Origin of the sequence: Chitinophaga sedimenti (genome assembly GCF_023156195.1) — a bacterium.
Taxonomy (GTDB): domain Bacteria; phylum Bacteroidota; class Bacteroidia; order Chitinophagales; family Chitinophagaceae; genus Chitinophaga; species Chitinophaga sedimenti.
Genome location: NZ_JAKUKA010000001.1, coordinates 4639368 through 4752273 on the forward strand (window position 1 = coordinate 4639368; position 112906 = coordinate 4752273).

General features: G+C 50.6%; 130 protein-coding genes, 8 tRNA genes and 6 pseudogenes (1 of these 144 running past the window's edge). 80 read left to right on the plus strand and 64 right to left on the minus strand.

Going from position 1 to position 112906, the window contains the following annotated elements:
• From MKQ70_RS26440 to MKQ70_RS26475, 8 genes are all read right to left on the minus strand, one after another.
• On the minus strand, window positions 1-634 hold the 5' portion of the coding sequence (locus MKQ70_RS26440; RefSeq protein WP_248075573.1) for a DUF58 domain-containing protein. Its footprint begins 365 nt before the window's first position; the window shows 634 of its 999 coding nt (coding positions 1-634); the start codon lies at window positions 632-634; its stop codon lies beyond the left edge, outside the window.
• Window positions 635-644: 10 nt separating this feature from the next.
• The gene (locus tag MKQ70_RS26445) at window positions 645-1634 is read right to left on the minus strand and encodes an AAA family ATPase (protein ID WP_248075575.1); all 990 of its coding nucleotides are present in this window, start codon (window positions 1632-1634) and stop codon (window positions 645-647) included.
• Between the two features lie 4 nt (window positions 1635-1638).
• On the minus strand, window positions 1639-2055 hold the full coding sequence (locus tag MKQ70_RS26450; RefSeq protein WP_248075578.1) for a DUF4350 family protein: 417 nt from the start codon (window positions 2053-2055) through the stop codon (window positions 1639-1641).
• Complete coding sequence (locus MKQ70_RS26455) at window positions 2055-2867, minus strand: DUF4350 domain-containing protein (RefSeq protein WP_248075579.1); 813 nt, start codon at window positions 2865-2867, stop codon at window positions 2055-2057. The genes MKQ70_RS26450 and MKQ70_RS26455 overlap by 1 nt, the downstream gene beginning before the upstream one ends.
• 4 nt (window positions 2868-2871) lie before the next feature.
• The gene (locus MKQ70_RS26460) at window positions 2872-3240 is read right to left on the minus strand and encodes a hypothetical protein (RefSeq protein ID WP_248075581.1); all 369 of its coding nucleotides are present in this window, start codon (window positions 3238-3240) and stop codon (window positions 2872-2874) included.
• Window positions 3241-3429: 189 nt separating this feature from the next.
• Window positions 3430-3741 carry a hypothetical protein gene (locus tag MKQ70_RS26465; protein ID WP_248075583.1) on the minus strand — a complete coding sequence of 104 codons (312 nt, stop codon included), beginning with the start codon at window positions 3739-3741 and terminating at the stop codon, window positions 3430-3432.
• Window positions 3742-3747: 6 nt separating this feature from the next.
• Complete coding sequence (locus MKQ70_RS26470) at window positions 3748-4242, minus strand: stage II sporulation protein M (protein ID WP_248075585.1); 495 nt, start codon at window positions 4240-4242, stop codon at window positions 3748-3750.
• Window positions 4221-4649 (minus strand): hypothetical protein, encoded by a 429-nt coding sequence (locus MKQ70_RS26475; RefSeq protein WP_248075587.1) that lies wholly within the window; start codon window positions 4647-4649, stop codon window positions 4221-4223. Before MKQ70_RS26475 ends, MKQ70_RS26470 begins: the two co-directional genes overlap by 22 nt.
• A 139-nt stretch (window positions 4650-4788) precedes the next feature.
• On the opposite strand from MKQ70_RS26475, the gene MKQ70_RS26480 reads away from it, so the two are divergent.
• The 5 genes from MKQ70_RS26480 to MKQ70_RS26500 all read left to right on the plus strand — a co-directional run bounded on the left by MKQ70_RS26480 (window position 4789) and on the right by MKQ70_RS26500 (window position 8020).
• Window positions 4789-5595: an RDD family protein gene (locus tag MKQ70_RS26480; protein WP_248075590.1), complete on the plus strand. Its 807-nt coding sequence runs from the start codon at window positions 4789-4791 to the stop codon at window positions 5593-5595.
• Between the two features lie 312 nt (window positions 5596-5907).
• A complete protein-coding gene (locus MKQ70_RS26485) occupies window positions 5908-6135 on the plus strand; it encodes a hypothetical protein (RefSeq protein WP_248075593.1) in 228 nt (75 codons plus the stop codon).
• Window positions 6132-6941 carry a carbohydrate-binding family 9-like protein gene (locus tag MKQ70_RS26490; protein WP_248075596.1) on the plus strand — a complete coding sequence of 270 codons (810 nt, stop codon included), beginning with the start codon at window positions 6132-6134 and terminating at the stop codon, window positions 6939-6941. The genes MKQ70_RS26485 and MKQ70_RS26490 overlap by 4 nt, the downstream gene beginning before the upstream one ends.
• 9 nt (window positions 6942-6950) lie before the next feature.
• Window positions 6951-7460 (plus strand): glycoside hydrolase family protein, encoded by a 510-nt coding sequence (locus MKQ70_RS26495; protein WP_248075597.1) that lies wholly within the window; start codon window positions 6951-6953, stop codon window positions 7458-7460.
• Window positions 7457-8020 (plus strand): family 10 glycosylhydrolase, encoded by a 564-nt coding sequence (locus MKQ70_RS26500; RefSeq protein ID WP_248075604.1) that lies wholly within the window; start codon window positions 7457-7459, stop codon window positions 8018-8020. The genes MKQ70_RS26495 and MKQ70_RS26500 overlap by 4 nt, the downstream gene beginning before the upstream one ends.
• 98 nt (window positions 8021-8118) lie before the next feature.
• On the opposite strand, the gene MKQ70_RS41530 is transcribed toward MKQ70_RS26500, so the two are convergent.
• The 5 genes from MKQ70_RS41530 to MKQ70_RS26525 form a co-directional block, all read right to left on the minus strand.
• On the minus strand, window positions 8119-9900 hold the full coding sequence (locus tag MKQ70_RS41530) for a T9SS type A sorting domain-containing protein (RefSeq protein ID WP_248075606.1): 1782 nt from the start codon (window positions 9898-9900) through the stop codon (window positions 8119-8121).
• Window positions 9879-10211, minus strand: a complete 333-nt coding sequence (locus tag MKQ70_RS26510; protein ID WP_248075608.1) for an Ig-like domain-containing protein — start codon at window positions 10209-10211, stop codon at window positions 9879-9881. Before MKQ70_RS26510 ends, MKQ70_RS41530 begins: the two co-directional genes overlap by 22 nt.
• On the minus strand, window positions 10187-12139 hold the full coding sequence (locus MKQ70_RS26515) for a beta strand repeat-containing protein (RefSeq protein WP_248081676.1): 1953 nt from the start codon (window positions 12137-12139) through the stop codon (window positions 10187-10189). Before MKQ70_RS26515 ends, MKQ70_RS26510 begins: the two co-directional genes overlap by 25 nt.
• Window positions 12027-13787: a CARDB domain-containing protein gene (locus tag MKQ70_RS41535; protein ID WP_248075610.1), complete on the minus strand. Its 1761-nt coding sequence runs from the start codon at window positions 13785-13787 to the stop codon at window positions 12027-12029. The genes MKQ70_RS26515 and MKQ70_RS41535 overlap by 113 nt, the downstream gene beginning before the upstream one ends.
• A gap of 285 nt (window positions 13788-14072) precedes the next feature.
• Window positions 14073-14210, minus strand: a complete 138-nt coding sequence (locus tag MKQ70_RS26525) for a hypothetical protein (protein WP_248075612.1) — start codon at window positions 14208-14210, stop codon at window positions 14073-14075.
• A gap of 19 nt (window positions 14211-14229) precedes the next feature.
• Here MKQ70_RS26525 and MKQ70_RS26530 point away from each other — a divergent pair, with 19 nt between their 5' ends.
• Genes MKQ70_RS26530 through MKQ70_RS39645 form a run of 6 tightly spaced genes read left to right on the plus strand, consistent with a single transcriptional unit; the run spans window position 14230 to window position 21745 of the window.
• The gene (locus tag MKQ70_RS26530; protein WP_248075613.1) at window positions 14230-14925 is read left to right on the plus strand and encodes a response regulator transcription factor; all 696 of its coding nucleotides are present in this window, start codon (window positions 14230-14232) and stop codon (window positions 14923-14925) included.
• The gene (locus tag MKQ70_RS26535) at window positions 14912-16270 is read left to right on the plus strand and encodes a sensor histidine kinase (RefSeq protein ID WP_248075614.1); all 1359 of its coding nucleotides are present in this window, start codon (window positions 14912-14914) and stop codon (window positions 16268-16270) included. Before MKQ70_RS26530 ends, MKQ70_RS26535 begins: the two co-directional genes overlap by 14 nt.
• 56 nt (window positions 16271-16326) lie before the next feature.
• Window positions 16327-17571, plus strand: coding sequence for a TolC family protein (locus tag MKQ70_RS26540; protein ID WP_248075616.1), 1245 nt, complete (start codon window positions 16327-16329; stop codon window positions 17569-17571).
• A 7-nt stretch (window positions 17572-17578) separates the two neighbouring features.
• Window positions 17579-18658 (plus strand): efflux RND transporter periplasmic adaptor subunit, encoded by a 1080-nt coding sequence (locus MKQ70_RS26545; RefSeq protein WP_248075617.1) that lies wholly within the window; start codon window positions 17579-17581, stop codon window positions 18656-18658.
• Between the two features lies 1 nt (window position 18659).
• The gene (locus tag MKQ70_RS39640; protein WP_282456739.1) at window positions 18660-20219 is read left to right on the plus strand and encodes an efflux RND transporter permease subunit; all 1560 of its coding nucleotides are present in this window, start codon (window positions 18660-18662) and stop codon (window positions 20217-20219) included.
• Window positions 20220-20272: 53 nt separating this feature from the next.
• Window positions 20273-21745 (plus strand): efflux RND transporter permease subunit, encoded by a 1473-nt coding sequence (locus MKQ70_RS39645; RefSeq protein ID WP_308199541.1) that lies wholly within the window; start codon window positions 20273-20275, stop codon window positions 21743-21745.
• 247 nt (window positions 21746-21992) lie between these two features.
• Here the strand turns inward: MKQ70_RS39645 and MKQ70_RS26560 are convergent.
• The 17 genes and pseudogenes from MKQ70_RS26560 to MKQ70_RS26645 form a co-directional block, all read right to left on the minus strand.
• Window positions 21993-24547 (minus strand): annotated as a pseudogene (locus tag MKQ70_RS26560) (polynucleotide kinase-phosphatase).
• Window positions 24537-25586: a DNA polymerase beta superfamily protein gene (locus MKQ70_RS26565; protein ID WP_248075627.1), complete on the minus strand. Its 1050-nt coding sequence runs from the start codon at window positions 25584-25586 to the stop codon at window positions 24537-24539. The pseudogene MKQ70_RS26560 and the gene MKQ70_RS26565 overlap by 11 nt, the downstream one beginning before the upstream one ends.
• Window positions 25583-26334: pseudogene (locus MKQ70_RS26570) on the minus strand (nucleotidyltransferase domain-containing protein). Before MKQ70_RS26570 ends, MKQ70_RS26565 begins: the two are co-directional and overlap by 4 nt.
• Before the next feature lie 8 nt (window positions 26335-26342).
• On the minus strand, window positions 26343-27722 hold the full coding sequence (locus tag MKQ70_RS26580) for a 3' terminal RNA ribose 2'-O-methyltransferase Hen1 (protein ID WP_248075631.1): 1380 nt from the start codon (window positions 27720-27722) through the stop codon (window positions 26343-26345).
• A 474-nt stretch (window positions 27723-28196) separates the two neighbouring features.
• Window positions 28197-28877, minus strand: a complete 681-nt coding sequence (locus MKQ70_RS26585) for a GDSL-type esterase/lipase family protein (protein ID WP_248075632.1) — start codon at window positions 28875-28877, stop codon at window positions 28197-28199.
• An 82-nt stretch (window positions 28878-28959) separates the two neighbouring features.
• Window positions 28960-29964 (minus strand): phosphodiester glycosidase family protein, encoded by a 1005-nt coding sequence (locus MKQ70_RS26590; RefSeq protein ID WP_248075634.1) that lies wholly within the window; start codon window positions 29962-29964, stop codon window positions 28960-28962.
• 66 nt (window positions 29965-30030) lie between these two features.
• Window positions 30031-30456 carry an alpha amylase family protein gene (locus tag MKQ70_RS26595; protein WP_248081677.1) on the minus strand — a complete coding sequence of 142 codons (426 nt, stop codon included), beginning with the start codon at window positions 30454-30456 and terminating at the stop codon, window positions 30031-30033.
• The gene (locus MKQ70_RS26600; protein ID WP_248075635.1) at window positions 30351-31433 is read right to left on the minus strand and encodes a family 10 glycosylhydrolase; all 1083 of its coding nucleotides are present in this window, start codon (window positions 31431-31433) and stop codon (window positions 30351-30353) included. The genes MKQ70_RS26595 and MKQ70_RS26600 overlap by 106 nt, the downstream gene beginning before the upstream one ends.
• 8 nt (window positions 31434-31441) lie before the next feature.
• The gene (locus tag MKQ70_RS26605) at window positions 31442-32464 is read right to left on the minus strand and encodes a DUF5018 family protein (RefSeq protein ID WP_248075636.1); all 1023 of its coding nucleotides are present in this window, start codon (window positions 32462-32464) and stop codon (window positions 31442-31444) included.
• Window positions 32461-32637 (minus strand): hypothetical protein, encoded by a 177-nt coding sequence (locus tag MKQ70_RS26610; protein WP_248075637.1) that lies wholly within the window; start codon window positions 32635-32637, stop codon window positions 32461-32463. Before MKQ70_RS26610 ends, MKQ70_RS26605 begins: the two co-directional genes overlap by 4 nt.
• A complete protein-coding gene (locus tag MKQ70_RS26615) occupies window positions 32622-33128 on the minus strand; it encodes a DUF5018 domain-containing protein (RefSeq protein ID WP_248075638.1) in 507 nt (168 codons plus the stop codon). The genes MKQ70_RS26610 and MKQ70_RS26615 overlap by 16 nt, the downstream gene beginning before the upstream one ends.
• Window positions 33129-33138: 10 nt before the next feature.
• Window positions 33139-34791, minus strand: a complete 1653-nt coding sequence (locus MKQ70_RS26620) for a RagB/SusD family nutrient uptake outer membrane protein (RefSeq protein ID WP_248075639.1) — start codon at window positions 34789-34791, stop codon at window positions 33139-33141.
• Between the two features lie 64 nt (window positions 34792-34855).
• Window positions 34856-35734, minus strand: a complete 879-nt coding sequence (locus MKQ70_RS26625) for a SusC/RagA family TonB-linked outer membrane protein (RefSeq protein WP_248075641.1) — start codon at window positions 35732-35734, stop codon at window positions 34856-34858.
• Entirely contained in the window at window positions 35721-36560 is an 840-nt protein-coding gene (locus MKQ70_RS26630) for a SusC/RagA family TonB-linked outer membrane protein (RefSeq protein ID WP_248075643.1), read from the minus strand. The genes MKQ70_RS26625 and MKQ70_RS26630 overlap by 14 nt, the downstream gene beginning before the upstream one ends.
• The gene (locus tag MKQ70_RS26635) at window positions 36533-37318 is read right to left on the minus strand and encodes a SusC/RagA family TonB-linked outer membrane protein (protein WP_248075645.1); all 786 of its coding nucleotides are present in this window, start codon (window positions 37316-37318) and stop codon (window positions 36533-36535) included. The genes MKQ70_RS26630 and MKQ70_RS26635 overlap by 28 nt, the downstream gene beginning before the upstream one ends.
• Complete coding sequence (locus tag MKQ70_RS26640) at window positions 37312-37890, minus strand: TonB-dependent receptor plug domain-containing protein (protein WP_248075647.1); 579 nt, start codon at window positions 37888-37890, stop codon at window positions 37312-37314. The genes MKQ70_RS26635 and MKQ70_RS26640 overlap by 7 nt, the downstream gene beginning before the upstream one ends.
• A complete protein-coding gene (locus MKQ70_RS26645) occupies window positions 37887-38045 on the minus strand; it encodes a hypothetical protein (protein WP_248075649.1) in 159 nt (52 codons plus the stop codon). Before MKQ70_RS26645 ends, MKQ70_RS26640 begins: the two co-directional genes overlap by 4 nt.
• 583 nt (window positions 38046-38628) lie before the next feature.
• On the opposite strand from MKQ70_RS26645, the gene MKQ70_RS39650 reads away from it, so the two are divergent.
• From MKQ70_RS39650 to MKQ70_RS26705, 12 genes are all read left to right on the plus strand, one after another.
• Window positions 38629-39159, plus strand: a complete 531-nt coding sequence (locus MKQ70_RS39650; protein ID WP_282456742.1) for a glycoside hydrolase family 10-like protein — start codon at window positions 38629-38631, stop codon at window positions 39157-39159.
• On the plus strand, window positions 39156-41252 hold the full coding sequence (locus tag MKQ70_RS39655) for a family 10 glycosylhydrolase (RefSeq protein WP_308199196.1): 2097 nt from the start codon (window positions 39156-39158) through the stop codon (window positions 41250-41252). Before MKQ70_RS39650 ends, MKQ70_RS39655 begins: the two co-directional genes overlap by 4 nt.
• 708 nt (window positions 41253-41960) lie before the next feature.
• The gene (locus tag MKQ70_RS26660; protein ID WP_248075651.1) at window positions 41961-42116 is read left to right on the plus strand and encodes a hypothetical protein; all 156 of its coding nucleotides are present in this window, start codon (window positions 41961-41963) and stop codon (window positions 42114-42116) included.
• A gap of 76 nt (window positions 42117-42192) precedes the next feature.
• A tRNA-Ile gene (locus tag MKQ70_RS26665) sits at window positions 42193-42265 on the plus strand.
• Window positions 42266-42294: 29 nt separating this feature from the next.
• Window positions 42295-42367, plus strand: a tRNA-Lys gene (locus tag MKQ70_RS26670).
• Between the two features lie 72 nt (window positions 42368-42439).
• A tRNA-Lys gene (locus MKQ70_RS26675) sits at window positions 42440-42511 on the plus strand.
• Between the two features lie 13 nt (window positions 42512-42524).
• Window positions 42525-42597: transfer RNA gene (locus MKQ70_RS26680), tRNA-Ile, on the plus strand.
• Between the two features lie 190 nt (window positions 42598-42787).
• Window positions 42788-42861, plus strand: a tRNA-His gene (locus MKQ70_RS26685).
• 15 nt (window positions 42862-42876) lie between these two features.
• Window positions 42877-42952 (plus strand) — tRNA-Gln (locus MKQ70_RS26690).
• A gap of 27 nt (window positions 42953-42979) precedes the next feature.
• Window positions 42980-43465 (plus strand): ribonuclease H-like YkuK family protein, encoded by a 486-nt coding sequence (locus tag MKQ70_RS26695; RefSeq protein ID WP_248075653.1) that lies wholly within the window; start codon window positions 42980-42982, stop codon window positions 43463-43465.
• A gap of 541 nt (window positions 43466-44006) precedes the next feature.
• The gene (locus MKQ70_RS26700; protein ID WP_248075655.1) at window positions 44007-44906 is read left to right on the plus strand and encodes a slipin family protein; all 900 of its coding nucleotides are present in this window, start codon (window positions 44007-44009) and stop codon (window positions 44904-44906) included.
• The gene (locus MKQ70_RS26705) at window positions 44903-45100 is read left to right on the plus strand and encodes an SPFH domain-containing protein (RefSeq protein WP_248075657.1); all 198 of its coding nucleotides are present in this window, start codon (window positions 44903-44905) and stop codon (window positions 45098-45100) included. The genes MKQ70_RS26700 and MKQ70_RS26705 overlap by 4 nt, the downstream gene beginning before the upstream one ends.
• Before the next feature lie 80 nt (window positions 45101-45180).
• Here the strand turns inward: MKQ70_RS26705 and MKQ70_RS26710 are convergent, their stop codons facing one another.
• On the minus strand, window positions 45181-45450 hold the full coding sequence (locus tag MKQ70_RS26710; protein WP_248075658.1) for a hypothetical protein: 270 nt from the start codon (window positions 45448-45450) through the stop codon (window positions 45181-45183).
• A gap of 89 nt (window positions 45451-45539) precedes the next feature.
• On the opposite strand from MKQ70_RS26710, the gene MKQ70_RS26715 reads away from it, so the two are divergent.
• From MKQ70_RS26715 to MKQ70_RS26770, 12 genes and pseudogenes are all read left to right on the plus strand, one after another.
• Entirely contained in the window at window positions 45540-46127 is a 588-nt protein-coding gene (locus MKQ70_RS26715) for an RNA polymerase sigma factor (RefSeq protein ID WP_248075659.1), read from the plus strand.
• 83 nt (window positions 46128-46210) lie between these two features.
• Entirely contained in the window at window positions 46211-46597 is a 387-nt protein-coding gene (locus MKQ70_RS26720; protein ID WP_248075660.1) for a hypothetical protein, read from the plus strand.
• Entirely contained in the window at window positions 46542-46823 is a 282-nt protein-coding gene (locus tag MKQ70_RS26725; RefSeq protein WP_248075661.1) for a hypothetical protein, read from the plus strand. The genes MKQ70_RS26720 and MKQ70_RS26725 overlap by 56 nt, the downstream gene beginning before the upstream one ends.
• A complete protein-coding gene (locus tag MKQ70_RS26730) occupies window positions 46796-47374 on the plus strand; it encodes a FecR family protein (RefSeq protein WP_248075662.1) in 579 nt (192 codons plus the stop codon). Before MKQ70_RS26725 ends, MKQ70_RS26730 begins: the two co-directional genes overlap by 28 nt.
• 255 nt (window positions 47375-47629) lie before the next feature.
• Window positions 47630-47878 (plus strand): hypothetical protein, encoded by a 249-nt coding sequence (locus tag MKQ70_RS26735; RefSeq protein ID WP_248075663.1) that lies wholly within the window; start codon window positions 47630-47632, stop codon window positions 47876-47878.
• 76 nt (window positions 47879-47954) lie between these two features.
• Window positions 47955-48188 (plus strand): carboxypeptidase-like regulatory domain-containing protein, encoded by a 234-nt coding sequence (locus MKQ70_RS26740; RefSeq protein WP_308199542.1) that lies wholly within the window; start codon window positions 47955-47957, stop codon window positions 48186-48188.
• A gap of 57 nt (window positions 48189-48245) precedes the next feature.
• Window positions 48246-49124: pseudogene (locus tag MKQ70_RS26745) on the plus strand (TonB-dependent receptor plug domain-containing protein); the annotation flags it as partial.
• Complete coding sequence (locus MKQ70_RS26750) at window positions 49058-50677, plus strand: TonB-dependent receptor domain-containing protein (RefSeq protein WP_248075668.1); 1620 nt, start codon at window positions 49058-49060, stop codon at window positions 50675-50677. The pseudogene MKQ70_RS26745 and the gene MKQ70_RS26750, both read left to right, overlap by 67 nt.
• Window positions 50674-50895, plus strand: coding sequence for a hypothetical protein (locus tag MKQ70_RS26755; RefSeq protein WP_248075670.1), 222 nt, complete (start codon window positions 50674-50676; stop codon window positions 50893-50895). Before MKQ70_RS26750 ends, MKQ70_RS26755 begins: the two co-directional genes overlap by 4 nt.
• A gap of 20 nt (window positions 50896-50915) precedes the next feature.
• Window positions 50916-52358, plus strand: coding sequence for a RagB/SusD family nutrient uptake outer membrane protein (locus tag MKQ70_RS26760; protein ID WP_248075672.1), 1443 nt, complete (start codon window positions 50916-50918; stop codon window positions 52356-52358).
• A gap of 117 nt (window positions 52359-52475) precedes the next feature.
• Window positions 52476-55619 carry a carbohydrate-binding protein gene (locus tag MKQ70_RS26765; protein ID WP_248075680.1) on the plus strand — a complete coding sequence of 1048 codons (3144 nt, stop codon included), beginning with the start codon at window positions 52476-52478 and terminating at the stop codon, window positions 55617-55619.
• Entirely contained in the window at window positions 55577-55897 is a 321-nt protein-coding gene (locus tag MKQ70_RS26770; protein ID WP_248075682.1) for a T9SS type A sorting domain-containing protein, read from the plus strand. The genes MKQ70_RS26765 and MKQ70_RS26770 overlap by 43 nt, the downstream gene beginning before the upstream one ends.
• A gap of 52 nt (window positions 55898-55949) precedes the next feature.
• On the opposite strand, the gene MKQ70_RS41540 is transcribed toward MKQ70_RS26770, so the two are convergent.
• Window positions 55950-57095, minus strand: a complete 1146-nt coding sequence (locus tag MKQ70_RS41540; protein ID WP_248075684.1) for a DUF4272 domain-containing protein — start codon at window positions 57093-57095, stop codon at window positions 55950-55952.
• A 75-nt stretch (window positions 57096-57170) separates the two neighbouring features.
• Complete coding sequence (locus MKQ70_RS26780) at window positions 57171-57515, minus strand: hypothetical protein (RefSeq protein ID WP_248075685.1); 345 nt, start codon at window positions 57513-57515, stop codon at window positions 57171-57173.
• A gap of 320 nt (window positions 57516-57835) precedes the next feature.
• Here MKQ70_RS26780 and MKQ70_RS26785 point away from each other — a divergent pair, with 320 nt between their 5' ends.
• The 8 genes from MKQ70_RS26785 to MKQ70_RS26820 are packed head-to-tail and all read left to right on the plus strand — an operon-like array spanning window position 57836 to window position 62491.
• Window positions 57836-58330: an RsbRD N-terminal domain-containing protein gene (locus tag MKQ70_RS26785; protein ID WP_248075686.1), complete on the plus strand. Its 495-nt coding sequence runs from the start codon at window positions 57836-57838 to the stop codon at window positions 58328-58330.
• Window positions 58330-58623, plus strand: a complete 294-nt coding sequence (locus MKQ70_RS26790; RefSeq protein ID WP_248075687.1) for an STAS domain-containing protein — start codon at window positions 58330-58332, stop codon at window positions 58621-58623. Before MKQ70_RS26785 ends, MKQ70_RS26790 begins: the two co-directional genes overlap by 1 nt.
• A 44-nt stretch (window positions 58624-58667) precedes the next feature.
• The gene (locus tag MKQ70_RS26795) at window positions 58668-59048 is read left to right on the plus strand and encodes an STAS domain-containing protein (RefSeq protein WP_248075688.1); all 381 of its coding nucleotides are present in this window, start codon (window positions 58668-58670) and stop codon (window positions 59046-59048) included.
• Window positions 59032-59442: an anti-sigma regulatory factor gene (locus tag MKQ70_RS26800; RefSeq protein ID WP_248075689.1), complete on the plus strand. Its 411-nt coding sequence runs from the start codon at window positions 59032-59034 to the stop codon at window positions 59440-59442. Before MKQ70_RS26795 ends, MKQ70_RS26800 begins: the two co-directional genes overlap by 17 nt.
• A complete protein-coding gene (locus MKQ70_RS26805) occupies window positions 59435-60451 on the plus strand; it encodes an ATP-binding SpoIIE family protein phosphatase (protein ID WP_248075690.1) in 1017 nt (338 codons plus the stop codon). Before MKQ70_RS26800 ends, MKQ70_RS26805 begins: the two co-directional genes overlap by 8 nt.
• Window positions 60452-60457: 6 nt before the next feature.
• On the plus strand, window positions 60458-61627 hold the full coding sequence (locus tag MKQ70_RS26810; RefSeq protein ID WP_248075692.1) for a PAS domain S-box protein: 1170 nt from the start codon (window positions 60458-60460) through the stop codon (window positions 61625-61627).
• 10 nt (window positions 61628-61637) lie between these two features.
• The gene (locus MKQ70_RS26815) at window positions 61638-62078 is read left to right on the plus strand and encodes a sensor histidine kinase (protein WP_248075694.1); all 441 of its coding nucleotides are present in this window, start codon (window positions 61638-61640) and stop codon (window positions 62076-62078) included.
• On the plus strand, window positions 62075-62491 hold the full coding sequence (locus tag MKQ70_RS26820; RefSeq protein WP_248075696.1) for a response regulator: 417 nt from the start codon (window positions 62075-62077) through the stop codon (window positions 62489-62491). The genes MKQ70_RS26815 and MKQ70_RS26820 overlap by 4 nt, the downstream gene beginning before the upstream one ends.
• On the opposite strand, the gene MKQ70_RS26825 is transcribed toward MKQ70_RS26820, so the two are convergent.
• The 3 genes from MKQ70_RS26825 to MKQ70_RS26835 are packed head-to-tail and all read right to left on the minus strand — an operon-like array spanning window position 62488 to window position 64542.
• Entirely contained in the window at window positions 62488-63441 is a 954-nt protein-coding gene (locus MKQ70_RS26825; RefSeq protein ID WP_248075698.1) for a sensor histidine kinase, read from the minus strand. The genes MKQ70_RS26820 and MKQ70_RS26825 overlap by 4 nt on opposite strands.
• A complete protein-coding gene (locus MKQ70_RS26830; RefSeq protein ID WP_248075700.1) occupies window positions 63438-63848 on the minus strand; it encodes a hypothetical protein in 411 nt (136 codons plus the stop codon). Before MKQ70_RS26830 ends, MKQ70_RS26825 begins: the two co-directional genes overlap by 4 nt.
• A gap of 43 nt (window positions 63849-63891) precedes the next feature.
• The gene (locus tag MKQ70_RS26835) at window positions 63892-64542 is read right to left on the minus strand and encodes a response regulator transcription factor (protein ID WP_248075702.1); all 651 of its coding nucleotides are present in this window, start codon (window positions 64540-64542) and stop codon (window positions 63892-63894) included.
• A gap of 150 nt (window positions 64543-64692) precedes the next feature.
• Between MKQ70_RS26835 and MKQ70_RS26840 the strand changes: the two genes are divergently transcribed.
• From MKQ70_RS26840 to MKQ70_RS26850, 4 genes are all read left to right on the plus strand, one after another.
• A complete protein-coding gene (locus MKQ70_RS26840) occupies window positions 64693-65178 on the plus strand; it encodes a hypothetical protein (protein WP_248075704.1) in 486 nt (161 codons plus the stop codon).
• A gap of 79 nt (window positions 65179-65257) precedes the next feature.
• On the plus strand, window positions 65258-65656 hold the full coding sequence (locus MKQ70_RS39665) for a bestrophin family protein (protein ID WP_282456749.1): 399 nt from the start codon (window positions 65258-65260) through the stop codon (window positions 65654-65656).
• Entirely contained in the window at window positions 65644-66066 is a 423-nt protein-coding gene (locus MKQ70_RS39670) for a bestrophin family protein (protein ID WP_282456751.1), read from the plus strand. The genes MKQ70_RS39665 and MKQ70_RS39670 overlap by 13 nt, the downstream gene beginning before the upstream one ends.
• 469 nt (window positions 66067-66535) lie before the next feature.
• Window positions 66536-67183, plus strand: coding sequence for a DUF1003 domain-containing protein (locus MKQ70_RS26850; RefSeq protein WP_248075705.1), 648 nt, complete (start codon window positions 66536-66538; stop codon window positions 67181-67183).
• Here MKQ70_RS26850 and MKQ70_RS39675 read toward each other — a convergent pair.
• From MKQ70_RS39675 to MKQ70_RS26870, 5 genes and pseudogenes are all read right to left on the minus strand, one after another.
• Window positions 67158-67283: a hypothetical protein gene (locus tag MKQ70_RS39675; protein ID WP_282456752.1), complete on the minus strand. Its 126-nt coding sequence runs from the start codon at window positions 67281-67283 to the stop codon at window positions 67158-67160. The genes MKQ70_RS26850 and MKQ70_RS39675 overlap by 26 nt on opposite strands.
• Complete coding sequence (locus MKQ70_RS26855) at window positions 67264-67824, minus strand: AcvB/VirJ family lysyl-phosphatidylglycerol hydrolase (protein ID WP_248075706.1); 561 nt, start codon at window positions 67822-67824, stop codon at window positions 67264-67266. Before MKQ70_RS26855 ends, MKQ70_RS39675 begins: the two co-directional genes overlap by 20 nt.
• Window positions 67825-67828: 4 nt before the next feature.
• Window positions 67829-68373: pseudogene (locus MKQ70_RS42745) on the minus strand (phosphatidylglycerol lysyltransferase domain-containing protein).
• 29 nt (window positions 68374-68402) lie between these two features.
• Window positions 68403-70409 (minus strand): lysylphosphatidylglycerol synthase domain-containing protein, encoded by a 2007-nt coding sequence (locus MKQ70_RS26865; protein ID WP_282456755.1) that lies wholly within the window; start codon window positions 70407-70409, stop codon window positions 68403-68405.
• A gap of 260 nt (window positions 70410-70669) precedes the next feature.
• Complete coding sequence (locus tag MKQ70_RS26870) at window positions 70670-71059, minus strand: DUF1801 domain-containing protein (protein ID WP_248075708.1); 390 nt, start codon at window positions 71057-71059, stop codon at window positions 70670-70672.
• Window positions 71060-71337: 278 nt separating this feature from the next.
• Here MKQ70_RS26870 and MKQ70_RS26875 point away from each other — a divergent pair, with 278 nt between their 5' ends.
• A complete protein-coding gene (locus MKQ70_RS26875) occupies window positions 71338-71640 on the plus strand; it encodes a DUF1330 domain-containing protein (RefSeq protein WP_248075709.1) in 303 nt (100 codons plus the stop codon).
• 345 nt (window positions 71641-71985) lie between these two features.
• On the opposite strand, the gene MKQ70_RS26880 is transcribed toward MKQ70_RS26875, so the two are convergent.
• The 9 genes from MKQ70_RS26880 to mbhE form a co-directional block, all read right to left on the minus strand.
• Entirely contained in the window at window positions 71986-73197 is a 1212-nt protein-coding gene (locus tag MKQ70_RS26880) for a delta-60 repeat domain-containing protein (RefSeq protein ID WP_248075711.1), read from the minus strand.
• Window positions 73198-73320: 123 nt separating this feature from the next.
• Window positions 73321-73935 carry a monovalent cation/H(+) antiporter subunit G gene (gene mnhG / locus MKQ70_RS26885; protein WP_248081680.1) on the minus strand — a complete coding sequence of 205 codons (615 nt, stop codon included), beginning with the start codon at window positions 73933-73935 and terminating at the stop codon, window positions 73321-73323.
• A 23-nt stretch (window positions 73936-73958) separates the two neighbouring features.
• Window positions 73959-74435: a Na+/H+ antiporter subunit E gene (locus MKQ70_RS26890; RefSeq protein ID WP_248075713.1), complete on the minus strand. Its 477-nt coding sequence runs from the start codon at window positions 74433-74435 to the stop codon at window positions 73959-73961.
• A 2-nt stretch (window positions 74436-74437) separates the two neighbouring features.
• Window positions 74438-75313 (minus strand): proton-conducting transporter transmembrane domain-containing protein, encoded by an 876-nt coding sequence (locus tag MKQ70_RS26895; RefSeq protein ID WP_308199543.1) that lies wholly within the window; start codon window positions 75311-75313, stop codon window positions 74438-74440.
• The gene (locus tag MKQ70_RS41545) at window positions 75196-75966 is read right to left on the minus strand and encodes a proton-conducting transporter transmembrane domain-containing protein (protein WP_308199197.1); all 771 of its coding nucleotides are present in this window, start codon (window positions 75964-75966) and stop codon (window positions 75196-75198) included. Before MKQ70_RS41545 ends, MKQ70_RS26895 begins: the two co-directional genes overlap by 118 nt.
• A complete protein-coding gene (locus MKQ70_RS42750) occupies window positions 75963-76172 on the minus strand; it encodes an NADH-quinone oxidoreductase subunit K (protein ID WP_372490147.1) in 210 nt (69 codons plus the stop codon). Before MKQ70_RS42750 ends, MKQ70_RS41545 begins: the two co-directional genes overlap by 4 nt.
• A complete protein-coding gene (locus MKQ70_RS26900) occupies window positions 76124-76315 on the minus strand; it encodes an NADH-quinone oxidoreductase subunit K (protein WP_248075721.1) in 192 nt (63 codons plus the stop codon). Before MKQ70_RS26900 ends, MKQ70_RS42750 begins: the two co-directional genes overlap by 49 nt.
• A gap of 3 nt (window positions 76316-76318) precedes the next feature.
• Window positions 76319-76732: a Na+/H+ antiporter subunit B gene (locus MKQ70_RS26905; RefSeq protein WP_248075722.1), complete on the minus strand. Its 414-nt coding sequence runs from the start codon at window positions 76730-76732 to the stop codon at window positions 76319-76321.
• A gap of 3 nt (window positions 76733-76735) precedes the next feature.
• Window positions 76736-79018, minus strand: a complete 2283-nt coding sequence (mbhE, locus tag MKQ70_RS26910; protein WP_248075723.1) for a hydrogen gas-evolving membrane-bound hydrogenase subunit E — start codon at window positions 79016-79018, stop codon at window positions 76736-76738.
• Between the two features lie 601 nt (window positions 79019-79619).
• Between mbhE and MKQ70_RS26915 the strand changes: the two genes are divergently transcribed.
• From MKQ70_RS26915 to MKQ70_RS26985, 16 genes are all read left to right on the plus strand, one after another.
• On the plus strand, window positions 79620-80096 hold the full coding sequence (locus MKQ70_RS26915; RefSeq protein ID WP_248075725.1) for a sigma-70 family RNA polymerase sigma factor: 477 nt from the start codon (window positions 79620-79622) through the stop codon (window positions 80094-80096).
• A 68-nt stretch (window positions 80097-80164) separates the two neighbouring features.
• On the plus strand, window positions 80165-80638 hold the full coding sequence (locus MKQ70_RS26920) for a hypothetical protein (protein WP_248075727.1): 474 nt from the start codon (window positions 80165-80167) through the stop codon (window positions 80636-80638).
• Entirely contained in the window at window positions 80608-81366 is a 759-nt protein-coding gene (locus MKQ70_RS26925; protein ID WP_248075729.1) for a FecR family protein, read from the plus strand. The genes MKQ70_RS26920 and MKQ70_RS26925 overlap by 31 nt, the downstream gene beginning before the upstream one ends.
• A 349-nt stretch (window positions 81367-81715) precedes the next feature.
• Window positions 81716-82156, plus strand: coding sequence for an STN domain-containing protein (locus tag MKQ70_RS26930; protein WP_248075731.1), 441 nt, complete (start codon window positions 81716-81718; stop codon window positions 82154-82156).
• Window positions 82146-82811, plus strand: a complete 666-nt coding sequence (locus MKQ70_RS26935; RefSeq protein ID WP_248075733.1) for a TonB-dependent receptor plug domain-containing protein — start codon at window positions 82146-82148, stop codon at window positions 82809-82811. Before MKQ70_RS26930 ends, MKQ70_RS26935 begins: the two co-directional genes overlap by 11 nt.
• An 11-nt stretch (window positions 82812-82822) precedes the next feature.
• Window positions 82823-83371 (plus strand): hypothetical protein, encoded by a 549-nt coding sequence (locus tag MKQ70_RS26940; RefSeq protein ID WP_248075735.1) that lies wholly within the window; start codon window positions 82823-82825, stop codon window positions 83369-83371.
• Window positions 83308-84387, plus strand: coding sequence for a SusC/RagA family TonB-linked outer membrane protein (locus tag MKQ70_RS26945; RefSeq protein ID WP_248075737.1), 1080 nt, complete (start codon window positions 83308-83310; stop codon window positions 84385-84387). The genes MKQ70_RS26940 and MKQ70_RS26945 overlap by 64 nt, the downstream gene beginning before the upstream one ends.
• A complete protein-coding gene (locus MKQ70_RS26950; RefSeq protein ID WP_248075739.1) occupies window positions 84333-84914 on the plus strand; it encodes a hypothetical protein in 582 nt (193 codons plus the stop codon). Before MKQ70_RS26945 ends, MKQ70_RS26950 begins: the two co-directional genes overlap by 55 nt.
• 170 nt (window positions 84915-85084) lie before the next feature.
• Entirely contained in the window at window positions 85085-86404 is a 1320-nt protein-coding gene (locus tag MKQ70_RS26955; RefSeq protein WP_504909273.1) for a RagB/SusD family nutrient uptake outer membrane protein, read from the plus strand.
• Between the two features lie 25 nt (window positions 86405-86429).
• Window positions 86430-86927: a DUF4843 domain-containing protein gene (locus MKQ70_RS26960; RefSeq protein WP_248075741.1), complete on the plus strand. Its 498-nt coding sequence runs from the start codon at window positions 86430-86432 to the stop codon at window positions 86925-86927.
• A 148-nt stretch (window positions 86928-87075) separates the two neighbouring features.
• Window positions 87076-87207 (plus strand): hypothetical protein, encoded by a 132-nt coding sequence (locus MKQ70_RS39690; protein ID WP_282456759.1) that lies wholly within the window; start codon window positions 87076-87078, stop codon window positions 87205-87207.
• 98 nt (window positions 87208-87305) lie between these two features.
• Window positions 87306-87911: a PKD-like family lipoprotein gene (locus tag MKQ70_RS26965; protein ID WP_248075743.1), complete on the plus strand. Its 606-nt coding sequence runs from the start codon at window positions 87306-87308 to the stop codon at window positions 87909-87911.
• 40 nt (window positions 87912-87951) lie between these two features.
• Window positions 87952-88410 (plus strand): hypothetical protein, encoded by a 459-nt coding sequence (locus tag MKQ70_RS26970; protein ID WP_248075745.1) that lies wholly within the window; start codon window positions 87952-87954, stop codon window positions 88408-88410.
• The gene (locus MKQ70_RS26975; RefSeq protein WP_248075748.1) at window positions 88344-88850 is read left to right on the plus strand and encodes a hypothetical protein; all 507 of its coding nucleotides are present in this window, start codon (window positions 88344-88346) and stop codon (window positions 88848-88850) included. The genes MKQ70_RS26970 and MKQ70_RS26975 overlap by 67 nt, the downstream gene beginning before the upstream one ends.
• Before the next feature lie 13 nt (window positions 88851-88863).
• Window positions 88864-89199 (plus strand): DUF4369 domain-containing protein, encoded by a 336-nt coding sequence (locus tag MKQ70_RS26980; RefSeq protein WP_248075750.1) that lies wholly within the window; start codon window positions 88864-88866, stop codon window positions 89197-89199.
• A gap of 147 nt (window positions 89200-89346) precedes the next feature.
• Window positions 89347-90006 (plus strand): peroxiredoxin family protein, encoded by a 660-nt coding sequence (locus MKQ70_RS26985; RefSeq protein WP_248075752.1) that lies wholly within the window; start codon window positions 89347-89349, stop codon window positions 90004-90006.
• Between the two features lie 11 nt (window positions 90007-90017).
• On the opposite strand, the gene MKQ70_RS26990 is transcribed toward MKQ70_RS26985, so the two are convergent.
• Complete coding sequence (locus MKQ70_RS26990) at window positions 90018-90704, minus strand: immunity protein Imm33 domain-containing protein (protein ID WP_248075754.1); 687 nt, start codon at window positions 90702-90704, stop codon at window positions 90018-90020.
• 149 nt (window positions 90705-90853) lie between these two features.
• Here MKQ70_RS26990 and nudK point away from each other — a divergent pair, with 149 nt between their 5' ends.
• Both nudK and MKQ70_RS27000 read left to right on the plus strand, forming a co-directional pair.
• Window positions 90854-91441, plus strand: coding sequence for a GDP-mannose pyrophosphatase NudK (gene nudK / locus MKQ70_RS26995; RefSeq protein WP_248075756.1), 588 nt, complete (start codon window positions 90854-90856; stop codon window positions 91439-91441).
• Between the two features lie 31 nt (window positions 91442-91472).
• Window positions 91473-91539, plus strand: a tRNA-Asn gene (locus tag MKQ70_RS27000).
• A gap of 112 nt (window positions 91540-91651) precedes the next feature.
• On the opposite strand, the gene MKQ70_RS27005 is transcribed toward MKQ70_RS27000, so the two are convergent.
• From MKQ70_RS27005 to MKQ70_RS27015, 5 genes are all read right to left on the minus strand, one after another.
• Window positions 91652-91897 (minus strand): hypothetical protein, encoded by a 246-nt coding sequence (locus tag MKQ70_RS27005; protein WP_248075758.1) that lies wholly within the window; start codon window positions 91895-91897, stop codon window positions 91652-91654.
• A gap of 369 nt (window positions 91898-92266) precedes the next feature.
• Window positions 92267-92503, minus strand: a complete 237-nt coding sequence (locus MKQ70_RS42755) for a hypothetical protein (protein ID WP_372490149.1) — start codon at window positions 92501-92503, stop codon at window positions 92267-92269.
• On the minus strand, window positions 92500-93462 hold the full coding sequence (locus MKQ70_RS27010; RefSeq protein WP_308199545.1) for a serine hydrolase domain-containing protein: 963 nt from the start codon (window positions 93460-93462) through the stop codon (window positions 92500-92502). Before MKQ70_RS27010 ends, MKQ70_RS42755 begins: the two co-directional genes overlap by 4 nt.
• Window positions 93463-93496: 34 nt before the next feature.
• Entirely contained in the window at window positions 93497-93808 is a 312-nt protein-coding gene (locus MKQ70_RS42760) for a serine hydrolase (RefSeq protein WP_372490039.1), read from the minus strand.
• On the minus strand, window positions 93754-93990 hold the full coding sequence (locus tag MKQ70_RS27015; RefSeq protein WP_248075762.1) for a beta-lactamase family protein: 237 nt from the start codon (window positions 93988-93990) through the stop codon (window positions 93754-93756). Before MKQ70_RS27015 ends, MKQ70_RS42760 begins: the two co-directional genes overlap by 55 nt.
• 196 nt (window positions 93991-94186) lie before the next feature.
• Between MKQ70_RS27015 and MKQ70_RS27020 the strand changes: the two genes are divergently transcribed.
• Together MKQ70_RS27020 and MKQ70_RS27025 are read left to right on the plus strand one after the other, a co-directional pair.
• A complete protein-coding gene (locus MKQ70_RS27020; RefSeq protein ID WP_248075764.1) occupies window positions 94187-94999 on the plus strand; it encodes a winged helix-turn-helix domain-containing protein in 813 nt (270 codons plus the stop codon).
• Between the two features lie 21 nt (window positions 95000-95020).
• A complete protein-coding gene (locus MKQ70_RS27025; RefSeq protein ID WP_248075766.1) occupies window positions 95021-95527 on the plus strand; it encodes a PH domain-containing protein in 507 nt (168 codons plus the stop codon).
• A 26-nt stretch (window positions 95528-95553) separates the two neighbouring features.
• On the opposite strand, the gene MKQ70_RS27030 is transcribed toward MKQ70_RS27025, so the two are convergent.
• Complete coding sequence (locus tag MKQ70_RS27030; RefSeq protein WP_282456763.1) at window positions 95554-96444, minus strand: alpha/beta fold hydrolase; 891 nt, start codon at window positions 96442-96444, stop codon at window positions 95554-95556.
• Window positions 96445-96522: 78 nt separating this feature from the next.
• On the opposite strand from MKQ70_RS27030, the gene MKQ70_RS27035 reads away from it, so the two are divergent.
• The 3 genes from MKQ70_RS27035 to MKQ70_RS42765 all read left to right on the plus strand — a co-directional run bounded on the left by MKQ70_RS27035 (window position 96523) and on the right by MKQ70_RS42765 (window position 98356).
• Window positions 96523-96906, plus strand: coding sequence for a hypothetical protein (locus MKQ70_RS27035; RefSeq protein WP_248075769.1), 384 nt, complete (start codon window positions 96523-96525; stop codon window positions 96904-96906).
• On the plus strand, window positions 96906-97757 hold the full coding sequence (locus tag MKQ70_RS27040) for a DUF2756 domain-containing protein (protein ID WP_248075770.1): 852 nt from the start codon (window positions 96906-96908) through the stop codon (window positions 97755-97757). The genes MKQ70_RS27035 and MKQ70_RS27040 overlap by 1 nt, the downstream gene beginning before the upstream one ends.
• Window positions 97758-98080: 323 nt before the next feature.
• A complete protein-coding gene (locus MKQ70_RS42765; protein ID WP_372490150.1) occupies window positions 98081-98356 on the plus strand; it encodes a type I restriction endonuclease subunit R, EcoR124 family in 276 nt (91 codons plus the stop codon).
• 84 nt (window positions 98357-98440) lie between these two features.
• Here MKQ70_RS42765 and MKQ70_RS27045 read toward each other — a convergent pair whose 3' ends face one another.
• From MKQ70_RS27045 to MKQ70_RS27050, 4 genes are all read right to left on the minus strand, one after another.
• Window positions 98441-98845, minus strand: a complete 405-nt coding sequence (locus MKQ70_RS27045; RefSeq protein WP_308199198.1) for a nucleotidyl transferase AbiEii/AbiGii toxin family protein — start codon at window positions 98843-98845, stop codon at window positions 98441-98443.
• An 11-nt stretch (window positions 98846-98856) separates the two neighbouring features.
• The gene (locus MKQ70_RS42770) at window positions 98857-99063 is read right to left on the minus strand and encodes a nucleotidyl transferase AbiEii/AbiGii toxin family protein (protein WP_372490040.1); all 207 of its coding nucleotides are present in this window, start codon (window positions 99061-99063) and stop codon (window positions 98857-98859) included.
• A complete protein-coding gene (locus MKQ70_RS42775; RefSeq protein WP_372490041.1) occupies window positions 99018-99329 on the minus strand; it encodes a DUF6922 domain-containing protein in 312 nt (103 codons plus the stop codon). The genes MKQ70_RS42770 and MKQ70_RS42775 overlap by 46 nt, the downstream gene beginning before the upstream one ends.
• A 59-nt stretch (window positions 99330-99388) precedes the next feature.
• Window positions 99389-99462 (minus strand) — tRNA-Asn (locus tag MKQ70_RS27050).
• 238 nt (window positions 99463-99700) lie between these two features.
• Here MKQ70_RS27050 and susR point away from each other — a divergent pair.
• The 8 genes and pseudogenes from susR (at window position 99701) to MKQ70_RS42785 (ending at window position 108570) form a co-directional block, all read left to right on the plus strand.
• Window positions 99701-101202: pseudogene (gene susR, locus MKQ70_RS27055) on the plus strand (SusR family glycan utilization regulator).
• A 348-nt stretch (window positions 101203-101550) separates the two neighbouring features.
• Window positions 101551-102657 (plus strand): TonB-dependent receptor plug domain-containing protein, encoded by a 1107-nt coding sequence (locus MKQ70_RS27060; protein WP_248075772.1) that lies wholly within the window; start codon window positions 101551-101553, stop codon window positions 102655-102657.
• Window positions 102608-103954: a TonB-dependent receptor domain-containing protein gene (locus tag MKQ70_RS27065; protein WP_248075773.1), complete on the plus strand. Its 1347-nt coding sequence runs from the start codon at window positions 102608-102610 to the stop codon at window positions 103952-103954. Before MKQ70_RS27060 ends, MKQ70_RS27065 begins: the two co-directional genes overlap by 50 nt.
• Entirely contained in the window at window positions 103951-104130 is a 180-nt protein-coding gene (locus MKQ70_RS27070; RefSeq protein WP_248075774.1) for a hypothetical protein, read from the plus strand. The genes MKQ70_RS27065 and MKQ70_RS27070 overlap by 4 nt, the downstream gene beginning before the upstream one ends.
• A complete protein-coding gene (locus MKQ70_RS27075; protein WP_248075775.1) occupies window positions 104114-104497 on the plus strand; it encodes a hypothetical protein in 384 nt (127 codons plus the stop codon). Before MKQ70_RS27070 ends, MKQ70_RS27075 begins: the two co-directional genes overlap by 17 nt.
• Window positions 104498-104515: 18 nt before the next feature.
• Window positions 104516-106066, plus strand: a complete 1551-nt coding sequence (locus tag MKQ70_RS27080) for a RagB/SusD family nutrient uptake outer membrane protein (RefSeq protein WP_248075777.1) — start codon at window positions 104516-104518, stop codon at window positions 106064-106066.
• A gap of 90 nt (window positions 106067-106156) precedes the next feature.
• A pseudogene (locus MKQ70_RS42780) lies at window positions 106157-108111 on the plus strand (glycoside hydrolase family 31 protein); the annotation flags it as partial.
• Between the two features lie 63 nt (window positions 108112-108174).
• The gene (locus MKQ70_RS42785) at window positions 108175-108570 is read left to right on the plus strand and encodes a DUF5110 domain-containing protein (protein WP_282457642.1); all 396 of its coding nucleotides are present in this window, start codon (window positions 108175-108177) and stop codon (window positions 108568-108570) included.
• Here the strand turns inward: MKQ70_RS42785 and MKQ70_RS27095 are convergent, their stop codons facing one another.
• The 3 genes from MKQ70_RS27095 to MKQ70_RS39700 form a co-directional block, all read right to left on the minus strand.
• On the minus strand, window positions 108571-108915 hold the full coding sequence (locus tag MKQ70_RS27095; protein WP_248075781.1) for a Rieske (2Fe-2S) protein: 345 nt from the start codon (window positions 108913-108915) through the stop codon (window positions 108571-108573).
• Window positions 108916-108923: 8 nt separating this feature from the next.
• On the minus strand, window positions 108924-110114 hold the full coding sequence (gene hflX, locus MKQ70_RS27100; RefSeq protein WP_248075783.1) for a GTPase HflX: 1191 nt from the start codon (window positions 110112-110114) through the stop codon (window positions 108924-108926).
• 301 nt (window positions 110115-110415) lie between these two features.
• A complete protein-coding gene (locus MKQ70_RS39700) occupies window positions 110416-110550 on the minus strand; it encodes a hypothetical protein (protein ID WP_282456769.1) in 135 nt (44 codons plus the stop codon).
• Between the two features lie 193 nt (window positions 110551-110743).
• Here MKQ70_RS39700 and MKQ70_RS27105 point away from each other — a divergent pair, with 193 nt between their 5' ends.
• Window positions 110744-112774: a S9 family peptidase gene (locus MKQ70_RS27105; protein WP_248075785.1), complete on the plus strand. Its 2031-nt coding sequence runs from the start codon at window positions 110744-110746 to the stop codon at window positions 112772-112774.
• Window positions 112775-112906 lie beyond the last annotated feature (132 nt).

Below are 112906 nucleotides of genomic sequence, written 5' to 3' on the forward strand. Positions count from 1 at the left end.
CATATTCTTTGATATGATCAAACTCCATGCTGTGGCCCACTACGCGACGGTTGTGCAAACCATATTCCTGCAGTTTACTATCAAACGAAAACAATTCGTAGTGCCGCATCTGCAAAAAAGAGGGATATACTTTTACCGTTTGTTGCTGATTAAATATCATGTGCCGTTTGGCCAGTCCGATAAAACTGGTCACATAGGCATTGATGGCGCCGAACTCGTACACTCCGCGCTCTACCGGCCGCAATTTGTATTCCACTGCTTTACCGGGCTGCGAGGGCGACAGTTTCGCCGTTAATTCAAAATCGCGGCGCTGGAACTGGAAGGGCAGCTCATCGATGAGCGTTATCATGGCGGGAAAACGGTATTTGCTCGTGACGCGGAGCGTTAACCGGTTATCGTCGCCGTTGCTCAGCCGGTCGGCCACTTCGCGTTCGGCACTAATGGGCTGGCGGCTTCCGAAGAGCAGTAACAGGTCGATCACGAGCGCCACCATCAATCCCCAGAAACCAATTAAGGCGACCACGAAAAGTACCGGCACGAAAAATGCAACGATGAATAAAAGTATCACCGCTCCCAGTGCCATATAAAAGCGACCGCCGAAAAACACGGCCGCGTATAACTTTTTAAACCACATGTCTGGTTGTTTAACGTGGCACTTCCACGGATTTCAATATCTCTGCAATTACTTCGTCCGGCGTAATGCCCTCCATTTCGCGCTCTGGCGTTAACATGATGCGATGGCGCAGCACGTGCGGCAGCATGGCCACAATATCGTCGGGCGTTACGAAGTCGCGGTTATTGATGGCTGCATGCGATTTGGCGCAGTTCATCACCGCGATAGATGCGCGCGGCGAAGCGCCCATGTACAGCGATGCACTCAAACGCGTTTCCTGCACCAGCGTGGCGATGTAAGTAATCAGCTTTTCTTCGATGTGCACCTTACGCACCTGCGCCTGCAACTCGCTTATCTGCAAAGCGGTGAGCACATGCTTTACCAGTGCGGTCTGCGCCTGCTGCATCGGGGTTTCGTGCGCCGCTTTCAGCATGGTGATCTCATCAGCCAGCTGTGGATATTTCACTTCAATTTTGAAAAGGAAGCGATCGAGCTGTGCTTCCGGTAAACGATACGTACCTTCCTGCTCAATCGGGTTTTGGGTGGCGATGACCATAAACGGTGTATCCAGGCGATGCGTGTTGCCATCGTTCGTGATCTGCCTTTCTTCCATTACTTCAAACAGGGCCGATTGTGTTTTGGCCGGGGCGCGGTTAATCTCATCGATCAATACAATATTACCGAAAATGGGACCTCGTTTGTATTCGAACTCACGGCTTTGCGGGTTGAACACGGAAGTACCCAGTACATCGGCGGGCATCATATCGGGCGTAAACTGTATGCGGGAAAATTTGGCGTCAACCGTCTGGGCCAGCAGCTTTGAGGCCAGGGTTTTAGCCACTCCGGGCACCCCTTCGATCAGCACATGGCCGTTGGTGAGCAGGCCGGTAATAAGCAGGTCCACCATGTCGTGCTGCCCCACCACCACCTTGCCAATTTCTTCCCTGATGGCCGCTACGGCATTATGTAAGGCGGAAAAATCGGCCCGCGGCTGGAAAGTGTCAATTACTTCTGCTTCCATCTAGTTAGTTTTTATAAAAATGGTAAACGCTTTTATAGAATGATTTAAGTTCCTCGTCTGAAAGGCTGTTCGCCAGCCGGATATGATCGATCGTGCGGATCAGTTTTTCTACTTCTTCCTGCGGATGATTCGATTTACGCGCCAGCCGGTGGATAAAAGCTTCATCCAGCACGCTGGTATTCAGGTTTAAATTAGTGCGCACATGTTCCAGTAGCTGCGCGCTCATTTTCTGCGCCAGGTTCAGGTTGTTGTGATGCGAGTAATACAAAGCGCCCAGTGTTTTTACGAACTCCAGCGAAGTGTTGGCCAGCGGCTGTTTCGGCGGAATGATACGTTGACGGCGTTTGCTCTCGAAAGCGGCATAGAGCAGCAACAGCAGCAGTGCCAGGAAAAGCGCCCAGCGCATCGCGGGATAACGCATCAGCACCGGAAGTTGGAAAAGTCGTCGGACGGCGGGCGCGTTGTCAGGTGTTTGTAGTATTCGTCCCAATACAGTGCGTCTACTTCCGGCCGCAGGTACGTCATCATATGTTCGAGCGACTGCCGGTTGTTGCCAGTGGCCAGGTAATAATTAGTAAACGTGTAAGGGTTCAGGCTGATGAACAGTTGACCATTGCCGCGGGTGATCCGTATCAGGTTCGCGTGACCGGCAACGTTTGTACCCAGGATAGTTGTTACTGCCGTATCCAACTCCGTAAAAGCGGTGTTAGTCACAATACCTTTGTAGCGGAAACTTTGCGGCTGCAACTCCGGGTTTACGAACTGCTGCGCTATTTTCAGACTGTTATCCTGGTCATAATCCACCTCTTCTGCCTTGAATCTGAACGCTTCCAGGAAAGCAGAATCGAAGCCCAGCGCTGCCACGAACAACTGGTTGCCTGCTTCCACGTAATTCAACATTTCCTGCACATCTTTATTGGAAGTATACAACTCTTTGGCCAGCAATACGTACGCCGTACGGGAGCCATTCTGCATGCGGTCATCCTTCAGGTAGGTGCGGGCAAATGGTTTGGTGACTACGTTGGCGGGCGTGTTATCGAACATTTCGGGCAACAGCTTGTAGGCAATGTAGCCGCCGTACACCGATTTCTGGCGATTAGATAACGACAGCGGGTAGTCGTTCAGCGAGCGTGACATGCGCGGAGCAGTGCTGTACATGGCCGCCATCATAATCACGACGGCGATCAGCACCACGAGCCCGATAGGTATAAATATCAACAAGTACTTTTTCACGCGCTTACTTTAATTCGTTTTTAAATGCTACAAACCGGCCATTTAATTCGTCGAACTGCTCTTTGCCAAGGTTCATATGCCCGAACCAAACATACTCGTAGGCGAGCGTGAGCAGCGAGAACGTTTTGTAGTATGGGTTGCCCCGCAGTTCGCGCAGGTAATCGGCATTGGTCTTATCGGCCATCATAACCACCATGCCTTTGCGATGCAGCAGGTCGAGACTGTACAGGTACAGGTAACGCACCGCCTGGCGAAAATTCCCTTCCTGTGCGGCAGCGGGCGGCAGCTTCAAAATCTGCAGGCAGTACTTCTTCCTGTTCCGCTTTTGGAACGTCCCATTGTACATTGCGGCGGCCACGGAAATAAAAGTCACCGTTGGCTACATATTGATAAAGCCCTCCGAGCAGCACAATGCCCAGTAGCCCAAGAATCACATAAAACAGGTTCATCGAGTTCCTGTTTACCCACATCATGAAATCGTGCCAGGTGCCGGAACGTTCTTTAAAAGGTTTGTTCTTCGGCTCTTCATAGGTCAGCGCTTTCTCTGCCTTGAGTTTGTTAATTACTTCGTCCGGAATGTTGCGGGGGCAAAGTGATCCGGGCGGTTCACTTCCGCATAGGGTGAACTGGTATCTTTCAGTCCCAGCGGATAGTCGCGCAGGTAAAGCTCCCAGGTCTGGTAACGTTCTTCTTCGCTGTCGGTGGACGCAGACGCTTCTTCCGTATAAGTAACGTTCTCCTGGCTGACCGAATCGGTGACCTGTTCCATATGTTCGGCCGTGTTCAACACTGCCGTATCCAGGTTTTGCCGGGCATACAGCGTAGCGGGCAGCAGGCTTGTCAGTAATAATAATCTGTTCAACAACTTTTTCATGCGCGGCTATACTTTTGCACGTTGCGGTTTACCGTTCGCATCGAGGTAATACCCGGCGCGCTTCAGTTTTATTGGGTAGATGATGAAGTACCAGACGATGGCCGCCAGCGATAGCCCCAGGATGGAGGCGCTGAGCCATATGGGCATGCCCTTCGCCGTACGGGTAATGAAACTTTCCAGGAAAGCCGCGGCAATAAAAATCGGTATCAGTGAAATAATAATCTTCATCCCGTCGCGCGCGCCGCGTTTCAGTGAATCTACGCGTTTATGGGTACCCGGGAACAACAGGCTGTTACCTAAGACCAGCCCCGCCGTGCCGGCGATCACGATCGCTGAAATTTCCAGTGTGCCGTGTATCCATATTGTCAGTACCGACTGCAAACCCAATCCTTTCGCGAAGAAGTAATATTGGAAAGAACCCAGCATAATACCATTCGTGGTCAGCAGCCAGAGCGTGCCCACAGAGAAAAAGATGCCGCCTACAAACGCATAGATAGCCACCGGATGTTGTTGAATGCGATGCGCACCCACATTTCCCATTCGTTGGACGAGCCATACACCCCAAACGGGTCGCCGCTCGCGATGTTGCGTTCCGTCATGTTTACATATTCGTCGCCCATTACACCACGAACGAAGGTTTCGTCGTGCGCGGCGGAAAAGGCGGCAATGATGCAGAACAGCGTGAAATAGCAAAAGGTGAACAGGAATACCCGGTGATATTTGGCGAACAGCAACGGCATTTCATACGCGAAAAACCGGCGGATACGCCCGGGTTCGGCACGACTGCTGTAAATACGGCGGTAAATCACCGCGGCCATGCTATTGATGTACCGGGCAGAACTGTTCCCGCTGTAAAATGTTTTGGCGTAGGCCAGGTCGTCCAGCAGGGTGGTAAAACGTTCGGCCATCTCATCGGGGTCGTCCGTGGGTTCCTCCCGGTACTTTTTCCAGCGCTCCAGGTTTTTTTAATAAAAAGGGATTCTCTCATGGCAACACAAAAATTTCAGGCTACAAGACTCCGAAATATAATATATTTAATTTTCAATTATGACATCGATCAAAATACCTACGGTTTTTAATATCGACCTCGAGTTTGAGGCGGCCGACATGGGCAGGCGTTTGCTGGCCTATATTATCGACCTGTTTATCCGCGTGGCTTACATCCTGCTGCTGAACTTTGCGATCGAAAAAACGTTCGGGTTCAACAACGATCTGATGAAAACCATGCTCGAATGGATATTGGTCATTATTCCGGTGATGCTATATTTTCCTGTAACAGAAATACTGCTGAAGGGGCAGAGCGTCGGTAAAAAGATCATGCAGATCCGCGTGGTGAGCATGTATGGTAACGAACCTTCGCTCAGCCAGCACTTCATCCGCTGGGTATTCCGCCTCATCGAATCGCCACTGGTCATTTTCTTCGCGGGCTTTGGTATATTGAGCGGCGCATCGGATATTATTTCCGTAACGGCGGTCATTTCAATGTTGTTGTTCTTTACGCCGCTGGTTGTTATCAGCCGTTCAAGCCTGAGGCAACGTATAGGCGATATTGCCGCCGGCACCATCATCATCTCTATTAAAGAAAAAGCGTCTATTTCGGATACTATTTTCAGGGATATTGCCTCCACCGACTACACCGTAACTTTTACACAAATCCTGCGATTGTCTGATAAAGACCTTAATAAAGTAAAAGAGCTACTGGACCGCTCCCTGAAAAATAACGACCACGTACTGGCGGCCCGCGTGGCGCAACGCATCAAGGAAGTATTACACATCGAAACGGAAATGGAGCCCATGACATTTCTCGAAACATTGCTCAACGACTATAACTACCTGGCTACCCGCAGCGCTTAATGCCTACCCGTACCGCCCCGAGGTGCAATACGCGGGCCAACGAAAATCACGATGAATGGGATCGATCAGCCAATTAAAAAACCGTTTTTTGCGGGAAACGATTTCGTTCACAACAAGAGGTCATCGTCGATACTCGAAGGCGATAGGGATGTTCCATGAAATTAATTTCCAGTCCCAATAATATATAGAAAATCATGAATACTCAAATGTATTTCATGTTAGGCCCGTTTTTTTCGCCCGGCGATGGTACTTTTCCACCATTCATCCGATATGTAGTAACACCGTTTGCTCCGTAATGACTATTTTTAAGCCATGTGCAAAAGTATATTTGCCGGCTTGCTGCTCACCGCAGCGGCGTTAACAGTGAACGGACAATCGGTATTTCCCGAACAAAAGAATTACGTAAGCCTTTTTACGACAGACAGTATTACGATAGACGGAAAAGGAAATGAGCGCGCCTGGCAACATGCCCCGTGGAGCGATGCCTTCATCGATATTGAAGGTAATACGAAGCCGCGCCCTTACCGGATACGCGGATGAAAATGATATGGAACAATACTTATCTTTTCATTTTTGCAGAACTCCGCGAGCCACATCTGCAGGCCGGTTTACACCAGCGTGATACCATTATTTATGCGGACAACGACTTCGAGGTATTCATTGACCCCAACGGCGATACGCATCAATATTTTGAAATTGAGGTAAACGCCTTTAACACGGTAATGGACCTTTTTATGAGTAAGCCTTACCGTAACGGCGGTAACGCCATGCTCAACTGGGACGTAAAAGGTCTGCGCACTGCTGTACAACATTACGGCACGATTAACCGGCCCGGCGATAAAGACAGCGCGTGGACGGTGGAAATGGCCATTCCCTTTTCAGCACTGGGCCTGTTCCGGGAAAATATGCGGCCGAAGGACAACACCCACTGGCGCATCAATTTTTCGCGGGTGCAGTGGGAGTGGGATGTGGTGAACAACCGTTACCAGAAGAAGAAAGGCCCGGAACATAACTGGGTATGGTCGCCGCAGGGTATTGTAGATATGCATGCGCCAGAACGCTGGGGTAACTTATGGTTCCACACGCAACCCGGCAATGGAACGGCGGCCCCTTCCCCGGAAGATGAAAATGCGCGAAGGTGGCTGTGGGACCTGTACTACCGGCAGCAGCAGTATCGCCGGAAGCATGGCAAATATGCTACTACTTTGCAGGCGCTGGAACTAGCGGCGCCTAAAGGGAACTTGAAACCGGAGCTGGAAGCCATTTCACAACAGTTCAATGCGCGGATAACAAACGGCGCCTCCACCTGGAGCATTGACCAGGAAGGGCGTATTTACGAACGATAATTCACGGTTATGAATAAACGCAACTTTCTGAAATCATTGGGGCTGGGCAGTCTGGCTATTTCCGCTGCACCGCTGGGGAGCGTGGCCAGACAGTCGGCCCGCAGCGCGCCCCGTTCCATTTCGCACCGGGTGTGGATTAACCCGGATCATAAAGACACGGAGGCCGAGCTGCGCGAGCGATATGCCGCTTACAAACAGGCCGGCATCCGCGACTTATTCTTTGAGGCAGACAGCGCCCCTCACTTTCGCATTGCGCGCGAGCAGGGTTTAAAAGCCCACCGGTGGATGTGGACCATGAACCAGGGCGACCAGGCGCAAATGGCCGCTCACCCGGAGTGGTACGCGATCAGCCGAAAGGGCGAATCGTGCGTAGACCATCCGCCTTATGTCGGTTACTACCGCTGGTTATGCCCGAGCAAACCGGAAGTGCTGGAGCATCTGAAGCAACAGGTGGCCGGCATCGTTTCCCGGAAAGAAGTAGATGGATTTCACTGGACTATATCCGTTACTGCGATGTGATCCTGCCAGTGAACCTATGGTCGAAATACGGAATTGATCAATCGAAAGAATTGCCGGAGTACGATTTCTGCTATTGCGAAACCTGCCGGAATTTATACCGGCAGCAAACGGGCAAAGATCCGCTGGATCTCGAGCACCCGGACCAAAGTCCTTCTTGGAGACGGTTCCGTTATGAGCGTATCAATAATGTGGTAAACACGCTGGCCGGCGTAGCCCATCAACATAAAAAACCAATATCGGCCGCCGTATTTCCTACGCCCGAAATCGCGAAGCGCATTGTGCGCCAGGACTGGACCAACTGGAACCTCGATGCCGTGATGCCTATGATCTACCACGGCTTCTACCGCGAAAACGTAGATTGGATCGGTAATGCGGTGGACGAAGGCGTAAAAGGCCTTCACGGGAAATTCCCGTTGTTTGCGGGTTTGTTCCTGCCGGATTTCAACGGCAATTATGCAGACCTGAACCTGGCCGTGAACCTGGCCGTAAAGAATGGCGCCGCGGGCGTTTCCATTTTTGGGGATGTAACGCAGGAGGTGCTAAAGGCACTTAAATTATAAAATGCGGGCCTTGAGAATCGCATAAACGATAATAGGTGTACCATCAGGTACCCGAATAAATTAGGGCTGACCATTACTTTTTGGTCAGCCCTTTCGTTTTATCTTGCTTTAATAAATGTTCGTGTTTCGAACCTATCACCATGCTGCACGGTCAGGAAGTAAATGCCCTGCGGCAGATTACTGATATCTATTACTTTTTCGTTTGCACCGATCACCAGGTCCGTCCTATAGGTAACCCGTTTAATGCCGGATACATTGGTAATCTGCACCGTCCACAAACCAGCACCGGTTTCCACATTTATTTTCAGTTTGATGAAATTCGTGGCCGGGTTTGGCATCAGGTCCAGCGAAGCCAGTACGCCCGGACGCACATCTATTCCACGACAATCTACGCGGCGGATGGCTTTGGTGGCCGTGGCCGTACAACCATTACTGTTAGTATAGGTGTAGGTAATTAAGCTTGATCCTGCACCCAGGCTGCCGAAGCTCCATTCGTTCCCGCTCACCCCTTCGCCGCTCCAGGTACCACCACTGAGGTTCGCCGTAAGCGTTACCTTACCGTCCGCCAGGCAAACACTGTCGATGTTCGTGATCTCCACGGAAGGCAATGCGTTCACCGTTACATTATGACTCGTGGTAGTTGCACAACCGCCGCTGCCCGTCATCGTATACATTACCTGTACAGTACCGGCTGCCACGCCAGTTACCAGGCCACCAGTACTTACGGTTGCCAGTGCACTATTCGAGCTGCTCCAGGTACCACCCGCGGTCGCGTGCCCCAGTTGAATATTGCTCCCGGCACATACATTATCAGGACCGGTAATCGCACCTGCTGCGACCGTGTTATTTACCACCACGGCAAATTCGGCGGTGTTGCTGCAGCCATTGCTGCTCACCGTATAGCGGATCGTTGCGTTACCTGCAGCGACCCCGCTCACCATTCCGGATGTATTTATATAAGCTACATTGATATTATTACTGCTCCAGGCACCGCCCGCCACAGATGCTGTCAATTGTGCTTCGCCACCCATGCACACGTTAGCCGTTCCGGTAATAGTACCGGCCGAAGGCAATGGATGCACCACCACCGTTTGTGTGCCGGAAGTAATACAACCGCCGCTGGTCGTTGCAGAATAACTAATTATTACCGTGCCGGCAGTTATGCCTGTCACGGTTCCATTCACCACGTTGGCCACGGCCGCATTAGAAGTAGACCAGGTACCACCTGCTACAGAAGGCGTAAGCGTTAGCGATGCGCCTACGCACACCTTATCACCACCGGTGAAAGTTACGGCGGCAGGGGCTGCGCTTACGGTCAGCGGATGTGTGGTGCTCGCAGCACAATTGTCTGCGTTCGTCAACGTGTAAGTAATGATAGCATTACCTGCGGTTACGCCGGTAACGAGACCGGCAGTATTCACGGAGGCAACCGCCGGTTGGTCGGATGACCCGGTACCGCCTGCCGTATTATTCGTTAAGGTAGCACTGCTGCCCGCACAAATCGTGCTGGCGCCGGCAATTGCATTTAGCACAGGGACTGCGCGTACGCTCACCGTTACTTCGGAAATACCACTGCAACCACTGCTATTTACGGTGTAAGTAATTTTCGCGGTGCCCACAGATAAGCCGGTTACTATGCCATTGTTCACCGAAGCCACAGCGCTATTGTCGCTGGACCATGTGCCGCCCGCGACACTGCTGTTCAGGGTGAGGGTACCGTTTTGGCAAACGCTGTTACCTCCGCTGATCGTACCAGCGGAAGGTGCTGCATTTACCGTTACGGCGACCTGCTGGCTGCTGGCGCAATTACCGCTCGTTACCGTATAAGTGATGCTGGTTGAACCGGCAGTCACACCTGTTACCACGCCGGTATTAGACACGCTAACGATTGACGTATTACCACTGCTCCGGTACCGCCAGCCGGGGTAGCTGTCATTGTTACATTCGACCCGGTACACACCGCGTTGACGCCACTGGTGATACTTACCGCCGGTAACGCGTTCACATTAATTGTTACCTGCTGTGCCGCACTACAGCCGGAACCATTGGTTACAGTGTAGGTAATGGTCGCTGCGCCAGCTGCGATGCCCGTTACAACGCCGGTACCGGATACTGTCGCAATAGCCGTGTTGCTGCTGCTCCATACGCCACCTGCCAAAGTATTGGTCAGGTTGATGGTTGCCCCTCGCATACGGCAGTAGCGCCGCCGATGGCTGGAACAACGGGCGTCTGGTTTACAGTCACCACATTGCCGGCTGTATTGGAGCACCCTCCGCCAGTGACCGTGTAAGTAATATTGGCAGTACCGTTCGCCAGGCCGCTTACCACGCCGGAAGTGCTCACGGTCGCGACACTGTTATTATCGGATGTCCATACACCACCACTTGCGGCATTGCCGAGGTACAACACTTCGCCCTCACAAACGACCGAACCGCCGGTGATGGCGCCGATACCTGGCTTGGCTTTTACTGTAATACTATAACTGGCGTTGTTGGTACAGCCGTTTGCATTTGTAACCGTTAATATAATAGATGTGCTACCTGCGCTTACGCCGGTTACCACACCTGCCGCACTTACCGTAGCAATCGCATTACTACCGCTGCTCCCGGTGCCGGCTACATCGCCGTTCAGGGTGATGGTGCCACCCACGCATACTTCGTTAGTGCCGGCAATTACCGGTGTAGCCGGTAATGCGTTAACTGTGATGGCGGCGGTATAGCTGCCGGAACAACCAGTGGCCACGGTGAGGGTATACGTAATATTCGTGGTGCCGCCGCTGATGCCGGTTACCTGGCCGGTTGCCGCATTCACAGTAGCTGCCGCAGTGTTGTCGGATGTCCACACACCGCCGGTTACCGTATTATCCAGGTCCAGTACACCGCCCACGCATACGCTGTTGCCGCCGGTAAAGGCAGGAACGGTAACCGCTGTATTTACCTCCATATCAAAAGTGCGGGTAGTGGCGCAACCGTTCGCGTTGGTATAAGTATAATTAATAGTCGCCGTTCCTGCGCTGATGCCGGTTACTTCGCCTGTGGTGGCATCCACGGTGGCAACAGGCGCATCATCGCTGCTCCAAACACCGCCGCTCACCATATTTGCTAGGGTGGTACTGGTGCCGATGCAGATGCTATTGGTACCGGTGATCGCCGGAACTACAGGCAGTGCGCGAACATTCACTACAAAAGTAGCGGTAGCTGCACAACCGCTGGCATTGGTCACCATGTAGCTGACAGTTGCCGCACCTTCCGCCACGCCGGTTACTTCACCGGTAGTCGCGTTCACCAGTGCAATGGTTGCATCACCGCTACTCCAGGTGCCACCGCCGGTGGTATTAGCCAGTACAATACTGCTGTTCACACATACGCTGTTCGCGCCGGTAATGGCAGCTACGGTAGCAGCCGGATTAACGGTAATATTATAAGTACCTGCATTTGAACAGGCATATTGGTCGGTAATCGTATAAGTAATCAACGCGCTGCCCGGCGTTACACCGGTCACAGTGCCATTAGCCGCACCAACAGTGGCGATGGCGGTATTATCAACAGACCATATACCACCGGTGGTGACGCTGCTCAAAGTGATCTGCTCACTTTCGCACACCCCGGTACTGCCGGCAATCACCGGAGCGGCAGGCAGGGCATGCACGGTTACAACTGCATCCGCCGCACCCGAACAGCCATTAACATCGGTTACGGTATAGGAAATAGTGGCGGTTCCCGCCGCGACGGTGGTGATCACACCATTACTAACTGTTGCCACGTTTACGTCGCTGCTGCTCCATACGCCATCGGGCGTGGCGTTCGCCAGGGTAATCGTACCACCGATGCAAACATCCGTTGTTCCTGTAGTTGGACTGATAACGCCCGGTGTGTTTACATTCAGGTTGTGAGTAGCTGCGCCTGTACAGCCATTGGCCGTTACGCTGTAGCTGATCACTACGGCTCCTCCCGGACCACCGGCAACGCCGGTTACCAGGCCGCTTTGATCAACGGTGGCAATTGCTTCATCGCTGCTGCTCCATACACCTCCGGTGGCAGTGGTAGCCAGTTGCGTACTTGCATTGCCGCAAAGGGTAGCTGCGCCGGTAATGGCGGCCACTGTCGGCGAAGGCTTCACGGTAATGGATGCCGGGGCTGATACAACGGGACAACCATTGTATATACCGGATACTACCACGGGCATCTGCCGTAGGCGAATAATTATAAGTAGTGGCTGCCGTGCTTTGTAACACGGTCGTGCCGGATTTGAATTCAAAAGTCGGGTAAGCAAAACCCGATACTGCATTTAACGTTACCGGCAAGCCCGAACATATTTCGCTGGCCGAAGTGGTAAGGGTAACAGGTAATCCATCCACCAAAGCCTCGATACCCACTACCCCTTTATTGGAAATCGGGGTAATGAGCGAGCCGTTTTCCATAATCAGGTAGATGGGCTGAAACGCTACGTTAACGGCGTTGTAAGTATAAAACGGCGTGTAGGCGGGGCCGCTGGTCTTTTGCCCGATACCCAGGTAAAAGAGCTCGCCAGCCGGCACCTGTGTGGGAGACAAGAATTCAAAATGTTTATTGGTGCCGATATCCGCGGTAGCAATTGTGTAATCATCTGTACGATCTAACACGATACCGTCCTTGTCCATCAATACGCCATAAATCTCATTACCCGGGGCACTTACATCGGCCGACAGGCGGATGTTTACACCTTTCACCAATACCGGTGTAGTCGCCGGCGCACCGAATCTCGCGGCTACGATGCCAGGCCCAGCACCGTATCCCACTGCATCGGGACTCGAAATCGGTTCGTAATACTGCATGCTGGAACAGTCGACCGTTTGCGTGGCCGATTTGCTATTGTTCGCGGGATTATCATCGGAAGGCAATGTAGCCGTTACTGTTTGCGTGCCGCTCACGTTCGTGGGCAGGTTGTTGAAGGTAACTACGGTAGTTTCGCCTGCAGGCAGCGAAGGAACTGTTTGCGTGGTACTGAAAGGATTGGCGCCGGATACTGTTACCGTCACCGGCAGATTAGTACGGTCCTGCGTGCCCCTGTTCTCTACCGCTACCCGCACCGTATTACCGGGGAAGAAGAATTTATTTTCGATCGAACGGCCCAACAGCATGCTGTTCATCTTCACTTCGTTCGTGTAAGGATTCTCAAAACCGAATAACAACTGTGGCCGTGCACTGGCCGTACCACTCAGTGAAGCCGGTGGTGTGGCATCTGTGGGATTCGTACCCGTGCGGATGCTGCTGGCGAAAGTGGTATTCACACTGTAATTCGCGGGGGTGGTGGCAAAGGTGTTGCCGATGTATTCATACGCCACATACACACTTCCGCCGTTATAAGAAAACGCGTTCGACAGCAGGAAGGGCGCCTCTGCCGCGCCGGCGCCGTCGGGTATGTTGTAAGCGCCATCGTATACCAGCGTCATGCCGGCCACGTCGGCGCTCCAGGTACCGGTTTTCGTCATCGCCGCATCTGTACTGTTCTGCAGGTAAAACCGCAACGTACCGTCGGCTGGCGTATTGGTGCCGCTCTGGTATACAAAACTGATCTGCGATATTTGTTTGCTCGTTGGAATATTCGTTAGTTCCGACGCCTTCAGCAACATAATGCCACGAATGGCCCGGTGCGAAGTAGTGCCGTTGGGTGCGCGGTTCGTGTTTACATCCTGAACGGACTCGGGAACACGTTCCACTATTTCGGATTGAGCAAATGCCTGTGAACAGGTGATTACAGTTAATAACAGGAGTAGAAATTGCTTCATCGGCTTCCGTTTAAATGAGGTATATGGATTGAAAAAACATCCCGGGATATCCGGAAAGTGCACCGCCCGGTGATGGCGGATAGTTTGAAAAGTTGCATAGGTCTATGTGTCATTCAACAAGTTGAAAAATACCCGCGCGCTGTCATGCACGACCTGGCGGTCTTGGCACAGTTATGGTCAAAATAATTAGTTTGGGGGAGTTGGATGTATGTGTAAACTTGTTCAGAATCAAGCCTTTTCGCAAACAATAATTCACAAAATTAACACTATTTTGATGTATTGTGACTAAATTTCGCCGGCAATTTGCAAGGTGCTGAGCACCATGTCTTTAAAAATATACGGTGGCGACTGGTATTTCGACCGAACCAGGTTAGCAGCGTCGCCGGATTTGCCATTTTTCCCGCCGAAACCCATTTCCCTCATAAATCGTAATTTCACGGCCATGCATCAACTGCTCCTACTCGAAGACGACGCCAATCTCGCGGCCGACATCAGGGCCCAACTGGAACGGGAGGGCTTCCAGGTGGAAGTGCGGTATGACGGCCTGATGGCGGAAAAAACCGCACTTCGTCAGTCATTCGACTGCATTATCCTCGATATTAATGTACCCGGTAAAAACGGCTACGAAGTTTGCCGCAGCATCCGCAATGCCGGTATACCCACCCCCGTGATCATGCTCACCGCATTTGGTGAGGTAGACGACAAACTCGACGGGTTCGATAGTGGGGCCGATGATTATCTCACCAAACCCTTCTATTTCCGCGAACTGCTTGCCCGCATCAAAGCCCTGCTGAAACGCGGCGGCGCGGCGGGCGCTACGCCCAAAGTCATTACTATCGATACCTTAGAAATTGATACCGATAAAAAACAGGTGAGCCGCGCGGGACAAACACTTCACCTCACCGGCCGCGAATTCAATATCCTGTCTATGTTGGCGGCTGCGCCCGGTCAACCTGTCTCCAAAAAAGAACTGATCAGCGCCATCTGGGGCACTTCTGTAGAGGTAAATACCAATACTATCGAGGTTTTCATCAATTCCCTCAGGAATAAGATCGATAAAAACCAGCCGGTAAAACTCATTCATACCCGCTTCGGATTCGGGTACTACATCAGCACCACGTCTCATGAAGCTTCGTAAAAAGATACTGCGGTCATTTTCCTTCTTCTTTATTTTGATACTCGGTCTTACGCTGAGCAGCGTGTACTATGTATCTTCGCTCAACCGGCAGCAGGAGTTCTATCAACGTATCAAAGACCTGAATATGACGGTGCTCAAACTGTTAACCACAGCAGAACGCATCGACAAAAGCCTGATCGATAATTTCGACGAAACCACGATCTATTCTCTTCATGATGAAAAAATATTACTGTTCGACAGTACCGGCAAAAACATTTACACCAGTATAGACGATGCCAAAATCCCCTATGCACGCGGCCTGCTGCGGGAATTGCGGGACAAGGGAAGAAAGGAAGTGACAGAAAGCGAAGATGAATTCGATGTGGTAGCCCACACGATCTATTATAACGGCAAGAAATACTTTGCGATTGGCAAAGCGTACGACCGCGCCGGCCGCGAAAGCCTCCGGTTCCTGGGCTGGCTGCTGCTGATCATCTTTATTATTTCACTGGCCCTGTCGTTTGTCGCCACCCTCTTTTTATCAAAGCAAATTACAGCACCGATTACCCAGCTCACCCGGCAGGTACGCCGTATTTCCGCGCCCAACCTGGCAAAGGTCGTCGTTGATGACAATACAGAAGAAATCAACTCACTTACCGATGGTTTCAATGATATGCTTAGTCGCGTGGACGAGGCATTTGCCTACCAGAAGAACTTTATCCAGCACGTATCGCACGAGTTAAAACCGATCGCCGTGCTGATGGCCAATATCGAACGCGGCCTGCACGACGAGGCGCCCGAAGTGCAACGGCAGCGCCTCGAATTCCAAAAAGAGGGACTGATGCAGCTGGCGGCCATGATCAATACTCTTATTGAAATATCGCGTTATGAGAACGCCACGCCGCAAACCTTCCCTGGCGTCGCACATATCGACGAGCTGCTGTTCGAATGCACGGACGAGTTACAGGTATTATACCCGCACAGCCGCTTTGAAATAGACATGGGCGCCAACATCGAAAGCACCGACGACCTGGAAGTACCCGGCAATCCGCGTATGCTGAAGCTCGCCTTCTACAATCTGCTCAAAAATGCCGTGGACTATGCCGCCGACGGGGCTGCACAAATCCGCCTGAGCCGGCAGGACGGTCAGCTGATCGTCCGTATCCGCAATAATGGCGATACCTTAACACCGGCCGAGCAACCCTTCCTGTTCGGTTACTTCTTCCGCGGAAACAACAGCCGTAACCGCAGCGGGCTTGGACTGGGCCTTGTGATGGTGTCGCGCATCCTGCATTTGCACGCGGCCGATATCCGCTATTCTGTGGACGACGGGATGAACTGTTTTACCCTCCGCCTCCCGCATTAAGGAGATCTTTATCCATATTAAGCAAATCTTAAGTCCGTTCTCGCCAATATTGCGGGATGAAATATTTGCCGTATATCATGCTGCTGGCGGCGCCTTTCACCACTATGGGCCAGGCGCCACTTTCGGTAACGCCGGAACAGGCCGACAGCATCTTTCTGAAAGAAAACCTGTTACTGCTGGCCGAGCAGTACAACATCAGCGCGCAGGAAGCGCTGATCATTCAGGCCAAAGCCTATCCCAACCCGCAAATCAGTGCAGAACTCCATACCTGGGATACCGACAACCGCAAACCGTTCCTGTTGGGCCAAAACGGTGAAAAGGTTTTTTCCTTTGATCAATTACTGCTGCTCGGCGGCAAACGAAAAACATCTATCGCCATCGCCAGGCAAAACAAGGAGCTGGCTGCGGCCGAGCTGGGCGAATTATTACGCGGACTGCGCCAACAACTGCATAACAACCTGCTGTCGCTCTACCAGCAACAACACGTGATCGCGAACTACGACCGCCAGTTATCGGCGCTCGACACCCTCATTAAACGGTTTGGTGAACAGGCGGATAAGGGTAATCTTCCTCTGCAGGAAGTAGTGCGCCTCAAATCTGTTTACCTGAAAATTAATAACGACCGCTCCGAAATGGCGGCACAGGAAGTGGACGCTTTACAAAACCTGCAACTGTTATTACAAAGACCGTCCCTTATTCACCCCGTGATAGCGCCGGAAGCTTTTGATAAGTTGTTGCAGCTGGCCGATACGGAGCAGCTGTTCCGGCTGGCGATGGAACATCGTCCGGATGTACAGCTCACCAAAGGGCAGCAATCACTGGCGCAATTGCAACTGAGCCTGGAGAAACGGCAACGCGTGCCCGACCTGAACCTTGGGTTCAGTTACGACCAGCAGGGTAACGCCTGGCGCAACCAATACATGACCACATTCGGCATCCCACTGCCGCTGTGGGACCGGAACAAAGGCAACATCCGCGCGGCCGAGGCGGGACTGAAAGCCACGGCTGTTTACAGCAAACAAAAAGAATCGGAAGTGCGCGCGGAAGTATTTGCAGCCTGGCAGCATATGTCGCGCAGCATGAAGGAATACATCAAAGTAAAAGATCTGTACACCAACGATTTTGATGAGGTGTTAAAAGGTATCAATGCCAACTTTCTCCGCCGCAACATTACCATTCTCGAGTTCGTGGACTTCCCGGAATCGTATAACGAATCGCTCACGGAGTTTGAACGGGTGAAGAACCAGCTGGCCGCTGCCGCTGCACAAATTAATTATGTAACCGCTACCAATGTTTACTAGTCAGAATATGAGATACCTTTTATGCACCGCACTGCTGGCCGCACTGGCCACCAGCTGCAAACAGAGCGTGAAGCACGAAGAGGCCAACTGGAGCTTTTCACTGAGCGACAGTATGATGGCCCGCTGCGAATTTGCTATTGCGCAGCTGTCGGACGTACGCAACGAACTGAAGTTATTTGGCAAAGTAGCCGCCGACAATAACCGGCTGGCCCAGGTATATCCGCTCGTGGGCGGCAACGTGATGAAAATTAACGTGGAGCTGGGAGATTATGTAAAACAGGGCCAGGTACTGGCCGTGGTACGAAGCGGTGAAGTAGCCGACTTTCAGCGCCAGCAACTGGATGCTAATGCCGATGTGGCACTCGCCGAAAAGAATTACCAGGTAGCCCAGGAACTGTTCGAAGGCAAACTGAATTCAGAAAAAGATGTTACGGCGGCCGCCCGGGAACTGGATAAAGCGAAAGCCGAACAGACCCGCATTAATGAAATATACCACATCTATAGCCTGAAAAATGGCTCTGTCCTCGACATCACGGCGCCGATCAGCGGATTTATTGTATCGAAAAACATCAACCAGAACGAAGCATTACGCAGTGACAAAACCGATGCGTTATTCTCCATCGCTCAAATTGACGAGGTGTGGGTACTGGCGAATGTGAACGAAACCGACATTTCGCGTGTGGCCGTGGGTTATGAGGCGGATGTCAATACTATGAGCTACGAGGGCAAAACCTTTCATGGCAAGGTAGACCGGATATTCAATGCGATTGATCCGGATACCAAAGCCATGAAGGTATTGGTACGTATCCCTAACAAAGATCTGCTGCTGAAGCCGGAAATGAGCGCCTCTGTAACCCTCCGCTTTTCTGAAAAACAAAAGCTGGTAGCCGTTCCTTCTTCCTCCATCATCTTTGATAAAAGCAAAAACTGGACGATGGTATTTAAGGACCGCAACAACATCGAAACGCGGCAGGTAAAGGTTTACAGCCAGGTAGGCGACGTTACTTATATCGCCGAAGGACTGCAGGAGAACGAAAAAGTGATTTCCCGGAACGGAATGATGGTGTATGACGCATTAAACGACTAACATGAACAAATTCATCAAGAATATCATCGGCTTTTCGCTCCGCAATAAACTGTTCGTTTTCTTCGCCACCGCACTGCTGGCTATCGCCGGCTGGATCAGCTACCTGAACATTCCGCTGGAAGCTTTCCCTGATGTAACCAATACGCAGATCACCGTGGTAACCGAATGGAACGGGCGCAGTGCGGAGGAGGTGGAACGGTTTGTGACCACGCCTATCGAAATAGCGATGAACGCCGTGCAAAAGAAGACCAGTGTACGCAGTGTCACCATGTTCGGCTTATCTGTAATCAAAATTATTTTTGAAGATGATGTGGAAGATTTTTTCGCACGACAGCAGGTAAACAACCTGTTGCACAACGTGCAGCTTCCGGAAGAGGTAGAGCCCGATGTTCAGCCGCCCTACGGTCCTACCGGCGAAATTTACCGCTACATCTTAAAGAGTGAAAAACGGGACACCCGTGAATTGTTAACGCTGCAGAACTGGGTGATCGACCGTCAGCTGCGCGCAGTACCCGGAGTGGCCGATATCGTCGCCTTTGGCGGACAGGAAAAGATTTACGAGATATCTGTAGACCCGGTAAAGATCCAGAAGTATTCACTCACCCCGCTGCAGGTATATGAAGCGGTGACCAAAGCCAACCTGAACGTGGGCGGCGACGTGATCGAGAAAGCCGGTCAGGCTTATGTAGTGCGTGGCTTAGGCTTGCTCAACACCACCCGCGATATCGAAAATACCATCGTAGCGACTTATAATGACAACCCGGTGCTGGTGAAAAATATCGCTACCGTCATGGAGTCGAGCGCTACGCGTGTAGGACAGGTGGGCCTGAACGACCAGGACGACGTGGTGGAAGGCATCATCGTGATGCGCAAGGATGAAAACCCGGCAGAAGTACTGGCCCGTGTAAAAAGCAAAATCACAGAAATCAATGCCAAGGTACTGCCGCACGATGTGAAAATGGAAATGTTCTACGACCGCGACAACCTCATGTACTGCACCCATACGGTGATGCATAACCTCGTGGAAGGCATCATCTTCGTAACAGTGATCGTATTCATCTTCATGGCCGACTGGCGTACCACGCTCACCGTGTCTATTATTATTCCGCTTGCACTGCTCTTCGCTTTCATGTGTCTGAAAATAAAAGGCATGAGCGCCAACTTATTATCGTTGGGGGCGGTAGACTTCGGGATCATCATTGATGGCGCCGTGGTGATGGTGGAAGGCCTGTTTGTGGCGCTGGACCACCGTGCGCACAAGTATGGCATGGAGCGCTTCAACAAACTGTCTAAACTGGGGCTGATCAAACGCACCGGCGCGGGTTTGGGTAAAGCAGTATTCTTCTCTAAGTTGATTATTATTTCCGCCCTGCTGCCCATCTTCGCTTTCCAGAAGGTAGAAGGCAAAATGTTTTCGCCGCTGGCGTGGACGCTGGGCTTTGCACTGCTGGGCGCCTTATTATTCACACTGACATTAGTACCTGTATTGGTATCTATCCTGCTGCGGAAGAATGTGCGCGAAAAGAACAATCCTTTCGTGAACTTTTTAACCGCATTGTAGGAGGTGGTTTCGCTGTCACCTTTAAACATAAACGCGCCAGTGTACTCATTTCTATCGGCGTACTCGCCCTTTCGCTGTTCTCTACACGCTGGCTCGGTACAGAGTTTCTGCCACAGCTGAACGAAGGCGCGTTGTGGGTGACCGCCGAACTGCCTATGAGTTTATCGCTGCCGGAAAGCGTAAACATGGCCAAAACACTACGCCGCGATTTGCAGTCGTTCCCGGAAGTGAGTAATGTGTTGTCACAAACAGGTCGCTCCAATGACGGTACCGATCCAAATGGTTTTTACTTCCTGCAATTCCAGGTGGATCTGAAGCCGAAAGAGGAGTGGACGCGCAAAATCACGGTAGATGAACTGATTGGCGAGATGGATAAAAAACTGGGGCAGTACCAGGGTATCCTGTACAACTACTCTCAACCGGTGAGCGATAATGTGGCCGAAGCCGTAGCCGGCTTTAAGGCGAGCAACGGTATCAAAATATATGGCGATGACCTGGCTAAGCTGGACGAGCTCGCGAACAAGGTAATGGCCGAAGTAAAGGATATCGAAGGTATTAAGGACCTGGGCATCCTCCGTAACATTGGTCAGCCCGAGATCAGCGTATCACTTGACGAGGAAAAGATGGCTATTTACGGCGTACAGAAGGCAGATGCGCAGAGCATCATCGAAATGGCGATCGGCGGTAAAACAGCAACGGAGAAGTACGAAGGGGAGCGCAAGTTCCCGGTGCGCATCCGTTACGAAAAGGAATACCGTAAAAACGAAGACGACATCATGCAGCTCCGCGTACCCACGGTACGTGGCGAAAACATCCCGCTGAAAGAAATCTCCGACCTGTCGAAAGTAACCGGCCCTGCGTTCATTTACCGGGACAACACCAAACGTTTCATCGGTATCAAGTTCTCCATCCGCGACCGTGACCTGGGCAGCACCATTGCCGAAGCACAGGCGCGCGTACAAAAGAACATCGACCTGCCATCGGGCTACAGCATTGGCTGGACGGGCGAATTCGAAAACCAGGTACGTGCCACTTCCCGCCTCGGACAAGTAGTACCCATCAGCCTAATCATGATTTTCGTATTGCTGTTCATCATGTTCGGCAATATCGGCGACGCCTCGCTGGTATTGGCCAATGTGCCCTTCGCGCTCATCGGCGGCATACTGGCCTTACACCTGGCCGGCATGAACTTCGGGATCTCTGCGGGTGTAGGCTTCATTGCGTTGTTCGGCATCTGCGTACAAAACGGTGTGATCCTCATTTCGGAATTCCACAATAACCTGAAACAACGCATGGATTTGGTGAAAGCCATTTTCGAAGGCGTAAAGACCAGGACCAGACCAGTAATCATGACCGCGCTGATGGCCGCTTTAGGTCTTACACCAGCCGCTATGAGCACCGGCATCGGCTCGGAATCGCAGAAACCGCTGGCGATCGTGATCATTGGCGGCCTGGTATCCGCCACGCTCTTTACATTACTCGTATTCCCCATTTTCTATTACTGGGCGGTACGTAAAAACATATGAATCTTTAGATGCTGTTAGTGCAGATTGGTTTTAGTAGTGTGGTTGTTTTAGCGCCGGACCGGGGGATTTTCCCTGGTCTTCTTAACACCACCGCTGTAAAGTAGCGTAACACTTTACAGCCCTCGTAGTGTAATTTTTATTTTTGATGAGCCGGGAGAGTCTTCTCCTGGCTTTTTTTGGCGTGCCGTAAAGAAAAACGCTCCGGTTTGTTTTACAACCGAAGCGCTTTCTTTTTATGTTGATGTAATTACAATCTCGGATCCACCGGCTCGCTCTCCAGCGCCAGCACCCCAAACGCACAGGCATGCACTTTCCGCAACGGTTCTTTTTGCACGAAGTTTTCTAATCCTTCCAGACCAAGCGCGAATTCGCGTAATGCCATGGAACGCTTGCCGGAAAGGCCGCGCTTCTTCAGGCGGATGAGGTTTTCGGGGAGGTATACTCCGGTCCGTAGATGATGCGCAGGTATTCGCGGCCGCGGATTTTTATCGCGGGTTGTGCGATGCCCCGGGGGTGGCGGTGTACATAGTCGTATGGTTTTACCACCATACCTTCGCCACCTGCTGCGGTAAGCTGTAACCACCATTCAATAGCTTCCTGCACATCGCCTTCATCGTTCAGTTTCACCACGCGGTATTGGGTGGCGAGCAATACTGCTTCATCGGCACGACAAATATTGGCAATGGTTTCCATATGCCACTCGTGGTTACGGTCATGATAGGTGTGCCCTTCAGTGGCCAGTACATGGAAGGGCGCGAGTTTGTAATCCTGCAAACCGTTTACCGGCCAGCAATACTGTCGGTATGCATCGGTGAACTGCTCTGCCTCCTGGCGGCTGCGGCCGTATTTTTCCAACAGCGGTAAGGCTCCCGCATCGCGGGCGGATGTCTTTTCCAGTGCGGCCACCACCGCATCCAGCGCATGACGGGAAGCCGTGCCGACCGCGCCGTATTGCGTCTGCAATAAACTCATCGCTTTTGCGCTCCGGGGCATTAGTTCTGTATCCAGGCAAACCCAGTCGGTCTGGAACTGTTCATAAAAACCGGATGCTTCCAGGGCTGCATTCAGGCGTTGCAGCAACGCCTGTTCCATAGCTTTATCACTAAAGTAGGCCCGTCCGGTACGGGTATAGATCATACCAATACCTTCGCCGGTAACGCCGAATGCCTGCTCTACTGCTTTCTCGTTCTTCGCTACGATCACCACGGCACGGGATCCCATGTGTTTTTGCTCGCAAACCACCTTCGTCACCCCAACACCTTTGTAGTAGGCGAACGCTTCGGACGGATATTCCAGGTAATCTTCCAGGCTGCTCGTCTCCGCAGGACTCATGGTCGGCGGTAAATAAATCAACCATTTCGGGTTGATGGCAAACCGGCTCATCACCTCCAGGGCGGCGATGCTGTTCTCTTCGCGGATCGTTACGCGCTGATCGAAGCGGGTCTCTATAATTTGTTTGCCGGTAAAATCGGCTATATCGAGCACATCATCGTTTACCTGCTGTAGCGAAAGCATCGTTTCACCGGCAGGCAGCAGCGGGCGCGTAGGTTCTACATAAATCTTTTCAGCAGGAACAGATACGAGCTCTTTTTCCGGGTAACGCAGGGCGGTTAAAGCACCACCGAATACGCAACCCGTATCGATGTCAATCGTGCGGTTAAGCCACTGGGGCAGCGGCACGGGTGTATGGCCGTATACCACCACGGCTTTGCCTTTATATTCACTTGCCCAGTTGTAACGCACAGGCAACCCAAATTCATCGATTTCGCCAGTGGTTTCACCGTATAGCGCAAACTCACGTACAGCGCCGGAGCTGCGGCCATGCATCTCTTCACGCAGGCCGGCATGCGCCACTACGAGGTTGCCGCCATCGAATACATAGTGGCTGATCAGACCATCTACGAAGTCGCGCACTTCGGCCTTAAACTCGCCAGTTACGTGTGAGAACTGTTCGGCAGTTTGCTCGAGGCCGTGGCGCACCTGTACGTTGCGGCCGTTTAACCAGCGGAGCAGCTTTACATCGTGGTTACCGGGTACACAATAAGCGTTACCGCTTTTCACCAGGTCCATAACGAGGCGCAGTACACCCGGCGAATCTGGACCACGATCTACCAGGTCGCCGAGGAATATGGGTTTGCGGCCTTCGGGGTGCAGCCATAAGCTGTCCTGTTTCCTATACCCCAACTTTGTTAACAGCTGTACCAGTTCGGTGTAACAACCGTGTATATCACCGATAATATCGAACGGGCCCGTCACTGCTTTCATATTGGTGAACAGGCGGGTACGTTCGATGTGCGTAATCGCATCTATTTCTTCGGGGCCGCGCAGTTCGTACACGTGGCGGAAGCCTTCGGCCTTTAAGCCCCGGAGACTGCGTTTGAGTTGTACCCACTGGCGATGCAGGGCATGGCCGGGCATGCGGCGATCGCTGCGTGCGGCGGAGCGCTCGTCCAGCACCTGCTCGGGTACGTTCAGGGCAATGATCACCGGCAACACATGGTACTCACGGGCCAGCGCCACCCATTTGGCGCGGTCTTCTTCTGACACGTTCGTGGCGTCGATGACGGTAAGCATGTTATTCTTTAGCCGTTTCGCGGCAATAAAGCGGCACAGCTCAAAGGCATCCGTCGTGATGGCTAAGTTGTTTTCGTCATCGCACAACATAGCGCGGCAGGCATCGGAAGAAACAATTTCCGTTGCCTTAAAATGCTTCCTGGCAAAGGTGGACTTACCCGAGCTGGAAGCCCCGGCGAGCAGCACCAGTGCTACTTCAGGAATATATAAAGTGTTTTTATCTAACATAAAAAGAGGTCCTTATTTGAACCAATATTTCTTCGGCTTTATGTGCATCCGGCTCATCGGGCAGGTCGGACGCGGCATACAGCCTTTCAATTTTATTCATTTTATCTTCTACTATTTTTAACAGCTCCTCATATTTGTACGCACCCTGCCGGATACGCAACAGGAATTCCCGGTCCTGGCGATGTACATTTACCCTGCGTTGCACAGCAATTTCTTCGGCCATGCTCAGCAAACGGATCGTGTGCATCATATTTTTAGCATCGTATCCCTGCCCATGGTCCATCGTACCCTGGTAACGCACTTCATTTCTTTCCGCCACCCAGGTTTGGTAAGATGCGTACTCCTTGCAGTATACAGAATAGCCATCCTTATTAAACGTCATCACTGCCGCCGGTTCCGCGTCTTTTGGAACGGAGCTCAGTTGCACATCGTTCGCATCGTCACCGGACACAATGCCATTATACGCGCCGTGGTACAACAAGTATGTATCCCGGAAGTGATCGACCTTTACCAGGCCGCAATCCTCCTGGCGCCAGTTCTTTTGCGACAGGAACTGCTGTAAGGGCAGGCTGCCGTTGCCGGCGATCACGTAACAGAAATCGGTTACGCCTTTACGTGGACCGTCCATCGGCCGGTTAATCATCTTATTTAATCCGCTGGCCTTTTTGATCTGCGTTTTCGCATACCCGGCGAAGGTTTGCAGGCAGCGGCGCGACAAAAAATCTTCGGGTCTGATCAATCGCATCAGCGGATGTTTATATAACACCGCTTTTTCCGGGGAGTTTAACAGTTCCAGGATGTTGGGGTTATTCTTGCACAACAGGTCCATGAAGCGGCCGACTTCGAAATATACCTCGTCGTTGCCTGCATCGCTCAACTGCTCTGTGTAACCCAGCCCGAACAGCTCCTTCTCCGGCAATACAAATATGCCTTTGATATCCGTATCCGACGTGGGCAGGTGCAGGTTGTACGCCCGGCTGCCGCTGATACTTTTCAGCAGCAGGTGGCCAGGTTCCTGTATCAATTGTTCAAACGTCATGCTGCTATGTAGTTTCTGAATAAGGCGTTCAATTCTTCCGGGGTGTTATGCAACTCCGGCAGCTGCGACGATTTTTCTTTACAATATGCCAGCGTTTTCTGCAACCAATCCTGCAATAACGGTACCGGTTTTATCATGCTCTTCTCATCTGCCCCGGCTTTGATCTGCAACAGGTCATCCACGGCACGGTGCCAGTCCGCATCACTGACCATATCGCGCAGTTTGCCAAACTCCATGGGCGGCAGCTCCTGTTTTTCGACGGCCCATAGTGCCGCGAGCGCAGGCCGCAGTGCATAGAAATATTTTTTCAAACGGACCGACGCCGACTGCAATTCGCTTTCGAATGCATGATAACCCATCGACACATAATGATGGCTGCCCGCGCGGCAGGAAAAGTATTTCGGCATCAATGCGCGCAGCTCCTCCACGAAGGTGCGGTCGCCCATGTAATATACGGGCGATTGCAGCCACTCGTACAGCGGGGCATTCGATTTTAAAAATAACTGCAAAGCTTTGCGGAAGTCCCATCCCGCAATATCCAGCACCTCGTTCACCGGCGATATCGTATCTTTTTGTCGGTGATAGACAAATAATCAGAGATGCGGCGTGTATATATAAAGCGTACGTCGAAGTCGCTGTCGGGCGAAGCAAAGCCCCAGGCGCGGCTGCCCGATTCGCAGGCGTACAGTATTTTCACTTTTTCCTGTTGTGCTGTTTCAAACAATTTCTGCTGTATAAGCTCTTCCATTTTTTCCTTTATGTTGATCTTTTAAATATGGCCATTTGTGTAAGGGCGCCTATGTTTTCCTTTTCTTCGCCTATTGATTTATATGATACCGTATACCCGTAAGTTGCCGCCAGCGCATTGCCCCAGGCCTGGAACTGGGCACGCGTCCACTCGAAGCGATGGTCGCTGTGGCGCATGGTGCCTTCTGACAAGGTTTCGAATAACACGTTGTATTCCGCATTGGGTGTGGTTACAATGACGTGACCCGGGCGGGCATACGCGAACACCACTTTTTCCAATGCACTCAAACGGGGTTCGTCGAGGTGTTCGATTACTTCTACCAAGGCCACGGCATCCAGGCCAGCCAGCCGACTATCGCGGTAGGTAAGCGCGCCCTGCACCAGCTGTACGCGGTCGGGGTGATGCTGCCGGTCCGGTTTCAATTTACGCTGCGCAATTTCGAGCGACCGGTAACTCACGTCCATCCCCAGTATAAATACAAACTGCGTTTCGGCCATCAGCAGCTTTAACAGCTTGCCTTCGCCACAGCCCAGGTCACCAATGCGTTTGGCGCCGGTGGCGAGCAGTTCGTTCTTTACCTGTAACAGACGCTCATCGTGCGCCCGCAGTTTTGGCGTTGCAGCTTCGGCGATGGCTTCTACCTCCGCCGTTTCATCCTGCAGTAATAATTGTAAAGCATCGCTGATCAGTCCTTTCTGGTTTTTCAGGTAACGGCTGGCAATCACTTCGCGGGCAGGATGTTTGTCCAGCCACGCACCACCTTTTTCCATCAACTTATCTACCTCGTGTTTGCCTATCCAATAATGCTTATCATTATCGCACACCGGTATCAAAATATAAAGATGCGAAAGTAGCGTTTGCAGCGTAAGCGTATGACGCAGCGTTACATCGAAATAGCGGCTTTCGCCCCAATCGGGAAACTGCTCATCCAGCTGCAGGCGTTGTGCTTTGATGCTGTAGCCTAATGGGGCAAACAGTTGTTCAAGCAGCGGCAGGCCGCCACGGACGGGCAGTACAGGCAGGCGTACTTCAAAGGGCATTTGTACGGACAACAACTCCGGCCGTGTTTTGCAACTGCCGTTCAGGGCAGAAGAAAATGCTTTTGCAATGGCCGCGCTCATAAACGAACTGGCCACGTAAGGGCGGTCGTTTACATATTGCTGAAGGGCAAAATCATTCCCCGAAGAGCCACCATCACGGCGCACGAGGCCAACGGGATCGATGTCCAGCAACAGCGCAGCCGTACATCGCGCGTCCGATACTTCCGGGTAAAAAATATGTGCAACCCCGCCTGAGGTTTCTACCTGCTGTGTCCTGCCGGGGTGTTTATGCAACAGGAAACTCAGGTCCGACGCCGGGTTATGCGTAGTCGTAATTGTTAATAACATTGTTTTAAAATAACTCGTTAAAGCATCTGTTATGCTCTTCTTCTTTCGTGCGGGACTCGTGTGGAGGAATGCAAAGGTACATTTTTATGCTTCCGTTACCACTTCCCGTTTCTCGGCTTTACGATTCCGTTCGGGAAGCGATGGTGTACAAGGTTTTGTTGGACATAATGCCGGGTTAAGGCGTCAAAGTAATGAATTTCCCGAAAACCGCACATGACGTTGCCGGCAAAATGCATCATTTAACATTTTACAAAGATCGTATTTGCATCAGGCGAAAAATTGATCCAAATGGAGAAAAAATTGTCCAGATGAGAGAAAATTTTAACCACTGATAGCATTTTAACAAAAAGGTCCAAAGCATCTTCAAAGCATGGTGAAGACATGGTGAAAGCATGGTGAAGAGGTGGAGAAGCGGGGTAATATTATATCAAAAAGGCCGGCCATACGGCCAGCCCTCCTAACGGGTATCAAAGGTTATATGTATTTCTTGCTTTTCAGGTAATCCACCCACAACACGTACGCTTTCGGCGCCAGATGAATACCATCTACCGTTAGTGGTTGCTTCAGGTCACCGTTGGTATCGGCAAATACATCGTTGTGCAGGTCTACGTACGTTGCGCCGTATTGCACCGCCAGTTTTTTAATGTGCACGTTCAGCTCTACGATAATCGCCTTCTTATTTTTCAGGTATTCGGCTTTCAGTACGGCATCGTTCATGGGCAGCACGCTTTGCGCGAATACTTTTGTTTTGGGCGACAGCTCCTTCACGCGACGCAGGATGCGTTCGTAATTATTGGCAATTACCGTAACAGGCAAACCGCGCCCGATATCATTAATACCGATATCCGGGAAGATTTTTGAGGGCTTGGACAACAGGATAGTATCGAGCCGTGCCAGTACGCCGAAACTGTTATCGCCGCCAATACCGCGGTTCACAATGGCTTTGCCGGGCAGCAGTTCGTTCCATTGCGCCCGTTCCGTAATACTGTTGCCCAGGAACACGATGGTACCTTTTTGCATGGGCAGGGTGCGGAATATTTCCATGCGGCCCTGGTAGTATGTATTAGCGTAACTGCTATCGATCTTCTTTTCTGCCTGCTGGGCCATTGCCGCAGAACCAGCCAGCAGGGCCAATGCGGTGAAAGTATATTTCATGTGTATCATTATTTAAAAATTAGAAAAGGCAATTACGGCGAACGAAACTGCCGGTTCAATATAATTATCGCTTTTTACTCTTTTATTTCTTTTTGATGATGATGGCCGACATGACGGCTCTTTCGCCCGCGGCGTCCGATGGTTTCACGGTTTGCTGGCCATTGACCATCATATAGGTAGACCCGCCTCCATCTAGATTGATAGCGCCGGTGCAGCCCATACTTTTCATGAGGTCGGCCACTTCCGCCAGGTTTAAACCAATGCCGCCGGCCGTATTACCACCTTCCACCGCCAGCACGATTACTTTACCGGTAGCAGTATAACCAATCGCGGAGCGGGCGCGGGACGAAGTATTATCAATATCGATCAGTTCCTCTTTATCGGTAATACGGATACTATTATTGTAAATCAATACAGGAGAACCTCCAATTGCCGACGTCACGTTCCATGCTGCCCCACCCGAGGGAAAGGTAGCAGAAGGAACTGCTTCGGGCGCTTTGTTCAGTTCATTCGGACTTGGCGAAGGATAACTATACACGGTGGTACCCACATGATACACCCAGCTCACCTGGGGCGCGCCCGAGGCCGTTAACCCGAACGCCGCACGCGTAGGATAGTAGGGCGTACTGGCGCCATTGTATGGGCGGTTCAGCGAACGGATATTCACCGCGCTGATCGCACCGTTATACTTCACCAGGCTGTAAGATACGTTGGTACCGAAAAAGCCTGCATTAATACAGGCGTATTTGGTGCCGGTTTCCTCCGCGTAATAAGCGCTGGATTTCTTATTCTTATCTGCCACCACCGGCTTAAACTCCGCCACGGCAGGATCGAACACCACGCAATACGCGTTCATCGCTTTACCATTAAATGCTGTTGTACGCCGATACACTTCCACACCTTCCGGAAAGCCGCTCATCAGTGTTGTTGCCTTCGTCCATTCCGAGGGTAGTTTAATGAGGGTATCTTTCTGCGGAGGCGTTACCACGGGTGGTTGCGGGCGGGGAACACCGGTGTAATAGTCTGGCTCGCCGGAACAGGCGGCCAGCATCAACATGACAAAGACAGGCGCAATATGTTTTTTCATCTGTAACGGGTTATAAACAAAAGGGTGATGGTTTTCGCCATCACCCACGGGAAAAAGATTATTGTTCTATTGCTGGGTGCCTGCTTTCACAGCGTCCCACAGCGGTGTTTTCAATTTGTTGTACTGCGGCGCGTAGATATGTACCACATCGAACAGCATGACGCCGCCGGAAGTTTGCGACAAAATGTATTTGATCGCTTTGGATATCTCACCGGTATTGGCCCAGGATACGTTACCCATATCGATACTGCCGTACAGCGGCATCTTGTTTTTGGTAATGTATTTTGTACCGGCAATCGACCCCTCGATACTCCACCAATGGTATTTCAGGCTGGCCGTAGCGGGATTGTCCGCCAGGCGGATCTGCGTAAAGTAATTACCCGTCATCAGGTGGTCCAGCAGCTCGCCGTAGCCGGTTTTACCGTAGTTTGGATAAGCCCAGTCAAAACGAATAGACTGGTCATTAAATGGATCGTACTCTGGCTGGCCCAGTTTACACCTACATAATAATAGGTGGTGTACCATGCGCCCACGTATACACCGAAGGTTACATTCGGTTTCACCGACTTAACGGCTGCACGGGCCTTTTCGAAAAACGACTTGATCACGGAACAACGGTAAATCAGCCATTTGCTGTAGTATTTACCGGTTACATTTGGCAGCACCTGGTCGCCGCTCATTTTCCATGACGCCACGATGTCGGCCGGAAACTTCATCTTTTCGGCTTCTGTATCATTATAGGTTGTTTTCAGCCAGTTAATGAAATCAGTTTTGGAATAATCGGAGAAGTCGGCGTGAATGTCCGTATAACGGGCATAGTCGAGGATAAATCCATCTATATCATATTTACCAACGATTTCTTTAACGATGTTCAGTACCCGCTCCTGCACCACAGGTTGCGCAGGGTTCACGAACCCGTTTTTACCCATGGAAGTCACCGGCACGCGGTTGCCGTTTACATCACACACGATGGATTCGTACTTCGCGCGAAAATCCGGATCGTCGAACAACTTACCCATTTTACGGGCGCCGTCCGCTTCCACGAACGTCACGATAGACGCAAACACCTTAAAGTTGCGCTTCTTCGCTTCCTGCACCATGTAACCTACGTAATCAACGCCGGGTGTAATGGTTTTGCCGTCCATCGTGGTAATCTGCGTGGCGTAGGCGCTGGGGTACATCGTATGACCCGAACTGCCTTTCACATCGATTACCAGTCCGGTTACGCCCACCTGCTTCAGCGTATCGAGCACACGGTTGATGCCGGCGGTATCGTTCAGGCGGCCGTAGGTGCCAAACACGTTGGAGCGGGCATCTACCCAGGCTACCACATTACGCGCCCTTACCGTATCCGGCTTTTCCGTTTCGCCGCCACCGGGGCCCGGTGTTGGTGCTTCTTTCGTTTTACTGCATGCCGCCAGCGCGAGAAGCGCGGCGGAACATGCAACAAGGAAATATTTTTTCATCATTCAATATTTTACTTAGCGTAATTGGTAAACTCATGCGCCATGATGCCCGCATTCGTGAGCAGCGTGTATATCTGCATCCTTTCACCATTTTCGGTGAAACCGATGGCCACATCGCCCGTACCGTTGGTATTGGTATCACCTTTCAGTTCATCCGGAGAAACATACACATTAAAGGAAGGATATACAGGGCTGGTATACACCGTGCTGATGAGCGAAGTATTGGTCACATCAAACAGACTTAACCTGGCCGCGCTGTTGCCGGAAGCACTGGTGTACTTCAGGATCGCGAGGTAATTGGCGTTGTTGAAGGTGGTATAGTTCGTCGGCATGTGATAAGTACCGTAAATCTGGTTATCGGCCGCAAAGCCCATCAACCTGGTTTGAGTAGCGCCGTTTACATACCCCACTTCAAACTGGTAGTTGATGAAGTAATTCGCATTCGCCGCCGTAGATACCGGCTGCGCTTCTGCATAAAAACCTAAGTGCGCCGCACCGGTAATCGATTGGTAGGTGAGGATTTCCGGGTTGGGGTTCGTGAGTACGCCGCCGGCAATTCTCCAGCGGAGAATGGTGGTGCTTTGTCCCACGGTAGCCATGATCACCGCATCACCATTGAGATCGCCGTACACGTTCACCCTGCGGCCAACGCCACCGTCCAATGTAGTATTAGCCGGGTTGTTGTTAGTCCACTCCAGCAATTTCACCGGCGTAGCGTCCATCGGGCTATTGTATTTATACATGATGAACTTCGCGTTTTTCGGCGCCCACGAGGTGGCCAGGATTTTCCCTTTACTATCTTCCGCAATCTGGAACGATATCTGTGCCCCGAACGGATAATACATATCCCGGAGATAAGCGCCGGTGAAGCGGTTGTATACCCTGTAGTTGGAGCCGCTCGACAGCCTGCGGCACAATACCAGGTAGTCGCCGCTCACAGCCAGCGCCACATCGTTATTGGTTACAAAGCCCAGGTCAGCTGCTGTTTTAGAGAACAGCTTGCGGGTAATACCCACGCCGTACGGCTGTTTCACAGGCTCCTGTGCTTTGAAGTTGTAGTTTTTGCCACGCCGTCTACACCGGTAATGGTGAAGGTTTTAGCGCCGGTCGTCAGGTTGAATGCGGCATTCTGCGCTACCGAACCACTGGAGTGCGGATTAATTTCGTAGCTGAGCGTGGCGTTGCTCACGTCTACACCCGGTACCACGTAAAAATTACGTCATTGTTCGGCTGGATCACTCCTTCGAGCTGTTGCGCAGCGCCATCCACCGTGAAGGTGAGTACCGCTTTGCGCAGGGTGTTGTCGCCTACTTTCTTACCTACTACCACGTACTTTTTCTGGATGCCTGTACCCGATGTGATCACCATATCAAAAGGCGTCGTCAGGTCCATTACCGTGCCCAGTGAGGGCTTCAGGTGGGCATCGGTGGGAACGGTTCCGCGCAGGATGATCTGTTTCAGATCGGTTTCCTGGTCGGAATCCACCGGATAGAAATAAGGGATATCAAAATAAATCGTGTCTTTCGCCGCGCTGTAGCGGGCTTCGAACAGGCGTTCGCGCCCCTGCGATACTTTGGTACCGTAGATGTCCGACAACTCGTTGGCGTTCTTCGGCGTTACTGCGTCGGGCTTGGCACAGCCGCTGAACATAGCGCCTGCACAAGTAGTGAGTATGATGGTAGATAGAATGTTCCTCATGATTGATGTTTTACCAGGGTTTGATTTGTGATAAACCAATATTGGCCTGCAGTTCGGAGGTAATGATGGGCATGTAGTACAGCGCTTTGGTAAACTGCCTGTTCGTATCGTCCGCATCCACCACTTCATATTTAAAGGTGCCACCGTTCGGCGTTACCTTATGTCCGTGGAATTTCACCCCGTTCAGCACTATATGCGCTTTGCGCCAGCGGCGGAGGTCCCAGTAACGGTGCCCTTCGAACGCCAGTTCCACGATACGCTCATGTTCAATAGCTAACATCATTTGTTCTACCGTTACCGCATTGGTCACCGGCAGGTTTACACGATCACGCACGGCCTTCAGCGAAGTGCGCGCGCCTTCCAGGTTGTTGGTTTTTGCTTTTGCTTCCGCGTTAATGAGCAGTACTTCCGCATAACGCATCTCGCTCCAGCTCTGTGTACTTTTCAACTGGGGGAAATTGGTTGCCGTCGGGTTCAGCATTTTACGGGCGTAGTAACCGGTAACGGTGGTTTTAGGATCCGTGGTAGAACCATATTGCACCCAGCCTTCTACAGAACCCGGTGTAGTGTTGATGGTGCGGCTTTTCCAGGCAGCACCGTTGTACAGGATCGACGCGTAGAAGCGCGGCTCGCGTCCAACATAAGGTGTGGCAGCCTGCGTGGCGTTACCCCAGCTGAACTCATCGCCATTCGCCATTTCAAATTCATCTACCAGTTCCGCGGTAGGCACACCGTAAACCAGGCAGGCATCGGGATAATCACCCTTTGGCGCGAAACCCAGATCGTACGCATGCGTCATGGTTGGCGCTACATAATCCAGCTTGAACAATGCTTCCTTCGTGGTCTTATTAGTAAACGCGTCGGCGAAGTTGTTCTCAAGTTTATAGTAACCCTCATTCGCCAGTTGAATCACCGAGTCCGATGCCTCCGCCGCATTCTTATAATAAAGCTGTGCATTAGCGTTATTGATGCCGGTTAACGGATCGTCGTTGAATTGTTTCTTATCATAGTCTGCGATGGACGCTGCGTACAGCCAGGTGCGCGCCAGCATGCCGAACGCGGCTCCTTTTGTAGCACGGCCGGTACCGGTGCTGGGCCATTCTTTAGGCAGGTTGGCCGCCGCAAAAGCAAAGTCATTTGCAATAAACTTGTAGCAATCTTCTTCCGATGCACGCTCGTGTTTATACTCGCTGTACTGGTTAATATTATCCAGCAGGATTACACTGCCATGCAGTTTTACCAGCCAGAAGTACACATAACCGCGGATAAAGCGGGCTTCAGCCTCATACCGTTTTTTAGACAGCTCGTCCACTTTCGCGTAGTTGGCCAGGCCGTTCAAAAATTCATTGATCCTGCGGATGCGCGTGTAACCGGTGCCCCAATAGTTTAGGTGGGGACTAGCGGCGTTTACGCGGGTGGCATCGAGCGCCAATAGGTTGATGGTACCGTTACCGGCCACCATCGACGTGTATTTCAACAAATCGGTTAAACCATCGGTGTTACCGCTATAACCAATCGGGAATTCGCCGAAGGCAAAGGTCTTGAACTCGCTGTACATACCCACGATGTACAGTTCCATGTTTGCGGGATTCGCAAAGACGGTGGCTTCGGTGTAACGGTCGGGCGGCGTAATATCTATACTACAGCTGCTCAGGCCCGTCATAGCACCTGCGAGGAGGCAGGCATTTTTATGTTGATGAGTTTATTGATCTTCATGAAGCTCTTTTTTAGAAGGTTACGTTAACACCAACGGAATACATGCGCTGCTGCGGATAGAAACCATTGTTTACGTTCGGCATCTCGGGATCGAGGTATTTCAGTTTGTCCCAGGTTACCAGGTTAAAGCCGGATACATAAGCGCGGATCGATTCGATCTTCGCTGCTTTCAGCAGGTTTTTCGGCACGGTGTAACCCAGCTGGGCGGATTTGATACGCAGGTAAGACCCGTCGCGGATCCAGCCGGAGTTAATATGTGCGTTGTGCGCAGACTGAGAAGATTTGTAAGCGGTTAAGCGTGGCAGGGTAGCATTTGGATTGTCCGGAGTCCAGGCATTTTCTACCAGGAAGTAAGGCGCATTACCATAACCATAAAAAGCTTTGGTGAACGGCGTATTATCATCCACACCGGAAGTTCCGCTGGAACCTTCATAAGTACCCGCCAGTGATACATCGCACAGCGCGGCGCCCTGGAACAGCGTATTAAAATCAAACTGACCGTAGCCCAGGCTGATGTTTAAACCGTACATCAGTTCAGGCATGTTGCTGCGACCGATCACGGTGAAATCATCTGTACGGGTAATGCGTCCGTCGCCGTTCAGGTCGCGGTAACGCCAGAAGCCCGGCGCTACGATGCCGCTTGGAGATGGTGCATCATAGGCTTCTTCCCAGCTCTGGTACATCCCATCGGCAATGAAACCGTATTTAGTACCAATCGGGCGGCCGATCAAACTAAGACCAGCAGCAGCGCCCGCATTCTGTGCACGACGCAGTACTTTGTTGCGCGCCCAGTTGAAGTTACCGGTTACGCTGTAGTTGAATTTGCCGATGTTATTATTATGGCGAATCTGCAGGTCAATACCACGGTTATCCATTTTACCATAGTTCACGCTGGAAGGCGCATAACCACCAGGGAGGCAGGTACCTGCGAACCGGGATTGTCCAGATATCCGTTGTTAACTTATAGAAGTATTCAAAATCAAAACCCAGTTTGCCTTTGTAGAAGATCGTTTCGAAACCGGCGCTGTAAGAAGTAGCTGTTTCCCAATGCACATCAACGTTCGGGGGATTGTTGGTATACAAAGCCTGAACCGGCTTGCCACCAATCACCATAACGGGATCGGAAGTCAGCTGGTAAGTCTGCATGTATGCAAACGCACCGTTGCCACGATCATTACCGAGGCGACCCACAGAACCTTTCAGCTTAACAAAATCTATCTCAGGAATATTACTGAGGAAGTCTTCTTTGCTCAAAACCCAGCCCAAACCCACTGCCGGGAAAGCCGCCCAGCGGTTTTGTTTCGCGAAGTTGACGGACGCGTCCCAACGGTTCGCTACTTCCAATAAATACTTCTCTTTGTAGTTGTAGTTCAAACGAGCCACAAGGCCCGCGCGGGAGTTACTGATGCTGCTGCTGCCGGTGGGAGAAATAAAATCTTCGGTGGCAGAGCTGCCGTAGTCAATCTCTTTAATATCCGTAAGACGGAAATTGGCGGCGCCCGTCGAAAACACGCTGGTACCCGCCTGTGACCATTCATATAGCACGAGGCCCGTTACACTATGATCACCAAAACTATTGCTGTAGTTGATACTTGGCTGGAATGTTTTACGGTAGTTCTGCGCATAAGACTGGCGCAGGGTATTACGCGTAACACCCGGTTGCGTGGTAATCACTTCCCAGTTGCCAGTCACCTGGTCGCGGTTGCGGCCGCGCATTTCATAGGGGTGAGCCAGCCTTTGTTTTCGGTGGATGTTTTATCATATGCAGTTACCAATTTCACTTCCAGTCCTTTTACATAAGGTATTTTTAACCCGATGTTCATCTGGCCGTTAAACACGTTAGACTCCGAATTCTGGAAACCAGATCTTTCTACAGAAGCGATGGGGTTAATCCAGCCGGCATTTGAATAATAAGAAACAGGATAACCGTCAGGCGAGTACATAGGCATGTTAGGCAACATGCGTACGGCCTGGTAGAACGGGTTCATGTAAGCGGTATTGTCCGGCGAAATACCCGGTGTACGGCCCTGTTGCTGACGGGCAGCGATGTTCATGCCCACGGTGAGTAATTCGCTCAGTTCCGCCTGCACGTTGGCGCGCACGTTGTAACGTTTGAAGCCGGTGTTTTTCACAACGCCGTCCTGGCTCAGCATACCGGCCGTAGTGAAGTATTTCACCTTGTCGGTACCGCCACGCACTTCCACGTTGTGTTGTTGCGAATAAGCTTTATTGTCGAGCAGGAGACCCAGCCAATCGGTATTACCGAGCATCGGGTTGGTGTTGGTGCCGTTACGTACCGCATCGATCTGTTCCTGTGTATAAGTATAAGGAGTAGGACCTGCGCCGGTGTGCTCGCGGTAGTCGTTATCCATGTCGGTGCCTTTATTATACCATTGCATATAATCGGGACCATCGAGGAATTTCGGGAAACGCGTGTTTTCATTGCGGGTTACCGCTCCATTATAACTTACCACGGCGCGTTGGTTCTTTCCTTTTTAGTAGTGATGAGGATGATACCATTTGCCGCCTGCAAACCATATACTGCTGTCGACACCGCATCTTTCAGAATGGTGATCGATTCAATTTCATTCGGATCGAGGTTGCTGAAGGAGGGGCGTTGCACATCATCAATAATGATCATGGGCGCAGCGCCGCCGCTGTAAGTGCCTGTACCGCGAATGCGCAGGGTAGCATCGTCGGCCCCGGGGCGTCCGCTTTGCTGCAGCGTGGTGAGGCCGGGCAGGCGGCCTGCCAGCATGTTGGTTACGTTCATGGCGGGCATTTGTTTCAGCTGTTCGCCATTGATCTGCGATACAGAGCCCACCACCGTAGAGCGGCGTTGCTGGCCGTAACCCATAATTACTACCTCGCCGAGGCCGGTGCTGCTTTCGGCCAGCACCACTTTAATTTCTTTGTTAGTAGGGACAGTTAAAGTAGACGTGGTGTAACCGGTCATACTAACAGTAATGGTTACGTTGGCGCCGCTGGCCTTCACCTGGAAGGCGCCCGTAACATCGGCAGCGAGTACCGCTTTGGGGTCCTTCACCGGATAGTAGCGCCGGGCAAAGCTTCGCCTTTGGCGTCTTTCACGGTGCCTTTCACCGTGATCGTCTGCGCCGATAGTACCCCAAGCTGCAGTATCCCCAGTAATAGGAGCAATAACCTGCGCAGGGTTTTTAAAGAACGTGTTGACTGATTCATAATAGAACTTGATGTTTATAAAATTTCGGTTGATCTTATCTGTGTTTTCATAACGGAACAGCAATAGCCATATTACCGGCAGGCTGCTTACCGGAATTTTCTGCTGCTTTGTGACTAAATGACCTCACGGCCCGTGTTGATTTTAAAATGTGTGCAGCACTGTGGTTGATGCAGTATTGCGACCCTCTAACTGGAATAATTTCATAACGGTTTCTGGTATTCATACAGGCTTTACTTACACACTTGCGGTTATAGGTATAATTAATATATAGTTACCCGCGCCAATCAGCCTACTTATTTATTTATTTTAAAAACTTAGGCTAATATCATAAAATTATTTTGTTATCCCAACGCTTTTTAAAAAAATTATTTAACAAGATAGCAGGAATGACACTTTATTCGAGAAAAGGATGATATGGGGTAAATTAATACTACAGCGCTTTGATGCGCCTTTATGCCGATATGATGCAGACTCGACGGCCAAATCAGCCGATAAATGCAAGAACGTGCGGTAATTTCATGCAAAAACTTGCAAATACCGGAAAGTTCATCTAAATTAGGAAGGTCAACCAAACCTCACGTCATGATACGAACTTTACCCCTTCTGCTGCTTTGCAGCGTCCTTTCTCATTTTAGTATCGCCCAAACGGCCCCTAAACGCGAACTACGCGGCGCATGGATTGCCACGTACGCCAACATCGACTGGCCCAATAGAACGCAAACGCCTGCCCAGCAACGCGCTGCGTTTCTCAGCATCGTTGATCACCACAAGGCAACGGGCATTACGTCTTTATTTATACAGGTACGCAGCCAATGTGACGCACTTTACCCCAGCGCGATTGATCCCTGGAGCGCGGACCTCACGGGCACACAGGGTGTTGGGCCATCTACCCCCTGGGACCCCATGCAGTTCATGATCGAAGAATGTCACAAACGGGGCATTGAGTTTCATGCATGGATCAATCCGTACCGCGCGGTGGCCAACAGCAATAACCTCGCTTCATTTGCGGCCAGCCATGTAGCAAAGCAGCACCCTGACTGGCTGCTGAGCCAGGGCACTTTACGGGTACTGACCCTGGTATACCACAGGTGCGTGATTATATTACAAGCGTGATTACCGATATCGTGAACCGTTATGACGTGGATGGTATTCACTTCGACGATTACTTTTATCCGCCGGCAGCTGCAGCGGGCGTTACTCCTTACAACGACGACAGCACCTACAACGCCGATCCACGTGGCATCACTGTACGCGGCGACTGGCGCAGGGATAATGTGAACCTGCTCATCAGCCGGTTGTACGACACGATCAAAGTATTAAAACCCTGGGTGAAGTTTGGCGTGTCGCCTTCCGGTATTTACCGCAACAGCACTAACCCCGACATCGGTACTGCCACCAGCGGCCTCGAACATTACACCACCTTGTATGCCGACACCAAACGCTGGTTACAGGAAGGCTGGGTGGATTATATTATGCCGCAGGTGTACTGGTACATGGGACAACCCGGCGCCAATTACAGCGTGATCGTCCCCTGGTGGAACAATAATGCCAACAACCGCCACATTTATATTGGTCTGGCCGGTTACAAAGTGAATGACCCTGCACAGGGCGTTAACTGGGCTAACCCTTCGCAGATACCGAACGAGGTGCGTTATAACCGGAGTTTTGCGAACGTGTATGGACAGGCGGTATACAATACTTCCAGCATGCGCGTAACAACCAAACTAGGTTTCCGCGATTCGCTCCGGCTTGATTTTTACAGCCGTCCTGCATTGCAACCTTCCATGCCCTGGCGCGACAGCATAGCGCCCGATGCGCCGGCGAATTTTTATGCAGCTGTGTCCAGCGCCGATTCGATCACCCTTACCTGGGAAAAGCCCGTATTCAATGGCAATGAAAGCGACAGGGCACGCCAGTTCGCGATTTACCGCAGCACTTCACCGTTTATTAATATTGACAGTGTAAGCAACCTGTTGGCGATAACAAATACCGATACCACGCTTTTTATTGATAAAAATATTCTACCCAACACGGCTTACTATTATCTCGTTACCTCGCTCGATCGATACCATAACGAAAGCGTGATATCGAATACCAGTACAAACGTGGTACCGGAGATTATTTGTCCGGGTAACCAGGAATTACCAATGAACGCGAACTGCTCGGCTACCATGCCGGACTATACCGGCCTTGCGCTGGTGAACGACACGACAGGCATCAGCATTTCGCAGACGCCTGCCGCGGGTGCGCCGGTGGCGGGCAGTGCGCTCGTTACGCTCGTGGCAACCAATGCGGGCGGCAAGTCGGACACCTGTTACTTTAGCGTAACTACTGTGGATACGACTGCTCCTTTACTTACCGGCGCCATCGCGAATGGCGGCAGCGCTACGGAGAGTGGTTGCTCGTTTACCGCAGGCACACAATACGACCTAACGGTGATCGACTGTTCGCCGGTGACTTACAGTTACACGCTCACGTATAATGGCGCCACCAGTGCTGTCGTGAATGCCAGCAGTCTGCAGGGTGTTACCTTTGCACAGGGCACTACTACCGTGAACTGGACCGTAACGGATGCCGGCGGCAATGTATCGCAGTACACCAACAGCATCGTGGTAGCTGACCAAACGGCACCGGTCATCAGCCAGGTAATTGCAACACCGCCGGTACTCGTACTCCCGAATAACCAGCTGCGCAACGTTACGCTGTACTACACCGCCAGCGATAACTGCGGACCGGTAAACACCAGCATAAGCGTTACCTGCAACGATCCGAACGCAGGCAACGATTGGGAAATTACAGACAGCCACCACCTGAAACTAAGAGCGGTACGCAGCAAAACCGGTCAGTATCGCGTGTACACGATCACTGTTACGGCCACGGATGCAGCAGGCAATGTGAGTACACAACAGGTACAGGTTTGCGTGGTACAGTTCCTTTATGGCTTCGGCGAAGTTGCGCCGAACCAGCTGGATGTAAGTGTTAAACCCAATCCAAGCCCGAACCAGTTTATCCTTACGCTGAAGAGCAAAGTGGCCGCGCCGCTGAATCTCCGCGTGATCGATATCAACGGCAGAATTATTGAAAACCGCAATAACGTAGCTGCTAACAGCACGATCACGATCGGCTCTAACTATGCGCCAGGCATTTACTTCGCAGAAGTAACGCAGGGCACGTCCAGGCAGGTGCTGACGCTGATAAAACTGTAAGCAGGTAAATTTTGATTTTTTTCTTCTTGCTTAATTATGCACGGGCTGGTCCATTCGGACCGGCCCTTTTTATAGGTAAACACTCAAGAAAACAACGAGCAGTCTCCAAGTGCAGGACAAGCGTTAGATAAAGTCAAGATAATACCAGTATAAAGGCACTTAATACGGACTTAACGTGGACATGAGGTGGACTTAATGCGATATTATCTTGATAGACAATGCGTTACTTTTGTAGCACATAATCATTCTAACTGATTACCAGAGTGTTACAGGCCATTTGTAGGACATAATCACCATTTTAACTGATGCTATTTAAACTGTAGTTACAGTGAGTAACACAACGGCGGCTTAGGAAGAATTTGCAGCTGGTAACAAATTTTTTTTCAGTGTTGATAATTGATTTCATCTGTTTGAAAAAGATGCAGTTAGCATGACTTACTAACGGGAACAAATACACGCTTTACAAACTATTTTATAAAAAATATTTTGCGGATTAAAAAATCCGCTACACCTTTGCAATGTTAAAATTATCATAAAATGATGTCACCAATTTATAATCAAATAGCAAAACATAGCAGCGAGGGCCTGAGAGGCTTCGTTGACCGCAGGGCGGGTTATGTCATGGAATAAGTTGGAAGACTGATTCAATATAACTGAAGCCCTGCAAGAGATTGCGGGGCTTTTCTTTTTGCATAAAACTTTAAAAACATGATGCGCAGACAACTCAGCATGTACATATGGTTTAACATCGACGGCGGCAAACGACAGTTTGGCAAGGGCAACCTGTGCGCGCATTCGATTACCCCTATAGGCATTTTGTTAGCTGAAGCAACACATATACGACCTTTTTATAACCGCACGTAAGTGATTACTGTGCAGGATAAGAAACCGGTCGTACGAAATGCGACCGGGTTTTTTATTTGTTCCATTGTATACCCAGTGGCCCATGGCTTAACGGTTAAAGCGGCTGCCTGATACGCAGCAGATTGTAGGTTCGAATCCTACTGGGCCAACATCTAGCCCCAAAAGAACGCCAGATTTTCGGTTTGTAGCTCAACTGGCAAAGCTCCTGTCTCTTAAACAGGAAGTTGCAGGTTCAAATCCTGCCAGACCGACCGATGCACACGCATGGTCCGATGCGCGCTCATCCGCGCAGCGCCGATTCATCCCCGGCAGGACCATCGCTTCAACCTGTAGCTCAATGGTGGAGCTCCTGTCTTTTAAACAGAGGGCTGTTGGTTCGAGTCCAGCCAGGTTGACGTTTGACTCCGATGGTCCGTAGCTCAATGGTGGGAGCGGCTGCCTTATACGCAGATGGATGCCGGTTCAAGTCCGGCCGGACCAACGAAAGATTGACCCGTTGCGGAATAAATAGCGCAGCTGACTTCTGGCCGGTTGCTGGTTCGATTCCTGCCGGTTAACGAAACGGGCCATGGCCCGCTCATACGCGTCGGTAGTTTAAAGTGGCGAGCACATTCATTGACACCTTGGGAGGTCGGGGGTTCGAATCCCTTACGGCGCGCAAAAAATAAAATGGTGCTGGTAGTTCAGCGGTTAGAATACCCGGCTGTGAACCGGGAGAGCAGGGTTCGAATCCCGCCAGTCACCCAACAAAAATTAAACAACAGCTGGTGGTTTAACCGAGTAAAAATTTCATGCTTTGACCATGAAGATGCAGGTTCGAATCCTGCCTGGCTGTCTTAAATAAAAATTCAATAAATGAAGCCATGGAACAGCGTAACAGCTGGCGGCGGCTGAATGGAATGATCGTTGAAACGCCCATCAGGGAAGAAGTGCGGCAGGTATTGCTGGACGAAAAAGAAAAAGGGCATGCAATGAAAGTTTGCATTGGGACCGATAGCCAGGTAAAAGGCAGGTGCACGGAGTTTGCCACCGTGATCGTATTTCTACGGAAAGGAAAGGGCGGATTTATGTATATCCGCAAAGAGGAATTACACCGCAAGATGAGCATCAAGGAAAGGATGCTGGATGAAGTAGCGAAAACACTGGACATCGCTTACCAACTCACCGACCTCTTTACCGCATTTAATGTGGACATGGAGGTGCATGCGGACATCAACACCAACCCGGCATTTAAAAGTAACGACGCACTAAAAGAAGCAATGGGTTACATCATGGGGATGGGATTTTCCTTTAAGATGAAACCACATGCGTTTGCCAGCTCCAGCTGTGCGAATAAAATGGTGCAGTAAAAATATTGCGGCGGCAAAAGGCCAATGCGAAAGACAGGCAGCTTGTCCATAGACCCGGAACAGTGATCGTGGTTTTTACAAGGCCACGGACTGCAGCGGTAGTAACCGGCTGTATCGGCCACTGGAGGCGAGGATAGGTGTCTTTAATCTGTGTGTTGGAAGTTCGATCCTTCCCCTTCTGACAGAAGGTAACTCAGTTGGTAGAGTAACAGAAAACAACTCAGCCTGAACAGCTGAATATGGACTCAAAACCCATCAATGACAGAGGACGTTGCCCTCACTAAAAACAACGGAAAAAGACCGGTAGTCCTATTATCCCAGTTCGTTCGGCAAAAGGCCGGTAAAACGAGACAACAACCGGCGCCTCACCAGCGGGAATGCTGGCGCATGCAGGGGTGGCGCGTATTGTACGGACATCCGGGCGAAAGCCGGGACCCTGCTTTACGCAGCCCTTCATGCTGAGGCTTTCCTCCGTGCAGGCGCAGGGGGAGCGGATGCGGTCTTTTTCTATTTTTTGATTTTAAAAACTGTTTAACCCATCATGAAACGATTGATTGTAAACAAATGGCAGATAGCGGTCGTATTCCGCAACAAAACTTACCACCGCATACTTACGGCCGGTACACACTGGCTGCGCTGGGACGATATTGCACTGGTATACCAGATGAATGAACCATACAACTCGGGTAAAGACCTCGACGTAATGTTGCAGGACGAAATGTTCCGCAACGCTGTACACCTGGTGGAGGTGAAAGACAATGAACTGGTGCTGGTTTACGAAAACGGCATCCTGAAACAAGTATTAACCACCGGCCGGTACACGTATTGGAAAGGCCTGGTAGAATACCGTTTCGAACGAATGGACATCAGCAAAGCGGACATCACCGAAGAAGTGGACCGCAGCACGCTGGGCAACAAATTACTATCCGCACACGTGCGCAGCGCCACGGTGAGCAACCATGAAAAAGGTTTGCTGTTCATCGACGGGAAGTACGTGCAGTTGCTGGAGCCTGGTGTATACCACTGGTGGAACGGAAAAATGAGCATACAGGTTGCGATGGCAGATACCCGCCAGTTGCAGGCAGAGATCAGCGGACAGGAAATACTGACCAAAGACAAAGCCACACTGCGTATAAACGCACGGGCACAATACCGCCTGAGCGATATTCAGAAAGCGATGCTTGACGTGAAAGATTACGACAAGCAATTGCACGTAAGACTGCAGTTAGCGCTTCGTGAAACGGTGGGCGAGTTAACGCTGGATGAGTTAATGGAACGCAAAAACGCGCTGGACGCTACCTTGCTGAGCCGTGTAAATACGGGCGACTTAGGCATAAGCGTAAGTGCCATCGGCATCCGCGACATCATACTGCCGGGCGATATGCGCGAAATCATGAACCAGGTACTGATGGCCGAAAAAAGGCCCAGGCCAACATCGTGATGCGCCGCGAAGAAACCGCGAGCACGCGCAGCCTTTTGAACACGGCAAAGCTGATGGAAGACAACCCGATGCTGTTCAAATTGAAGGAAATGGAATACGTAGAAAAGATCGCGGAAAAAATCGGCAGCCTGAGCGTAAACGGCGACGGCGGCATCGTGGACGGACTGCGTAAAATCCTGACCGGAACAAAATAAATATTATCTCTTCTAATTTCGTGTGGAAGCGGGTCGGCTCTTTGCGCCGGCCCTTCTTTTTCTTGTATGTTGATAAGAGATTACGCGAAAAAGCTAAGTCCCTGTATATGGAACGACCAGCTCAGGATACCCATTGGCATACAAATAAGGGCGAGCACAACGGCGACTACGTCTTCCCAGGTCTTTTTGTCCTTTACGAACAAAACCGACGGGAACGCAACCAGGAAAACAATAGTGCAAACGATCGCCGCGGTAAGCGGAGTTTGCAGATGGCGGGTGGCCAGCATGTAGCCTAAAGCGCCAAGACCACACGCAGCGGTAACCAGCAAGAGTTTGGTAATATTTTTCATAATTCGGTGTGCGAATATAATACATGGATTTTTTGCAGTCAACCCTCCTTTAATTTGGATAATTGCCCGAAGCACCTATCTTTAAGAGCGTGCAGTCCGCCGTCCACGATAAAGAACTGTTCCGCCTGGTGGCGGAAGGAGATGAAGCCGCGTTTCGCCGGCTGTTTCACGCCTATGTACCCAAGCTGCTGCCCGCCGTGCAACACCTCACGAAAAATGCAGCAGTGACGGAAGATATTTTACAGGAAGCCTTTTTAAAAGTGTGGCTCAGCCGCGACAAACTCCCGGAAGTGGAACACCCGCGGGCCTGGCTCACCAAAATCGTGTACCACCAATGCTTTTCTTATTTACGGCGGCAGGCGGTGCATGATAAAGCCCTGCACGTTATTGGCGAGCAGCCCGAAGCGACGAGCATGGAAGACGATCTTGCGTTTAACCGGCTGCTGCGTACCGTAGCCGAAGCGGTGCAAGCGCTGCCACCCCAGGCGAAAAAAATTTACCTGCTGAGCCGGGAAGGGAATTTAAAGATCCCGGAAATCGCCGCCCAACTGGGACTATCACCCAACACGGTAAAAAATTCGCTGGTACGGTCGCTACAAGCAATCCGTGAGCAACTGGCCGAAGCGGGACATGTGTTACCCCTCGCTGTACTATGGCTGTTTTTGTTCGGAGAATAATTTTTTTAACCCGATAGGTCCTAATCGTTCACCTGCGCGTCTTAATTAATACGGGCCTGCCCCGATCCTTAAAAAACAATCTCTTGGAACCACGCGAACGTATTGCATTCCTCAGCTCCCGGGCAATTAATGAATCGGCCACCGCGGCCGAACTGGACGAGTTATGCGTACTGCTGCAGCAGTACCCTGACTCCGAACTGCCAGCCCCGCTGGAGGATCTGCTGCAAACTGCCCCTCCCGTTTCGTACGACAACGCTCACTGGGACACCATCGCTTCGCGCGTCGGCGGCGGCCGACCATCTTACTACTCAAATTGTTCCAATGCGCCACCATCGCTGGATGTGGGCGGCGGCGGGCATCGCTTTGGCCATTGCCGCAGGAAGCTACCTGCTTACCCGGCCAACAGCACCCGCTTTGCCTGCCGTAGCGAAACAAACCGAGCAACCGGCAATTACGCCGGGCGGCAATAAAGCAACGCTCATTCTCGGCGACGGTACTGCGATTACACTGGACAGCGCCGCCAATGGCGCGCTTGGACGACAGGGCAACATGCAGGTCGTAAAAACCGGGAATGGGCAACTGGCGTATCAATCGGCCGGCCAGTCTGTGCGTGCTGAAATATTATTTAATACCATCGTTACACCGCGCGGCGGCAAATACAGGTATTATTGCCCGACGGAAGCAAAGTTTGGCTGAACGCCGCTTCCACCCTGCGTTACCCCACCACCTTCAATGGCACCCGCAGCGTAGAGCTTTCGGGCGAAGCTTATTTCGAAATTGCACCCAATGCAGGCCAGCCTTTCGAAGTCCGCAATGGCAATAATACCATTGAAGTGCTGGGCACGGCCTTTAATATTATGGCGTATGAAGATGAAGCAACGACATCCACCACGTTACTCAGCGGCGCGGTAAAAGTGAACGGGCAAAAGATTTTACCGGGACAGTGCGCCAGCATCAGTCGCCAGAACGGGCAGCTGGCCATATTAGACCATGTGAACACCGAAGCGGCGGTAGCGTGGAAAAACGGTTATATCCAGTTCGAGGGGCAGGACATTCGCGCGGCCATGCGGCTGATCAGCCGCTGGTACGATGTGGCGGTGGAATACCGGGGCGATGTGCCCTCGCATTTCCGGGGCACGATCCCGAGCAATGTACCGGTAACAGAAGTATTAAAAATGATGCAAATGACAGAAGAAGTAACCTTTGATATCAGCGGTCGAACGATTATCGTATCGCCCGGCAAATAATTTTATCAGCTAAAATTCCACGTAATATGAGTCCCTGATATGTACTGCACCAACCGGCGGACATAAAAAGCCGGAAGTGTTCGCACCACTTCCGGCGGCATTAAGGTCTGCAAAGAACATCGATTTCGGCAATATTCATTTCTTACCCTAACCATACAAATGTATGCAAACAACGCTTTTTCCCAAAGCAGGCGCCATCGTCATGCCAGTGGTGAAAAACATTTTCCACGCTTATTCGTAAAAACGTTACTGATCATGAAATTTACGGTGCTTTTGATGACCATCGCCATGCTGCAGGTTCATGCGGCCGGCTATGGGCAAACGGTGAGCCTGGCTCACCGCAAAGTCCCGCTGCAGAAGGTGTTTACCGACATCCGGAAACAAACCGGCTTTACATTTCTGTATACGGACGAGCAGCTGTCCAATGCCAGGGATATATCCGTACAGGCGCGAAACATCCCCTTAAAAGAAGCCCGGATATGTGTTTCCGCGATCAGCCCTTAACCTACAGCATTACTGGTCAAACCATCATCATTAAAGAAAAACGGCCGTTGCTGAGACCCCGCTACCTGCGGAGGAAATTACGGTAAAAGGGCGGGTGACGGATGATAAAGGCCAGCCCATTCCAGGCGCGGCAATACAGTTGAAAGGCACCTCGCGCGGGGTGACCACCAACGAAAACGGGGAGTATAGCATTACTGTTCCTTCGGAAGATGCGATACTGCTCGTATCCTCGCTCGGTTTTGACCGGCAGGAGATCGCTCTTGGCGGCCGCAGCACCATTAACCTCACCCCTGGCCACGGCGGTTTCTAAAATTAATGAGCTGGTGATCGTGGGGTATGGCGAGCAGAAAAAGGAACACTTACGAATTCCATTACTACCATATCTACCAAAGAATTCCAGGAAGCGCCGGTGAACCGCCTGGACCAGGTATTACAGGGCCGCTCACCGGGTGTTACCGTGACCAATGCTACGGGCGCGCCCGGTGGCAGCGTGCGCATCCGAATCCGGGGCTCCAATTCTATTAACGGCGACAACTCTCCACTGTACGTTGTGGACGGTTTTGTAGGCGCAGAGTTTTCCTCTGTGAATCCAGACGATATTGAAACCCTGCAAATCCTGAAAGATGCTTCTGCCACCGCAATCTTCGGTAGCCGCGGTGCGAACGGTGTAATCATCGTAACCACGCGCAAAGGCACAAAGGGTGGCCTTAAAGTAAATGCCACCACACGCCAGGGCATGTCGCAGGTAATTAAGAAAATGGATTTGCTGAATGCCGGCGACTTCGCTGAAACCGCCAATGCGCGGGCCGCGGCGGTGGGCACGGCCAGGCCGTTCACCGAAGCACAGGTAGCGGAGTTTAAAGAAAAAGGCGGCACCGACTGGCAGGATGAAATATTCCGCAGCGCGTTCAGCCAGGAGTATTTATTGAATATATCCGGCGGCACCGACAAAGGCGGCTACTTCCTTTCCGGCGGCTATCTGAACCAGGATGGCATCATTAAAAATTCTTCTTTTAAAAGATACATCCTGCGCTCGAACATCAACGCAAAAATGACCGATAAAATATCGGCTACACTGAACATCGTGGGCATTTACACCTCCGCGCAAAACATCGACATCGTGGCCGATGGCCCCCACAGCCCGATTGCGCAGGCCATGACTGGTCCCCCACGCTGCCGGTGCGCAACGCGATGGGCGGTTACACGGCGACGGACCCCATCAGCTCCGTGTTCTTTAATCCAGTAGCGCTTACCACCGACCAGTTGAATGTAACGGACCGTGTGCTGGCTAACATGATCGGCGGTTTTAAATATGAGGACATTGTACCCGGCCTTTCTTTCAACCTGCAATACGGTGTTAACTACCTTGGTTACGACAACAAAACGTTCGCCGGCAAGGTGGTGAATTCCGGTTCTTCATCCGCGAGCCTGCGCTCTAATAAAGAATTCCGGCTGCAGAACAGCAACACGCTTAATTATCACCGCAGCTTCGGTCACCACACGATCGATTTAACCGGGGTAATGGAGTATCAGCAATCGACCTACAACTATGTAGCGGCGGGCGCGAGCAACCTCACTTATGAGAGCTTCATGTGGAACAACCTGGCGCAAGGCACTGCGGGTAATCCAAGCTCCGGTTATTCAAAAAACTCGATCTTTTCGCTGGTAGGCCGCGCGATGTACGGTTATAAGGACAAGTATTTATTATCAGCCGCGCTGCGTCGTGACGGTTCTTCCAAGTTTGTTGGTGACAACAAGTACGCGTATTTCCCTTCCGTTTCTGCGGGATGGGTGTTATCTGAAGAAGATTTCCTGAAAGATGCGGGCATGTTCAGTCTGGTGAAAATCCGCGGCAGCTGGGGCTGGACGGGCAACGAGGGCATCGGCGCTTATAGCACATACTCTGCGTACGGCAACCGGGTGGCGTCATTTACCAACGGCACTTCTGTGACCGGCCTCGTACTGAACAACATCGGCAACCCGGAACTGAAGTGGGAAACGACCGAACAGAAAAACCTCGGCATAGAGCTGGGCATCATGAACAACCGGTTTACGCTCACCGCCGATGTGTTCCAGAAAGATACCCGCGACCTGTTGCTGACGGAGCTGCTGCCATTCTACCTGGGCGGGAACCCGATTACGCGCAACGTAGGCGCTGTACAAAACAAAGGGCTGGAAATAGCGCTGGAAGGTATGGTGATCGATAAAGGAGCATTTACCTGGAACAGCTGGTTAAATTTTTCCTTCATTAAGAACCGGGTGCAATCCATCGGCAACAGCGATATCATTTTCGACAACAACCGCAAACTGGGTGGTGGCATGTCGCCCCAGCCGGAATTTATCGTACGGCCGGGCGATCCACTGGGCGCTATCTGGGGACTTACCTACCTCGGCACCTGGAAACCGGGCGACGAAACCAAGGCGAATGAATTTGGCGCCAAACCCGGTGATGCGCGTTACCTCGACAAAAACACTGATGGTGTGATTGATGCCGAAGATTACGACGTGATCGGCAATGGGATCCCTACCTTCTCTCTTGGCTTTAACAATACTTTCAATTATAAAAACTTCTCGCTGAACTTTTTGCTGCATGCGCTTACCGGGTTCGACAGGCTGAACTACAACAATGCAGCCACCATGTACCTTGGCGGCGACGCACGCGAGGCCACGAACGTACAGATCAAAGACCGCTACATTCCTGGTGTGAATGAGACTTCGAACATCCCGGCGTTCAGCACCACGAACCGCAACTTTACCCAGAGTACGCGCTTTTTGGAAAAAGCAGATTTTTACGGTTGAAGAACGTGAGCCTTGCCTACACAATACCGAAAGCGAAAATCGCCGGCAAAATGGGCGTACGCGTATTTGTGAGCGCCACGAACCTGTTTACTATTACCGGCTATAGTGGTATTGATCCCGAGGCCAGCAGCTCGGCTGGCGATATCCGCCAGGGCATTGATTACGGCGCTTACCCGAACGTTAAAACTTACACCGCAGGTCTTACACTCAGTTTTTAAATTGATAAAAGAAATTTTTCATGAAGAAGTTATATATCCTCGCAGCATTTTTTATCGCCACCAGCTGCACCAAAGCACTGGAAGAAGATCCGCAGGGACTGGTGATCGGTTCGGAAGGCCTCAGCAGCGAAGCCGGCCTGGAAGCCGCGCTCACCGGCGCTTATGGTGCACTCATGGTACCCTGGGAAAGTGGCTTTACCACGGTGGGCCAAATCGCCATGTGTATGGGCGCTGATGATCTCACGACGCATCCCGGTTCCAATAAAGAAGACTTCCGCGAGTTCGACCGGTTCAACGTTTCATCGCTGAATAGCCGTATGACGCCCATCTGGCGCGGTTGTTACAAAACGATTCAGTCTACCACCAACATCATCAACAACTATCAGCAAATAAAAGATGGCAATGAAGCCACGATCAAGGTAATCGTGGGCGAAGCATATTTCCTTCGCGGGCTTTGCTACTATTGGCTTACACGCAGCTGGGGCGAAGTGCCGATCATCCCTTCTGAAAAGTACAGTTCGGAATATTTGAGCCTGAAGAAAAGCACACCGCAGGAAGTGTACAAAGTAGTAGAAGCCGATCTTACGAAAGCAGAAGAGCTGGTGCCGAATACGCGCCGCGCGCCCGGCAGACCCAATAAGGGATCGGTGAAAGCGTTGCTGGCGGATGTGTACCTGACGCAAGGCGGCTGGCCTATTAAAGACCAGGGCAAGTATGCGCTGGCGGCGAGTAAGGCCAAAGAGGTGATCGACAATAAAACCACGTATGGCTTTGACCTTTATATGGATGGTTTCCTGAAAATCTTTGCAGGTAATACGAAGGAAGATGTGTTTGCATTTTATACACGCGGCCAGTGGATCACGTATAACTCGTTCTATGGCTTATCCACCATGCCCGAAGACGAAGGTGGCTGGAGCGACTTTTTTCCTGAGCTGAAATTCTTTAACGAGTTTCCGGCGGGTTCGCGTAAAGACGCAACGTTCTCCACTTCCTTTGTGGTAGGCGCCAATACCATTCCCTGGGAGAATACCACGACAAAGCATCCTTACTATAAAAAATTCACGATCCAGAGCGGCACGAAAAACACCTATATGAGCAATAGCCCGGTGATCATGATCCGCTACGCCCACGTTTTGCTGATATATGCCGAGGCCCAGGCACGCTCGGGAGCTGCACCGGACGCGCAGGCATACGACGCACTGAACGCAGTACGCCAGCGGGCGGGTCTGCTGCCGGTTTCCGGCTTAACGCCTGCCGACTTCATTAACGCTGTAGTCGACGAGCGTAAATGGGAATTTGCCGGCGAATGGAGCCGCTGGTTCGACCTGGTACGGCTGGAAAAAGTGGAAGAAGCCAACGCGGTAAAAGCGCCCGGCGACCTTACACCTTCCGGCCCCATCACAAAAGCACAATACCTGTTGCCCATTCCAGGTGCGGATGCGCAGGTGAACCCGAATCTTTAAAAACACTCCCGCCCCGTAAGGCGGTAACCCTCTTTATACCGACGTCAGCACGAAACAAGCGCACAAACAGACAGGCACAGTTCCACGATTTAAAGTACATCCTCAAAAAACCTCGTTATGAAAAAAAAGATTACCAGCTTTTTGATGGTGCTCTGTTTGCTGTTATGCGGCAAACTGCAGGCACAATTCATCCTCCTGGACGACATGGAGGGCAATGGCCCATGCTCGGGTCATTGGAATTTCTTTATCGGCAACCCCGGTACCACGGGCAGCGTGAATATGCACGTGCCCAATCCCAGTATTTCAGGACTAAACACCAGTTCGCATGTAGCAAGATTTACTAAAGACACCACCTGCTCCGAATGGATGCTTGCCGGCTGTACGCTGGCCGACAGTTTTGACATCAGCCGCAATGCGGTTTTCAAATTGCTGGTGTATAGCAGCCTCAAAGAAGAAGTGCTGTTCAAATTACAGCCCGGCACAGATTACACGAAGGCGAAGTACTTCAGCTACAAAATTAAAAATGCCAACACCTGGGAAGAAGCCGTTTACGACTTTTCCAGCGTGAAGAACCGTACGGATTTTAACCGCATTGAAGTACACTTCATGGACGGCAAAAAGGCGAATGGTATTCTTTATTTTGATTTGGTGCAGGGGCCAAATCCGATCACCCTGAAAATGGATACCGCTCACATTGTAATGGGGCAGGAAAATGGAACGACGCTGACGGCAAGGCTGTACGGCGCTACGTTTGATTCCACGCTGAGCGCCACCAATTGGCAGGCGAACCTGCCGGCGGGTGTTACGATCGGCAGTATCAGCCGCCTGAACGATACGACGGCGCAATTGACGCTGAGCGGCAACTCATCGGTGGTATACTCGAAAAGCAATGTGAATATCACCGTAGCGGGCGCGGAAATCGCCGGTGCTTCGCAGGCAAGTTATGGCACCAGCGGATTGATCGTACTTGATGGCAATCCCAACTGGACCATGATTTTCAACGAGGAATTCAACACCACCGGCATGCCTGACTTCTCCAAATGGACGGTGGACCCACGCCCCAAAGGCTGGATTAACGGCGAGCAGCAGGTGTATACCGACACCAGCTTCGACAACACGCGGCAGCGGAATGGCAACCTCGTGATCACCGGTAAAAAGGACTTTCCCAATATCGTAACAACAGATCCCTGGTCCTCCGGCCGCATCATCACACAAAATAAATTTGATTTTAAATATGGTAAGGTAGAAGTGCGGGCGAAGCTACCAAAGGCTCGCGGCTCCTGGCCGGCTATCTGGCTGATGCCTACCACCAGCGCGTACGGTGCCTGGCCCAACAGCGGCGAAATCGATATTATGGAACACGTAGGTAACTCGCTGGGCAAAGTGTTATCTACGGTGCATACTAATAAAAGTAACTGGACGAATGGTGGTCACTCTTCCGGCAACCGTACTATTTCGGACGCACACCTGAACTTCCATAACTATATTATGGAGTGGAATGAAGATTCGATCCGTTTTACTTACGACACCATTCATTGCTACACGTATAAAAATCCCCGTACCGACTGGAAAGAATGGCCTTTCGATCAAAAATTCCACATCATCCTGAACCTGGCCATCGGCGGCGGTATGGGCGGTGCTGTTACGGAGGCCGACTTCCCGGACAGCCTGCTGATCGACTATGTTCGCGTATACCAGAAAGGGCTCGGCACGCCGGTGCTGGACAGCATTGTGGTGGGCCCGGCGAACCGCGCGGTTGTAGCCGGCAAAACGTTACCCTTCACCGCACGCACGTTTGACCAGAACGACATGGCGATCGGTGTAACACCGACGTGGAGCATTACCGGGGCGGGCAACAGCATTAGCAGCAGCGGGCTGGCTACAATTAACAGCAACGGCACCGTAACAGCCACGGCAACACTAAACGGTGTGACGATCAGTGCTTCGACGAATGCCACGGTGCGTACGCCGAATTACAAACCGGTGCCTGCACGCATAGAAGCAGAAGCAAACGATTATACCAACGTTTGTTGTACGGAAACCGCGGCAGATACAAGCGGCTTGCTGAATGTAAGTTACATTGGCAATACCAGCTTCCTTGAATACGACATCAGCACACCGGCTGCCGGCGATTATCGCTTCCAGTTCCGTGTGGCGGTGAACACGGTGAGCACTATACAGATCGTGCAGGACAACAACGTGCTTGCCACCGTAACGCTGCCCGCCAGCGGCGGATGGCAAAACTGGAGCACCGTTACGACTGCGCCCATTAGCTTGCCCGCTGGCAACCAGACCATCAGGATACAGGCACTTACTTCCGGCTGGAACTTCAACTGGCTGCGCATTGTGAACGCCGCTGACCTGAATGTAAGTCGCATAGCGATTACCCCAGACAGCAGCAGCGTGGCGGGAGGCGGCCGCAAACAGTATACGGGTGTGGCTTACGGTGCAGACAACAGCAAGTTCGACCTACCAATTACATGGACCGCGCAGTCGGGCAGCTTCGATGCGTACAAAGGCATCTACACTGCTAACACAACTCCGGGCATGTACAACATTTACGCAACGGCAGGCGGCTTTACCGGCACAGCGAAAATCAATGTGCTTGCGCCGCCAAGGCTGGCACGCATAGAAATTGTACCGGACACGGTGGTAATCCCGTATGGCGCATCACAACTGTTCACCGCTAAAGGTTATGATCAGTACAATGCCGCGTATACGTTTACCAGTCCCGTTTGGAGCGTGACCGGCAGCGGCAACACCATTACACAGGGCGGCGCACTTACGGCGGGCAGTAATCCTGGTATTGTAACGGCCACCAAAGATTCGATCAGCGGCTCAGGCGTGTTCACGCTGGATTACATCTGTACGTTCAACAAACGGTATGAGGCTGAAAGTGCCTCTTCGCGATCTACCGTACCCACGCTGGAAACAACGAACGATACAAGTGGGGTGCAAAACTTCACGGGGATCGCGTACGGACATTGGTTCGCTTACAACAAACTGGCGGTGCCGGTGAGAGGGAAATACAATATCAGATTCCGCGTATCATCGAACACCACCGGGCAGATCCGCATGGAAGAAAGCGGCACCAACTTTGGGTACATCGCCATTCCGAATACGGGCGGCCAATGGGTCACCGTGTCGGACACGATCACCCTGCCAGCCATCACGTACATTAACGTACGGGTAAACGGCGGCAGCTTTAAGTTCAACTGGTGGAGCCGGACAACTGTGCCGTGGACCCTGGCAGCAGCATGATGGCCAGCAGCGAAAAACGCATCGTGTACGAACCACTGTCGGGCACCTTAAAACCGTATCCTAACCCGACCACGGGCAACATCACGATGGAACTGGGTATGCACAATTACCAATGGATCAACCTGGTGGACCTGAACGGGCGTGTTATCCGCCGCTGGGCTACCAATAAAGGGGAAACCAGATTTACGAAAAATGTAAGTTTCCTCGAGAGCGGAACTTATATACTACGATTAGAAGGTGGAGGAGAAGTGAAAGCGGTGCAGTTTATCAAGATGTAAATAAAGAGGGCAGCCTGTACGGGCTGCCCTCTTCATATTTTGTGTATTTGCATCAAGTATCAGTAGTCACCTCATCCCACTCCGCATCCGCATAACAGGTGAGCCAGTTCAGCGAATAATGCCTTTCATACACCACGCTGGGATTCAATTCTCCACTGGGCGCCTGGTTGTGCAGCCGGGCATCCACACATGCCCAGTTCATACGGTAAATTTTATCCAGCTCATTCAATATTTCAGTTTTAGAACGCAGGACAGCTTTACTTTCCAGCGCATCGCGCGATTGACCGATGACAATATCCAGCACCGCAGGCACATCTATCACTTCCGAGGGATATTTCAATTCGGGGATCAATCCCAGCGCCCATACCATCACGTTCAGACTTTCGTAGCGCCACATCGAATTGATCATATCCTGCTCCGCCGGCTTACGTTCGTCATAAATCCTTTGCTCCTCCGGCGAAAGCCCCGTTACGCGGTGTTCCACGACAAACCCTTCGAGGCGTTCGGGTTCTACTGCCTCCGCTTTGGCCGTAATCACAGTTAGTGCATACAAACGGTCGATCACTTCTTCGCGGGTACGCAGCTGTGTTTCGGCTTCGCTTTCTGTGTAGGGCAGATGGGCATTTATCTTAATGCCTTTGCTTCTTAACAAAGCCTCCGTATTATCTTTGCGGGTTTGTATTTCCGGCGTTACGGCAATGTTTTTATCAAAGTACTGCGTATCGATCGATACCTTCAGATTCACATCGCCGCATTTCCCTTCGGTATCCATAATGAAGTTCAGGTCTTTGTCCGGGAACTTCTGTTCCTGTGTGCGACCTTTGGGCACGGTAGCGAATAAAAACGCATCATAATCATCCGTAAGACGCAACAACAGTTTGGAAAAATCGCCTGTTAATTTGGGCTCCACGTTAAATGAAAATTCTGCGTTGATCGTTTTGATCTTCTGCAGCAACATCGACTGTACGCGTTCGTTGCTTGCGGGCAACGACGCCACATAATTGAACATACCGGTCATTTGCCGGCTCACGGGACAATCCACCGTATCGAGATTAAACGACGGCGTGGCTCTTTCGCGGTAGCTGATCTTCAGTTTCTTTGCAGGGGAAAGAAAACCGCCTTTGACATCCAGTTCCAGGATGCGGCTGTCATCTTCTTTCCCGGTAAATACGGTGTGTTGCGGGAAAGCGGCTTTCACCTTTTCCACAATATCATCAAAACCCGTTTTGTGCGAGTAAAGGTGTAGTTTTCCATAAAGGTTTCGTAATTAAAATCAATCGCCAGGGCCCTCATATCTGAAGTGCGCTTCCCTGGCTACTGCGCGAAATGAGAAGCCGAGGCCTTCCGAATCGGTGTAAAGAAATACCTCTTTAAACCGCTCAACTTCCGGCCGGCCAAGCCTTGCCGCCAAATCAAAGACATATTGACTTCCCAGGTCTTTTACGCTGATGTGGTTAATATCCGTATCAACCGTAGTACTGTCCGTATACCCTGCGACATCGATGAGTTCCAGCACTCTTCGTTCATCCATGTCATACTTTCCTTCGAAAAATAATTTAAGATCTGTACCTACTGCAAACTTTCTGACCAGCAGGTATTTTTCAAGACTAACGTTCATAATGCAACCAAATTATCGCGGTTTTATCCGCCCCTTTAAAATAGAAAAAATCAGTTACTTTTTATGGCCTAACTGTGCTTCCTCATATGGCGCGATTCCTGCTAACAAGCACTTTTTACCAGAATCGTGTATATAATTCCACACACACATATAACATTAATATCATTTGGAAAATAATTACTACAATATCGATTTTAAAGCTGTACTATTGACTTCTTACTAATATTAGTTAACTATTACTCTCCTTAACAACGAAAAAGCATGAGCGTCAACATTTCGAAACTGCTGCAAAAAGAGCGAAAAAAATCCTTGAATTATGGATGAAAAATCAGCTCGCCGACGAAAGTCTGCGCGAAGATCTGATGAGCAACGATGATTTGCGTGAGCAGTCAGAAGAATTGTTAAATGCGCTGACCAAATCTATCAATGATAAAAACATCAACAACCCGCAGTCGGCTGACTTTGACTCGGTTATTGAAATCCTTTCCGGCATTTCAATTTCGAGAGCGCGCCAGGGTTATTCACCGCGGGAAACTGGTTTATATATTTTCAGCCTGAAAGATGCGATGCTGGAAGTGTTACAGGCTGAAGTAAAAGACATCAATGTGCTGTTTCCGCTCTCCATGTCTATAAACAAACTGATAGACAACTTTGGGGTAATTACTTTCGAAACTTTCATCAAAGGAAGAGAAGAAGTGATCCTGCGCCAGACCGACGAGATCACTGAAATATCTACACCCGTTATACAGCTCTGGGACGGCATCCCGGGCCTGCCGATCATCGGTACCCGGATAGCAGCCGTACGCAGGTGGTGATGGAAAACCTGTTACAGAAAATTGTGGAAACAGGCAGCAGCATTGCCATCCTGGACATTTCCGGCGTACCGGCCGTGGATTCACTGGTGGCACAACACCTGATTAAAACGATTAATGCCACCCGTCTCATGGGCGCAGAGTGTATTATCAGCGGCATTCGTCCTGAGATTGCACAAACGGTGGTGCACCTCGGTATCGACCTTTCCAACATTGTTACCAAGGCTTCATTGGCCAGTGCCTTACGCTATGCCTTTGCTATGACCAGACTTGAAGTTAAAAAGATCGTAAAATAAAAAATTCGCTCTAGGCTGATATGGATAGAATACCAATTCTACAGATGGGCAAATTCCTGCTGGTGACCATCCAGGTGGATTTATATGACCGCCTTGCCCTTAACCTTGAAACCGATCTCGCGCAAATGGTGAATAAGACCGGCGCCCGCGGCGTGCTGATCGATATCTCCGCCTTGTCAATCGTAGATTCTTTTATGGGAAGAATTCTTGGAAACATTGGTACCATGAGTAAAATTATGGATGCCGAAACTGTTGTAGTGGGCATGCAGCCGGCGGTAGCCATTACACTGGTAGAGTTGGGGCTGGAGCTGCGAGGAGTGAGCACCGCATTAAACGTGGAAAAAGGTATGCAATTGCTGCACACAAAAGTCGGCTCTTTCGAAGACAACGAACAGGAGGAAGAAGTCGATGATAGTACTGAATAAAGACGGCATGCTGATTCAGAAGGAACAGGACGTAGTGCCGTTCCGCAACCGCGTGAAGGAATACGCGGTAAAAATCGGCATGAGTCTAGTGAATCAGACCAAATTAATTACGGCAGCCTCCGAATTGGTACGTAATATGTTGAAGTATGGCGGCGGGGGCAATACGCTTATTGAAGTAGTGAGTAAGGGCCGCGAAAATGGTATCCGGCTCACTTTTTCGGATAAAGGTCCCGGCATAACAGACATCCAGCTCGCCATGAAAGACGGTTATTCCACCGGTAAAAGTTTAGGACTGGGTTTGCCCGGCGCCAAACGACTCGTAAGCGAGTTCGATATTAAAAGCATACCTGGTAGCGGCACCACCGTTACTGTTATAAAGTGGAAAAATGGTTAGTGCAGTATCTCATCGGTTTAACGCATCGGACCGCAGCTATTTTGCTATCATCAAAAAAGAGATTCATGCACTGGCTTCTTCGGCAGGTTTTTCCGCTAAACGACTGGCAGAAATTGATCTTATCGTTGCGGAAATAGTGTCTAACCTCGCCAAACATGCGGTGGGCGGCGAGCTTTTCGTCAAATTGAAAGAAGAGGAAAAGATCCGGGGCATAGAAATAACCGCGATAGACAGAGGCCCCGGCATCGCCGACATTAACCGGATGATGACAGACGGCGTGTCTACTAAAAATACGCTGGGACACGGCCTTGGCTCCATCAAACGCCTGGCCGACGTGTTCCAGGTGCATTCAGGTAAGGGTTTGGGTACCATTATGTATATCGTGGTGTACAACAAGCCGCTCCCGTTGCACCTTAAAAAGAAGAAGATAGAAATTCGTTCCCTCGTTGTGCCCAAGCCTGGCGAAACGTTTTGTGGCGACGCTTTCTATTATAAAGAAACGGAAGACTACATCAAACTTTTCCTGGCAGATGGCCTGGGACATGGCAAAGACGCACAGGTGGCCGTAGATGCAGCGATCGAAGCATTTAAGATTTGCCCGTACGATAGTCCGCTCGACAACCTCCGCTTTATCCATACTTCCATTAAACGGACGCGAGGGCTGGTTGGGACTATTGTCCACTTCAACAAAAAAGATCCAAAATGGCTGATCTGCGGGATCGGCAATATACAGACGAAGCTGCATGGCATCAGTGGTACCCGCAACTACGTGGGCTATAACGGCATCGTAGGCATGAGCATTCCCAATACGATCAAAGACCAGGAAATGGTATACGAAAAAGGACAAATGGTGATGATGTGCAGTGATGGTTTTAAGTCGCGCTGGGACCTCCAAAAGTATCCCGGCATCCAGCGAAATGACCTGTCGTTAGCCGCCGCCGCCCTGTTCCGCGATTTTTCCCGCAACACCGACGATATGTCGGTCGCCATCTGTAAAGTCACAATCTGATACAATATGATACATGAACTGGTAAGGGTTACGCTCAACAACGAAATGGACTTAGTGCTGGTCCACCGCCGCTCCATGAAGCTGGCGGAGTTGTGCGGATTATCCCTTTCTGCCCAGACCACGTTCGCTACCGCCGTGTCGGAAGTATCGCGCAATACCATCGAACATGGTAAAAATGGTTGCCTGGTATTGTGTATCGCACAGATAAAAAACGAGAAACAGCTGGTGGCGCGTATCATTGACGATACAGAGGAACCGAGCGCGAATCCGGGCCTGGAGTATGCCAAGCGCCTGGTGAACAAACTGAATGTAAGTACGGCCGGCAATAAAACAGCGATAGAGCTTTACTATTCCATTCCCCTCGCGGAAAAACTCGACGCCAAAAAAATTGATGACCTGCGCCGCAGTTTTAACAGCGACGAATCCATCACTCCCTACGAAGAAATCAAGCGAAAAAATGATCAGCTGCAATTGCTCGCCGAAAAGCTGAAGGAAAGTGAAAGTCAGTATAAAACCCTGACCAATTCGCTGCCCATCATCATTTTTTCTTTAAATACAGCTGGCGAACTGATTTACGCCAATAACTGGCTTACGCAATACACCGGTCAAACGCAGGAGCAGCTAAATGCCAGCAAATGGAAAAACGCCGTGCATGCGGAAGATTACGATGCGTTTCACCTGCTAATGAACCCGAATATTACTTCAGGTGCGGCGGCCATTAAAGTGCAATGCCGGCTGCAGCACTGCCGGGACGGTGAATACTACTGGCACCTGGCCTCTTTATCTCCCTTAAAAGATGAAAAAGGGGAATTGCTGTACTGGATTGGCTTTCTCGTAGATATACACGCGCAGAAAGTAGTAGAAGATACCTTACAGGTAAACAAAGAACTGCAGTTGATGCGAGATCAGCTGGAAGATAACATCTCCAAACTGAACCGCAGTAATATGGAACTGCAGCAGTTTGCGTACATCGCATCGCATGACCTGCAGGAGCCGATCCGGAAAATCAGTTATTATAGCGATTTCTTCCTCAATAAGTACATAGACAACTTCGACGAAAAAGGCCGCGAATATTTAAACGGTATGCTGAGCGCCTCGCACCGCATGCGCAATCTCATTCACGATTTGCTGGCTTTTTCCCAGGTTGATAAAAACCGACGGCGTTCCGGCCGGTAGACCTGTACAAGTGGTGGTACAGGAAACGTTGCAGGACATGGAAGTACGCATCCGCGAACAATCGGCCGACATACAAGTTGAGCCGCTGCCCGTGATAGAAGCGGATGAAGGAATGATCCGGCAGCTGTTCGGGAACGTGATCAGCAACTCGCTGAAATACGCCCGGGAAGACCTGAAGCCGGTCATCCGCATCAGCTGTGCACAGCAGAATGGCACCATTGCCATTTATATAACAGACAACGGCATCGGTTTCGATGAAAAGTACCTGCCGAAAATGTTTACGTTGTTTCAGCGTTTGCACTCCAACGACCAATATAAAGGAACAGGGCTGGGACTGGCCATCTGCCAAAAGATAGTGGACCTCCACAACGGCAGCATTACCGCCAGCAGTAAAGAAAACGAAGGTGCAACCTTTACCATTTCCTTACCTGTTAAACAAACGAGTTTATGAGTGAAAGTCCCAGCATATTACTGGTAGATGATGATGCCGAAGACCGGCTTATAATTAAAGATACTTTTGAAGAACTGGGGTATGGCACGGCTATTTCCTTTGCCGTGAATGGCGAAGAGGCTATTTCGTTCCTGGAGCAATGCCTCGGCCGGCGGCAGGAACTGCCCGCCCTGGTGATACTTGACCTGAACATGCCGAAAATGAACGGCACACAAACGCTGCGTTATCTCAAAGCGCAACCATCGCTGGCGGCTATTCCGGTTATTATATTCTCTACTTCCCTCAACCCGATAGAACACGATGAGTGCCTGTCCCTCGGCGCGCATTCGTACGTAATCAAACCCACATCGTACATGCAGGCGGTCGATGTAGTGAAGCATTTTTACCGGTTGTGTGAGCAGATCAGCAACTAACGCGGCAGCTCCACCCTTATTTCGGTGCCCTGCTGCACGATGCTGTTTACGATGATTTCTCCCTTATGCATGCGTACAATGTTCATGGCCAGCGGCAACCCAATGCCGTAACCCTTGAAGTCGGATGTATTGCTGGCGCGGAAAAATGGTGAAAAGATGTAAGGCAGATCTTCCTGCGGAATACCGATACCGCGATCCTTTACAATAATAATAATGCGGGTATGTGTCGCCGCAAGTGCCAGGCTCACCGGCTGGTTGTTAGAATACTTGATAGCGTTGGTTACAATGTTGCTCAGCGCCAGCTCCAGCAGCTGGAAGTTGCCATTTACCGTTAACTTCTCATCTTCCTCCGGAAACAGACTATAATCGATTTCTACCTGGTTGCCTGGGTACAAACGGTCCACAATACTTTTTACGGTGAACAGCAACTCGTCGGTCCGCACCAAACACCACTCCTGTTTTTTACCATCGAAGCCGGTTTGCGCCAGTTGCAGCATACTTCGGGTAATATGTTCCAGCCTTTCCGCCTGCTCCAGGATCGTTTTGATAGCACGTTTGTAGTCCTCGGTGGTGCGTTCGCGGCTGAGCGACAGTTCCGCTTCGCCGATAATGGCGGTAAGCGGTGTACTGAATTCGTGGGAGGCGTTGCTTACAAAGTTATTCTGTGTCTCAAACGCGGTTTCGAGCCGGTCGAGCATATTATTAAAGGTAGATGCGAGTTCGTTGAGCTCATCGCGGCTGCCGGCTTCCTCTACCCGAAGGTGCAGGTTACGCGAGCTGATGTTCTTTACCTGCAGCATCATTTGCCGGATGGGCCGCAGGATGTATTGCGAAAAGAACTGCCCGGTCATGATGATCGCGAACGAGGCAATAAGCAGGCTGATAATAAGGATGTGCTGCAACTCCTGCAAATACTCCTTACTATATTGGTTGATGGCGGAAATGATCACCGGTAGTGGCCCTGCTTACTTTTATAAAGGATGCCCTCGAAGAAGCGGTCGCCCTGGCGGTAGGTGGCTTTGCCTGTATGAATGGCCTGGGAATAAAACGTTTCAGGAAGCGACAGGCGATCGTCGTGCTGTACCACGTGGGTGAGTGTATCTACCTTGAGCAGGTACTCCTGTTCGGAAGGCATCTTTTCCAGGTGCTTGTCACGGATCTCGTTGTACACGGCGGCATCCGATTCAAAATAAGGAAGAGAAGCCTTTGCCGTAATATATGCGCGGATCTCGAGGCGTTTATAAAAGTCCTCGAATGAATACTGGTTGGCCAGGTAATACACGAAAAAGCTGGTAACCAGTACTACTGCCAGCGTGAGCGCGGCAAACACCAGTATTATCTTTGTACGGATCTTCATTCGCCTTCTTTTAACATATAACCTAAGCCCACCACGGTTTGTATCAGTTCGGGCCCCCGGCCTTGTTCAGTTTCTTACGCAGATAATTAATATATACATCCACCACTTTGGTGTTCATATTAAAATCGATACCCCATACCTGTTCCAGGATTTCCATCCGCGAGAGAACGCGACGTGGATTCTTGAACAAATATTCGAGCAGGCGGTATTCGGTGGCGGTGAGTGCAATAGAATGCCCGTTACGGCTGGCCTGTTTGGTGTCCAGGTTCAGCGTAAGATCGGCCAAACGCAACTCGTTTACCGGCTCCGGCGGCGGTGGTGGTGGCGCCGGGGCGCCCTGCCTGCGGAACATGGACCTTACGCGGGCTTCCAGCTCCTGCAGTTTAAAGGGCTTTACAAGGTAATCGTCTGCGCCGCTATCGAGCCCCATCACGATGTTTTCGGTAGTACCAAGGGCGGTAAGCATAAGAATAGGGGTAGCAAGACCGTCGGCACGGAGGCGCCGGCATACTTCGATGCCGTTAAGACCGGGTAGCATTACGTCCAGGATAATCAACCCATAACTGCCTGCTGTGGCCATTTGCAGCCCCAGGTTACCATCGGGGGCCACACTTACCGTGTAGCCGGCCTCATTTAACCCGCGCGATACCACCGACACTACGCCAGGCTCATCTTCTACCAATAATATCTTCATTATAAACAAATTTAAGGGCTGTAGGCCGCAAAGGGAAGGATCACTAACCTTTCTTACCAGATTCTTACCACATTGCATCCACCTTTTTACCCCGTTTTACGTGTCCCTAATACCACCGAAATAATTTTGTACTATAAATCATCGTAGTATATGAAAAATATTTTAGTACCTACTGATTTTAGCATTCGCTCTCTTGGATATGTGCATAGCGTGGTAGAAAAACAACAGGGAGAGCCTGTGAACATTGTTTTCATGCACGCATTAAAGATGCCTGATTCGATTATCGACCTGCTGCATTTTAACCGTGGCGCCAGGCATCATGATCTGATTACAAACGAATTTCGCGAAGCTTGTGAGATTCTTAAAAATAAATATGCTTCGGCGATCGGCGATATATCAGTTGAATTCTTTGTAGGCAGTACGAACGCTTCGTTCCGGAACTTCCTGCTGGCCAACAATATTAATGCCATTGCTCATCCGGAAGAAGAATCTTATCAGTTGCCGGGCAAGGACAGTTTTAATCCTGCCCAGTTGATTAAAAAGTGCAGGTACCCAAGGGTAGAAGTGCAGGCAGTGACCCGGAAACCAAGTTTTGTACGGGCATCCATTTCGGATTTACTGCTCGCAAACACTTGAAGGGATCCCGGGCCCGGCCCGGTGGTGCACTTAGATGCCCCGGTATCACTTAATTAGTTCACCGACAAATTCTGAAGCTATGTTATTGAAGCACAATATTCCGTTTCAATATGTATTCGGTAAAATAAAGTACGAAGTGTTGGCCATTACGGTTTATACCCTCGTCATCAACATATTATATAACACGTACCACATAGGTGATATCACTATACCTATCGCTGTTCCAATGGTACTCGGCACCTCACTGTCACTGTTGCTGGCCTTTCGTTCCAACCAGGCGTATGACCGCTGGTGGGAGGCCCGCACCATCTGGGGCGCCATCGTTAACGATTCCCGTACCCTGGCCCGCCAGATACTGACGCTCACGGACGATCCGTATAAGTCGGAAGAATTTAAACACTTCCAGGACCAGTTCGTTAAAAGGCAGATCGCCCTGGACCTACGCACTGGGACAATCGCTGAGGTATGGACGCGCTGAAGGGACTGGACCGGTTGTTATCTAAAAGAGAACTGAACCAGCTGGCCAGGTTCGATAATGTTCCCTCAGGGCTGATGCACCTGCATGGCCGCGACCTGAAGTACGCTATTGAACGCGAGTGGGTGAGCCCTTACCAGCAGGTGGAGATCGACCGTACGCTCAGCCGCCTGACGGATGCCATGGGTAAGTGTGAAAGAATTAAAAATACAGTGTTCCCGGTTACATACAGCTTGTATACGCATTTTACCGTGATCTTTTTTATCATGTTGCTGCCGTTCGCACTGATAGATCATTTCGGGTTAATGGAAGTTCCCCTGGTGGTTGCCATTTCCGCTTCGTTCTTATTAATCGAAAAAATGGCCATCAATCTCCGGATCCGTTCGAAAATAAACCAACGGATACCCCGATGACGAGTATTGCACGCAATATAGAACGGGATTTAAGGCAAATGCAACAGGAAGAAGCGGTCATAGTTCCAGCTATTCCGGAAGCAAACAAAGAGTTTTATGTTTTATAGGTTGAGTTTAACGAGATAATCACAATTTGAAAGGCGTGTAAATAAAGCCCTGGTTTCTACCGGGGCTTTTCTTTTTTAGTACCTTTTTATAGCCATGTTTGTTTTGGAGCTCAGTAGTAAGTCTATATAACGGCCTGAAACGATTTACAGTCCAGACTACACATATAACAATTTGTCATATTTTTATGCCAGATTTATGCTGGGATCGTATTGAAAATCAGCAGGCGTTGTTAAATAAATATTTGTGTGGCACAAACACATATAACAATCTGACATATTATGCAGCATTTTACGAGCAACATTTCGAATAAGACCTTTCCGATTACAGAAAGGGTGTCTGCAAAAGTTTGCGGCCGGGTTTGATGAACGAAATCAAAAAAGAGCACCCGGATTTTGATGAAAGTTGTGTGATGTCTGTACACGAAGTTAACCAGTACCGGCAGCAATACATTCAACAATTGCTGACCCGGGAGGTGGGTACGCTTACCGACCTGGAAAAAACGGTAATGGACAATATTAACCAGGACCGCCTGATTTCGGACGAGGCGAGCGAAGTGAAAAATCTGGAAAACCGCGGCGAACGGTGGGCCGACCGCATCGCCACCTTTGGCGGCAGCTGGAGGTTCATCGGTCTATTTACCGGCTTCCTGGTGGTGTGGATGATCGTGAATGTTGTAGTATTCCTGAACAAGGGTTTTGATCCGTATCCGTTCATTTTGCTGAACCTGATTCTTTCCTGCATTGCGGCTTTGCAAGCGCCGGTAATTATGATGAGCCAGAACCGGCAGGAAGAAAAAGACCGCGAGCGTGCGAAAAACGATTACATGGTGAACCTGAAGAGCGAACTTGAAATACGGATGCTCCATGAAAAGATCGATCACCTCATTTTACAGCAGCAGGAAAGTTTGCTGGAAATTCAGCAGATACAGGTGGATATGATGAAGGAATTGATGGAACAAACGAAAAAAAGAAACCGTAACTCCATTAACGCATCGCTTTTGCAGCCATAGCCGCTACGCTGGCAACGTTGCCATCGTAGTCGTGGCCACCGGGTAATGTGAGCAGGTTGTAACTACCGGTGTCACATCCTTCAATGGAAATTCTTTTCACTCGCGCCAAACAACAATATTTTACGCGGACCGGTAATACGGTTGAGTTCACCGGCGACTAACATGCTGCGTCTTTTATTGCCGCCCATCATGTCTGAAAGATGGACTTCAAAATCCGTGGAGCCGGAAGGAGATAATAATAACAATGATTGCAGGTGCACTTTAAGGTCGGGAGGCACGCGGCTGGCAATGAAAGGCAATACATCGGCGCCAAAAGAATACCCAATCAGTATAAACGATTTCCCCGGTCGGTTGGCCAACTGGAGGCGCAGGTAATTACTAATCTCAGTAGCGGCAACTTCCGGGGTTTTCTTTTTCCAGAAGTAACTGCGCGCGTCAACGGACGCTATCGCATAACCGGCCGTGTGCAAGGCTTTGCAAAAGTCAGTGGAAAAGTCGTTTTGTCCGCCGTCGCCGCTAATATATAAGATGAAGGGCAAGTCGGTTGCGGCCCGCCACTCGCGGACGGGCAGCGCGCCCTGGGCAAAATGCATATCAGGTTTGGTGAGCAGCACCAGCAGCAGCATCCATACTTGTTTCATAACATCAGGCTTTCATAATGGCGTTCAGCGCAAAAGGCAATTGCAACAGGTCGAAATCATTACCATACACCAGGTATTTGTTTTCCCAGATGGTGGCATACTTTTCTTTAAACTCGCGTAATCCTTTATAGTGCTGGAAACGTTTTAGTTTTGAGGTAAATTTAATAAGCTGCTCGGCGGTATTTTCCGGTTGTTCGATGCCCATCATCGGCGTCATACCCAGGTTGACAAACAACTGTCCCCGCTCCCTGGCATATGCTATCAGCTCTATGATCAGTGCATCCATGGCGGCAGGCGGCGCATCGTCCGTTTTCGGATCATGTCGTAGGTAATTTCATCTTCCGCATAATCCGGTACGATATTGAGAAACGCCGTTACATGCCCATCGGCATCCTGTAATGTAATCACATCCTGCTTTTCCAGTTCTGCCGCGGAGAACATTCCCTGAGAAAACACTTGTTCTTCTATTTCATAACGCTTCAGCCACTCGTCGGAAATTTCCTTTAAGCGGCCGATCATTTCCGGTGTTTGCGGCGCCGGATGCACCATTGTCGTGATTCCTTTTTTCTGCAAGGCATTCAAACCATTACGTAGCGATTTTTATCCCTTCCTTCCAGGGAGAATTTAGCCACATCGACAATACCCTCCTGACCGATAAGCAATTTTTGCTTGTGCAGCCGGGCAAACCATAAAAGACTACTTTCATCTACACGATAAAAGGCCGGCTTTAGTCCCTGCCGCCGACAATACCGTTCGAATTCCAGCAGCAGATCCAATTTATGCGAGGGGGCGCAAACCGGTTCTTCGAGTACAACTGCAAAACCTTCGGCCACCCGGAATGCGACAAATCCATCCTCATCTTCCGAAAAAAAGTAAAACTTATCCTTATTCAGCTTAAAAAAATCGAGCGCGGAATCGCCGAAACTATCCAGGATACGGGCTGCTTTGTCATGGGCGCCTTCTTCCTCGGGCACCGCACGCAAGCCCGGCCGCAGCAACGAAAAAAGGAAAAATGACCAGGTGATAAAGCCCAGCCAGTGTATAATACGCACAAATTCATGGCCGAAAGCCGTTACCGGCGTCAGTGTTTCGTCGGTCATTAATAAAAACGCTTTTCCTGTGTGCAGCAATGCCTCCTGCCAGGTAAAGTCCCGGCCAAAATGCACCTCATCAATAAAGTAAAAAGAGATAAATGCGAAAATGCCCACCGCCACAAAACTGACCAGGGCTGTTTTTACGCCGACCACCAGCCACTTCTGGCTGCTCCTGAAGCGGTATTGCGAGGCCGTAATTAGCAAGATCACAAGTGTGATACCTGCCAGTATGGCTTCTTCATAGTCCAATGCTTTGCCGATGTGCCCCAGTAATGATATTACCGCGAACACTAATGCAGTAATCCAGGCACTGCGCAAGCCTCTTACGAGATAAGCTGCAGTTATCAACAAAAACAACCCGATAAACAACACCAACATATTCGACGCGTGAATGGCCGACAGGGGCAGGTATTCGTGCAATAACCGCATACGTGTGTGCAACGGCGGCGTGATGGCAGATATAATATTTACAATGCCCAGCGCGAAGGTGAGTAACGCGGGTGCGAGGCGATAAAAGAACCTTCGTCCCCGCCAGGCAAAAGCGAGCAGGCCGCAAAATAATGGTAGCCAAAATTCAAATACGCGGTACAATATCGTCACCGATAAGGCCGCAGCCGCAGGGTATCCCGAGCGCTCCAGGACGTATACCATCGACAGTTCCACGGCTCCGAGACCTTTCAGGAAAGGCGAGGCCACCATCATTAATATAGACACCACATACCCCATTGCCGCAGCGCCGAAGGAAGCGGGATGCCCTAACGCCAACATGGCCGCCAGCAACATCAGGATGCCACTTAGTTCTACACCCAAGGAAAACAAAATAGCGCCACCGAAGCGGGCAGCATGTACGTTAGCGGAAAATACTTCATCAAGGGCTGGGCCTGCGGACGGAAAGCGGCTAACAATCTTATTGTACAATTTTCCTTTACCGCGCAGTGAACGCGCCACCCATAAAATTCCGGCTATAAAGGCAAACAACGCGACCAGGCCGATCCAGACATTTTTGAAGATGGAATGATTCAACAATGCGAACACAATCACCGGTATACCTACGATAAACGTGGACAACAATCCGGCAAATCCAAACAGCCCGCTGCCCTGGTGCACCTGGGCTTTGGCAAATCCTGCATGACGCAATTGCGACGGTGCATACGCCAATGCGCTTACACTACCCGCAGGCAAAAACACACCAATAAAATTGCGCTTCAGAAAAAGGGTGATTGCCGTGCCCCAAGGCAATCGAAGTCCGATGGCCGCGAAACTCATGCGGTAAATTCCCGCCTGGCAAACGATACAGATAAAGGCCATTGTGAAACCAGCGAGCATCCAGCCTTGCTGCGCCATTTGTAACTGCGGGCCAATAGCGGCCAATTCCTTCCGCTCACTGCGAAAGAAAAATATGGCGAGCAATATGACCAAAAGTGCGAGTATTTCGCGCCATCGTGCACGGGGCGAGAAGTACCTGCGGAATTTTCCAGGTTCAGGCTTCATCACTATAAATCTACGGTTATTTTACCGTTTTGGTTGTGAGCGGACGGTTGGGTGTTTTTGCCTTATTCGCCTTTTCCAGCTGGGTTTTGCGGATACGGAGGCGGTGTTTGGCGGCGGCGGCTTTCAGTATTCTACACGAAATTTCATCGCGGGCCTTTTTGTTATAACAATTTTTATGGCCAAGTGTTTTGTACAAATAAAACCCGGAAACGCACAAGTCGTCTTCCGGGTTGATCCATCAACTGATGGGACAGAATTTGTTACTTCAACCGCTCCAGTTTGCCTTTTCGTTTCACGAGGTTTTTATAATCCCACTGAATGGCTTCGGCTTTTTGCAGCCAGCGCTTGAGATCGTCGGTGCTTATCTGTCCGGCAGCAGTATAGCGCGCCTCCGCGGCTTTAAATGTACCTTCTGCCTGCAGTGCCGGTTCATCGAAAGATTGACCGCTCCAGAATAACAGGCGCACACTGTCTTTTAATTTAGTGTAGCCCACGATCGGGTTACCGTCGAGGAACCATACCGGGTGGCGGTGCCAGATTTTATTTTCGGCGTTAGGGAGCTGCTGGTCAATAATGCCAGCGAGCACATTACAGGTGTCGCGGTCGGTGGGCAATTGGGCGTCGTTGTAAGCCTGAACTTCCGGATGCATACAGGGTGTTTTCTTAAAGTTACAGGTATTTCGAAAGGTAGCCGCTTTTTTGTGAGCAGGTCTTTATAGTCCGTTACCCTCAGGTATCTTTAATAGCCTGTTTTTACATATCGGCGGCCTTTGCATCGTATGCGGCCACAATTTTGTACCCGATCCAGTAACCAAGGTCGCCTTTCCGGGTGCTACATATAGCCAGTCCGTGAATTCAATAGACCATTTAACACAAGCAGCAGCGAAAAAGTTTCACAAATCTTATCTTCATGATAGAAAGATAACATATGGTTTACATCACCCAGTTAATCTACATCAAGCCCGGCAGCGAATCCGTTTTCGATGCATTTGAAGCGGTTGCTATTCCTACGATTGCTAAATATAACGGGCAGTTGTTGTTCCGCGTGCGGCCAACAGACAACCAGTTCATCGAACACCACATCGATCCGCCTTATGAAATTCACCTGGTAAGTTTTAACAGCGAAGCAGACTTCGAAAACTTTAAAAACGACGAGGAGCGAAAGAAGGTATTACACCTGAAAGAACAGTCGATCCGCGCAGTTTTACTCATCCAGGGACACAAATTATGATGCTTGTCAACACAACGCGAATAGCAGGTTGGCAGAAATATCCGCCTGAACCTGCCGGCCGGGTGCTGGCCGCCTTTTCGTCTTGATAAGTTTGGCACACATCCTGCATGTATAAGCCGAAAAAAACGCATACCATGCAGCATATTAACAAATTGGGCATCTTCGCACTCCTCGTTTTTACATTAAGCGCCTGCGTGCATACGTCGCATAGTTCGGGGCCGTTACCGCCGGGACAGGCAAAAAAGCAGCAGGTACAAAATCTGCCAAGCCGTTTGCGCCGGGGCAACAGAAGAAGACGAGATATTAGTTATAAAAAGGCCGGTCTTGTTTGACCGGCCTTCCCAGTTATTTAAGCGTCACTTCCTTTAAGGGTGTTACATCCGCCGCATACTTATCAAAAAGCAATTCAAACGAGTCGTAGTCATCGAAGAAGTTACCCGCGATCAGCACCTTCCCGTTCTTCACCCCGATTACCTTATCTACTAAGCCTTTCACCGTATACTCTCCCAGTACCTTTCCATCTTTATCGTGCTGGCGTACTACTTCCTGCCAGTTATTCGTATACATTACTTTTGCTTCCTTGCGCCAGAACGTATCGTCCGACATCAGGTAAACGGCAGCAGTACCGTCGGTGCTGGACGATTTCTGGAACGTGGGATCAAACGTACCGTCCGCATTAAAGCGCGCCACGTTCAGGTAATCGTACACCTTGGTTGCATCGGCGTTGTCCGTGAACCTGGCATATTTGCCGGTGAGTATGAATTTGCCGTCTTTCTGCACAAATGCGAAGGCCAGCGTTGTGTAGTCGGTGGTGTTTGCGGCCGCCTGGCGTTTGTAATTGTATTTAAAGGTAGCATCCCTGGAACCATCGCTGTTAATACGGGTAACGGTTTCATTTTGTACGAAAAGCAGTTTACCATCGGGCAGCAGGCTTACGGACGAAGGCGACCAGGAGCCGGCGCGTTCCCGGTATACGAAACTTTTATCTTCCGTGCCGTCGGGATTTAATCTTTTGAATTCATAATCCCGCTGGCCGAGTACGTATATCTGTCCGGCTGGCGTAAGCTGGTAATCTTTGACCGTACTGGTAAACAGCAGACGCACATTATTTATGAAATCCATATCCAGCTTACCATCCGGCAGCAGGCGGATGAGTTCTGTTTTTTTACCGTCAACGGTGAATTCACCGTCGAGCAAGATTTTATCATCGGTCTGAACCGTTAATTCACTTGGCAGAACGCCGCTTACAAACACCTTAGCCAGGGTGGTCGTGTCGAACGCTGCATCGATGGAATCTACACCCACTAACCTGTACACACGTGTAGGCTTGCTGAAAGGGCCACCGGATTTTGTAAGTCCGCCTAGTACGACCATTTTACCGGATTTCTGATAACCAACATCCCATGCGGAAGCCTGCCAGGTGGGGTGTACAACAGGGGTAGATGGACCAGTACCAGGGCCGGTGGGCTCTTCGGGCGCATCATCGCCGGATTCTTTTGCGCAGGCCAACACCAGCACTGCGAATGCCATCGGCAAGAGATAAAGCAAACGTTTCATTATTTCACATGTTTAGATAACGGAGATGTTTGGGGCGTTTCGGGGATACAGCTAAAATAGCAGGAGCAAGATAGGGGGAAAAATAGAGGCGCAAATACTCATTTTTGAGGATGCAGGGACGGATCAGTCCCTGCTTTTGTCGTTATCGTCGCTATTCAGCTTATGTGTTTCTTTATCGTACATGCCTTCCAAATCGTCCATGATAGAGCCTTTCCAGAGCTTTGTGCCGGTAAAGTAAGCGGTCCTGCCAATCATGTGGCCGGCCACCGGCGCGGTTAACACCAGGAAAAAAATGATGGCGAACACCTTGGTGGTGATCGATAAATCGAAAAAGAACACGGCCGCGGAGGCAAGGATCAACCCCACGCCCAGCGTGGCGGCTTTAATCGTTACAGACAGGCGAAGGTAAAAATCGGGCATACGTACAATGCCGATAGCGGCGACCAGCACCACCAGAGAGCCTATAGTAGCGAGAATCATTATAATAATATCAATCATTTTCTTTCTTTTTTCAAGATAATAGGAGAAAGCGACCGTGCCCAAAAACGCGATCAGGGCCAGGATCATACCATCATCGAGGAAGGTGGACTGGCCCGTTTGAATACTGTAAATAGTGATAATGCCGATGCCGACGGTAATCAGCAGGTCCAGCGCGATCACACGGTTCACCACGCCCGGCCCCTTAAAAAACCGGAAAGCCACCAGCAGCACGGACAGCGACAGGATGGGCAAAATCACGTAATTCAAATAAGTTTGCAGGTTCATCTCAAAATATCTAATAACCGTTTTTCCAATCCTTCTTTCAACTGGCGAATGAAGGTTTCTTTATCGTCGAGGTACATCACGTGGATATACACTACCTTTTTATCGTCGCTAACATCAAGAATGAGTGTGCCGGGTGTGAGCGAAATAAAGTTGGTAAGAAAAGTAATTTCCAGGTCTGTTTTAGCATCCAGCGGGTATTTTACGATGCCCGGTCGCATGAAAAAGCGCGGTGTTATCACATCGTACGCTACCTGCAGGTTCGCTTTTATTATTTCATACAGAAAGAAAAAGATAAAACTGAACACAGCGGGCACGCGTGTAAAATAGCGCTTACCATCTTCGTTTTTCTGTACCAACCACAGGATACCGTAACTCAGTACAAATCCGAATACAAAATTGCCGAACCTGAACTCCCCGGTGAGCATCACCCACACCAGCGTCAGCGTAATGTTTAAGAGTAGTTGCTTAATCATCGTTACTTTGCTTTTGTATTGTTAAAAGTGTCTGGCCCCAGCACGCTTTCGATATAGGCGTTAGGATGCAGCAGATCGTCTGCAATACGGGTCGACAATACATTGATCTTTTCTGCGAAGAAACCGATGTACAGCGATACCACGGCCAGCATCACTACCGGCATCACGAGCATCCAGCGGCTGCGGGGCCGCATTTCGGCGAAGCTGTCCGTTTCGTCAAGGTGCGTCGGACGCCGTTTCCAGAAAATATCGCTCCACAGGCGGGCAATTACATATAACGTAACGAAACTTGCAACAAGCATGGCGGCCAGTAAGTACCATGCCTCTTGCGCGAACGTTTCGCCAAACAGGTAAATCTTTGGCCAGAAGCCGGAGAGCGGCGGAATACCTACCAGCGAAAACATGACCACTGCCATCAGCATCGATAGTTTAGGATAATCTTCGAACAGGCCGCCCTGTTCGTCCATATTCATCGTGCCGCGGATTTTGTTGATCAACCCGGAAATGAGGAAAAGATTTGTTTTGACGATGACATCATGAATGAGATAAAACATGGTACCGGCCAGCGCCAGTCGTGTGTACAGCCCCAATCCACCCAACAGGTAACCGATATGGCATACAATCAAATATGAAAACATCGTGCGTACCTGGTGTTTGCTGAGTGCGCCCAGCGCGCCGGTGATCAGCGTCAGGCTGGCTATAACCAGGAAAACAGTACGGGTAAAATCATCTGGAATAAATATTAAGGTATATACGCGTATCAGCGCATAGATGCCCACTTTGGTAAGTAACCCGCCGAAAATGGCGGCGATGGCCGAAGGTGGCGTGTGGTAAGACGAGGGCAACCAGAAGTACAGCGGGAATACGGCCGACTTAATCCCGAAACCGATGAAGAAGAGCAGCCCGGTAATGGCAACGAGTCCCTGGTTTTTACGGCCAGCATCTTTATAGAAAGATCGGCCATATTTAAGCTACCCGTTAACCCGTACAAGATGGCGATGGCGGTGAGGAACATCACAGAGGCCAGCAGGTTGAGCGTCACATATTTGATACCGCCCTCCACCTGCGGTTTGCGGCCGCCCAACGTCATCAACACAAAAGAAGAAATGATAATCACCTCGAACCAAACATACAGGTTAAAGATATCGCCGGCGAGAAACGCGCCATTGAGGCCGAGTAACAGGAAATGAAAAATAGGGAAAAAGCCATATTGGATGCGTGCCTTGCTGATGCCTACGGTAGAATATAAACTCACGGCCAACCCGGTAATGCCGGTTAGCAGGATCATCGTGGCACTGAAAGCATCGGCCACGAACGTGATGCCGAATGGCGCGGCCCAGTTGCCGGCCTGTAAGGTGAGATGCCCGGCGTGCCAGGTCTCCGTAAATAATTGGATGCTCATACCCAGCGCGACAAGGCAGCCGATCACGCTCACGATTTGCTGGATGAGCACGCGGCGCCAGCAAAAAATGAGGATGATGGCGGTACAAAGGTGGCCTATCACCGGAAGAAGAAGATTACGTTCGATCATATGCTGGTATCGGGTGTGTTAAGTTGATTAAGATCATCGGTTTGCACCAGTGCATGTACCCGTTTCAGTAATACGATGGCGAAAGATTGCAGCCCGAAGCTGATGACGATGGCGGTGAGGATCAGGGCCTGTGGTACAGGATCTGCATATACACCGGTCAGCGTTTTTTCAGCTTCAGGAATGATGGGCGGTTTACCGCGGGTGATACCCCAAGCAGGAAAATAAGCAGGTTGGCGCCGTTGCCGAGTAAGATCAGCCCGATCAGCAATTTAACCATGCTTCTGCGCAGCATCATAAATATGCCGGTCCCGTAAAACACACCTATCAATATCAGTAATAGTAACTCCATAACTCAAAGAATGCTGTCAGAAATAGTAAATAAGATGGTGAGCGTAATGCCGATCACCACGAAAAACACGCCGATATCGAAAAACAGCGGCGTACCGATGGAGCCTACGATAGGCACCTGCATGCTAAGCCATTCGGCGCTCATGAACGGTTTGCCCATAAACATAGGCACCAGTCCGCTGCCAAGTGCGAGCGACAAACCGACCGGGATAAATCCGCCCGGCGGAAACCGCAGCAGCTTGCGCGTATCTTTTAAACCATTGGCGAAAGCATGCAGTACAAACGCAATACTCGCGATCAATCCGCCTACAAATCCGCCACCCGGACGGTAATGCCCCCTGAGCAGGATGAACACCGAAAACAGCAGCAACAGCGGCAACAGGTAGTTCGAGGCAGTTTTCAGGATAATACTTCTCATAAGCTATTCTTTATTTTCTGTACCAATTCTCAATTTCATTAAGCTGTATACGCCCAGCGCGGCAATAGTCAGTACGGTGATCTCGATCATGGTATCGAAACCCCGAAAATCGACCAGCATCACGTTTACTACGTTTTTCCCCTTACCGAGCAGGTAAGCATTTTCTGCATAGAACTCGCTCGTTTCCTTGGTGGTCGGCTCATTCAGCGCTCCCAGTGCGATCACGGCGATGAGCAACCCGAATAGAGAAGCAATGAGCCCGTCGCGCCAGATGACTTTGCGGTCATTGATGCGCAGGAAGCGCGGCAGGCGGAATAATACGAGCACGAACAATACGACGGTCAGTGTATCGATGGTGAACTGCGTCATCGCCAGATCGGGTGCGCTGTAGATCACGAAGAACAAGCAAATACAATATCCCACCACGCTCAAACTGGCCACCGCCGTGATTCTTGAGGAAGTGGAAAGACTTTTCCAGATGGCGGCAAGGATGATGACGAAGATAATTACATCGTATAAGCGGATATCGGAAGTGAGCGAGCGCCGGTCGAACGACAGGTGCACGCCAGACAGCAGCCGTGTTCCGAGTAAAAGAATAATAAAGATGATGATAAGACTTACATAGGAACGAAGGTTGCCATTGTGCATGATACGCGTGTAAAACCCGGAGAACCGCAACACGGCGTTCCCCATTTTGCCGATCAGCTGTTGGGGCGCTGCACTTTGCAGTTTTTGCAACCACGTATTTCCCGGCGATCTGTAAAACCAGTAGAGCAAAAATCCACCTGCTAACGTAACACCACTGAGTAAGAGCACGAGGTTGAAGCCGTGCCATATAGCCAATGACACGCCGGCGCCACCATACAGCGCATTTGCGAAAGGTTCAATAAGCGGATGCGTTAGTGCGGGGGCGATGCCGTACACCAGTCCGAGTAAAGCCAATATAATAGCGGGCAGCCAGAGGCGTGCATCGGGAAGATGCAGGTGGCTGTATGTTTCGGGCAGCTTACCGGCGAACGGCCGCCAGCCTACCTGGAAGCCGGAATACAAAACGAGTATGTTCGTCAGCACTGCCACTGCCGTCAGTGGCCAGTTACCCAGGGTAGCCGCATAAATTAAATCTTTTCCGATAAAGCCGTAAGTAAGCGGAATGCCTGCACTGGACAATGCCGCCAGCACACCTGCGACAGCTACCGGCCACATAACCTTCCGCAAACCGCCCAGTTGTTCAATGTTGCGGGTACCGGTTTCGTGATCGATGATACCTGCCACGAGGAAAAACGTGGCCTTATATAATGCATGCACTAAAATAAATACACCCGCCGCCAGCAGTGCTTCGGATGTGCCGATGCCCAGCAGGAATACGAGCATGCCCAGGGCGGCGATAGTCGTGTAAGCAAGAATTTCCTTTGCGTCTTTGCGGAAAATGGCGTGGAATGCGGCAAATAACATGGTAACGCCACCAACGATGACCAGCGTATTATTCCAGAGGTCCGTGCCTCCCAGCACCGGCGTAAACCGGGCGAGCAGGTAAATGCCCGCTTTCACCATCGTAGCGGAATGCAGGTAGGCCGATACCGGCGTAGGCGCCACCATGGCGCCAGGCAGCCAGAAGTGGAAAGGAAACTGCGCGGACTTCGTAAACGCACCGCCAAAAATCAGCAGCACGATCCATAGGTAACTGCCATGATCGCGCAGCAACCCTGGCGACGACAGTAAAGTGCCCAGCGAAAAACTGCCCGATGCCACACCTGCCAGCACGAAACCGGTCAGTAACAGGAAACCGCCGGCGCCGGTAATTGAAAGCGCCATCAGCGCGTTTTTGCGCGACTTCGGATCTTCGTTATTAAATCCAATAAGAAAATAAGAGCTGATACTCGTGAGTTCCCAGAATACGAGCAGCACGATCAGGTTATCGGCCAGCACGAGGCCTAACATCGCCGCCATAAACACGCTGAGGTAGCAAAAAAACCGGTCGAGGTGCGGATCTCCTTTTAAATAATAAGAGGCGTACAGGAACACCCCGGCGCCAATGCCAGTAATCATCAATGCAAAAAGCAGGGAAAGACCATCGAGCCGCATATCTGCATTCACCCCCATTGACGGGATCCATTCATACGCGAAGGCGAGCGGGCCGCCGGCAACCTGCGGCAGATACGATAAAAAGAACAGAAACAGGCCGGCAGGCAACAGCGAGGGCGCCCAGGAAAAGTTCGTCCTGGTAAACCTGCCGCATAACAACCAAACCGGCGCCAATATAAAACCTGCAAGTACAGCTAAGAGCATACGGTTACTTTAGGATAATAAGTGATAAAAATATCCACTACCGGGAAAAACATTCGCTATTTCCAGGAGGGTTACAGACGATCCGGCTCCTGCTGGTACCAGGCGCCGGTACGAACATGAGATGGAAGGCGCCTGTACGATATGTCGGAAAATACTAAAAAAGCCCAAGGTGCGGCATGTTGCCCGCTGCTTATTCGCGGCTCACAGGCCCAAAAGCTGTGCTGTAGGGAGTTAGAGAAGATGAAATAAATTTTGTGTGGCACCCACACATATAGCAAACTGTCAGGAAATACGGGTGTAACGGAGATGGATTATCAACCTATTAATATAAAGTAAACTTTACACATATGACAATTTTACATATTATTTGGCCTAACGCATTGCTTTACCCGGATTTAGCCGACTTGCACGCTCCCGCATAATATCCTATTTTTGCCGTTACCAACCCCGTCAAGGGATTCTCTGCATATTTTGACGTCATCAGAGCATGAAATACAGGATGAGGTTGTTTTAATACAACAGTTTCGCTCCGGGAGTGAGGAGGCGTTTACCACGCTATATCAACACCTGTACCGCCGCGTATACTGGTTTGCCAAAAAATTTGTGGAGGATACGGAATGCCCGCGACCTTACCGCCGAAACCTTTGTACAACTCTGGCAGCAACGCCAAACCTTCCATTCCCTCGACGCCATCTCCGCTTTCTTATATGTAACCGTCCGCAACAAGTGCTTCAACCTGTTGAAACATCGTAAAATGAAGGCCAGCCACGAGCAGGACCTGCTGCGATTGTTAACCGAGCGGGGAGAAGACAGCTTCTTCGAAGAACAGGTGCGCATCCAACTGGTGAGCCGCATTTATGCCGAAATCAATAAGCTACCTGCCCGCATGCGGGAAATCTTCCTGCTGTCGTACCGCGATGGCCTGAAGCCGGCCGAGATTGCGGAGCTGCTCCAGATAAAAGCGCAAACTGTTACCAACCAGCGGGTTAGTGCCGTTAAGTTGTTACAAATCGCACTTGGCGACAACCTCCTTACCGTAGCCCTCCTGTTGCTCCCGGATCGTCCCGATCTGTTCTAAAGCCGCGTTCTCTTAAAAAATTTCATTTTTGACTGGTTGATTCGCCTCCGTGGATTGTAGTATAAGCAATGATGACGGTAACCAACCTAACCGATCTCCTGCTGAAGCATCTGCATGGAAATCTGTCTGAACAAGAGCAGCAAGCGCTGGACCAATGGATTGCTGAGTCTGCGCGCAACCGCCGTTTTTTTGAATCTGTGGATGATGAGGAACAACTGAGATTGCAACTGCTCGCTTTCCACCAGGAAGAAATGGAGGATAACGAAGCACTTATTCTTTCCAAGATCCGCCAGCGGATAGGCGCTGGCATACCCGCTAAGCCCGTACGCAGCATCAGCCCTGTCTGGCGTTGGAGCGGCGTAGCGGCAGCATCCGTATTGCTCGCGGTAGCGGTTGGCGCCTACATGTGGTCTCAAAAGGAAAAAACTGCTCCTGCAGCCGTAGCCGCCCATCAACCCGAAATACTACCGGCAAAAATGGCGCGATCCTCACCCTCGGCGACGGCAGCCAGGTGGTACTTGATAGCCTGGGTAACGGTGTAATAGGCATCCAGAACGGAACGAAGCTCTCCCTGCAAAACGGTGAACTAACTTATAACGGTGGAGATCCAACCGCCACTATTATATATAATAACCTTTCTACACCGCGCGGCCGGCAGTTCCGTGTATTATTGCCCGACGGGACCAAGGTTTGGCTAAATGCTGCCAGCTCTCTCCGCTATCCAACTGCCTTCGTCGGCGACAAGCGCGAAGTGGCGGTAGTGGGCGAAGTGTATTTCGAGGTAGCGAAAAATGCCGCGCAACCTTTCATCATCGATGTTGATGGTAAAGCGCGGATTCAGGTGCTGGGTACTCGTTTTAACGTAAATGCCTATGCCAACGAAGCTTCCATCAGGACCACCCTGGTAGATGGCAGCGTAAAAGTATTTTCAGATGAAGACGCGTCGTTCGTGGTACTGCAGCCTGGCCAGCAGGCACAAATCAGCCATGCGAACGGCAGCGCCATCAAAGTGGTAAGTGATGCAGATGTAGACAAGGCCGTGGCCTGGAAAAGCGGCATCTTCAACTTTAACAACTCCAGCCTGCAGGAAGTAATGCGGCAGGTGGAACGCTGGTACGATATAGAAGTAGTGTACGAGAAGAATATTCCGGATATCACGTTCGGCGGTAAGCTGAGCAACGATGTGAGCCTTTCCGGGCTGTTACAGTCCCTTAAAGAATCCGATGTCAACTTCAGGATTGAGGGCCGTAAAGTAATTGTATTGCCATAGAACAGATTCGTCAGATAGAATAATGCATGACTAAAGCTAATAGGTCTATATAGACAGCTAGTAATAAATGATGTAACCATTTTTCAACCAACAAACTGCAACCAAAGTATGTCCAACACTGCTCTGCGCAGCCGGTGCAACGCGCCTGACAAGAGATCAGCCGTTCCGCGCCGCCTTATTAAACACAAGCAGCATGCTTCCGGAGACCCGGACAAACAGGATGCTCGCACATCCCTGACTACCGCCATGAGAATGTTGATTTTCCTTCTTTTGCCCAACACTTACTGTTTCAGCAAACACCTACTCGCAAAAAGTAACACTGTCTGCCAAAGGACAACCGCTGGCCACCGTGCTGAACACCGTGGAAAAGCAAACCGGCTTTGTATTCTTTTACAACCGCGACCTGCTCACCAACAGCAAACCGGTTACCATTGCGGCGAAAGACATGCCGCTCGACGAATTTTTACCGGCTGTACTGAATGATCAGTTGCTGAACTTCCGCATCGAGGGCAAAACAATTACCCTGTCGCGCAAAGCCGCACCGGCACCTGTGAGAAACATCCCCGCGGACGACAGCACCTTCGTGATACGTGGTGTGATTACCACGGATGTAGGCGAACCTATTCCCGGTGTGAGCGTAACCGTAAAAGGCAGCCGCATCGGCAGCATCACCGACCCGAAAGGTACTTTCGCCATCAGGGCGGCCAAAGGGCAAACGTTGCTGTTCTCCGCCATCGGTTATCAACAAAAAGAAATGCGCGCCCAGGAAGGGCGGCTCATTGAGTATTAAACTCGAAACTGCTGTAACCGCGATCAAAGACCACGTAGTAACGGGTATCTATCAACGTAAAAAGGAGAGCTTTACCGGTTCCTCCGCCACCTACACCGTGAACGAGCTGAAAATGGTAGGCAACCAAAGTCCGCTCCAGGCGCTGAAAACACTGGACCCGGCGTTCGCCATCATCGAAAACACCACCTTTGGCTCTGATCCGAACCGCTTGCCGGACGTGGAAATCCGCGGTAAGAGCAGCGTGATCGGTCTTACAGAACAATACGGCACCAACCCGAACCAGCCGCTATTCATCCTCGATGGCTTTGAATCCACCCTGCAGATCATCAGCGACTTTACCATGGACCGTATCGAAAGCATCACCCTGCTGAAAGATGCGGCGGCTACCGCGATCTACGGTTCCAAAGCGGCAAACGGCGTAGTGGTGATCGAAACCAAACGTCCCACGCCCGGTAAACTGCGCATAAGCTATAACGTAAACACCGCTTTCAACTTCGCCGACCTTTCTGATTATAACCTGATGAACGCCACTGAAAAGCTGGAGTTCGAGAAACGCACCAGCTTCCCGGGTTCCGGAACCCGGACAGGGGTTTTGCAACAGAAGACGGGGAAGCTAAATACAACAGGCGCCTGGCCGAAGTGCAGCGCGGCGTAAATTCCTTCTGGATGAACGAACCGCTGCGTTTTGGTGTTAATCACCGTCATACTGTTATAGCCGAAGGCGGCGACAACAACCTGCGTTACAGCGCTTCCCTCAGCTACGGCCAGAACCAGGGTGTAATGAAAGAGTCCGACCGTAACCTGACAAATGGTAACGTTCGACTGATTTACCGCAACAACCGCCTGTCCGTATCCAACTCCCTGAGCATCGACCTGGTAAATGCTACCAGAGAATCGATCCCTTTCTCTGATTTCTCCCGCGCGAACCCGTACTTCCGGAAATACAACGCACTCGGCGGCATCGATAAAGTACTGGACTCGATCGTATTCGGCGGCCTTACCAGCCCGCTGCAAAAAGAAATCTACTATAACCCGGTATACGATCTGCAAAACAAAAATGTGAACAGGGCGGAATCGCAGGGCTTTACCAATAACCGGAACTGGAGTGGCGCGTATTTGACGAGCTGCGTGCACGAGCACGCGCCAGTGTCATGCGCACTTCTACCAAGGAAGAAATGTTCAGGTCTCCTTTTAACTCTGAATTTGCCCGCGTAGATCCAACCCTGCAGGGAACTTACACGGAGAACAATAACCGGCAGCTGAACTACGATGGCGACTTTACCCTCACCTACGGCAAGCTGCTGGCAGAGAAACACATGGTGAACGTGGTGGCCGGTATGCGCCTGAACCAGGTATCCATGGATGGCAGCACCTTTGGCGTATCCGGTTTTGTAACCGATGAATTTCCCAATGCCTCATTTGCATATGGCTACGCCGCCGGCGGCCGCGCAGGCTACCGCGAATCGGTTCGCCGCAGCGCGAGCTATTTCCTGAACACCGGTTATGCCTATGACCAGCGCTACCTGCTGGACGCAACCCTGCGTTCCGACGGAGCATCTGTGTTTGGCGCCAACAAACAGTTTACCACGATCTGGTCTGCGGGTTTTGCCTGGAACGTACACAGAGAAGCATTTATGGCAGATGTGGTGGACACCTGGCTGAACAGCCTGCGCTTCCGCGCCTCTATCGGTAACCCCGGCAACCAGAACTTCAGTGATTATATTTCGATGCGTGTATATGGTTACAACAATACCTATCCGAATCCTTTCGGCCCAAGCGTAATTGTAGGCAACCATGGTAACCCGTCTTTGCAATGGCAGAAAACGATCGACCGCAACGTTGGGCTGGACCTGCAGGCATTTAAATCCCGCCTGCGTATTACGGCCGACTACTTCATTAAAACCACCGACCCGCTGCTGGTATTCGTACAACTGCCTTCTTCTTCCGGCGCTACGACCACTACCACCAATCTTGGCGGGCAGGAGCAAAAAGGCTTTACCATTAATACCAACTATGCGGTAGTGCAACGCAACGGCTTTAACTGGTTGCTGAACCTGAATGCACGCCACCTGAAATCGGAGTACAAGAACTTCGGCAATGCCCTGTCTAACTTCAACGAAAACAACAAGGGCGTAAACATGACCCGTTATTACGACGGCGCCAGCCCGTCCGACCTGTGGGCAGTACGCTCCCGGGCATCGACCCCGCAACCGGCCGTGAAATCTTCCTGACGAAAGATGGCAAACAGACCTTTGTGCATGATTACCGCGACGAAGTGGTAGTAGGTAACAGCGATCCCAAAGTAGAAGGTATCGTGGGTACTTCCATGTCTTACAAGGGCTTCTCTGCTAACGTGGCACTGCGCTACCGTTTGGGTGGACAAATATTCATGCAGACGCTGTATGATAAAGTGGAAAACATTCCGCAGCAGAACCTGGGCCTGAACCAGGACCGCCGTGCGCTGACAGAACGCTGGCAGAAACCGGGCGACATTGCGAAATTTAAAGCGATTACAGAAGTAAGGTCCAACCCGATGTCTTCCCGCTTTGTAGAGGACAACAACATCCTGGCCGGCGAATCCATTTCCATTGGTTACGAAACCACGCAGGCGCGCTGGTTAAAAACCATCGGGGCTTCGTCGATCAACTTCCGGGCTTACATGAACGATATTTTCAGGCTTTCTACGGTGACGAACGAGCGTGGTATTGACTATCCTTTTGCAAGGTCAATATCCTTCTCCGCCGGTGTGCGTTTTTAATTGATTACAGCCAAAATGACAACAATGAGAAAAAGTTTTTATATAGTTGCCTGCTGCTCGCACTTGCGCTGGGCGGATGCAAAAAATGGATTGACGTACAACCGTCGGACCGACTGGCGGAAGACAAACTGTATTCCACTACCCGGGGTTACCTGACGGCGCTCAACGGCGTGTATGCGGAGTTGAACAGCCCCAGCGTCTACGGAGAACAAATGACCTATTCCGTAATGGACGTGCTGGCGAACTACTATTTCATGACCACCAGTACACACCGCTTTTACGATTTCACCACATTTGCCTATACCGCAGACCGGCCCCGGACGGCTTTCGACAACATGTGGAAGAAGTCTTATGAACTGATCGTAAACTGTAACGTGATCATTGAAAGATGCGGACAGCCAAGCAATAAACTGCTGCCTGCGCCGTATTACGGCCTGGTAAAAGGCGAAGCGCTGGCTTTGCGTGCAATGCTTCATTTCGACATGTTACGCGTATTTGGCCCCAACTGGTCAGAGCAAAACAAAAGCTTTCCCTGCATTCCTTTCAATGCATCGGCCCGCCCGCAATCCAGCGACCTTTTAAGCTCCGAAGCGATCATGGAACGCGTGATCAACGATTTAACAGAAGCGGCTGCCTTATTGAAAGATGCGGACCCGATCATTACAGAGGGTGTTCGCGCCAGCAATAATCCGAATGGCGCCAACGACTTATACTATCGTCAGTACCGCCTGAACTACTACGCTGTAAAAACCTTACTGGCCCGCGCCTACCTCTGGAAACAAGAGGCACCGAAGGCTTACCAGGAAGTACAGGAAGTATTGGCCGGCACCCTGAATCCCGCGAAAGTGATCTTCCCGCTTGGTGTGGTAAATCCAAACGCCATTCCTTCCGACTTTGATCACATGATCCGGAATGAGGTGATGTTTTCGCTGTACCGCGTGAACCGTAACCTGATTTATACTTCCTTCTTTGCACCGGACCTGGCGAAAGAATCGCGCCTGAGCTTCAACAACAACGATGATAACCAGTCGCGCAAAAACGGCCTGTACGATGATCAGAACGATTACCGCCTGAAGGCCTGGATGCTGATGACCAACACGAGCGGTTCCTTCCTGACGCACGTGAAATTCGCCGTAAACAATAATACCCCTTCTCCGAACATGATCCCGTTGATCAGGATGGGCGAGGTGTTGCTGATCGCGGCAGAAACCAGCCCTACGCTGGAAGAAGGCACTAAATACCTGAACATGCTGCGTACAGCCCGTAACTGCGTAAGCCTTGCGCCCGCGAACACTACTGCGTTGAAAACCGCTATTACCAATGAATTCCGTAAAGAGGTGTTTGGTGAAGGACAGATGTTCTTCTACTATAAAAGAAACGCAATGACGGCCATACCGAACCACGCGCATCTGACCAATACCAAACAGATGGTGCTGAGCGCCTACGTGGTACCGCTGCCGCAGAGTGAAGTAATTGTGAGAGGTAACTAATCTATCTACTACTAAAAAAATTGATATGCTAAGAGTATTAACAGCATTTGTACTGATATCGCTCCTGCTCCCATCCTGTAAAAAAGAGATGATGAGCTACGAAGGCATGGAAGGCGTGTACTTTGCCGCCCGTAGCGGTCCATATTATGCAAGCCCGCAAACCTGGCCCTATCGTCCCTATACCAATGTTCAATTTGTAAGCCAGCCTTCGTCTGTTACAGAAGTGACCATCCGCATCCCGATCATGATTACCGGTCCTATGAAAAACTACGACCGCCCGTTCATCGTGGAAGTAAACCCGGACTCTACCACGGCAACGGAGAACGTTCACTACCTGCCGATCGGCCGCACGTTCATTGTACCGGCAGATTCCATTTTCGGCTACATCCCGGTTACCCTGAAACGTACCGCGGACATGCTGACCGAAAATAAAAAACTGGGCCTGCGCCTGGTCGCCAACGAACACTTTGGCTGGCATTCCCCAAATGGAAAGCCATTCCGGGCATTGGCAGCGGCGACGTAGGCGCTGATACGGCCTTTGACGCATCGATACACACCATCAATATTAATGACCTGATGGTGCAGCCGACGATATGGCGCGGCTCCGTAGTAGTGGCCAGCAAACAGGAAACGGGTATATGGGGTGCATTTTCCCGCAAAAACTGGAGTTGATGTGCCAGCTCCTGAATCTCACTTATGCAGATTTTGCTTCCGAACAAACGATGACCTTAGTACTGTCCAGCCTGATTTCGCAGGAGATGTCGCGTTACCTGGTGAATCAGTTTAACGCCGGCACCCCGTAAAAGAGGATGATGGACGCCTGATGTGGTGTGGTACTGTGCCCTGGACTTCTGTTATCGGCGTGCCTTATCAATAACCTTTACCTGTTAAGCAAATCAACATGAAAAAAATTAGCATTATACTGATAACGGTTTTCCTGGCGTCGTGCTATAAAGACACGGGTAACTACGACTATAAAGACATTAATGAAGTTGCTATCACCGGCATCTCCAACAGTTATTCCGCCATATTCTCGTTGGATATGCTGCACATCGAGCCAAAAGTAACCATGACTGAGGCCAACGCCGACCCGGCGCGCTTCTCCTACTTCTGGGTATTATGCAAGGGCTACACACCGCTCGACACGGTGGGCACTGCCCTTGTGCTCGATTACCCGGTAAGCGCCAGCCCCGATGCTTACAACCTGTTCTTCCGCATCAAGGATAACAAAACGGGCATCACCTGGCAAAAGGGCACGGCGCTTACGATCGGCACCCGCTATTCATCCGGCCTTATGCTGATGGGTTACAACGAAAACGGCAATGCCGAAGCAGACATGATTACCATGGTAAACGATACGGTAGTCGTGAGGAGCTTGCTGAGCGCCAGCGGTTTGCCCACCTTAACCGACCCTGTGACGATGCAGCACAACGGCGACAAAGACACTTCGGTGAACAAAGGCCGCCTGTGGGTAATGACTAAAAGCGGTTCTTACTACGGACCGTAAAACCCTTAAAGGTAATAAGGACAATGTTTTCGGCCGTACCGTGGTGCTGAGCGATCCGTTGGATAAACAATCGCTGCACCCGATCCTATACGCACCGCAGTTCCGCGACAGGGCTGGAAACACCGGTAACGCTTATGCACGCGCGGTGATGACCAGCGATGGCAACATCTTTCCTACCCACACCTTTCTTACGGGTGGCGATTTTTACGCCAACCCGATTAACCGGGAGGACGCTAATTATACCAAGCTGCTGAAAGCCGCGCCATACCTGTTCTACTCCATCGCCAACATGGGCTCCGTGATCTGGTACGATACCGAAAATGATCGTTTCATGAACTATGCGACCTTCGGCGTGGGCATCACTTCTTTGAAACTGAACGACCGGGCACGGATGCTTTCCCCTGGAACCAGGCTGGTACCGGCCGCAAACTGGTGTACGGCGAAAACACGCGTAACACCGATGGCGGCGCTACCAACGGTAACTCCTTCGCCATCATGAAAGACGCTACCGGCAAAATGTTCATCTATAAGTTTTACGCTTCCGGCACTGCTCCGATCAAACGCGATTTGTATACCGTGAGCGCCATCGCCACGGACTTCGATAAAGCTACAAGCTATGCGTTTTCCTCCCGTAGATCCGTGGTGTTTTACGCGGTGGGCAGCAAGCTCTACGCGTACGATTACAACAAAGGATTTGAAAAACAATACCAATTTACCGACCTGGGTGCGGATGAAATCACCATGCTGAAATTTGATACGCAGATCGATTTCTCTACCAACTCGCTGTATATCGGCACGTACAATTCGGCCACGAAGGGCAGGCTGCGCCGCTTCACCGTGGGCACAGATCCTAATACAGTAACCATTGCGCCGGTGAACCGCGCCGATTGGGATAACCTGGTGAAGATCAAAGACATGAACTGGAGAGCCTTCAACTAACAAATCAAGAACCATGCATAGAATAATCGGAATCATCACTGCCGGCTGCCTGTTCTCCCAGGCGCTTTCCGCACAAAAGGCGTTTGTTGTTAAAGGAGATTTGAAAGATACCGCGTACGACGGGCAGAAAGCCAACCTGTCGTACCTGGAAAATGGCGCCAAAGTATACAAAACCGCCACCATTAAGGATGGCAAGTTTCTAATGGAAGGTACCGTAACCGACCCGGCGCTGGTTACGATCAGCACAGGGACTACAAAAAAGCGCGCGAAGCGAATCCGTTTATCACCAGCGAGCAGCTGTCGTTTTTCATGGAAGGTGGAGAGATCACCGTTACCGGTCCCACGCTGAAAAAGCAGTGGTGAAGGCTTCTGGCCGTTCCGCACAAGATTATCAGTCGCTGAAAAAATCCTGAAACCTTTCGAGGATAAACAAGCCGCTAACTTCGATCAGACGATTAAAGCGGCTATCGCTAAGGATACTGCTACCGTACGCATATTGAACGCCACGCGCGACCGCCTGACCAAATCGGTAGACAGTGCAGAAGTAGCTTACCTGACAACGCATCCGGCCTCACACGTATCGCTCGAACTGATCCGTCAGCGCGTAAATGCGATTACCCTGACGAAAGATAAAGACAAGATGAAGGCGTGGTATACTGCATTGAGCGCACCGGTAAAGGCTACCGTGGTGGGCAAACAATTGTCCGAGCAGATCAGCACTGCCTTCAAACTGGGCCCTGGTAACCCTTCCCGCGACTTTACACTGAACGATACCCTGGGCAACCCGGTAACCTTATCAGCCTACCGCGGCAAGTACGTATTGGTGGATTTCTGGGCTTCCTGGTGTATGCCTTGTCGTGCAGAAAACCCCGCCGTGAAGAAAGCGTACGCGAAGTTTAAAGACAAAGGCTTTGAAGTAATCGGCATTTCCCTGGAGCGCCCCGGTGACCGCAAATCGTGGGTAGGTGCGATTCAGAAAGATGATTTGCCGTGGATACAAACGTCGCCGTTGACCGCAGAAGAGCGCGATCACGTGACGAAGCTGTATGGTATCACGAGCATTCCGATGAACTTTTTGATCGATCCGCAAGGGAAGATCATTGCAACATATTTACGTGGAGAAGAGTTGATGACGAAATTGGAGGAAATTTTGTAACCCGATGTTTTCTATTGTTTACAAAGTTCCGGGTGTTTACCCGGAACTTTTTTATTCAGATGAATGCGTTTCCAGGTATCAATTGCCCAATTAAAATCCTCCGGGTCATCGTAGTACAGCGAGGCAAGCAGCACTTCATGATCGACGATCAGAAATCCGTATACGACACCGTAGTTCTTTTTACCGTCTGTTTCTTCAATCAGGTAGCCAATCCGGGCCACCTCGTCATCTGAAAAGTCAAATGTTTGCAGGGTTTTAACCTGCGATTGATCCCGGTTGTACACGATATCCTTATATTCTTCCAGCAATGCGGCTTTGTTCTTTACGTCGTCGATCCAGAGCGTAAGCCTCACCGTTTTATCGCCGGTGGTGTACATCAGGTTACCGCTTTCCTCGATATTTCTTTCAAAAAGATTGTTGATATGGATGTTCCAGTCGTCGGTGAGTTTGTGCACGACCATGTAATCACTCTCCAGTTGAAAGTCGGTTACCCTGCACCATTCGTTTTGCTCATTCCTTTCCCACACTGATCCAACGCCGGATTGGAGCAGCGTTTTCAGCGACGGATCTACTTCCATAATGGCAGCCGGGGTACATACAATGATATTATCGGAATCGTTGTTGTATTCTTCCGTTTCGAAGCCGGTAAAAATGCGCCAGCCGCTGTCTTCGGGACGGGAGCGCTTTTCGCGGTACATAAAGCGGGGGCGATATTATCGTCGAATACCATCCACGGATACGAGGAGGCGGGTGTCGTGGTTTTCCATAGTGATGAAACTAGTGAATTTTTTCTACGAGAAACGGAGTTTAACATTTTGTGCAACCGCCGCCCCCTAACTTTGCCTCCATGAGCGCAAAAATCTCGGACGTACAGTTGCTCTCCGACAACTGGTACAAGCTGAGAAAATACAAATACGAGTACACCCAGCCCAACGGCGAAACTGTTGTACACACCCGCGAAGCGTACGACCGGGGCAACGGCGCGGTGATCCTTCTTTATAATAAAAAACAGAAAACGGTGATCCTGACCCGCCAGTTCCGGCTGCCCACCTTCGTGAACGGCAACCCTGACGGCATGCTGATCGAAGCCTGCGCCGGCCTGCTGGACCAGGACAATCCCGAAGATTGCATCCGCCGGGAAACCGAGGAGGAAACGGGGTATCGCATCAGTAATATTCAGAAAGTGTTTGAGGCGTATATGTCGCCCGGCTCGGTAACGGAGATCCTGTACTTCTTTATTGCCGAGTATACGCCGGAGATGGAAGTGCATGCCGGGGGCGGGGTGGCAGAGGAGCAGGAAACGGTGCAAAGGCTGGAGCTGGACTACCGCGAAGCGCTGCGGATGATAGAAGACGGTCGGATTAAAGACGGGAAAACGATTATGTTATTACAGTATCTGCAGCTGAGAGAAAAGATTTTTTTGTACTGTAAATGAATTTTTACATTTGCAGCCCGGAATATTCCTCCTTAGCTCAGTTGGTTAGAGCATCTGACTGTTAATCAGAGGGTCTCAGGTTCAAGTCCTGAAGGGGAGCAGCTTTAAAAGCCAGTCGTGCGACTGGCTTTTTTTTATTTTCCGGCGTTTGTCATTTTCGCAGTTTCAAATTGCTACTTCCAACACGAATTTCTTTTTCCCCTATTACTTTTACTGGCGGCGGGCCTTTGATGAGCGACACTTTATAAAAAAATCCTGCCCTTTCAGGCTAAGCCCTGTTCGCAGGGCGCCCTCTGCGGCTTCATTGATACGGCTCAGTAGTATAACATAAAAACCATTCGATTTTTTCGGGTTAATTGTTCTTTTTAATGAAGATGGCTTATGTATGTTGCTATCTAAAAAAGAGGTTAAATCCCGCAGGCCATAGTTAAACACTGATTCTTTATCAGTCGTCATTGTATCTGGAGGAACCAATAGTTGATAATATTTACCAGGCGACCACGAAGTTTCATACGCATTTACAGGAAACTCGATCTTTAACTGCAGGGGGCATTTGTTTCATTAATTACCCGGGTCCAGAAGATAGCATAAATATATCCATCGCCCTTAGCGTCGGTGTATTTTGTTACCCCTCTTGGGAGACCATTTTCTATTACAAGGCGTGCACCGGTGGCGTCAGTATACTCATATTGAGTGTCCATCCACCTGGAAGTAGATCTGATGCTGGTTTCGGGCTTTGGAGGAACTGGTTTGTTTTGTCCTGCACAGGAGTTGCAAAAAGCAAGCACGAAAAGCAAAGTACGTATCTGATTCATAAGTATGTTATTAATCGGTTCTATAAAGAAAGCATCTCGCTGGCTTTTTAATCGCGGAACGGTCAAACCCCGCCTTGCGGAAATATTCAAAATCCTTTTTTAGACTTTCGCCTCCGTTCTTTAAATATTGCCGGTACAGCTTGATCGCTTTCGTGAAATCTCCCCTAAAGAGATAGGCGTGCGCCAGGTTTCTCACCAGTAACGCATCGGCTGGTTCAATTTCCAGCCCCTTAGACAGGAAACTTATCGCCCTGTCGTACTTTTTGCTTCCAGCAAATGGCGGCCAAGCACGCCCGACTGCCCGGGTCTCGGTTTCAGTGTATCTAAACTGGTTATCTTTTGTCCGGTTGCAAGCAGCCGGCCATTAACTGTGTTCGAATACCCCGCAACTGCCCCGGCGCTATCAAAAGTAAAAGTCTTGGTGCCGCCTAATTCGATATTGCGAAATTCGGTTGGTGAAATAAAATACATTTTGCTGCTGATGCCATCGCTCCAAAGGTAAAGCCCGTCTTTTTCCTTTTTGATCTCGGACAACCATCCGCCTAATATGTACTCGCCGACGTATTTCGAGGTGAGCGTATCGCTTACCGGTACCGTGGTTATTTGCTCAGGCTTTGAAAACCCTTTCCAGTTGTAAACCTGCGCTATACTGTTAAGTAACTCCAATAAAACATAACCATCTCCGGAGTTCGCAAACAACGCCACTCCTTTTCCGTTGGTAAGTCCGCCCAGGAAATAACCTGTGAATCCCTCGTTACTCGCCGAATGAACAAAGTATGCTTCCCCATTCCTGACCTGCAGGTAGGTGCCCATGGCAACGTCATTTTTATAGGGCGTTACATGCAATTTTGCCATTTCCTGGTTCAACACCTTTGATGACTTACCCTGGTAGGCCTGTTGGATTTCAAGGATGTATTTGCAGATATCTGTCGGTGTGGTCCATAATCCGGCCGCTGCTTTTTCCGGGTATACAAAATATTTGCCCGGCACTTCATCCCCATTACTTTTATACCCGGTGGCAAGATTTTTCCTTTGACTGGCGGCAGGAGGCTGGTTGAAAGAACTGTTCGTCATGCCCATTGGCCGCAGTACCTGCTCCTCCATGTATTGCTCATATGGCTGCTTCGTAAGGTCGGTGAGTATTTGCTGCGTAATAAGGATGCCTCCCCGGAATAAAGGGGGCCCGTACCTGGTTCTGCCACCGATCTTACCGCTTCCGTGTTGGAAGGCACCCGCCCGTCTAAAATATCAGTGACCGATGGCACCACACTATCCCGCCGGTACCCGGGAAAACCGTGAACCGACAGGCCCGCGGTGTGGCTGAGCAATTGTGCCGTGGTAATTTTCTTATTATGTGATACCGTGTCATAAGGAAATTTCCAGTTGACCGGTACTGGTTAATATCCTGGTAGAGATCCAGTTTCCCCTGCTGCGCCAGTTGCAGGATACCGACGGCGTTTAGGGATTTACTGATCGATCCGGGTTCAAACATGGTATTTACCGATACTTTCCGGCCTTCTTTTTGTCGGCATACCCATACCCCTTGGCCCATACGATCTGGTAATTGTCGATAACGGCGACACTTACGCCCTGCACATTGTAGTGCTTCATTCTTTCCGTAAGACTGTATAGCTTACCATCAATAACCAGGCGACCCGACAGGCTGCTTTCCACCCGGGCGATCTGTTCATTTACGGCTTGCTGTGCGGCGGCTGTAGTCAGCCAATGGCACAAAAGGAGGGCTAAACTGATTTTTTCATCGTCAACAAACCTATCCGTTATTCCGTCCGCGGAGCCCGAAAATGTGTAAAAAGGGTGTAAAACAATGTAAATACTGTTTAAAATCGATTTACATTAGTGTTACAGCTTTAGCTTTACCGGTATGAAGCAATATCTATTATTCGCAGTCCTTTCCCCGATAGTATTGACCATGGCCTTTGTAAAAAAGGAACATGCGCATCCCGATAAGCACACGGAGATCGTACTGCGTAATATCGGGCACGAGGTGTTGCTCCATTCCGAGGATTCGACATCGCGGGTACTCCCGGTTAAGGCTATCAATGAAAACACCTTCCGGATTTCTTTTGAAAACAGCTTTTCGTTTAATCCTGACACGTTAATCGCCGTGGTGCATCAGCAACTGACCCAAACGGACAGGTGGGAGGATTATACCGTGAGTGTAAATGAGTGCAAGCAGCAACAGACCATCTTTGCTTATGAAGTAAAAAACACCAGTGGCGGTTTAAAACCCTGTCGCGGGCGCGTACAGCAAAAAGGCTGCTATGTAATTGACATTTCATTCCCCGCCGAAAAATCATTTGCGTATAGCTGGCTTTTGCTTGTCTTTGTGCCGGTAGCTTTTGCGGGGCTTTATTTCGCCCGCAGACACAAAACACCTCCCGAGCCGATAACAAGTGAGCCCGTTCCCGATATGGCTGATCATAAAAAGCTGGGCGATTATATATTCTTCGAATCAACGGGGCTGCTGAGCCATAACGGCGAAGATGTCGGGCTTTCCGCTAAAGAGGCGAAAGCATTGCGCCTGCTGATATCGAACCAGAACGAGGTTGTTGAGAGGGAGCTGTTGATGAAAGAGATCTGGGAGGATGAAGGCGTTTTGGTGATTACCCGTAATGTGGATGTTTTGATGTCCAAGCTCCGGAAGCGGTTAAGTGCCGATCCGTCTGTTAAGATTGTTAATGTGCATGGTAAAGGTTATAAACTGATTTTACCCTATATTTAACCGATCCCTAAACCTTGAGCAATGTATATCACTAACTATGACATTGAGGCCGAACTGCGGCCCAACCTTTCTACTGGCGAGAAATTAGTATGGACAGGCAAACCGAAACAAGGTATCCTGCTGAGAAAATCAGACATTTTCCTCATCCCTTTCAGCCTATTCTGGGCTGGGTTTGCGATATTCTGGCAATTCGGCGTATCGGAACTTCAACCTCCTTTTATCTTTAAGCTGTGGGGACTTCCCTTTGTATGTATCGGACTTTACATTACAGTAGGGCGCTTTTTCTTAGATGCAAAGAAGAGGGCCAATACAACTTATGGCATCACCAACGACCGGATTATTATTAAGTCGGGCATATTCAGCCGGGAAATTAAGTCGCTTAACATACGCACACTTTCCGATATTTCCTTTAGTCAGAAGGCTGATAACAGTGGCACGATCGTATTGGGGACGGTAGATTTCAGATCGAGTATGATGCAGGGAATGGAATGGCCGGGGTTAAGCAGCCGAATAGCCGGAGTTTATTGAGGAGGTGAAAAGTGTTTATGATAAGATTATTGCGTTGCAGCGGGGGTAAAAAAGTTGCTGATCAGTCGCAACACTTCATCAAAATTTGTTTCCAGCACCCAGTGGCTGCCTTCAATAAGATGTATCTCGGCATTGGGCAAGTCGCGCCTGTAACAGGCCGCTTCTTCCACATTAAAGAATGGATCATACTTTCCCCAGATCACGATCGTCCGCGGCTGATGCTTCCGGAAATACGCCTGGAACACCGGGAATGAGGCTATATGGTTCGCATAGTCGCAATTCAGCTCATACTGCATGTCGATATTGCCGGGGCGTTTCATCGAATCCCAATCGAGCACCCATAATTCGGGGCTGAGTGTGGGCAGCAGGGCTTCCGGCACGCCGGCGGTGTATTGCCATTTTACGCCTTCTTCACTCAGGAAACCGTACAACTCCTTCTTCTTTTCCGGCGTGGGATTAGCCCAATAGGCCCTCATTTCATCCCATATTCCTGCAACACCTTCTTCGTACGCATTCCCGTTCTGTACAATAATCCCGGTTATCTTTTCAGGATGATGAATGCAGATCTGCAAACCGACAGGGCATCCATAATCGTGCAGGTAAATGGTGAACTGCTTTAAATTGATCTCTTCCGTGAACCTGTTCATACAGGCGCCTATGTTGCGGAACGTGTATTCAAATTCATCTTTAGGAGGAAAGGCACTGAACCCGAACCCGGGGAAATCCGGGGCCACCAGGTGCAGCCTGTCCGACAACGCCGTCATCAGGTTTTTGAACATGATGGACGAGGTGGGAAACCGGGCAGGAGCAGAACCGATGGATTTTCCGGGTTGCCGGCTTCGCGGTAGAAGATGTCGATGCCATCGACTTTCACCGTTTTGTTGAAGATTTGATGCGCCATGTAGGGAGGGCGGCAAAGATTACGCCGGCATCCGTTTTCCCTTAAAAGCCGTAAATTGATGTGTTTTATTGATCCACCCCCAAAACACCTCAAAATGAAAATCAAAAAAGTAAAACAGGGCCCCTTTGACATTGGCGTTCGGGAAGACGATAACATCGTGCTCAGCGTCACCATCGGCAACGCGCAAATCGGCGGCAACCTCGTAAAACTCGGTACCGAACAACTTCAGAAAGGAGAAATCAAGAACCCGGATCTCGGCCAGGGAAAAGATCTTGTCGGGAAAAAGCTGACGGTCGTAACCAATGTGCTCGACGTAAACCCGAGCAGCAACAAGGTGAGCGTTACGCATTTATTTATTAACGGTACCCCAACCGTATTCAATTATCCGCCACTGGCCTTTGACGACATGGAAGTTGACGAAGATGGTGACATCTTATCACTCACCGCCACCTATTCTTTCTCTAAAAAAAACAACTGATGAAACGCCTTTCAACAATACTGCTGCTCCTGCCATTCACCTTGCAGGCGCAGGAAACCAGTTTGAACAACCTGCTAACGCCCTCACAACCGGGCTTCGTGATACTAGATAAATCACCTGCCTCCATCGAAAAACCGACGAGCCCGAAAACCCTCGGCATCAGCGTGCTGCGCCTGTTAGAGGAAAACGGCGGCGGGCTTGATTTCTCTCCCTACTGGTTCGGGAATCACCCTAATTTAACTTTTGAAAAATATATGAATAACCGGTTCCCGGTGCTGCAAACACTGAACGTGTCGGTGGCGGCAGCGGCGGGAGATACGAGCAGTTATATGTCGGCCGGCCTGCGCACGCAACTGTTCCGGTACTACCGTGCTTCGGAGCTGGGTGAGATCGCCCGCATCAAAGCGGACATTGTGGCTGCGTTGTCGGATGATCCGGATAACATCGACCTGGATAAAATCAAAGAACTGAAAAACGAGCTTTCGGAACTGACCTCCAAAACTACCGTGAATATTGAGCTGGCGGCGGCAATGGCTGGCTTTTCGCCGGATAATAAATTCGGGAACCTCGGTAACAATAGATATGGCGCGTGGCTGAACATGGCTTACCGGCCGATTGCGAAAGCGCCGTTGCATTTAATGGGTGTGGTGCGGTATACGAAGGCAATTGATCCTTTGGGTGTGGGGCGTGATTCTTCGTTGTTTGATTATGGGTTGGCGATGTCTTACCAGCAGGCGAAGTTTGATGTGCAGCTGGAGTTTGTGAACAGGAATGATGTGCAGAACGGGGGCATTCGGATAGACTGGCGTTGGTGGGGAATTATTTGGTGGCGAATAATATTGTGGTGGTAGCGTCGTTTGGGAAGAATTTTGAAGCGGTGAGTAATATAGTGGCGTTGTTGGGGGTGAAGTTTGGGATTGGGAATGAGCGGATGAAGTTGTAAGGATTTTTAGGAGGGGCCGGTCTTTTGTGGGACCGGCCCTTTTATTCGCTTCTTCCGGGGTGGCTGTCCGGCCGCCGCGATCGATGACTTTGCGCATATTGGTTCGGGCATGGTTGATTACAGTAAAGGATAAACAATGACAAGTACTGCAGAAAGACAAGAGCTGCAAAATAAAATCTGGAAAATAGCCAACGACATACGTGGCTCAATATTAGGACGGAACTTTAAACAATTTGTGATTCGTTCTTTGCATTTGCTCAAAGCAGCCAGCAGGCGGAAGCAAGAGAATTAATTGCAGAGGAAAACTTAAATGAAGAAGAAGCAAAGCGGTTTATACGAGCTTCTTTAAAGCGCGAGTATGCGAGTGAAAATGGCACAGAGCTTAATGCTCTTTTGCCAAAAATGAGTCCTTTAAATCCGCTGTACTTAACTAAAAAGCAGCTCGTATTCCAAAAACTAACCCAGTTTGTAGAAAAGTTTAAGGGTGTTGGGGGCAACTTTAGATAATTATTTAATGTCGGTAATTCAGAATATTGAGAGTTCTTATTTCTCAAATGGGAATACCTTGCTTCAATAATAGCATCTCATGCTTTATATCCTCCCATCCCTTTTTTTAAAACAAATAGGATCCGGCATCTCATCCGCTATCCGGAAATCCGACAATCCATTAATAACATCGCTAATCTCAAACCAAGGATACTTTCTCCTATAAATCGCCAACAACTCATTAATATCAAACATCTCCAAAATATCCGACAAATCCCAAAAATCCTTCTTCCTTCCACCTCTTGATATCGCATCTAATTTCATCGCGGCAATATCCTCAATAGCCGCCAATCTAACTCCGTCCTCCTCAACCACAGGATACAGAAACGGCGCATCCCAATAGAGAATATCAGTTTTAATAGCAGTTTCCTCATTCTCGCCAATGAACAAATACAATCCACGGTCATTAGCCACATCCGGCACCCCGAAAAACGCACCCGTTTCCTCCACGTACCGGAAGTTCAGCCGCAACATTTCAGGATGTGATTCAATGGTATCTGTCCATAAGGCCCATCGCAAAACATATCAATATCCACCGATTCCCGGTGGCCGCGTAACAAACTCAATGCAGTACCGCCCACTAACCGAAATTCGGTCAGCTCCGGCAACGCCATCAACCTAACTAATACTTGGAATAATTCATCGCTCGTGGTTTCGCGGTGGAGCATTTATAATCGCTATTATGAAGGTGAAACAACCTACGGGAAATGATCAATGCCCTAGGCATCAATCGATCGGAATTAACAAGGGTCGTGCGAACCTTCTCTGCACCATAATAACGAATAATCTCCCGGATATCATTCTTAGTACCACGCTCCATTGTACGGATAATGGTAAAATCGGAATACCGGTCAAAGTCCAGCTTCTTAAGATCAATGTCCCAAAAAGCCCGACGCGTTAAATTAGGTTTCGCTATGTTAGATGATTCCTGCACACATCAAATATACAAAAACAAAAGCGGTTACATCTTCCGATGTAACCGCTTCACTTTCGCTCCCCCTTCAGGACTTGAACCTGAGACCCTCTGATTAACAGTCAGATGCTCTAACCAACTGAGCTAAGGAGGAGTATGTATCCCGTGATTGGGATTGCAAAAATAGACAAATTTTCATTTCCACAAAATCTAATTCCAAAAAATATTAAAACCACGCAGTCCAGCAATAATAAATTCCTCGTAAATTGAGCCAGCGCCTACGTTTTCGCGCCCACGATCAACTATGAAAAAGTTTTTCTCTCCGTCTGGCTCTCATACTCGCCATCACGCCCGCATTCGCGCAATCGGGCGCCGATAGTCTGCTCAAACAATTGAACAAAACGCTCGATCAAACAAATAGCTTCGATCAACAAAAGGCAAAGGAAATCGACGCGTTAAAACACAGCAACGCCACCACGTTAATACAAAAGTTCGCCGTCCAGCTACAACTCTTCGACGCCTACAAATCTTTCCGGTTCGATTCCGCCTTCGCCACCGCCCAGGAGCTCCAGCGCCTGGCGACGCAGATGAACGACTCCAACCGCCTCCAGCAGGCCAAAATAAAACTTGGGTTCGTATTAATTTCCTCCGGCATGTTTCACGAAACCGGGGTACTCATGCGCGATATTCACCCGGCAACGCTACCGGATTCGTTAAAGGCCGAGTATTATGTCATGATGCGCCGCTACTACTACGACCTCGCCGATTATGTAAACAACTGGTTCTACTCGCCCGGTTACATGCAACAGGGCGCCCTGTACACGGACTCCGCCCTCAAGTACTACCCACCGGACGACTTCCAATACCTGAGCAACCTGGGCTATAAGCACTACAAGGCCGGGAATATGGACTCGTCCTTAATATATCTTACGAAGGCGCTTGAGCTAAACCTCAATTACCACCAACAGGCTATGATGTACGCCAATGTCGGCAACATCTATAGTGCAAAAAAGGAATATGATAAGGCCATCAGCTTCCTGGCCCGTTCCGCCATTGCCGATGCAAAGGGTTCCATCAAGGAAACGACCGCCACTTTTAATCTCGCTTCCATTTTATTTAAGACCGGCGACGTAAAAAATGCCTCCCGGTATATCGAAAAGGCCGTACAGGACGCTACCTACTACGGCGCCAGGCAGCGCAAGGTACAGGTGAGCGAAATCCTCCCTATTATAGAAGGCGAGAAGCTCAACACCGTAGAAGGACAAAAAAACATCCTGATCTTCTACGCCGCCATCGCCACGGCGCTGCTACTGGCGCTCATCGTCCTCACCATCATCATCATAAAACAGGTAAAAAAGTTAAAGCACGCACAGGCCGCCCTCTCCGCCGCGCACCTCAAACAGCAGGAAATTAACGAGGAACTCCGCGAGGCCAACAAAATCAAGGAGGAATATATCGGCTACTGCTTCCGCATGAACTCCGAGTACATCGGCAAAATCGAAAAGCTCAAAAAGGGACTCGACCAAAAAATGGCCGATAATAAGTTGAACGAGGCCCGCTTCCTCGTCAATAATATAAATGTGAAGCAAGAACGCGACGAGCTGTTCCGCAACTTCGACCGCATCTTCCTGAAAATATTCCCGCACTTCGTGGACGAGTTCAACACGTTCTTTAAGGAAGAGGACAATATACACTTAAAGGACAATGAGCTCCTCAACACCGACCTCCGCATCTTCGCCCTCATCCGCATCGGTATCAGCGAAAATGAAAAGATCGCACAGATCTGGAGTACTCAGTGAACACGATTTACGCCTATAAAACCAAGATCCGGAACAAGGCCATCGTGCCCAACGACGAGTTCGAAGCACGGGTTATGGACATAAAAGCGCTCTAATCCATCTATATTAAAGAAATTACAATATATTCTTAAGTAGCTGTAAAACAATTATTTATTTTGATAAGATAGCCCAAATCACGTCAATATTATCTATATTCGGATTGTAAAACTTTCTTAGTTCTGTTTAACCCTGTTACTTTGATATTACTGCGGAGCCTACCGCCTCCGTGTTCCACGTATCTTAAAACCAAAAGCTGATCGTTTATGAGACCCACAATTCCGAACAATTCTAAAACGTAATTCATTTCCCGACATTAAAGTGTAGCAGATCAACAAGCGAAAAAACGAACCCTGCACCTTTTTGCCGGCTGGTACAAACTTCTCTTCAATTATAAACCTCACGTTATGATCACAACTCGAATCATGCGGGCGATATTGCTTTGCCCCCTGTTTCTGGCCCTGCCGTGCCTGCTGAACGCGCAGACCAAACCGGTATCGGGCTCCGTTAAGGACGAAAAAGGCGTAGCTGTTCCCGGCGCCACCGTCCAGGTAAAAGGCACCTCCACCGGTACCACTACAGACGCCCAGGGCGATTTCAAGTTGAATGCGCCGGCAAGTGCCACCAAACTCGTTGTTTCCTTCCTCGGCTACACAACACAGGAAGTAGACATCGCCCCCACCGTTTCTGTTACGCTCGTACTCGACAACACCACCCTCACCGACGTGGTAGTAGTAGGTTACGGCACCACGCGCAAAAAGGACCTCACCGGCGCCGTAACATCGCTTAAGACCAAAGATTTTAATAAAGGCATCGTATCTGCCCCCGATCAGCTGATCCAGGGTAAGGTTTCCGGCCTCATGGTGGTGAACAACAGCGGCGCCCCGGGCGGCGCTGCCACCGTACGTATTCGCGGTAATGCCTCGGTGCGCTCAGGTAATCAGCCTTTGTATGTGGTAGATGGGGTACCGCTCGACGGTCGCACCGCCCGCCCCAACATCGATGCTAACGGCCTCGGGCAAACGCCGGACGCTAACCCGCTCAACTTCATCAACTCCTTTGATATTGCTTCTATAGAAGTATTGAAAGATGCCTCCGCCACCGCGATCTACGGTTCGCGCGGCTCCAATGGGGTAATTATCATCACTACTAAGAAAGGATCGGTCGGTCCGGCTAAGATCGATGTGGGCTACACCATCGGTACCAGCAATATGATGAAAAAGCTCGACGTGCTCAGCGCCTCCGAGTATCGCAAGGCCCTCACGGACTACGGTCTTGCCGGCGGCGACAAAGGCGGCAACACCGATGCCATGGATGCCATCACCCGCAACGCCCTCACCCACAACTTCAACGTAGGCATCAGCGGCGGTAACGACAACGGCCGGTATCGCGCCTCGTTCGGGCTGCTCGACCAACAGGGCATCATCCTCAAATCTGGTCTAAAGAAATACACCGCAAACCTCAATGGCCAGTACACCTTCCTCGACAGCAAACGCCACGGGCGTCGACTTTAATCTCTCGGCCGCCCACACCAGGGAGCAGATGGCGCCGATCACGAACAATGCCGGTTTTACGGGCAGTCTCATTGGCCAGGCACTCCAGTGGAACCCCACACAGCCGCTTTACAACGCCGACGGCTCGCTCAACATCCTCGGCAACGGCGACCCGGTAAACCCGCTCGCCATGTCCAAAGCCTTTAATGACAAGGCCAACATCAGCTACCTGCTGGGAAGTATTTCGCCGTACGTGAACATCTTGCCCGGACTGCAATACCGCTTCCTCTACAGCATTAACCACCAGACCGGCATCCGTCGTGCAGAGATCAAATCTTTTATCAACATTAATGGCGTGAATGGTTTTGGCCAGGCCTATTATGGCAACACCGAACTTACTTCGCAGCTGTTCACCAATACCCTCAGCTACAATAAGGAATTCAAAAACAGGCTTACGCTGAACGCGGTAGTCGGTTATGAATACCAGAAATTCGAGTACCGCGGCGTGTCCGTGGGCGCACTGGGCTTTTCCACCGACGAACTGGATTATACCAACATCCTGCAAAACGCCTTGCAGTCAAACACCTTCCTGAACGCGTTCGAAAATCCGAGCTCGGAAATTCAGTCGGTGTTTGGTCGTTTAACCCTGAATTATGACGATCGCTACTTGCTCACCGGTACGCTGCGTGCCGATGGCTCTTCCAAATTCGGGTCGAACAACAAGTACGGTTACTTCCCCTCGTTTGCCGCCAAATGGAATATGACCAACGAAGGTTTCCTGAAAGGCAATACCTTCTTTAATAACCTGGCAGTACGTGTGGGCTGGGGCATTACCGGCAACCAGGAATTCCCTGCAGGTGCGGCGCAGGAGCAATATGTACTGGGTGCAGGCGGTGGCGCGGGCCTCAGCAACGTGGCCAACCCCGACCTCAAATGGGAAAGCAGCCAGCAGCTGAACGCGGGCATCGACTTCTCGCTTGCCGATAATCGCATCTACGGCAGTGTCGATTATTTTAATAAGAAAACGACCAACCTGCTGTTCAACTTCCCGGCCATTCAGCCAGCGCCCGCATCCGCCTATTGGATTAACCTGCCGGGTAACGTGCTGAATACGGGCGTGGAGCTGCAGATCAAAGGCGACATCGTTCGCACCAAAGACTGGCTGTGGACACTGGGCGCCAATGCAGCGTTTATGAAGAATGAGCTGCGCGACTACAACGGCCCTGTTGTACTCACCGGCGCCATCAGCGGCCAGGGTGTATCCGGCGCTACGGTACAACGCCTCGTAAGCGGGCAGCCGTTGAATACTTTTATGTGAGAAACTTCCGGGGTTTTGATGATAATGGCCAGGGGATTTATGCAGACAAAGGCTCCAGCATGTTCTACCTGGGCGACCCCAATCCGAACCAGTTGCTCGGCCTCACCAGCGAACTGAATTACAAAAAATGGGCGCTCAATATTAACATGAACGGCGCATTTGGCCACCAGGTATAACAATACTGCCAACACCGTACTGCCCATCAGCAACCTCGGTTCGCGCAATGTGGGCAAGTCGGTAATCGGTACCAAAGAAGCGCTGAGCAACCCGATCACTACGTCCAGCCGCTACCTCGAAAACGCGGATTTCATGAAACTCACCAACGCCACGCTGAGCTACAGCCTCGGCAACATTGGCAAAAACCTGAAAAACGTGAACCTGTTCGTTACCGGTCAAAACTTGTTTGTGCTTACCGGTTACAGCGGCTTCGACCCGGAAGTGAATACGGATAAAAGTGTGAATGGGGTTACTTCGTTCGGCATTGAGTACGGTCCTTACCCTACCGCCAGAACGATCCTCTTCGGCCTCAACTTTTCGCTCTAATGTTTAAAATTTAAGATCATGACCCGATATAAAGTATTGACCGTAGCTATCGCCGCCCTGGGACTTACTTACAGCTCCTGCACCAAACTGGACGAAAAGCTCGGCTCCACCATCACCAAGTCGCAGGCCGACTCGGTAATCAAAGTGCCCGCACTGTTGAAAACCGCGTACGACGCGCTGCAATTGCCTTACCAGGACCAGAGCAACTACTGGGCCCTCTGCGAAATGACTTCCGACGAAGCGGTAGCGCCCACCCGCGGCGGCGACTGGGACGACAACGGCGTTTGGCGCGCCCTCAAACTGCACGCCTGGACTCCCGACCACACGCACGTGAACGATGCCTTCAACAATATTCTGACGGCAGAATTTGCGGCCACCAACGTGTTAAACTTCAATCCTTCAGCGCAACAATCCGCCGAAGCCCGCTTCCTGCGCGCCTGGACCATGTTTTCGGTATTGGATGGCTGGGGACAGGTGCCCTACCGCCAACCTGGCGACACCTTGCTGAATCCACCGAAAGTGCTGGTAGGCAACGATGCGCTAACCTTCATCGTATCTGAACTGGAAGCGATCATCAATGATCTGCCTGCCGGTCCGCCCGCCACACCGGCTTACACCGCTAATAAAATTGCCGCCAAAACATTACTAATGAAGTGTTACCTGAACAAGGGCGCCTTTACGAACAGGCAGGCTCCCACGTTCGACCCGGCGGATATGACAAAAGTGGTTGCGCTCGCCGACGAGATTATCGGCACGGGCAATTTCAGTCTCGCCAATAATATCTTCGACAACTTCGCTTATAACAACGATGCGATTTCTACAGAAAATATTTTCACCCAGCAGAACGGCCCCGGCCTGAGCACTGCCCGTGGCGGCAACTCGTCTTTCTGCCGCTGGGCGCCCACACTGCACTATAACCAACGCCCCAGCGGCTGGAACGGCTTCGCCACGACCAGCGATTTTTATGACAAGTTCGAAGCGGCGGATACCCGCCGTGGTGTAGCGTATACCGGCGTCACGAATATTTCCGGTTTACGTGTAGGCTTCCTGATAGGGCAGCAGGTGGATCAAACGGGTAAATTGCTGGAAGACCGCAAAGGCAATAAATTGATCTTCACCCGTGAACTGGCGCTGGAAACCGGCACCGACCTGGAAGTAAAAGGCATCCGCGTGGTGAAATATCCGCCCGACTTTGTTACACTTAATGGCACCAACAGCAATAACGCCAGCAATGACTATGTATTTCTTCGTTACGCCGATGTGCTGCTCATGAAGGCCGAAGCATTGCTCCGCAACAACGGTGCGGCAGCTGCCCTTACCATCGTAAACAACCTGCGCGTAAAACGTGGGGCTACGCCGCTTGGTGCGCTTACGCTTGCTAACATGCTCGATGAACGCGGCCGCGAATTTTATTGGGAAGGCTGGCGCCGGCAGGACCTGATCCGCTTCGGTAAATTCCTCGAGCCCCGGCAGCTGAAACCCACCGACGATAAAAAGTACTTATTGTTCCCGATCCCGGCGAATGCCAAGGCGGTGAACCCGAACCTGACGCAAAACGACGGATACTAAACGTTTCGTTTTTTCGCAGTTGATCAAATCCATAAAAGGGCTGTTTTCTAACAGCCCTTTTATGGACCATTCCTCTCTAAATATATAGATATGAGAAAATTGCTCCTGCCAGCCCTGCTGCTGCTGACGGGCCTCCCTTCGTTTGCCCAGCACATACGCACCATCGGAAATGTGCGGTCGGCGCAGATCGGCAACGGGCTGGTAAATATTGATGTGGATAATGCGAAAGTGCAGGTGCTCGTCTACACACCGTCCATCATCCGGATCAGGATTGATAAGAAGGACCTGGCAAAAGATTTTTCCTATGCGGTGATAGCAAAGCCCGATCCTTCCGGCGCCCGCATCTCCCAAAATGAAAAAGAAATAATAGTCGCCACCGACTCCTTACAGCTGCGGATTACGAAAATGCCTTTCGCGGTAAGTTTCCTTACGCCGGATAATAAAATCATAAATGAAGATGAAAAAGGACTGACCAGCTCCCGGGCGGGCGAGGCCGTTACGACTTACAAAAAAATGCAGGAAGGTGAGCGGTTCATCGGTTTAGGGAGAAGACGGGTAACTTCGACCGGCGGGGCAGCGCGTACACCAACTGGAACTCCGACGTGTTCGGCTACAGCACCGGCCAGGACCCGCTGTACAGCACCATCCCCTTTTACATCGGCATCCACCACGGGCTTAATTACGGCCTGTTTTTCGACAACACCTGGCGCAGCGACTTCAACTTCGGTGCCAGCAATGATCGGTTTTCCTCGTTCGGCGCGGCAGGTGGCGAAATGAATTACTACTTCATTTATCATACCCGTATGGCGGATATTATTCAGTCGTACACGCAGCTCACCGGCCGCATGCCGCTACCACCCATGTGGAGCCTGGGCTACCAGCAAAACCGCTACAGCTATTACCCCGACACAGAAGTACTCCGCATCGCGCAAACCCTGCGCGAAAAGAAAATCCCCGCCGACGGTATTACCCTCGACATCCACCACATGGATGCGTACAAGATTTTCACCTGGCACAAAGACCGCTTCCCGAATCCCAAACAAACCACCGATGCGCTGAAAAAACTCGGCTTCAAAACCACGGTGATCATGGACCCGGGCATTAAGGTGGAAAAAGGATATGGCTCCTACGAACGCGGCCTGCAACAAAATATATTTATTAAATACACCGATGGCCAACCCTACGCCGGCCAGGTGTGGCCCGGCTGGTGCCACTTCCCGGATTTCACGAGTGAAAAGGGCCGCGAGTGGTGGAAAAAGGAAATGAACGCCTACTTCAGCACCGGCGTATCCGGCTTCTGGAACGACATGAACGAGATCGCTACCTGGGGACAAAAAATGCCCGACAACGTACTCTTCTCCTTCGAAGGCGACACCGCCGCGCACCCACAGGTGCACAATGCTTACGGCCTGCAAATGACAAAAGCCAGTTACGAAGGCGCCCGCGCAGGCCTCAACAACCACCGCCCGTTTTTGCTCACCCGCGCGGGTTACGCCGGCCTGCAACGCTACACCGCCATCTGGACCGGCGACAACCGCGCCGAAGATGATCATATGATGCTGGGCGTACGTTTGCTAAACAGCCTTGGCATCTGCGGCGTAGCTTTTAATGGGATGGATGTAGGTGGCTTCACCGGCAATGCGCCTGTTGGCCTATATACAAGATGGGTGCAGCTCGGCGCCTTCATGCCTTACTTCCGTAACCACACCGGCGTAAACACCCGTGCCGCGGAACCATGGTCGTTCGGCGAAGAAGCGTTGGAAATTGCGCGCAACTACATCAACCTGCGGTATCGGCTGCTCCCTTACATCTATTCGCATTTTTACGAAGCCACGCAAACCGCCATGCCGCTCAACCGCAGCCTGGCTATCGACTACACGCATGATCCCAAAGTCTACGACGCGCGTTTTCAAAACCAGTTTTTGTTTGGCCACGCATTTCTAGTAGCGCCGCTCGAGAGCCAGAAAATGTACGCGGAAATCTACCTCCCGCAGGGCCGCTGGTATAATCTCTATACAGATGCAGTATCCGAAGGAGCCCGCGAATACCTGTATCCCATCAGCATGAAGCAATTACCGGTGTATGTAAAAGCCGGTAGTATTGTACCGATGCAGTCGCTCGTACAAAACACGACCGAAAAGCCCGGCGATACACTGTTTCTGCACGTGTACAAGGGCGAACAGCCCAACCAGTTTACTTATTATGAAGATGATGGGGACACGTTTGACTACGAGAAGGGCGATTTCTACAAACGTTTAATCAAATACGAAGGCAATCAACTTGTTTTACAAAAGCCTGAAGGAAAAAGAACTTCGCAGTTTTCGATATTGAGCCTGGTGTTGCATGGATTCCCATCTTCCCCAAAAGCGAAAGCAGAAAAAATGGCCTGGCTGAACGCAATTTCCCGCTTCGATCCGCAGGCGGGCGCATCGGAAACGGACAGCTGCGCGGTGCAACGCATCAACCTGAAAAATGAAAACAGTAAGATAGTTGTAGACCTGTAATTACCAGTTAAACCAACCTTTTTCCATGCCGATAAAAATGCCATCGGGGCGTGTTTCTATGGGGTAGGTTTTGAGGTAAAATCCCTCGCCGCTGGTATTGTAACCATTGCGCAGCGCGAATTTGTAGCGGTGCAGGGGGCACACCACATTGCCGGTAGCATCGATGTAACCATCGTTCATATGCGCGCCGGCGTGGGGGCATTTATGGGCAAAGGCATATAATTGGTCCTGGTAGCGGGTTACACAGATCTTTTTACCGTTTACATCTTGTACGGTAATCACGGATTCTGCGGCGAGCAAATCGTCCGCCTCGGCTACGCGGTGCCAGTTATATTCCTTTGCCATGAATGATGTTAGTAGAAAAATTCGGATTTGTACGGGTAGCGTTCGCGGTACAGCTGCATCACTTTTTCCAAAATCACCGTACGCAGTTCTTCCACGTTGCGGCGTTCCGTAGCGGCAATAAACACGCAGTTGCCCTGCGATTTATCGTTCCAGGTTTGCTTCAGCTGTGCAAGAATGTCCTGCTTCACTTCGTCGGCCAGCCACTCATCGAACGTATTTTTTTCGTAGAGGTCCATCTTGTTAAAAATCAAGACGGTCGGCTTTTCGAAGGCCTTCAGTTCCTGCAGCGTCCTGTTCACCACTTCAATCTGATCTTCATACTGCGGGTGCGAAATATCGACCACATGCAGCAGGATATCGCTTTCGCGCACCTCGTCCAGGGTAGACTTAAAACTTTCTACCAGGTGATGCGGCAGCTTGCGGATGAAACCTACGGTATCGCTTAACAGGAAAGGCGTTTGCTCAAACACCACTTTGCGGGTGGTCGTATCCAGCGTGGCGAAGAGTTTATTTTCGGCAAACACCTCACTTTTACTGAGCAGGTTCATGGTGGTGGATTTACCCACGTTGGTATAACCCACCAGCGCTACGCGGATAAATTCGCCGCGGTCCTTACGCTGGGTCAGTGCCTGCTTGTCTATTTCGCCGAGTCGGCGGCGGAGCAGGGCAATTTTATCTTTTACGATACGGCGGTCCGTTTCGATCTCCGTTTCACCGGGACCTCTTGAACCAATACCGCCGCCCTGACGTTCCAGGTGACTCCACATGCCTCGCAGCCTGGGCAGGATGTACTGGTATTGCGCCAGCTCCACCTGCACCTTTGCCTGTGCGGTGCGCGCACGGCGGGCGAAGATGTCGAGAATGAGGTCACTACGGTCGATTACTTTGATTTTCAACTCCTTCTGGATATTGGAAATCTGCGACCCGGTGAGCTCATCGTCGAATATAACGAGGTCAATGTTTCTGGAGGTTACGTACACACGGATTTCTTCCAGCTTACCCTTACCGACAAAAGTTGCCCGGTCGGGGTGCGCCAGTTTCTGGGTGAAGCGTTTTACGGCTTCTGCGCCGGCCGTTTCCGCGAGGAAGGCCAGCTCATCGAGGTATTCCTTTACCTGCGATTCGGTTTGCTCCTTGTGGATAACACCAACCAGTACCGCACGTTCATTTTGTTTTACGACTTGTTGCTTATCTATCAATGTATTTAAAAACTTTCCGCGAAGGTACTATTTTTCCTCCTCCGGATCGATATCGATGCCGTGGCGGTCTCCGCCTAAACTGTAATAATTGTTTTCTTCATCCTCCTCGCCTATCGCCTCCAGCTCGTCGTCCAGTTCTTCGCCGGGAACGTCCAGTGAGTCCGGTCTTCGTCGCCCTCTTCCCGCTCAGGACGCACAATATCGCTGTTGTCTTCCAACTCGAAGTCGCGCAGCGGGTCGCCAAGCGTCTCGAGGTCATCTTCCGTTACATCGGCGTCCGATTCTTCGATATCTTCGCTGTTCAGCAGCGGGGCAGGTCTTCTACGTCTTCATTGTCGGGGCCGCCGCCTTCTCCGGTTTTTTCCGCCTTGTTATAGATGTCCTCGCTGGCGGGATAATGCGGGTAACCTTTCAGTTTGTTTTTCTTATTGGTCATAACAAAGAGTTTTATTGATTAAAGTCCGGGAGATCAGCCCCTAAAACCATTCCATAAACAATCGCGGGCGTAGGAGAGTTTAATAGATGCCGTTATTTGTACAACAGTTGGGGAAAAACCGGTACTAATTTGCCTTTTTTGGCAGATGGGCCACGAATATTTACATTTATCGGATCAATAAAATCTAATGACCATGCGCAAAACGCTCTTTTTGGCAGGCATGCTTTTTACCTCTTACAGTAGTATGGCACAGCAAAAAATGACGCCCGAGTTATTATGGCAACTCGGAAGGGTAGGCGGCGAAACGATTTCCGCCGACGGTAAAACGGTAATTTATGGCGTAAGCCACTATAACCTCGCCGAAAACAAAAGCGAACGAAACCTGTATGCAGCCCCGATAGAAGGCGGCGCGGCAAAGCAACTGACCAGCACACCCGGCGGCGAATCCGGCGCACAGGTGCTACCCAATGGCAAAATCGGCTACAGCCTGAAAGGACAGTGGTGGGAAATGAATGCCGATGGCAGCAACCCGGTACAGAAAACCAATTATGAAGGCGGCATGCAAAACATCCGGCTTTCTCCCGATGGAAAACTGATACTGTTTTCTAAGGAAGTGAAGATTGATAAGGTGAGCGGAAAAGATTTTCATCCCGATCTTCCTAAATCGAATGCACAGGTATATACCTCGCTGAACTACCGCCACTGGGATACTTGGGAGGACGGCAACTACAGCCACGTGTTTTATGCGCCTTATAACGACGGGCAGCTCGGCGAGGCCGTAGACATCATGGCCGGCCAGCCTTACGACTGCCCGCAAATGCCTTCCGGCGGTGCCGAAGACTTCATCTGGTCGCCCGACAGCAAAAGCATTGTGTACGTCTGCAAAAAGAAACACGGTACCGCTTACGCCGTGAGCACCAATACAGACATTTACAGCTACAACCTCGAAAGCAAACAAACCCTGAATTACTCCGAAGGCATGGCCGGTTACGACGTGGCCCCCGCTTTCAGCCCGGACGGCAGCCGCCTGCTGTGGCTCAGCATGGCACACGACGGTTTTGAGGCAGATAAGAACGATGTGATCATTTACGACCTGAAATCCGGCCAGATCCACAATGCTACCAAAGATTGGGATGGCACCGTGGGCAGCGCCAGCTGGAGTAAAGACGGCAAAAAGATCTTCTTCCTGGCAACGCTCAAAGGCACCGAGCAGCTGTTGGAAATCAGCCTGCAAGGCAAGGTGGAACTCACCAACGCTAAACACATCCGCCAGGTAACCAAAGGCCAGTTTGACGTTAACGGCATTGTCGGTGAAACTGGCAACACGCTGGTAGTAAGCCGTGCCGACATGAACCACGCCGCCGAACTGTTCGCCGTTAACCTGAAAACAGGCGCCATGCAGCCGGTGACGAAAGAAAACGAAAGCATTTACGGCAAACTCGCCACCAGCAAGGTGGAAGAGCGCTGGGTAAATACGACCGACGGTAAAAAGATGCTCGTATGGGTCATCTATCCACCGGACTTCGACGCCACTAAAAAGTACCCCACATTGCTCTACTGCCAGGGCGGCCCGCAATCGGCCGTATCGCAGTTTTACAGCTTCCGCTGGAACTTCCAGCTGATGGCGGCACAAGGCTACATCGTAGTAGCACCTAACCGTCGCGGCATGCCGGGACATGGCGTGGAATGGAACGCCAGCATCAGCAAAGACTGGGGCGGCCAACCGATCCGCGATTACCTGTCGGCCATCGACGACGTGGCAAAAGAACCGTTCGTAGATAAAGCCCGCCTGGGTGCGGTAGGCGCCAGCTATGGCGGCTACTCCGTATACATGCTGGCCGGCGTACACGAAAACCGCTTTAAATCGTTCATCGCCCACGATGGCCTGTTCGACCTGCGCAGCTGGTACGGTACCACCGAAGAGCTCTGGTTCGCCAACTGGGACATTGGCGCGTACTGGGATAAAGCCAACGCGAAGAGCTACGAGCAGTTTAATCCCAGCAACCTGGTCAGCAAATGGAACGCACCGATCATGATCGTACAGGGTGGCATTGATTTCCGTGTGGGCATTGAACAGGGATTGCAGGCATTCCAGGCAGCGCAGCTGCGTGGGATCAAGAGTAAATTACTATACCTGCCGGAGGAGAATCACTGGGTGCTGAGCGCGCAGAATGCGATCGTTTGGCAACGGGAATTCTTCGGCTGGCTGAAGGAAACCTTATAGCATCTTAAGACCATCCTTCGCTGATCCTTCGCTCATCCATCGCTTTTTCCTTTGCCACGGCGGGTTTAGCGTAAGATGAGCGAAGGATCAGCGAAAGATGCAGCAAGGATGCAGCAAATCATCAGGCGGCGG

Bases quoted from the DNA above. Each gene is read 5' to 3' on its own strand.
- MKQ70_RS26450 (WP_248075578.1), bottom strand. From the start codon at position 2,055: ATGCGTTATCCCGCGATGCGCTGGGCGCTTTTCCTGGCACTGCTGCTG.
- MKQ70_RS26565 (WP_248075627.1), bottom strand. From the start codon at position 25,586: ATGACGTTTGAACAATTGATACAGGAACCTGGCCACCTGCTGCTGAAA.
- MKQ70_RS27025 (WP_248075766.1), top strand. From the start codon at position 95,021: ATGTATATCACTAACTATGACATTGAGGCCGAACTGCGGCCCAACCTT.
- MKQ70_RS26960 (WP_248075741.1), top strand. From the start codon at position 86,430: ATGCTAAGAGTATTAACAGCATTTGTACTGATATCGCTCCTGCTCCCA.
- mbhE (WP_248075723.1), bottom strand. From the start codon at position 79,018: ATGCTCTTAGCTGTACTTGCAGGTTTTATATTGGCGCCGGTTTGGTTG.
- MKQ70_RS27040 (WP_248075770.1), top strand. From the start codon at position 96,906: ATGAAACGCCTTTCAACAATACTGCTGCTCCTGCCATTCACCTTGCAG.
- MKQ70_RS27080 (WP_248075777.1), top strand. From the start codon at position 104,516: ATGACCCGATATAAAGTATTGACCGTAGCTATCGCCGCCCTGGGACTT.
- MKQ70_RS26920 (WP_248075727.1), top strand. From the start codon at position 80,165: ATGATGACGGTAACCAACCTAACCGATCTCCTGCTGAAGCATCTGCAT.
- MKQ70_RS27035 (WP_248075769.1), top strand. From the start codon at position 96,523: ATGAAAATCAAAAAAGTAAAACAGGGCCCCTTTGACATTGGCGTTCGG.
- MKQ70_RS27005 (WP_248075758.1), bottom strand. From the start codon at position 91,897: ATGACGACTGATAAAGAATCAGTGTTTAACTATGGCCTGCGGGATTTA.
- MKQ70_RS26735 (WP_248075663.1), top strand. From the start codon at position 47,630: ATGAAATTTACGGTGCTTTTGATGACCATCGCCATGCTGCAGGTTCAT.
- MKQ70_RS26485 (WP_248075593.1), top strand. From the start codon at position 5,908: ATGTGCAAAAGTATATTTGCCGGCTTGCTGCTCACCGCAGCGGCGTTA.
- MKQ70_RS26530 (WP_248075613.1), top strand. From the start codon at position 14,230: ATGCATCAACTGCTCCTACTCGAAGACGACGCCAATCTCGCGGCCGAC.
- MKQ70_RS26830 (WP_248075700.1), bottom strand. From the start codon at position 63,848: ATGAAGATCCGTACAAAGATAATACTGGTGTTTGCCGCGCTCACGCTG.
- MKQ70_RS26945 (WP_248075737.1), top strand. From the start codon at position 83,308: ATGCGCACTTCTACCAAGGAAGAAATGTTCAGGTCTCCTTTTAACTCT.
- MKQ70_RS26540 (WP_248075616.1), top strand. From the start codon at position 16,327: ATGAAATATTTGCCGTATATCATGCTGCTGGCGGCGCCTTTCACCACT.
- MKQ70_RS26760 (WP_248075672.1), top strand. From the start codon at position 50,916: ATGAAGAAGTTATATATCCTCGCAGCATTTTTTATCGCCACCAGCTGC.
- MKQ70_RS27020 (WP_248075764.1), top strand. From the start codon at position 94,187: ATGGCCTTTGTAAAAAAGGAACATGCGCATCCCGATAAGCACACGGAG.
- MKQ70_RS26880 (WP_248075711.1), bottom strand. From the start codon at position 73,197: ATGAAACGTTTGCTTTATCTCTTGCCGATGGCATTCGCAGTGCTGGTG.
- MKQ70_RS39690 (WP_282456759.1), top strand. From the start codon at position 87,076: ATGTGCCAGCTCCTGAATCTCACTTATGCAGATTTTGCTTCCGAACAA.
- MKQ70_RS26545 (WP_248075617.1), top strand. From the start codon at position 17,579: ATGAGATACCTTTTATGCACCGCACTGCTGGCCGCACTGGCCACCAGC.
- MKQ70_RS26615 (WP_248075638.1), bottom strand. From the start codon at position 33,128: ATGAGGAACATTCTATCTACCATCATACTCACTACTTGTGCAGGCGCT.
- MKQ70_RS42785 (WP_282457642.1), top strand. From the start codon at position 108,175: ATGCAGTCGCTCGTACAAAACACGACCGAAAAGCCCGGCGATACACTG.
- MKQ70_RS26480 (WP_248075590.1), top strand. From the start codon at position 4,789: ATGACATCGATCAAAATACCTACGGTTTTTAATATCGACCTCGAGTTT.
- MKQ70_RS26585 (WP_248075632.1), bottom strand. From the start codon at position 28,877: ATGAAATATACTTTCACCGCATTGGCCCTGCTGGCTGGTTCTGCGGCA.
- MKQ70_RS41545 (WP_308199197.1), bottom strand. From the start codon at position 75,966: ATGATCGAACGTAATCTTCTTCTTCCGGTGATAGGCCACCTTTGTACC.
- MKQ70_RS26865 (WP_282456755.1), bottom strand. From the start codon at position 70,409: ATGAAGCCTGAACCTGGAAAATTCCGCAGGTACTTCTCGCCCCGTGCA.
- MKQ70_RS26905 (WP_248075722.1), bottom strand. From the start codon at position 76,732: ATGAGAAGTATTATCCTGAAAACTGCCTCGAACTACCTGTTGCCGCTG.
- MKQ70_RS26800 (WP_248075689.1), top strand. From the start codon at position 59,032: ATGATAGTACTGAATAAAGACGGCATGCTGATTCAGAAGGAACAGGAC.
- MKQ70_RS42760 (WP_372490039.1), bottom strand. From the start codon at position 93,808: ATGGGCCAAGGGGTATGGGTATGCCGACAAAAAGAAGGCCGGAAAGTA.
- nudK (WP_248075756.1), top strand. From the start codon at position 90,854: ATGAGCGCAAAAATCTCGGACGTACAGTTGCTCTCCGACAACTGGTAC.
- MKQ70_RS26780 (WP_248075685.1), bottom strand. From the start codon at position 57,515: ATGAACGTTAGTCTTGAAAAATACCTGCTGGTCAGAAAGTTTGCAGTA.
- MKQ70_RS26810 (WP_248075692.1), top strand. From the start codon at position 60,458: ATGATACATGAACTGGTAAGGGTTACGCTCAACAACGAAATGGACTTA.
- MKQ70_RS26765 (WP_248075680.1), top strand. From the start codon at position 52,476: ATGAAAAAAAAGATTACCAGCTTTTTGATGGTGCTCTGTTTGCTGTTA.
- MKQ70_RS39670 (WP_282456751.1), top strand. From the start codon at position 65,644: ATGGACGCGCTGAAGGGACTGGACCGGTTGTTATCTAAAAGAGAACTG.
- MKQ70_RS26870 (WP_248075708.1), bottom strand. From the start codon at position 71,059: ATGCATCCGGAAGTTCAGGCTTACAACGACGCCCAATTGCCCACCGAC.
- MKQ70_RS39640 (WP_282456739.1), top strand. From the start codon at position 18,660: ATGAACAAATTCATCAAGAATATCATCGGCTTTTCGCTCCGCAATAAA.
- MKQ70_RS26490 (WP_248075596.1), top strand. From the start codon at position 6,132: ATGAAAATGATATGGAACAATACTTATCTTTTCATTTTTGCAGAACTC.
- MKQ70_RS26990 (WP_248075754.1), bottom strand. From the start codon at position 90,704: ATGTACCGCGAAAAGCGCTCCCGTCCCGAAGACAGCGGCTGGCGCATT.
- MKQ70_RS27095 (WP_248075781.1), bottom strand. From the start codon at position 108,915: ATGGCAAAGGAATATAACTGGCACCGCGTAGCCGAGGCGGACGATTTG.
- MKQ70_RS26795 (WP_248075688.1), top strand. From the start codon at position 58,668: ATGGGCAAATTCCTGCTGGTGACCATCCAGGTGGATTTATATGACCGC.
- MKQ70_RS26660 (WP_248075651.1), top strand. From the start codon at position 41,961: ATGATGCGCAGACAACTCAGCATGTACATATGGTTTAACATCGACGGC.
- MKQ70_RS26695 (WP_248075653.1), top strand. From the start codon at position 42,980: ATGGAACAGCGTAACAGCTGGCGGCGGCTGAATGGAATGATCGTTGAA.
- MKQ70_RS26525 (WP_248075612.1), bottom strand. From the start codon at position 14,210: ATGAGGGAAATGGGTTTCGGCGGGAAAAATGGCAAATCCGGCGACGCT.
- MKQ70_RS26785 (WP_248075686.1), top strand. From the start codon at position 57,836: ATGAAAAATCAGCTCGCCGACGAAAGTCTGCGCGAAGATCTGATGAGC.
- MKQ70_RS26630 (WP_248075643.1), bottom strand. From the start codon at position 36,560: ATGCGCGGCCGCAACCGCGACCAGGTGACTGGCAACTGGGAAGTGATT.
- MKQ70_RS26645 (WP_248075649.1), bottom strand. From the start codon at position 38,045: ATGAATCAGTCAACACGTTCTTTAAAAACCCTGCGCAGGTTATTGCTC.
- MKQ70_RS27065 (WP_248075773.1), top strand. From the start codon at position 102,608: ATGGCCAGTACACCTTCCTCGACAGCAAACGCCACGGGCGTCGACTTT.
- MKQ70_RS39700 (WP_282456769.1), bottom strand. From the start codon at position 110,550: ATGACCAATAAGAAAAACAAACTGAAAGGTTACCCGCATTATCCCGCC.
- MKQ70_RS26965 (WP_248075743.1), top strand. From the start codon at position 87,306: ATGAAAAAAATTAGCATTATACTGATAACGGTTTTCCTGGCGTCGTGC.
- MKQ70_RS26855 (WP_248075706.1), bottom strand. From the start codon at position 67,824: ATGAAACAAGTATGGATGCTGCTGCTGGTGCTGCTCACCAAACCTGAT.
- MKQ70_RS26445 (WP_248075575.1), bottom strand. From the start codon at position 1,634: ATGGAAGCAGAAGTAATTGACACTTTCCAGCCGCGGGCCGATTTTTCC.
- MKQ70_RS26890 (WP_248075713.1), bottom strand. From the start codon at position 74,435: ATGATTAAGCAACTACTCTTAAACATTACGCTGACGCTGGTGTGGGTG.
- MKQ70_RS26620 (WP_248075639.1), bottom strand. From the start codon at position 34,791: ATGACGGGCCTGAGCAGCTGTAGTATAGATATTACGCCGCCCGACCGT.
- MKQ70_RS26980 (WP_248075750.1), top strand. From the start codon at position 88,864: ATGCATAGAATAATCGGAATCATCACTGCCGGCTGCCTGTTCTCCCAG.
- MKQ70_RS26835 (WP_248075702.1), bottom strand. From the start codon at position 64,542: ATGAAGATATTATTGGTAGAAGATGAGCCTGGCGTAGTGTCGGTGGTA.
- MKQ70_RS42770 (WP_372490040.1), bottom strand. From the start codon at position 99,063: ATGCTCCACCGCGAAACCACGAGCGATGAATTATTCCAAGTATTAGTT.
- MKQ70_RS27105 (WP_248075785.1), top strand. From the start codon at position 110,744: ATGCGCAAAACGCTCTTTTTGGCAGGCATGCTTTTTACCTCTTACAGT.
- MKQ70_RS26495 (WP_248075597.1), top strand. From the start codon at position 6,951: ATGAATAAACGCAACTTTCTGAAATCATTGGGGCTGGGCAGTCTGGCT.
- MKQ70_RS26535 (WP_248075614.1), top strand. From the start codon at position 14,912: ATGAAGCTTCGTAAAAAGATACTGCGGTCATTTTCCTTCTTCTTTATT.
- MKQ70_RS26805 (WP_248075690.1), top strand. From the start codon at position 59,435: ATGGTTAGTGCAGTATCTCATCGGTTTAACGCATCGGACCGCAGCTAT.
- MKQ70_RS41535 (WP_248075610.1), bottom strand. From the start codon at position 13,787: ATGAAGCAATTTCTACTCCTGTTATTAACTGTAATCACCTGTTCACAG.
- MKQ70_RS26940 (WP_248075735.1), top strand. From the start codon at position 82,823: ATGAACGAACCGCTGCGTTTTGGTGTTAATCACCGTCATACTGTTATA.
- MKQ70_RS26840 (WP_248075704.1), top strand. From the start codon at position 64,693: ATGAAAAATATTTTAGTACCTACTGATTTTAGCATTCGCTCTCTTGGA.
- MKQ70_RS26465 (WP_248075583.1), bottom strand. From the start codon at position 3,741: ATGAAAAAGTTGTTGAACAGATTATTATTACTGACAAGCCTGCTGCCC.
- MKQ70_RS26600 (WP_248075635.1), bottom strand. From the start codon at position 31,433: ATGATGAAAAAATATTTCCTTGTTGCATGTTCCGCCGCGCTTCTCGCG.
- MKQ70_RS27060 (WP_248075772.1), top strand. From the start codon at position 101,551: ATGATCACAACTCGAATCATGCGGGCGATATTGCTTTGCCCCCTGTTT.
- MKQ70_RS26850 (WP_248075705.1), top strand. From the start codon at position 66,536: ATGAACGAAATCAAAAAAGAGCACCCGGATTTTGATGAAAGTTGTGTG.
- MKQ70_RS26510 (WP_248075608.1), bottom strand. From the start codon at position 10,211: ATGCGAGGGGCAACCATCAACCTGACCAATACTTTGGCAGGTGGCGTA.
- MKQ70_RS26580 (WP_248075631.1), bottom strand. From the start codon at position 27,722: ATGTTATTAACAATTACGACTACGCATAACCCGGCGTCGGACCTGAGT.
- MKQ70_RS26700 (WP_248075655.1), top strand. From the start codon at position 44,007: ATGAAACGATTGATTGTAAACAAATGGCAGATAGCGGTCGTATTCCGC.
- MKQ70_RS26590 (WP_248075634.1), bottom strand. From the start codon at position 29,964: ATGAAAAAACATATTGCGCCTGTCTTTGTCATGTTGATGCTGGCCGCC.
- MKQ70_RS26875 (WP_248075709.1), top strand. From the start codon at position 71,338: ATGGTTTACATCACCCAGTTAATCTACATCAAGCCCGGCAGCGAATCC.
- MKQ70_RS26900 (WP_248075721.1), bottom strand. From the start codon at position 76,315: ATGGAGTTACTATTACTGATATTGATAGGTGTGTTTTACGGGACCGGC.
- MKQ70_RS26820 (WP_248075696.1), top strand. From the start codon at position 62,075: ATGAGTGAAAGTCCCAGCATATTACTGGTAGATGATGATGCCGAAGAC.
- MKQ70_RS39665 (WP_282456749.1), top strand. From the start codon at position 65,258: ATGTTATTGAAGCACAATATTCCGTTTCAATATGTATTCGGTAAAATA.
- MKQ70_RS26790 (WP_248075687.1), top strand. From the start codon at position 58,330: ATGGAAAACCTGTTACAGAAAATTGTGGAAACAGGCAGCAGCATTGCC.
- MKQ70_RS39650 (WP_282456742.1), top strand. From the start codon at position 38,629: ATGATACGAACTTTACCCCTTCTGCTGCTTTGCAGCGTCCTTTCTCAT.
- MKQ70_RS26710 (WP_248075658.1), bottom strand. From the start codon at position 45,450: ATGAAAAATATTACCAAACTCTTGCTGGTTACCGCTGCGTGTGGTCTT.
- MKQ70_RS26475 (WP_248075587.1), bottom strand. From the start codon at position 4,649: ATGGCCGAACGTTTTACCACCCTGCTGGACGACCTGGCCTACGCCAAA.